Origin of the sequence: Azospirillum brasilense (genome assembly GCF_005222205.1) — a bacterium.
In the GTDB taxonomy this organism is placed as follows: domain Bacteria; phylum Pseudomonadota; class Alphaproteobacteria; order Azospirillales; family Azospirillaceae; genus Azospirillum; species Azospirillum brasilense_G.
In genome coordinates, this window is sequence record NZ_CP032348.1 from 387,838 (window position 1) to 501,897 (window position 114,060).

The window sequence follows — 114,060 nt, forward strand, 5'->3', positions numbered from 1 at the left end:
GAGCGTCCTTATAGGGTCCGGGGGGCGGGGCCGCAAGGTGGGGTGGGGCGTATCAGGGCTCCGAACTCAGGTTAACAACGCCAATCGAGACGACGCTCATTCCTTCTCCCCCCTGGGGAGAAGGTTAGGATGAGGGGGCGGCCGAAGGCCGGATCAGCCCTGCAAAGCGGCCGCGTTTCCCCCTCACCGGCCCTCCGGGCCACCCTCTCCCCGGAGGGGAGAGGGTTATTCGATGCAGGGTGAGCCTAAATCTGGCTAAGTTCGGAGCCCTGGGGGCGTATGGCCACCCTGCGGTTCCGGAAGGGCACGCGGTGCCTTACGAGCCCTTCCGCCGCTCCGCCTCCTCGTCGAGGAGGGCCTTGCGCGACAGCTTGCCGATCATCGTCTTGGGCAACTCGCCGCGGAACTCGACCGCCTTGGGCATCTCGATGGGGGAGAGCTTGTCCTTGAGGAAGTCGATCAGCTCTTCCCGCGTCAGCGTCTTGCCGTCGTCGACGCGGATGTAGGCCTTCACCGTCTGGCCGCGGTACTCGTCGGGCAGGCCGGCGACCACGCATTCGGCGACGGCGGGGTGCAGGTAGATCGCCTCCTCGACGTTGCGCGGGTAGACGTTGAAGCCGCTGCACAGGATCATGTCCTTGATGCGGTCGACGATGTGGGTGTAGCCGTCCTCGTCCATGTAGCCGACGTCGCCGGTGTGCAGGCGCCCGTCCACCAGGGTCAGCGCCGTTTCCGACGGCTTGTTCCAATAGCCCTTCATCACCTGCGGGCCGCGGATGCACACCTCGCCCTTCTCGCCGATGGGCAGGACGCGGCGCGGCTCCTCCAGGCTGACGATCTCGATCAGCGTGCCGGGCAGGGGCAGGCCGATGGAGCCGGCCTTGTTCAGCCCGGTCACCGGATTGGCCGTGGCAACGGGAGAGGATTCGGACAGGCCGTAGCCCTCCACCAGGACGCAGCCGGTGTTCCGCTCGAACGCCTCCTTGACCTCCACCGGCAGGGGCGCGCCGCCCGACAGGCAATAGCGGATCGAGGAGAGGTCGTATTTCTCCAAATGCTTGTGGTGGTTGATCGCCGTGTAGATGGTCGGCACCGCGGGGAACAGCGTCGGCTTCTTGGTGTGGATGGTCTCCATCACCTGATCCAGCTCGAAGCGGGGCAGCATGACGATCTCCGCCCCGATGCGGATGCTGAAGTTCATCACCACGGTCATGGCGAAGACGTGGAAGAAGGGCAGGACGCCCAGCATCCGCTCCTCCCCCTGCCGCGCGCCGACGAACCACAGGCTGCACTGCTCGGTGTTGGCGTACAGGTTGGCGTGGGTCAGCATCGCGCCCTTCGGCACGCCGGTGGTGCCGCCGGTGTATTGCAGCACCGCCACGTCATCCATCGGGTCGATGGCGACCGGCTTCGGGGCGCCGTCGTTGGCGACGAGCCGGCGGAAGGACAGGTGGCGGTCGTCGGCGGGGATGCGCGCGACCTCCGCCCGCTTCACGATGGGGAATAGCCAGTTCTTGGGGAAGGGCAGGATGTCGGCCATCGGGCAGACCACCAGCCGCTTCAGCCCCGATTCGGCGAGCATCCGCGCCATCTTGCCGTAGAGCACCGTGAGGTCGAGCGTGACCATCAGCTCGACGCCGCTGTCGGTGATCTGGTGGTGCAGCTCCCGCTCGGCGTAGAGGGGGTTGAAGTTCACCACCGTCCCGCCGGCCTTCAGGATCGCGAAGTAGCAGATCACGTAATAGGGCGTGTTGGGCAGGAACAGCCCGACGCGCACGCCCTTGCCGACGCCGATCGCCTGGAATCCGCGGGCGGCGCGGTCCACCATCCGCGCCACCTCCGCGTAGGTCGAGCGCTTGCCCATGAAGTCCAGGAAGGGACGCTCGGCGAAACGGGCCGCCGCGTCCTCAAGCAGCGCGGTCAGCGGTTTCACTGGAATCGGCGCGTTCCAGTTGACGTCGGGCGGGTAGCCCAGGGTCCAGCTCTGGTCCGGCAGTTTGCGGGCCGCATCCCCCATCATCGTTTTCCCTCCCATGTTCGGTTCTTATTCGGCCCCGGTGCCCGTTCGGGCTTATTTGCGGGCCTTTGGCGCATTGTAGCCCTTTTTGTAACCCGTCATCCGGAGAAATGGTCCCTGCGACGGGGGCGCCGCCAGAGGCAAACGGTGGATGCGAAGAAAAAATTGCGCTGGAAACCCTATTTTTCGTGTGGCTAAATTCATGCCCGGCGGACGATCCGGCGATGCCGGGCGGCGCCGAGCTTGTTCCACCGCGCCCGGCGCCTCGCCCGAAAGGTTCGGACCCTTGCCTTCAGCCGATTCGCATTCCGGCGGCGTTCTGGCCGCTCCCGACCCTGGCGAAGCGGCCCGGCTCCGCGCTTCGGTGAAGTGGTTCGATCCGGTCAAGGGCTTCGGCTTCGTGGCGCCGCAGGACGGGACGACCGACGCCTTCCTGCACATCTCCGTCCTGAACCGCGCCGGGCTGCACGAGATCGGCGAGGGGGCGGAGCTTCTGTGCCGCGTGGTTCCGGGGGCCAAGGGGCCGCAGGTGGCCGACATCCTGGAGGTGTTGAGCACCGGCACGCTCGCCGAAGGCCGCAACACGCGCCGCGCCGAGGCCTCCGGACCCGAGGAGGAGCTGACGGGCACCGTCAAGTGGTTCAAGCCGGAGCAGGGCTTCGGATTCGTCACGGCGGACGACGGGGCCAAGGACGTCTTCGTCCACAAGAGCGTCCTGCGCCGCTGCAACCTGACCGGATTGGAGTCCGGACAGCGGGTGCTGTTGCGGGCGCGCGCCGCGCCGAAGGGGCGGGAGGCGTCCTGGGTCGTGCTGCTGTGATGCGGTCGCCGACGCTGGAAGGTCGGCGGGGCATACGGACCTGTTGTATTTTCTTTAATTACCATTGACTACCATCGTCGACGCCCTTGTCCTTTCCAGGCTGACGGTGATGCCTCTGTCCGGACCGCTTCATTTCCAATCCTCCGCCGGCAGCGACTGCCGCGGCGCGGATGGCGACGGGACGCGCGCGGACGGCAGCTACCTGGACCGCGAGTTCGGCGCCTACGTGGTCCCGGTGGTGCTGGGCCACCACCGCATCTCCGGCCGCGACGACGACATGCTGGTGACCACGCTTGGCTCCTGCGTCGCCGCCTGCATCAACGATCCGGTCGCCCGGGTCGGCGGCATGAACCACTTCCTGCTGCCCGGCTCCCCGTCCGGCGGCGAGGGCTTCGGAGTCGCCACCCGCTACGGCAGCGTGGCGATGGAGTGGCTGATCAACGATCTGCTGGATCGTGGCGCCCGGCGCGAGCGGATGGAGGTCAAGCTGTTCGGGGCGGCCCGCGTCATCGACACCAGCCTGGACGTCGGCGCCGCCAACGCCGCCTTCGCGGTGGACTATGTGCGGCGGGAAGGGCTGGCGCTGGCCGTTCAGGATCTGGGCGGGGACAAGGGGCGGCGCGTCCATTTCTTCCCGGCCACCGGACGGGCCTTCCGCCGCCTGCTGCGCCCCGAGGCGGAACGGGAGACGGTGCATCAGGAGATGGACTATCTCCAGGCGCTGCGGCGCTCACCTCTGGAGGGGGAGATGGAGCTGTTCGAGCGGCGCTGACGGGTCACTCGCGCAGGATTTCCGCGGCTTCCACGGCCATCCACTCGGCCTGGTCGTTGTCCTCGCCGTCGGTGAAGAGGGAAACGGTCACCGGCTCCTCGCCCGCCACGCGGGCGGGGAAGTGGTAGGCGCAGGCCGACCCGCCCGGCCCGCCGCCGGTGTGCCCCCAATAGGGGCCGGCCTGCGCGTCGCGCTCCACCATCAGGCCGAGTCCGTAGCCGGGCTCCACCCAGGGGCGCCCGCGCATCGTTCCCGGCACCGGAAAAGACTCCTGCATCCGCGCCGCCAGGGCGCCGGGCAGCAGGCCGTCCGCGAACAGCGCGTGGAGCAGGCCGGCGATGTCCCGCGCCGTCGCGGCGACCACGCCATGGGCGACCCAGCCGGGATGGTAGAGGGCGGCCACGTCGGCGGGCGGGCCATCCTTGCCGCCGAGATAGGGGCTGGGGCCGGTCCACAGGCCGGACAGGTCGCCGCGCTCCGTCGGCACCGACCAGCCGGTCAGGCCGAGCGGGCCGAACAGCTCGCGGTCGAGAGCCTGGGCGAAGGGCAGGCCGGAGGCCCGCTCCAGCACCCGCTTCGCCAGCAGATAGCCGATGTTGGAATAGGAGAACTCCCGCCCCGGCGGGGCGAACAGGTCGGCGGCGTGGCAGCGCTCCAGGAAGCCGTCCTCGCTCCACGGCTCCTCGCCCGCCCGCACGGCGGCGTGATAGGCGGGGCTGCCGCCGTAATTGCGCAGGCCCGCGCGGTGGGCGAGAAGCTGGGCCAGGGTGATCCGGCCGGCCGCCGCGAAGTCCGGCAGCCAGCGGTCCAGCGTCGCGTCGGGGTCGATGTCGCCCCGCCCGCATAGGCGCATCAGGGCGGCGGCGGTCAGGGTCTTGGTGATGCTGTAGACGAGGAAGCGGGCGGTGACCGGCGGAGGCGCCGCGCCGCCGCGGGCGAGGCCGGCGGTCCAGGAGCGCGGACCCGAGCGGACCGCCACCACCGCGGCGTTGGCGGCGGCGGGGCCGTCGCCCTCGTCGAGGCAGGCGACGAGCCGCTCGGTCAAACAGTCGATGTGCCGGGTCGCAAGGGCGGCGTCAGTGTCCACGGAACCACATCCCAGAAAAAGCGAAGGCCCCCGGGGTGGGGGCCTTCACGTCGTCGGGTCAGTCGCGCTTCACCGTGTCGGCGTCGAGCGCCGCCTGGGCGGCGGCCAGACGGGCGATCGGCACGCGGTAGGGCGAGCAGGACACGTAATCCAGCCCGACCTTCTCGCAGAAGGAGATGGAGGCCGGATCGCCGCCATGCTCGCCGCAGATGCCGAGCTTGATGTTCGGGCGCACCTTGCGGCCGCGCTCCGTGGCGATGGCGATCAGCTCGCCGACGCCGTCCTGGTCCAGCGTCTGGAACGGGTCGTGCTCCAGGATGCCCTGGCGCTGGTACTCCGGCAGGAAGGCGCCGGCGTCGTCGCGCGACAGGCCGAAGGTCGTCTGGGTGAGGTCGTTGGTGCCGTAGGAGAAGAACTCCGCCGTCTCGGCGATCTCACCGGCCTTCAGCGCGGCGCGCGGCAGCTCGATCATGGTGCCGACCATGTACTCGAACGTGACGCCGGTCGAGTCCATGACCTCCTTGGCGACGCGGTCGACGACCGCCTTGAGGATGTCCAGCTCCTTCTTGGTGCCGATGAGCGGGATCATGACCTCCGGCATCACCGTCTCGCCCGTGCTCTTGGAGACCTCGGCGACCGCGCTGAAGATGGCGCGGGCCTGCATCTCGTAGATCTCGGGGTAGGTGATGCCGAGGCGGCAGCCGCGATGGCCGAGCATCGGGTTGGCCTCGTGGAGCTGCACCACGCGGTGGTTCACCTTGAGCTGGTCGGTGCCGGTGGCCTTGGCGACCTCCGCCATCTCCGCCTCGGTGTTGGGCAGGAACTCGTGCAGCGGCGGGTCGAGCAGGCGGATGGTCACCGGCAGGCCCGACATGATCGTGAACAGCTCGGCGAAGTCCTTCTTCTGGAAGGGCTCCAGCTTGGCGAGCGCGGCGCGGCGGCCGGCCTCGGTCTCCGCCAGGATCATCTCGCGCACCGCCAGGATGCGGTCCGGGTCGAAGAACATGTGCTCGGTGCGCGACAGGCCGATGCCCTCCGCGCCGAACTTCCGCGCGGTGCGGGCGTCCAGCGGGGTCTCCGCGTTGGTGCGGATCTTCATGCGGCGCAGCGAATCGGCCCAGCCCATCAGCGTGGCGAAGTCGCCCGACAGCTCCGGCTGGATCGTCGGCACCTGGCCCAGCATCACCTCGCCGGTCGAGCCGTCGATGGTGACGATGTCGCCTTCCTTGATGGTGACGCCGCGGACCGACATGATCTTGGACTTGTAGTCCACGCGCAGGTCGCCGGCGCCCGACACGCAGGCGCGGCCCATGCCGCGGGCCACCACGGCGGCGTGGCTGGTCATGCCGCCGCGGGTGGTCAGGATGCCGCGGGCGGCGTGCATGCCGTGGATGTCCTCAGGCGAGGTCTCCACGCGGCAGAGGATGACCGCCTCGCCCTGGCCGGCCAGGGTCTCCGCCTCGTCGGCGGTGAAGACGACCTTGCCCGAGGCCGCACCCGGCGACGCCGGCAGGCCCTTGGCGATGACCTTGCGCTCCGCCTTCGGGTCGAGCGTCGGGTGGAGGAGCTGGTCGAGCGAGGCCGGGTCGATGCGGCGCACGGCCTCCGCCTTGTCGATCAGCCCTTCCTCGGCGAGATCGACGGCGATCTTCAGCGCCGCCGGGGCGGTGCGCTTGCCGTTGCGGGTCTGCAGCATGAACAGCTTGTTCTGCTGGACCGTGAACTCGATGTCCTGCATGTCGCGGTAGTGCTTCTCCAGCGTGAGGCGGACCTCGTTCAGCTGGTTGAAGACTTCCGGCATGACCTCTTCCATGGCGGGGAGGTCGGACTTGTTGGCCTCCTTGCCGGCGATGGTCAGGTGCTGCGGCGTGCGGATGCCGGCCACCACGTCCTCGCCCTGGGCGTTGACGAGGTATTCGCCGTAGAAGGCGTTCTCGCCGGTGGACGGGTTGCGGGTGAAGGCCACGCCGGTGGCGCAGTCGTTGCCCATGTTGCCGAACACCATGCACTGCACGTTGACGGCGGTGCCCCAGTCGGCGGGGATGTCGTGCAGCTTGCGGTAGGTGATGGCGCGGGCGTTCATCCAGGAACCGAACACGGCGCCGACGGCGCCCCACAGCTGCTCCTGAACGTCCTGCGGGAAGGGCTTGCCGAGCTCGTGCTCGACGGCCTTCTTGTAGTCCTCGATGACGGCCTGCCAGTCGGCGGCGCTCAGGTCGGTGTCGAGGTTGTGGTTCTTGTCGCGCTTGTGGTTGTCCAGGATCTCCTCGAAGTGGTGGTGGTCAACGTCCAGCACCACGTTCGAGTACATCTGGATGAAGCGGCGGTAGCTGTCGTAGGCGAATCGGGCGTCGCCCGAGCGCTTGGCGAGGCCGGCGGCGGTCGCGTCGTTCAGCCCGAGATTCAGCACCGTGTCCATCATGCCCGGCATGGAGGCGCGGGCGCCGGAGCGCACCGAGACCAGCAGCGGGTTGGCCGGATCGCCGAAGGTGGCGCCCATGGCCTGCTCCAGCCGCTTCACCGCGCCTTCCACCTGGGCCTTCAGCTCCGGCGGATAGTTGCGGCCGTTGGCATAGAAATAGGTGCAGACCTCGGTTGTGATGGTGAAACCCGGAGGAACCGGGAGGCCCAGATTGGCCATCTCGGCCAGGTTGGCTCCCTTGCCGCCGAGCAGGTTCTTCATGTCCGCCCGGCCTTCGGTGGCATCGGCACCGAAGCTGTACACCCACTTGTTCTCGCCCTGGCTCGCCATCGTGAAATCCTCGTTCACCTCTATGGTCGTCCGGCCGTCGGCTGTGCGGGGAACCGGTGAAGATCCGTCCTGCGAACGGGTGTCCTTCTGGTATGACCGCGCAACCGCATCCGATGGAGCCCCTTCTAGCCCCCCGCGGAAGGAGAACACAAGACGATCCGTTGCATAGCGTGAGCGCGACGGTGCTGATCCCATTTATGCCACGGCGCGCAAAGGGGGGATGCCGGACGGAAAACTACCCCTTATCCCTTGCGCGAAAAGGGAAATCCGCCGCGGCCCTCACGGGCCGCGGGCCAGATCGAGGACGGCGTCGGTGGCAGGCGGCGGCGGCCGTTCGCGGTCGGCGCCGCGGCGGCTGCGGAAGGTCCGGAAGGCGATGGCCATCCAGGTGCCGTGGAAGACCACGCCGCAGAGCAGGACGATCTCCCCCGCCACCGGCCCGATGGTCGCCCGCGCGAACAGCTCGTCCAGGCTCGACAGCGGGACCGGGTGGATCATCAGCTTGCCCAGATAGGCCACCACCTGGATGAGGAAGATCCAGCCGTAGTTCCGCCGCAGCCGGCGGCCCACCGCCTCCAGGTAGGTGATGTGCAGGTTGGGGTGCTGGTAGTCCTGGAACAGCGTCTCGTTCCAGCCCCGGGCGAACTGGTCGCCCTGGCCGCGCAGGATGGGGCCGAGGAAGTACAGCTCCAGCACATGGGCGCGGATTCGCCAGAAGTCGAAGAAGCGGTAGCGCCGCGCCTCGATGTAGAGGAACACGGCGACCAGAAGCCCCACCAGCACCAGCGGCAGGGGGGAGGCGGTGGCGCTGCTGAAGGTCAGCGACAGGGCGATCCCGGTGGTGACCACCGCCCAGTTGGTGGTGGCGTCCAGCCGCGTCCGCCAGACGGTGCTGCGGTAGATCTCGGCCCTGTAGAGATGCGACAGGGCCGTGACCTCGGCCGAGGTGTAGTGGGTCTTGGGTGCTTTGGCGGCGATGTTGTCCATGCTCGGCGTCCTCCCCTGGCTTTTCTTGGCGCAGGGGCCGGGGACGCCGGCGCGTCAGTGGGCGCCGCCGTCGGCCTCCAGCCCCAGCCGGTCGAACAGCCGCCGGTCGGCCTCATGCTCCGGGTTGCCGGTGGTCAGCAGCTTGTCCCCATAGAAGATGGAGTTCGCGCCGGCGTAGAAACAGAGCGCCTGCCCCTCGTCGCTGAGCGAGCGGCGGCCCGCCGACAGGCGGACATAGGAGCGCGGCATCAGGATGCGGGCGACGGCGATGGTGCGGATGAACTCGAAGGCGTCCAGCGCGTCGACGCCGCCCAGCGGGGTGCCGGCGACCGACACCAGCTTGTTGATCGGCACGCTCTCCGGCTGCGGCGACAGGTTCGCCAGGGTCTCCAGCAGGCCGGCGCGGTCCACACGGCTTTCCCCCAGCCCGACGATGCCGCCGGAGCAGACCTTCAGCCCGGCGTCGCGGACGTTGGCCAGCGTGTCCAGCCGGTCGCGGTAGCTGTGGGTGGAGACAATCTGCTCGTAGAACTCCTCCGACGTGTCGAGGTTGTGGTTGTAGTAGTCGAGCCCGGCGTCCTTCAGCGCGTCGGCCTGCGGGCGGGTCAGCATGCCCAGCGTCATGCAGGCCTCCAGACCCAGGTCCTTTACGTCGCGGACGATGTTCGCGAGCTTCTCGACGTCGCGGTCCTTCAGTTCGCGCCACGCCGCCCCCATGCAGAAGCGGCCGGCGCCCGCCTGCTTGGCCTTCTCCGCGGCGGCGCGCACCTGGGCGCGGTCGAGCAGCTTCTCCGCCCCGACGCCGGTGTCGTACTTCACGCTCTGCGCGCAGTACTTGCAGTCCTCCTGGCAGCCGCCGGTCTTGATGTTCAGCAGGGTGGAGAGCTGGACCTTGTTCGGGTCGTGGTGCTGGCGGTGCGTCTCGTGGGCGCGGTGCAGCAGCTCCATGAAGGGCAGCTCGAACAGGGCCAGGATGTCCTCGCGGGTCCAGCGCCGTGCGGTGGCGGGGGCGGCGGCAGTGGAATCCGCGGTCGGCATGGCGGTGTCGGGCATGGTCGGTCCTCGGGTGGAAAAGCGAATCAGAGAAGGGTGTCCGCGGCGTCACGGATCGCGGCGTAGGCGCGGTCCAGCTGCCCGTCCGTCACGCAGTAGGGCGGCAGCAGGTATATCACGGGGCCAAGGGGGCGCAGCAGCAATCCCCGCTCCAGGAAGAAGCGCTTCAGCGTCTGCCCGACCGCGGCGGTGTAGCCCTGCGCGTCGGTCACCTCGATGGCGGCGATGGTGCCCAGGACGCGCCCGCGCGACAGCTTGGGGTGGCTGGACAGCTCGGCGATGGCGGCGCGGTGCCGCGCCTCGATGCGCGCGAGGTTGGCGGCGGTCTCCGCCGACGTGGTCAGCTCCAGCGAGGCCAGCGCGGCGGCGCAGCCCAGCGGGTTGGCGGTGAAGCTGTGGCCATGGGCGAAGGCGCGGTCGAAGCCGGCGCCGAGGAACGCCTCGTAGATCGAAGCGCCGCAGGCGGTGACCGACAGCGGCAGGAAGCCGCCGGTCAGGCCCTTGGACAGGCAGATCAGGTCCGGAGCGACCCCGGCCTTCTGGCTGGCGAACAGGGCGCCGGTGCGGCCGAAGCCGGTCATCACCTCGTCGAAGATCACCAGACCGCCCGCCGCCCGCACCCGCGCCGCCATGGCGCGCAGGAACTCCGGACGGCAGAAGCGCATGCCGGACGCGCCCTGGACCAGCGGTTCGATGATGACGGCGACCATCTCCGCCCCGTTGGCGGCCAGCCAGCGGTCGAGCCAGTCCAGCGCCGCGGCCTCCTTGGCCTCGACCTCCGGGTCGCCGTCCCAGGTGGCGGGGTAGGGCATGCGGTCCACGGCGAACAGCAGCTCCTGGAACGGCGCGTAGAAACCGGAGCCGACCCCCGCCGCCATCGCGCCGAAGGTGTCGCCGTGGTAGCTGCCCTCGAAGGCGAGGAAGCGGCGGCGCTGGCCCTCGCCTTTGTTGCGCCAGTACTGCCAGGCGAGCTTCAGCGCCACCTCCACCGCGGTGGAGCCGTTGTCGGAGTAGAAGACGCGGTCGAGGCCGCCCGGCAGCGCCTCGGCCAGCCGGGCGGCGAGGCGGGCGGCGGGGCTGTGGGTGAAGTCGGCGAAGATCACCTGTTCCAGCCGGTGCGCCTGCTCCGCGATGGCCCCGGCGATGGCCGGGTGGGCGTGACCGTGCAGGTTCACCCACCAGGAGGAGATGAGGTCGAGGATCTCCCGCCCGTCCTCGGTGAACAGGCTGACCCCCTTGCCGTGGGTGACGGCCAGCGGTTCCGGTGCGGTCTGCGCCTGGGTGAAGGGGTGCCAGACGTGGCGCTGATCGAGAGAAACGGTATCGGTCATGGGAACACGCTGTCGAAGGACGGAATGAGGGACGCTGCCTCGGCGACGGATTCGGCGTCGAGCCGGGACAGGGTGGGGATTTCGGCCAGCACGCGGACCTTGCCGAACCGCTCGATGGCGGCGCGGTTGGCGGGGTTGGGCGGGCCGTTCAGCACCACCCCGGCCACCGCCAGCCCGCGCGCCCGCAGCGCCTCCAGGCTGAGCAGCGTGTGGTTGATGGTGCCGAGCGTGCTGCGCGCCACCAGCACCACCGGCAGGCCGAAGCGGGCGATCAGGTCGATGATGAAGACGTCTTCCGTCACCGGGACCAGCAGCCCGCCGGCCCCCTCCACCACCAGCGGGCGGTCGGTGGCGGGCAGGGCCAGGGCGCCGGCGTCGATGGCGACGCCCTCCAGCTCCGCCGCGGCGTGGGGGGACAGCGGTTCGGCCAGCGCGTAGGCCGGCGGATGCACGCGCTCCGCGGGCAGGGCGGCGAGGGCGGCGACGGTGGGCGTGTCGCCGGCCTCGTCCTTCAGGCCGGTTTGCAGGGGCTTCCAATAGGCGGCGTCCCAGGCCCGCGCGAGGCACGCGGACACCAGCGTTTTGCCGACGCCGGTGTCGGTGCCGGTGACGAACACCCCGCGGGGTTGGGCGCCGTCCTTGTGGAACAGGCCGTAGGCGATGTGATGGGTCATGGTCAGTCCTTCCGGCCGTTCCAGCCAACGCAGCACGCGGCGCAGGGCGCCCGGCGGCAGGGGACGGCGGCCCTCCGCCGGCAGATGGGCGCCGATGCCCTTCAGTTCGGCGAGGAACTCCAGCCCGTCGGCGTGACGGCGGAGCAGCCGCTCCTCCTCGACCGATCCGCTGCCCCCGGCGGGCCACAGCCGGTCGAGGTCATGGCGGGTGGGGTAGGCGGGAATCCCGGCCTCCAGCCCCAGCGCGTGATGGGCCTCCCGCCACTCACGGAAGCTGTCGGCGGCGAGCGTGGCGACGGCGATTCGCCCGCCCGGTGCCAGCAGCCCCACCCAGCGCGCCAGGGCGGCGGCGGGGTCGCGGAACCATTGCAGGGCGAGGCTGGACACGATCAGGTCGAAGGGGCCGTCGAGGTCCGGCTGTTCCCCGTCCACGATCAGGAACGCGGAATCGGTCGGGTCGTGCAGCGCGGCGCGGCAGCGCGCCAGCATGTCCGGCGACAGGTCGGTGAGCAGCCAGTCGGCCGGGCCGATGCGCTCGCGCAGGGCGCGGCTGAGGAAGCCGGTGCCGCAGCCGATCTCCAGCACGCGGGGGCGGGGCGGCAAGGGGAGGCGGGCGACGCGCTCCGCCAGACGCTCCGCCGCGATGCGCTGCACGGCGGCGTGCTCCTCGTAACGGGGGGCGGCCTTGCCGAAGGCGGCGGCGATGGCGGCCTTGCGCGGGTCGTCGGTCATGCCGCCAGCCCGGCGGCGAAGGCGGCGATCCGCTCCGCGCACCAGCCCGGCGCGGTCAGCGGCAGCAGGTGCCCGCCTTCGGGGTGCCATTCGACCGAAATTTCGTCGCATCCAATATCCCCTCTCCCCCCTGGGGAGAGGGTTAGGGTGAGGGGGGTGCGCCACTCCGGCACGTTCGGCAAATGCGTACCCCCCTCACCGGCCCTCCGGGCAGTCCTCTCCCCAGGGGGGAGAGGGTTAGCGTGGTCGCGAAACGCCTGTTCGGTCATGATCGGCGGTACGATGGGGTCCTGCCCGCCCGCCAGGACCAGCGCCGGGCCGGTGAGCGCATCGCGGGCGTCCCAATCGCGCAGCGCCCGCAGGGCGTCGCCCAGCCGAGCCGCATCAAGCCCTTCAGACAATGGAGCCTCAACGCCGCAGCGGCGCAGGAAGTCCCCGGTCACCGCCTCCGGCACGGCGTCGAAGCGCGCGATCATGCGGTCCAGCAGCCGGCGTGGCGTGGCGGGGGCGAAGCCGTCCCCTTCGGTGAAGCGGGGAAAGCCGTTGACCAGCACCAGCCCGTCCCAGGCGAAGGGCCGCTCGTGCAGCAGCCACAGCCCCCCGAAGGAATGGCCGACCGCGACGACGGGGCGCCCGGCGGGAATTTTGGGAAGAGACGGCGGGCCGTAGAAGCCCAGATCGACCGCCATGCTCTCCCCGTCCGCAAGGGCGTTCCGCACAGCGTCCCAGACGGTGGGACCGAATCCCCAGCCATGGACGAAGACGAACAGCGGCGCGGTCATTGCGGGTTGGGTCATGCCGTTGCCCAAGCGTCGGCCACCGCACCCGTCAGCGTCTCCAGGTCGGCGTCCGTGTGGGCGGCGGACAGGGCGAAGCGCAGGCGGCTGGTGCCCGGCGGCACGGTCGGTGGGCGGATGGCGATGCCCAGGATGCCGCGCTCTTCCAGCCGCCGGCTGAGGGCGAGCGCGTCCTCCTCCGAGCCGGTGATGGCCGGGACGATCTGCGTGCTCGACCCCGCCGTGGCGATGCCCAGCCCGTGGAAGGCGGCGCGCAGCCGCTCCGCCATGCCTTGGAGCCGGGCACGCTCCGCGTCCAGCGTCGGCACGAGGTCGAGCGCCGCGTCCATCGCTCCCAGCACGGCGGGAGGCAGGGCGGTGGCGTAGATCAGGCCGCCGCAGCGGTTCACCAGATAGTCGCAGAGTGCCCTGGACCCCGCCACATAGGCGCCGAAGCCGCCCAGCGCCTTGCTGAAGGTGCCCATGGCGAGGTCCACGCGCCCCTCGCCCAGCGCCGCCAGCCCCATCCCGCGCGGGCCGAGCACCCCGGTCGCGTGCGCCTCGTCGAGGAACAGGAAGGCGCCGTGCCGCTCCGCCAGAGCGGCCAGCGCCGGCACGTCGGCGCGGTCGCCGTCCATGCTGAAGACGCTCTCCGTCACGATGAAGCGCGCGCCCGGCTCGCCCGCGCGCTGGGCCAGCAGGGCTTCCAGATGGCCGAGGTCGTTGTGGCGGAAGCGGATCTGCCGCACCCCGGCGGCGGCGCAGCCATGGTGCAGGCTGGCGTGGTTCAGCCGGTCGGTGAAGACCAGCGCGTCGCCACCCAAAAGCTCCCGGTCGAACAGCGCCGGCAGGACCGCGGCGTTGGCCTGCCAGCCGGAATTGAACAGAAGCGCCGCCTCCGTGCCCTTCAGCCGGGCGAGCTTCGCCTCGACCTCCGCATGAAGCTCCAGCGTGCCGCAGACGAGGCGCGACGCCGTCGCTCCCGCCCCCCAGCGCCGCGCCCAGTCGCCGGCGCGCTCCACCAGCAGCGGATGGGAGGCGAGGCCGAGATAGTCGTTGCTGGAGAAATTCAGCAGCGTCCGCCCGTTGCGCCGGATGCGCCCCGCCCCCTCCGGGCGTACGGGCAGCAGATGGCGGCGCGCGTGGCGCCCGTCGAGGCGGTCGAGATGCTGGCGGAACAGCGGGTCGAGCAGGGACATGATGCGGGCGTGATAGCAGAGCGCGCCGCTGGGACGAAAGGCCCGAATAGCGCAGGTGCCCCGGCACCGCGGCGGCGCTAGACTGGCGCGGCCATGCCGTCCGATCCCGTCTTCCACGACCGTTCCGACACGCTGCCGTCCGAGCCCGGCGCCTATGCGCTGCTGATCGCGCTGGACCGTGCGCTGACCCTTCGCCTGCCCGGCAAGCCGGAAAAGGTGCTGGCGCCGGGCCGCTACCTCTATTGCGGCAGCGCGCGCGGGCCGGGTGGCCTGCGGGGTCGGGTCGGGCGCCATTTCCGCCGGGACAAGCCGGAGCGGTGGCACATTGACCGGCTGACCGCGGCGGGCCGGATGCTCGGCGCCTGGATCGTTCCCGGCGGGGACGAATGCGCCCTGGTCGCGGCGCTGTCCGGTCTGCCGATGCCGGTTCCCGGCTTCGGCAGCAGCGATTGCCGCCGTTGCGCCAGCCACCTGCTGCATTGGCCGGACGGAGCGTCGATTCCGCTGCCCGATGCGCCATTTTGAGGCTCCGGGCGCGGCCCGCGGCGGGAATTGAGGCGAATTGCTTGGTTTGACCATCCTCCGAGGGTTATAGTCCCCCGTGATCGGGAGGCGGGCATGAAGACATTGACCCACAGCCGCCGGGCCCACAATCGACGGGATGTCCTCCGGGCTTTCGGGGGCGCCTTCGGGGCCGCGGCCATGCTTCTGACGGCCCCCCAGGCGTTGGGGCAGGTGGCACCGTCCACCCTTGGATCGCCCGACTTGGGCGTCGGCGTCCTCTATTGCGGCGACCGCGCGGATTTCGGCTTCAACCAGGCCCATGCGGAGGCCGCCCAAGCCCTCGTCGGGCTGCCCGGCCTGCGGCTGGAGGAGCGGGAGCACGCCGCCGGCACGCTGGCCGCCACGGCGGAGGAGTTGGTCGGTCCCCAGGGCTGCCGGATCGTCATCGTCACCGCCGCGGGCGACGCCCTGCCGGGGCTGCTGGCCCAGGCCGATGCCCATCGCGACACGGTGTTCCTGTTCTCCGGCGCGCCGCTGGACCGCGACCGCCTGCCGATCAACACCGGCTTCTTCGAAGGCTATCTGGACGAGGCGCAGCACATTTCCGGCCTTGTCGCCGGCTACGCCAGCCGGGCGAAGACGATCGGGCTTGTCGCCTCCCACCCCGCGCCGGACGTGCTGCGCTGCGTGAACGCCTTCGCGCTGGGCGCACGGCGCGCCGATTCCGCCACCGCGCTGCGCGTTGCCTTTGTCGGCGAGACGGCGACGCCGCGGCAGGTCGCCGAGGCCGCCCGCGCGCTGGCCGAGGGCGGGGCCGACGTGCTGGCCGCCCAGCTCGACGGGGCACGCCCGGTCTGCGAGGTGGCGGAGGCGCACGGCATCCTGTGCTGCGGCCTGCACACCGACCTGTCGGCCTTCGCGCCGCAGGGCTTCCTGACCGGGGCCGAATGGGCCTGGGAGAAGGCCTACGCCGAGGCCGTCGCGCTGATCGCCGCGGGCAAGCCGTGGAAGCATCTGCGCCAGGGCGGCTTCGACCAGGGCTTCGTGCGCAACACCGCCTACGGCCCGGCGGTGGGGGTGGAGGCGCGGGCCCACGCCGATGCGGCGCGGATGCAGCTCGCCAACGGCAACGCCGCCGTCTTCCGCGGGCCGATCCAGGACAACACCGGGCGGACGGTGGTCGCCAAGGGCAAGGCCCTGCGCGGCGGCGACGCGGAGCTTGGCCGCATGGTCTGGCTGGCCGACGGCGTCACCGAGATCGGGCGCTGACCCTCACGTCCCGCTTCGCTCGGCCCAGCCGCAGGCGGCCAGGGCGTCCCGCATGTGCGGCGGGGGCGGGGCGATTGCGGTGACCGGCTCGCGGTCGAAGGCCATGGTGAAGGTGACCGACCGCGCCAGCAGATGCAGGTTTCCCGGCGGCACGCGCACCGGTCCGTAGTAGGGCTCTCCCACCAGCGGGCAGCCGATGGCCGCGCTGTGGACGCGGAGCTGGTGGGTGCGCCCGGTCCGCGGCCGCAGCTCCAGCCACGCCCTCCCGTTGCCGGTTCCCAGCACCCGGTACTCGGTGACGGCGGGCTGGCCGGTGGGGTGCGTCACGATGTTCCAGGCGCCGGGGATCAGCAGCTTCAGCAAGGGGAAGTCGATGACCCCCTCGGCCTCCTCGGGGATGCCTTCGCTGACCGCCCAGTAGGTCTTCTCGACATGGCCGGCGGCGAACATGTCGCCCAGCCGCTTCAGCGCCCAGAGCGACCGGCCGAGCACGAGGCAGCCCGCCGTGTCGCGGTCCAGCCGGTGGGCCAGCCGCGGCGGCGTGCCGTCCCCCTCCGCCAGGAAGGGCAGGTAGAGGTCGAGATGGTCGGTGATCCGCCCGGCCTTGTGCACGGCCAGCCCGGCGGGCTTGTCGATGATGAAGACGTCCTCGTCCTCGTGCAGGATCCGGGCGCGCAGCGTGGCGGGTGTGAGGGTGGGTCCGGCGTCGCTCATGGGCGCCACCCAAGCACGGCGCGGCGGGACGGGCAAGCCCGCCGGCTGTTTCGCGTCGCGGAACCACATCGGCGGACGCTCTGTTGCCCAACGGGCGGCGCCGTGGACGAGTCTGGACCCATGCCGCCGCGCCACCCATCTGTACAAAATGACGAAGCACCGTGGCGAAGGGATGCGGGCGATGGCCGAACGCGACAATCTGCCGGCGCAGCAGCGCTCCACCCAGAGCGAGGTGGATGACTTCCTGAACCGTGTGGCGGCCCTTCCACGGGCAACGGGTGGGCCGCGCGGGCGGCTGATGTTCGCCATGGACGCCACGGCCAGCCGCGAGCCGACCTGGGACCGCGCCTGCCAGATCCAGGGCGAGATGTTCCAGGCGACCTCCGCGCTGGGCGGGCTGGACATCCAGCTCGTCTATTACCGGGGGTTCCGGGAGTGCCAGGCCAGCCCGTGGGTGGGCAACGCGCAGGATCTGCTGCGGCGGATGACGGCGGTGTCCTGCATGGCCGGCCAGACCCAGATCGCGCGGGTGCTGGGGCACTGCATCAAGCAGACGCGCGACCGCAAGGTCAACGCGCTGGTCTTCGTCGGCGACTGCATGGAGGAGGACGTCGATCAGCTCGCCCATCAGGCGGGCCAGTTGGGGCTTCTCGGCGTCCCGGTCTTCATCTTTCACGAGCGGGGAGACCTGATCGCCAAGCGCGCCTTCCAGACCATCGCGCGGCTCAGCGGCGGCGCCTATTGCCCGTTCGACGGCTCGTCCGCCCAGCAATTGCGGGACCTGCTGAGCGCGGTGGCCGTCTATGCGGCGGGCGGCCGGGCGGCGCTGGAGCATTACAGCCGCGGGCGGGGCGACGCGGTGCGGCTGCTCACCAGCCAGCTCGGGAACGGTCAGGGAGGACGTGGGGGGCAAAGCCATGCATCATAGGGCGGGATTCGTCTAGAGATGGGACAGAGCGGGATGTTTGGGTTTTTTCTCCTGGGCATCGCGCTGGTGGCGGGCCTCGCCATCCTGGCCCGCGTCTTCGTGTCCGCGGACCCGCGCACGCTGGCCACGGCGGTGCGCTATGGCGGCATCGCGCTGGCGGCCGTGACGGTCGTCATCCTGACCCTGACCGGGCGGCTGGGCACCGCCATGATGCTGGGGGCGCTGGCCTTTCCGTTGCTGACGCGCTGGCGGACGCTGCGCGACGCCTTCCGGCCCTCGTCCTACGGAGCGGCGAGCGGCGGGCAGACCTCGCAAATCGAGACGCTCTATCTGCGGATGACGCTGCAGCACGACACCGGGGCGATGGCGGGGGAGGTGCTGCACGGGCCGTGGCGCGGGCGGACGCTGGAGTCGCTGACGCTGGGGCAGGTGCTGGCGCTGCTGGAGGAGTGCCGGCGCGACGATCCGCAATCGGCCTCCGTCCTGGAAGCGTGGCTGGAGCGTTCCCATCCCGGCTGGCAGACGGCCGAGGATCAATCCGCTGGACCGACAAACAATCCCGGTTCGAAGGACAATGGCGGCGGTCGCGGCGGCGGTTCTATGACCCGCGACGAGGCCTATGATATTTTGGGGTTGTCGCCCGGAGCCACACCCGAACAGGTAAAGGATGCACACCGACGGCTGATGATGAAAGTGCATCCAGATCATGGGGGGTCCACCTATTTGGCCGCCAAGATCAACCAAGCGAAGGATTTGCTGCTGCGCAACTAACCTTTTGCCGGGTTACGGAAGGGGAGTTGCGTCACCGAAGTGTCTGTGGCAGAAAGCTGGACGAGCGTTTTGCAAAGCTGCGAATCGTCTCCATATTCGAAGTATTTCCTCAAGCAACCACAAGAGAACCCCAATGCGAAAGCCTGTGCGCAAGGTGGTGTTCCCCGTCGCCGGTCTCGGTACGCGCTTTCTGCCGGCGACCAAGGCGATTCCAAAGGAAATGCTGCCTTTGGTCGATCGGCCTCTGCTTCAGCATGCCGTGGAAGAGGCGCGGGCCGCCGGCATCGAGGATTTCGTGTTCGTCACGGGTCGCAGCAAGCGCGCCATCGAAGACCATTTCGACACCGACACGGAACTGAACCGCACCCTTGAGGAGCGCGGCAAGCAGGATGCCCTCGACGTGGTGCGCCACAGCGAGATCGCGCCGGGCCGCTGCTTCTACACGCGCCAGCAGGTTCCGCTGGGCCTCGGCCACGCGGTGTGGTGCGCGCGGGCGGTGATCGGCAACGACCCCTTCGCCATCGTCCTGCCCGACGATTTCGTCCAGGGCGACACCCCCTGCCTGAAGCAGATGGTCGACGCCTACAACGAGGTGGGCGGCAACATCGTCGCCGTGGTGGACGTCCCGCGCGAGCGGACCAGCAGCTACGGCATCCTGGACGTGGAGAAGGATGACGGCCGTCTGGCCACCGTCCGCGGCCTCGTCGAGAAGCCGAAGCCGGAAGAGGCGCCCTCCACCCTGTCGATCATCGGTCGCTACATCCTGCAGCCGGAGGTGTTCGACCATCTGGAGAAGCAGCAGCGCGGCGCCGGCAACGAGATCCAGCTGACCGACGCCATGGCCAAGCTGATCGGCACGCAGCCGTTCCACGGCCTGCGCTTCGAGGGCACCCGCTACGACTGCGGCGACAAGGTCGGCTTCATCGAGGCCACGCTGGCCCACGCGCTGCGTCGTCCGGACATGGCGGACAAGGTCCGCGAGATGCTGCGCAAATACTGCTGACGCGGGTGGCCGGCGGGGAGGGGGCGCCGCCCTTTTCCCGTCGGCCTGCCGTCGTCAGCGACCGCCGGCGGCACGACGCGGCGTGCGTGCGGCTTCCTCCGGCGGGGCGGAGCGGCGGAAGGTGCTGAGTTCGGGGATGCGGTTCACCGACAGGCCGGCGACCCGGCAGGGCACCACCTCCAACACCTGGAATCCCGCCTTGCGCGGGTAGCGGGCGCTGACGCGCTCGCGCACCTCCCGTTCCGTCTCGGCGGTCAGGAGACAGCGGCGGATGCCCACCCAGCCGCGCTGGCCCGTCATCACCGTGGCGTCGCTCGGCACATGCCGCACGGCGGCCTCCCAGAAGCGGCCCGGACGGGGTTCGGAGCGGTCGAACACGTGATAGCGCACGACCGGTGAGGCCTGCCGCGCCTCCAGCTCGTTCAGGGCGGCCTGCATGTCCTGCTCCGCCTTCACGGCGCGTTTCTCGGCCTCGGCGTGCTTCTGGGTGATCTGGGAATAGGCGGTGGCGATGTCCTCCACATCCTTCCCCACCTCCTCCATCTTCTCGCGGATGCGCAGTTGGCCCTGCCGCAGACCTTCCAACTGACGCCGCCAGTAGCGGTTGGACAGCACCGTCAGAACCATCAGCCCGAGGCTGAGATAGAGCATCATCCCGGTCATGCCGCCGCTCCTTCCGCGTCGGGGTCGGGCGCGTGGGCGAGCGGAACCACCATGGTCGGCAGGACGCCGTTCTTCACGGTGAAGGAGACCCGCGCCATCGCCGCCGCCTGGTCGACCGAGTAGGTCCAGACATGGGCGACGTTGGAATAGCTCCAGATCTGGCGGGCGAAGATCACGTCGCGCCGTTCGATGGACGGGAACTCATCCTGCACGGTCAGCCGGACCCAGAAGGCGCTGGCCTCCTCGCCGTCGCCCAGCTCGTGCACGAATTCCACCTTGGTGAATTCCAGCGCCCTGATCTCCGACAGCGCCTTCTGCCGGCGCCCGTTGCATTCGGTGGTGCGGGCCTGGAAAGCGGTCATCTCCTCCCGCCGCTGCTCCAGCTTGCGGGTCCATTCGCCCAGCGCGGTCTTCTTCCGGTCGTGCTGGCGCATCATCATGGTCTGGCGCGCCTTCTCCGAGGTGATCTGCCCGACGTCGATGACGATGGACAGGCCGAGCGCCGCGGCGCTGGTGACCAGCAGAAGCATGCCCAGGAACTCGGCCGATAGAACCATTGGTGTACCTTATGGTTGCGGCGGAAGCTGCGCGTCACCGTCATTGAGGACCGGGTTTCACGGCTTGGCATTGCGGTATTCCGTCGCATGGCCCGCCGGATGCAGACAGGAATATGTCGCGCGGTTGCAACAAACGGTCGATCGGCCTGAATCCCATTGATCTTTTCGGACCTATGCGCAAGCGTTCGGCCACAATGTCGCAGTGCTTGGACACAGTCCTGAAATGTTGCGCCCCTCCGGTCACAGGACTGACATTTCCACATTTCAAGGGGAGGACCCATGCTGGACCTGATGACTCGCGGCGACGAGGCGCTGGACACCATCCGCCGCACCTTCCCGGTGGCGCTCGGCGATTACGCCATGCCCGCCGGGGGCACCGGGCTGGTGATCATCGACGAGGTGAAGGGATTCGCCGCCGTCGGTTGCGGTCCGCTCGCCCCGGCGGCGCCGAACGCCCAGGTCGACCGCATGATCGCCGAGACGGACCGCCTGGCCCGCCGCTTCGCCGGGGCCGGCTGGCCGATCTGCGTCTCGCTGGACCGCCACGCCCCGGACAAGCCGGAACCGCCCTATCCCCCGCACTGCCTGATCGGCACCGGCCATGACGAGCTGGTGTCCGAGCTGGCCTGGCTCGAGTCGGAACCGTCGGCGACCCTGATCGCCAAGGACTGCATCAATTTCTTCATCGGCGCGACCGAAACGGACGGCGCGGGCAAGGCCGGGCGCAACCGGCTGGTGGACTGGGTGAACGGCAACCGGCTGGTGTCGGTCGTCACCGTCGGCATCTGCACCGACGTGTGCGTGATGGATTTCGTCCTGACCCTGCTGTCCGCGCGCAACCACGGCATGATGCCGACGCTGAAGGACGTGGTGGTCTACGAGCCGGGCTGCGCCACCTACGACCTGACGGCGGAGACGGCGCGGGATCTCGGTCTGCCGGAGACGGCGGTCCACCCGCAGGAGCCGGCGCACCACATGGGGCTCTACATGATGGCGTCGCGCGGCGCGCTGCTGACCAACACGCTGCGCTGAAGTGAGGCGGATCAGGGCTTTCGCTTTTTCCAAGCGGCTCTGGTAACATCCCTGCGTGGCAAGGGTCCCGATCGTTCAACCGGCTGTCCCAGGCCGGCGGAAACGGCTGGACGGCGCGGAGACGTCGCACGTGGAAGAGCGCTATCTGAGGGCGATCCGCAACGCGCTGGTCCGGCATCAGCAATGGCTGACGCGCGACCCGAGCATGAAGGGCCGGTGCGCCGACCTCAGCTTCCACAACCTGTCGGGCCTGGGCTTGCGCCGCATCAACCTCAGCAGCGCCAAGCTCAGCGGGGCGAACCTGAACAGCGCCCGGCTGTCGGGGGCCGTTCTGTCGCGCACCGACCTGTTCGGCGCCGACCTGTCAAAGGCCGACCTCACCGGCGCGTCGCTGGAGGGTGCCGACCTGCGCGGTGCGCGGGTGGAGGGGGCCTTGATGGAGGAGGCCAACCTGCGCGGCGCCGACCTGCGCAAGGGCATGATGCTGGGGGCCGACGAACGCAAGCCGGCGGGCAACGCGGACGGCAGCACGACCTTCATCGGGTCCAAGATGGCCCGCGCCATCCTGTCCGACGCCCGCCTGGCGCAGTGCGACTTCTCCGGTTGCGACATGGCCGGGGCGACCTTCTCCGGCAGCGACATGACCGGGACGATCCTGATCGGCGCCAATCTGATCGGCGCGGTGATGGAGCGGGTGGAGATGCAGGGCGCCCTGCTGTGCGGCGCCCGTCTGGACGACGAGCTGCGCCAGACGCTGGAGCGGCGCGGCATCGACGTGGACGGCACCGGGCTGGTCAGCCTCGCCGGGCGGATGGCCGAGAGCATTTCCGCCCACCAGCTCTGGGTCGAGCGCAACGCCGCCGCCGGCCTGCGGCTGGAGATGCAGCGCGTCGACCTGCGCGGCTACAATTTCGCCAACCAGCTCCTGGCCGGCAGCGTGATGCGCTTCTGCGGGCTGCGCGGGGCGGATTTCTCCGGGGCGAAGCTGGTCATGGCGGACCTGTCCTACTGCGATCTGCGCGAGGCGGACTTCACCAGCGCCGACCTGTCCGGCTGCAACCTGCGCGGGGCGAATCTGGCAGGGGCCAAGCTGTGGCGGGCTCGGCTGCGCCCGGTGGATCTGGCCGGGGACGGCAGCCGCCTGTGGCCGACCAACCTCGCCGAGGCCAGCCTGACCGGCGCCGATCTGCGCGACACCAGCCTCGCCCGCGCGATCCTGCACGGCACCGACCTGACGCGCATCCGCGCCACGGTGGAGACGCTGCGCGGCGCTGACCTGAGTTTCGCCGTCGGGGTCGAACCGCAATACGCTTGAAGGTGGCTACGAGGCGTCGGCGACCCGGATGCGGCCCTGGATGATGGCCGCGCGCGCCTCTTCCAGCCGGTCCTTCATGGCGGGGGTGACCAGCGCGCGGTTGTTGTCGTCCAGCGCGTAGTCGACGCCGCGCTCGGCCAGCCCGAGGGCGCGCGGGCCGGGGGTCCAGGCGCCGCTGCGGCCTTCCCCGAAGGCGCGCTCCACCGCAAGATCCACCCGCTTCAGCATCGAGGTCAGGATGGTGCCCGGGTAGAGGTGGTTCTGGTTGCTGTCCACCCCGATGGCGAGGCGCCCGCCGTCCTTGGCCGCTGCGAAGATCCCGAAATTGGACACGCCGGCCCCAGCAAACACCACGTCGGCGCCGCGCTGGAACTGGGCCTTCGCCACCTCCGCCCCGGTGGTCGGGTCGTTGAAGGCGGCGGGGGTGGTGCCGACGAAATTGACCAGCAGGCCGATGTCCGGGCGGGCGTGGCGGGCGCCCTGCTGGAAGCCGGCGATGAACTTGCGGATCAGCGGGATGTCCAGCGCCCCGATGAAGCCGACGGTTCCCGTCCGCGAGGCCATGGCCGCCAGCATGCCGACAAGGAAGGACCCCTCCTGCTCCTTGAAGGTCACGGACTGGACGTTCGGCGCCTCCACCACCGCATCGACGATGGTGAAGCGGACGGCGGGATGCTTCGGCGCGAGGCTGGCGAGCGGGGCGGCGTAATAGAAGCCGATCAGCGCGAGGTCGGTGACCCCGCGCCGCAGGAGGGCCGCCACCGCCTGTTCGAACTGCGCCGTGCCGGCGGGCAGATAGTCGCGGTAGGCGATCCCGGTGGCCTCCTTGAACCGCTCCGCCCCGGTGAAGGCGCCTTCGTTGAAGCTCTTGTCGAACTTCTGCCCGACCGCATAGAGCAGCCCCGGCGCGAAGTCCTGCGCCCGCGCCGGAGCGGCGAGCGTGGCGAGGCCGGCGGCGCCCAGCGCCAGGACGGAACGGCGGGAGAGATGGGTCGTCATCGGGCGGGCTCGGCGGTCAGGGTTTCGGACACCAGCGCCGCGTGCCGCGCCCGCAGCGGGGGCAGGGCGGGGCTGTCGGGCCGGGGCGGCTGGAGGACCAGCCGCGCGTCGGCGCGCCCGGTCGCGGCCAGGACCGCGCCGGGGAAGGCGTCGGCGGCGCGGCGCAAAAACTCCGCGAAGGCCTCGTCGGGCAAGCCGCTGTAGGGCGCCCCGCCGTCGCCGCGCAGATTCAGGAACAGCAGCGTGTCGCCGAAGGCGGTGTAGCCGCCGCCCAGCCCCTCATGCTCCGCCGCGGCGGCGAGGAAGAAGCGCTGGGCGCGGTCCGGTGTTAGGTCGCCGGCGGGAAAGCGGACCAGGGCATAGCCGGTGGCGCCGTCGACGCTGTCGAAGTCCGCCACCAGGACGCTCTCCTGCGAGAAGCTCCAGGCGATGGCCCCGGCCAGCCGGTCGGCGGGACCGTCCTCCAACCGCAAGGACAGGTGGAGCGACGGGTTGGTCCGGAGCCGGTAGCCACCCATCCGCAGGTCGGCGGCCGTGCCCGCTCCATCCAGGCCGGCGTCGTCGAGGACAGCGGGCAGCAGCTCGGTCCCGGCGCGCTCGGTGAGGCGCTGCCGCGCCTCGTAGGACGCGTCGGGCGGTGCGCCGGCGGGCACCGCCTCGAAGAACAGATGCTGTGCCACCGCCTGCGCAAAGGCGGGCGCGGAACCGAGGATCAGCGCGAGGGCGAGGGCAAGACGGCGCACCGGCCGGGTCTCCCGAACGAGGGGGGCGAGCGCAGTCTAGACGGGAAGGGTGTGTTGACGCATAGGTTAATCTTATGACGCTTGCGTATGGACGGCACCCCCGGGATGTGTGGTAGCATCGCCGACAACCGGCCGGCTGCGGCGGAAGAACCATGGGGAGGGAAGCGACATGACGGACGCGCGCACGCTGACGGGCAAGACCCTGTTCATCACCGGCGCCAGCCGGGGCATCGGCAAGGCGATCGCGCTGCGTGCCGCCCGCGACGGTGCCAACGTCGTCATCGCCGCCAAGACGTCGGAACCGCACCCCAAGCTGCCCGGCACCATCTTCTCCGCCGCGGAGGAGGTTGAGGCGGCCGGCGGCAAGGCTCTGCCGATCCTCTGCGACATCCGCGACGACGCCCAGGTGGCCGAGGCGGTGGCCCGCACGGTGGAGGCGTTCGGCGGCATCGACATCCTGGTCAACAACGCCAGCGCGATCAGCCTGACCGGTACGCTCGACACCCCGCTGAAGCGCTGGGATTTGATGATGGGGGTCAACGGGCGGGGGACCTTCGCCTGCGCCCAGGCCTGCCTGCCGCATCTGCTGAAGGCCGGGAACCCGCACATCCTGACGCTGTCGCCGCCGCTGAACCTGAACCCGCGCTGGTTCCAGCACCACACCGCCTACACCATCGCCAAATACGCCATGAGCCTGTGCACGCTGGGCATGAGCGCCGAGTTCCGCGGCAAGGTGGGGGTGAACTCCCTGTGGCCGCGCACGATCATCGGCACGGCGGCCATCGCCATGCTGAAGGGCGCCGCCGAGTTCGACAACTGCCGCAAGCCGGAAATCCTGGCCGATGCCGCCCACGCCATCCTGACCCGCGACGCCAGGACCTGCACCGGCCATTTCTTCATCGACGACGAGGTGCTGGCGGAGGAGGGCGTGACCGATCTGGAGCCCTACGCGGTCAAGCCGGGCGCCCCGCTGGCGCCGGACATCTTCCTGGATTGAGGGTGGTCTGAGGTAGCCGTGGAGCACCGTGGGGGCATGCCCACGGCTACCCCTTTTGCGTCTCGTGAACGCTCTTGGCGCAGAGCAGCGTTCCCACGATATCACAAGCATCGGCCACCGCTTTCGATTACACTGCGGTTTGTTTGCTCCCCAAATCGAAAGGGACCCTTTTCGCCGATCGGCTGATCCCCGGATTCAATCCGCCAACCGGCAAGTGTCCGCACGTCCCTTTCCAGTCTTGTTTGCACACACCGTCCGGTTGGGGCGGAGCGGATGCTCGAACAGCGTCAAACACTGAGCTTGTCCCAGAACAATCGGTTCATTCCGGAGCTCTTATGACCATCGAGCTGCACACCTTTACCGTCACCCTGAATCAGTCGGAAGCAACAGCGTACAAGAGCATGGCCGAGCATCGGGCCTGGGTCCGCACCGCGGTGTCCGACCTGTCGGAGGTGCTGCGCACTGCCGGCATGGGCGCGGAGGCCCGCCTGCGCGGGCACGACCGCTGCGGTCACCTCGTCGTCGAGGCGACTGACACGGGTGCGAACTTCCTGCGCACCCTGCCGGCCATCGTCAGCGTGGAGGTCCACTGACGGAAACCTCTGATGCACCCTCCTGGAAGAACCCTCTCCCCCCTGGGGAGAGGGCTGGGTGAGGGGGCGTTACGCCCGGTAGGGCGGATTAAAAACCCCTTATGCGCAAGCGGAGCGCCTTCGGCGCCCCCCTCATCCTAACCTTCTCCCCAGGGGGGAGAAGGAACGGCATCACAGCCCCTTCTTCGCGGCATCCCTCAGCCGGTGCAGGAAACGCTCGGCGCGGGCGAGTTCGCTCAGTTCCACATACTCGTCGGGCTTGTGGGCCTGCTCGATGTCGCCGGGGCCGCAGACCACGGCGGGGATGTTGGCGATGCTGGTGAACAGCGCGCCCTCCGTGCCGAAGGCCACCTTGCCGTGGCCGTTCTGCTCGGCAAGGTTCTTGACCAGCGTCACCTCCTCCGAGTCCGGCGGGGTGTCGAGCGCCGGGCTGTCCGACAGGGTTTCCCAGGAGAAGCCGGCGTCGGGGCGGACGGCGCGCATCTCCGGTTCCAGCGTCTTGGCGAAGTCCCGCAGTTCCTTCAGCATCGGCGCCACGGGGTGGTCGGCGAGATGCCGGATCTCGAACTCGAAGGAGGCGTCGGAGGGGACAATGTTGCGGGCCGTGCCGCCCTCCATCACCCCGGTGTGCACCGTGGTGTAGGGCACGTCGTAATCGTAGTCGAACGGTCCCTGCTCGGCGAAGCGGCGGCCCATGCCGCGCAGGAAGGACACCAGCTCCGCCGCGTATTCCACCGCGTTCACCCCCTGCGGGGCGAGCGAGGAGTGGCAGGCGTGGCCGTGGACGCGGCAGCGCAACGCCACCTTGCCCTTATGGCCGACGATCACCCGCATCCGCGTCGGCTCCCCGACGATGCACAGGCGCGGCTTGACCGCCATCCCGGCGAGCTGGGTCAGCAGGCCGGGCACGCCGAGGCAGCCCAGCTCCTCGTCGTAGGAGAAGGCGTAATGGACCGGCGTCGTCAGATTGGCGGCCAGGAAGTTCGGTGCCATGGCCAGCGCCGCCGCGATGAAGCCCTTCATGTCCGCCGTGCCGCGCCCGAACAGCTTGCCGTCGCGCTCCGTCAGGGTGAAGGGATCGCTGGACCAGTCCTGGTCGTCCACCGGCACCACGTCGGTGTGGCCGGACAGGCAGACGCCGCCGCGGTCCATCGGGCCGATGGTGGCGTAGAGGTTGGCCTTGGTCCGCTCCTCGTTGAACACCAGCGTGCTGGATACCCCCAGCGCCGCCAGATGGTCGCGGATGTAGTGGATCAGGTCGAGGTTGGAGTTGCGGCTGGTCGTGTCGAAGGCGATCAGGTCGCGCAGCAGCTCCAGCGTGCGCGGGCTGCACGCGGATGGGCCGGCGGGATCGGGTGAGGGCATCATGGACCTGTGGTTTCGTTCAGATGGCAGGCGGACCAGCGCCGGGGCGCGATCTCGCGCAGGGCCGGGCGTTCCGCCGAACAGCGTGGCATCGCGTGCGGGCAGCGCGGGTGAAAGGCGCAGCCCGACGGCGGGTCGAGGGGCGATGGAATCTCTCCGCGGATCGGCGCGAACCGCCGCTTCTCCACGGACACGCGCGGCGCCTCGTCCAACAGCGCCTTGGCATAGGGATGATTGGGTTTGTCGAACAGCTCCGGTGTCGGGGCCAACTCCACGATCCGTCCAAGATACATGATCGCGGTGCGGTCGGAAATGTGTTCCACGACGCCCAGGTCGTGGCTGATGAAGAGATAGGTCAGCGACAGCTCTTCGCGCAGGCGCATGAACAGATTGATGATCTGCGCCTGGATCGACACGTCGAGCGCGGCCACCGACTCGTCGCAGACCAGCACGTCCGGCTTCACCGCCAGCGCGCGGGCGATGCCGATGCGCTGCCTTTGTCCGCCGGAGAACTGGTGCGGGTAGCGCCGCAGATAGGCCGGGTCCAGCCCGACCTGCCGCAGCGTCGCAGCCACATACTCCTCCGCCTCCCGCCGGGGAACCAGCCCATGGACCACCGGTGCCTCCCCGACGATGTCGGCCACGCGCAGGCGCGGGTTGAGCGAGGCCATGGGGTCCTGGAAGACCATCTGGATCTTCAGGTTGGCGTGGTGGCGGTCGGCCGGCGACAGCTCCCGCAGGTCGCGGCCGCGCCAGCGGATGGTGCCCGCGCTCGGCGGCAGGATGCCGGCGACCATACGGCCCAGCGTGCTCTTGCCGCAGCCGGATTCACCGACCAGTCCGACCACCTCGCCCTCGGCGATGGACAGGTCCACGCCGCTGACCGCCTGCACCGCCCGGTCGTCGATGGCCGCCCCCAGCCGGCGGGCGAAGCGCTCCACCACGTCCAGCTTGCGCGAGAAGCGCTTGGTCAGCCCGTCCAGTTCGATGATGGATGCGGCGCTCATGCGGCGTCTCCCCGCGCTTCGGCTCCGACGGGGTTCCAGCAGCGCCAAGCCCGATCCTCCCGCTCTCCCACCAGTTCGGGCATGGTCGTGCAGGCACCGGTGGACCGGTCGCAGCGCGGGCGGAAGGCGCAGCCCTCCGGCAGGTCGAGGACGGAGGGCGTCATGCCGGGGATGGAGCGCAACGGCACGCCGCGCCGGTTGCGGCTGGGCACCGACTCCAGCAGGCCGCGGGTGTAGGGGTGGCGCGGGTTGCCGATGATCTCGGCCACCGTCCCGGTTTCCACCACCCGGCCCGCGTACATCACCGCCACCCGGTCGGCCAGCGCCGACACGACGGCGAGGTCGTGGGTCACCCAGATCAGCGCCGTCCCCGTCTCGCGGCAGAGTTTTTGCACCTCGAACAGGATCTGCGCCTGGATGGTGACGTCGAGCGCGGTGGTCGGCTCGTCGGCGATGATCAGGTCCGGGGAGTGCAGCAGCGCGATGGCGATGGCGACGCGCTGGCGCATCCCGCCGGAGAACTGGTGCGGGTAGGACGCCAGCCGTTCGTCGGGCGAGGCGATGCCGACGCGGGCCAGCGCCCGGCGCGAGCGTTCCCAGGCCTCGGCCCGGCTGACCGTCTCGTGAGCCCGCACGGCCTCGACCATCTGCGTGCCGATGCTCAGCACCGGGTTCAGCGTCATCATCGGGTCCTGGAAGATCATGGCGATGCGCCGCCCTCGGATAGCGCGCAGCCGCTTCTCCCCGGCGCGAACCAGATCCTCGCCCTGGAACAGCACCCGGCCGCCGACCACCCGGCCCGGCGGATCGACGAGGCCGAGGATGGATTGCCCGGTCACCGACTTGCCGGAGCCGGACTCGCCGACCAGCCCAAGGATCTCGCCGCGGTCGAGGCGCAGGTCGACCCCGTCCACCGCCTTCACGGTGCCGGCGCGGGTGAGGAAATGGGTCTTCAGCCCGTCCACGCGCAGCAGGGGTTCGGTCATCGCGTGCCCCCTTTCAATGGTTGAGCCGCGGGTTGAGGACGTCGCGCAGCCGGTCCCCCACCAGATTGATCGCCACGATGGTGACCAGCAGGGCGAGGCCGGGGAACAGGCTGACCCAGTAATCGCCTGAGAGCATGTACTGGTAGCCCGACGCGATCAGCATCCCCAGCGACGGCTGGGTCACCGGCACGCCGACGCCGAGGAAGCTCAGCGTCGCCTCCAGCGCGATGGCGTGGGCGACCTGGACCGTCGCCACCACGATCAGCGGCGGCAGGCAATTGGGCAGCAGGTGGCGCATCATGATCCGCCGGTGGGGCAGGGCCAGGCATTGCGCGGCCTCGATGTATTCCTTGCGCCGCTCCACCAGGGCGGAGCCGCGGATGGTGCGCGCGTAGTAGGCCCACTGCACGGCGGCCAGCGCGACGATGACCTTGTCGACCCCCTTGCCCAGCAGGGCCAGCAGGATCAGCGCGATCAGGATGGCCGGGAAGGAGAGCTGGATGTCGACCAGCCGCATCACCAGCCCGTCCACCCGGTCCCCCGCATAGGCGGCGAGCAGCCCGACCGCCACCCCGACGGCGAGCGCGATCAGCGTGGCGACCACCCCGACCAGCAGGCTGGTGCGCAGGCCGAAGACGATGGCCGACAGCATGTCGCGCCCCTGGTCGTCGGTGCCCAGCCAGTAGGTCCAGCCGCCGCCGCCCAGCGACCCCGGCGCCATCATGCTGTCGAGGATATCCAGTTGCGCGAGGTCGTAGGGGTCCTGCGGCACCACCCAGCGGGCGAGCAGGGCGGCCAGCACGATCAGCACCAGCACCGCCAGCCCGGCCAGCGCCGTGCGCGACCGCGCGAAGTCCCGCACCAGCCGCAGGAAGGGGGTTTCGACCGGCGGGGCCTTGGCGACGACGCTGCTCATGCCCGCCCCCCGCCCAGCCGGATTCGCGGGTCGAGCAGCGAATAGACCAGATCGACGATCAGGTTGATGACGACGAACAGCAGCACCGTCACCAGCAGATAGGCGATCACCACGGGCCGGTCGAGCTGGAGGATGCTGTCGATCAGCAGCTTGCCCATGCCCGGCCAGGCGAAGACCGATTCCGTAACCACGGAAAAGGCGATGACGCTGCCCAGCTCCAGCCCGAGGACGGTGACCACCGGGATCATGATGTTCTTCAGGATGTGCACCCCGACCACCCGCGCGGGCGCCAGCCCCTTGGCGCGGGCGAACTTCACATAGTCCTGCAAGGCGACCTCCCGCGTGCCGGCGCGGGCCAGACGGATGACCAGCGACAGCTTGAACAGGGCCAGATTGAGGGCGGGCAGGATCAGATGGGCCAGCCCGTCGGCGGTCAGAAAGCTCCACTGCACGCCGAACAGGCTGGCCGTCGCGCCGCGCCCGCCCGCCGGCAACCAGCCCAGAGTCACCGCGAAGGCCATGATGAGCATCATCCCCACCCAGAAGGTGGGCAGCGAGAAGCCGAGGATCGAGCCGGTCATGATGACCCGCCCGGCCAAGCTGTCCGGCTTCAGCCCGGCCCACAGCCCCAGCGGGATGCCCAGCACCACGGCCACCAGCATGGCGCAGAGCGCCAGCTCCAGCGTTGCCGGGAAGCGCTGAAGCACAAGGCCGAGCGCCGGCACACCATGGACGAAGCTGGTGCCGAGGTCGCCGCCGAGCGCGCTGTCCACGAAGCGGATGAACTGCTCGTGCATGGGCTTGTCGAGCCCCAGCCGGGCGATGGCGGCGGCGCGTTCGAACGCGTCGGCCTCGGGGCTGATGAGCACGTCGATGGGGTTGCCGATGGCGAAGATGCCGGCGAAGACCAGCACCGACATCGCCACCACGACGACCGCGCTCTGCGCCAGCCGCCGGAGGATGAAGACAAGCATGGCGCCTTTACCCCGCGGGTGTGACGGATGAGGAAGCACTGCTCCCTCTCCCGTCCCGGGAGAGGGAGGGGCCCGCCGCATGGCGGCGGGAGGGTGAGGGTAAAGCCAAGGATGAGGGTTCCGATCCTCGCACGACCCTCACCCGCCCGCTTCGCGGGCACCCTCTCCCGGGGCGGGAGAGGGGTGTACAGATCACTTCGCGGGGGTCACCTTCTGCGCCAGCGTGTACTGGTCGGCGCGCGGTTCGTAGCTCAGCCCCTTCTTCATCGCCCAGACCGTCACCTCGTAATGCAGCGGGATGATGATGTCGGCGTCCATCGCCCGCTTCACCGCGGCCTGGAGCAGCTTTTCCCGCTTTGCGTCGTCCACGGTCGCCAGCGCCGTGTCCAGCATGCCGTCCAGCTCCGGGTCGGAATAGCTGGTGTAATTGGTCGTGCCGTAGCCCTTCTCCTTGATCGGCGTGGCGATCAGCGCCTTCAGCGGCGAGGACATCTCGCCCGAATCGGCGCCCCAGCCGGCCAGAAAGACGCTGTATTCCTGCTTGTTGCGCTTGGAGAAGAAGACGTTGGCGGTGGTCGCGTCGACCTGGGTCTGCACCCCGATGCGGGTGAACATCTGGGCGACCGCCTGGGCCACCTTGTCGTCGTTGATGTAGCGGTCGTTCGGTGTGCCGAGCGTGAGCTGGAAGCCCTTCGGGTAGCCGGCCTCGGCCAGGAGCTGCTTGGCCTTGTTGGCGTCGGTGGCGACCGTCACCTCCGGGTTGTTGCCGTAGAAGCCGGCGGGGAGATACTGGTTCGCCGGCTCCGCCACGCCCATCATGATGCGCTTCACGATGGCGTCGCGGTCCACCGCCAGCGACAGCGCCTTGCGCACCTTCGGGTCCTTCAGCGGGTTCTTGCCGTCGGTGCCGGTGATGGTCGGCGGGGTGTCCTGGACGCCCAGCGCCAGATAGATCACGCGGTTCGACTGGGCCTGGGCCAGGGAGACGTTGGGGGCGGACTTCAGCCGCTCGATGTCCTGCACCGGGGGCGATTCGATGATGTCCACGTCGCCGGCGAGCAGGGCGGCGACGCGCGGCCCGTCGCTGGTGATCGGGCGGAAGACCACCGTGTCCCAGGCCGGCTGCGGTCCCCAATAGTCGGGGTTGCGCTCCAGCACCTGCCGGTCGCCCTTGGTGTAGGACTTGTGCTTGAACGGCCCGGTGCCGATCATCAGCGAGCCGTCGTTGAAGGCCTGCGTCGTCGGCCAGGACTCGGCCTTGCAGCCCGCCTTGTCGAAGGTGACGGCCCCGCCCCCCGCCGCCTTGGCGGAGATGATGCCGAAGGTCGACAGCTCCACCGGCAGAAGCGGGTAGGGCTTGCCGGTCCTGATGATCAGGGTGTGCGGGTCCGGCGCCTCGATTCCCGCAATGCCCTTGGTGTAGACCGTGAAGGAGGAGGGGCTGTTGGCGACATTCGGGATGCGGCAGACCGAGTAGACGAAGTCCTGCGCCGTGAACTCCGTGCCGTCGTGGAACTTCACGCCCTTGCGCAGCTTGAATTCCCAAGTGGTTTCATCGATGGCGCGCCAGCTTTCCGCCAGCTCGGGCTGGAGCCGCATCTTGGCGTCCATGCTGACCAGCGATTCGAACACATGCTTGCGGGCGCGCGTGTTGGGGCCGAGGTTGTGGTAGTGCGGGTCGAGCGCGCTCGGCTCCGCCGAGGTGCCCACCGTCAGGGTCGCGGCCTGCGACGGCGTCGGGGCCGCGGCCAGCAAGGCCAGGGCGGCGACCGTCGGCAGGACTTGTTTCAAGGTTCCGGAACGCAGCACACCCGCAAGGCGCCGATCACGCCCATGCCGATCACGTAAGGCCATCCCTCGTCCCCCTGATTGTACGTTTGATTTGTACCCGTGAAGCAGGCTCCCAGCCCTTTGGACCACGGTTGTTGCGGCCCGATTCTTGTCGTTCGGCTCGCCGCAGGCGGGGCGGCGGCACGTATGTGTTCAACGATCAGAGCTTGAAACCATTGATCTGTCAACAGGGTCCGGTCTTCTGACCTATCCGGTTTTTCCCGATGGAATGCTTTGGCAAAAGGCCCCGGACGGGGCAGGATCGGTTCACCCGAAAACGCCAACGCAGAGAGCGAGGGGATTAGAGATGAAGACCTGCCAATCCTTCTACATCGGCGGTGCCTGGACCGAACCCGCGGCGGGCGCCACCGTGATGGAGGTGTTGAACCCGGCGACGGAGCAGGTGTCGGGCACCGTTGCGCTCGGCGGGCCGGAGGACGCGCAGCGCGCGGTGGCGGCGGCCCACGCCGCCTTCGACGGCTTTTCCCGCACCCCCCTGAACGAGCGGCTGGAACTGCTGGCCGCCGTCTGCGCGCTCATCGAGAAGCGCATGGACGAGGTGGCCGACGCCATCACCGAGGAGATGGGCGCGCCCCTGGCGGCGCTGTCCAAGCCGGCGCAGGCCTTCATGGGGCTGGCCCATTTCAAGACGGCCCTGGAGGCCGCCCGCGAGTACCCGTTCGAGCGGACCCGCGGCACCACCCGCATCCTGCGCGAGCCGGTCGGCGTCTGTGCCATGATCACGCCGTGGAACTGGCCGATCAACCAGATCGCCTGCAAGGTCGCCCCGGCGCTCGCCACCGGCTGCACGATGGTGCTGAAGCCCAGCGAGTTCGCCCCCTATTCGGCCTGGATCTTCGCCGAGATCCTGCACGAGGCCGGGGTGCCGGCGGGCGTCTTCAACATGTTCTACGGCGACGGCGCGGTGGTCGGCCCGGTCCTGGCCTCGCACCCGCTGGTCGACATGGTGTCGCTGACCGGTTCGACCCGGGCCGGGGCGTCTGTGTCCCACAACGCCGCCGACAGCATCAAGCGCGTGTCGCTGGAACTGGGCGGCAAGTCCGCCAACATCATCTGCGAGAGCGCCGACCTGACCAAGGCGGTGACCCACGGCGTGCGGTCGATGATGTCCAACACCGGGCAGAGCTGCAACGCGCCGTCGCGCATGTATGTCCCGGCCTCCCGCCTGGACGAGGCGGAAAAGATCGCCGCCCAGGTCTGCGCCCGTCTGGTGGTCGGCGACCCGCGCGGCGACCGCACCGGCGTCGGCCCGATCGCCAACCAGCGCCAGTACGAGCGGGTGCAGCGCCTGATCCAGGCCGGCATCGCGGAGGGAGCGTCCCTGCTGTGCGGCGGCCCGGGCCGCCCGGAGGGGCTGGAGCGCGGCTTCTACGCCAAGCCCACCGTCTTCAGCCGCGCCACCGACGGCATGACCATCATGCGCGAGGAGATCTTCGGCCCGGTGCTGACCATCCGCCCCTACGAGGACATCGAGGAGGCGATCCGCAGCGCCAACGACTCGCTCTACGGCCTGTCCGGCTATGTCTACGCCGGGACGGTGGACGAGGCGCGCGCGGTGGCGAAGCGTCTGCGCACCGGCATGGTGCATCTGAACGGCGCCTCCATCGACCTTGCGGCGCCCTTCGGCGGTTACAAGCAGTCGGGCATCGGCCGCGAGTGGGGCGAGGTCGGGTTCGAGGAGTTCCTGGAGACCAAGTCCGTCTACGGCAGCGAACCGGCGGCGTAAGGGCTGATTCGACGATGAAATTCCCTCTCCCCAGAGGGGAGAGGGCTAAACGGTTACGCCTCCGCGGTCTTGGCGGCGGCGACGAATTCCTTCGCGTCGGCCTTGCCCAGCCCGTTGAAGAACAGGTTCAGCAGGACCGCCGCGATGGTGCCCAGCAGGATCCCGCTGTGCAGGAGCGGCGACAGGAAGGGCGGCATCTTCTGGAAGATCTTGTCGGCGACCAGCGGCACCATGCCCAGGCTGATGCTGATGGCGACGACGTAGATGTTGCCGCGGTTGGTCGTGTAGTCGACCTTCGCCAGGATCTTGATGCCGGTCGCCGCGACCATGCCGAACATCACCAGCCCGGCCCCGCCCAGCACATAGGTGGGGACGGAGGCGACGACGTGGGCGAGCTTCGGGAACAGGCCGAAGGCGATCAGGATGACGCCGCCCGCCACGCAGACCCAGCGGCTGCGCACCCCGGTGATCCCGACCAGCCCGACATTCTGCGAGAAGGAGGTGTAGGGGAAAGTGTTGAAGACGCCGCCGATCAGCGTGCCCAGACCGTCGGTGCGCAGGCCGCGGGTGAGCTGCTCCGGCGTCACCGGACGGCCGACCATTTCGCCAACCGCCAGGAACATGCCGGTGGATTCGATCATCACGACGATCATCACCAGCGACATGGTCAGGATCGACCAGAACTCGAACACCGGCATGCCGAACTGGAACGGGTAGATGACATCCACCCACTTGGCCTGTCCCACCCCGTCGAAGCTGACCAGACCGAGCACCATGGTCAGGGCGAAGCCCGCGACGATGCCCAGCAGGACCGAGATGTTGGCCCAGAAGCCCTTGGCGTATTTGGTCACCAGCAGGATCACCGCCAGCACGAACAGCGCGATGCCGAGATAGAGCGGGTCGCCGAAATTCGGGTTCCCGGCCCCGCCGCCGGCCCAGGTGATGCCCACCCGCATCAGCGAGATGCCGATGATGGCGATGACGGTCCCCGTCACCACCGGCGGGAACAGCGGCAGCAGGCGCCCGACCAGCGGGGCGGCCAGCGTGGCGAAGACGCCGGCCCCGATCACCGCGCCGTAGATGCCGAGCAGTCCCAGCGACGGGTTTCCCGCCATGGCGACCATCGGCCCGACCGCGGCGAAGGTTACGCCCATCATCACCGGCAGGCGGATGCCGAACTTCCAGAAGCCCAGCGTCTGGATCAGCGTGACGATGCCGCAGGCGAACAGGTCGGCGTTGATGAGCAGGGCGATCTGGTCCTTGGGCAGCTTCAGCGCGCCGCCGATGATGAGCGGCACGGCGATGGCGCCCGCGTACATCACCATCACGTGCTGCATCCCCAGCGCCAGCAGGCGCAGCAGCGGAAGCTTTTCGTCAACCGGATGGGGGGCAGATGAGGTTTCCACCGACGACATGATTCATGACCTCCGCGAATGAACAGGCGCGAAGTGCATGGCCCGTGCCACAACCAATGGGGCGGAGGATCGTGGTGGGGTCCGCCCGGATGTGCCGCGAAAGGCGGCGGTGCCAGGGAGGGATGCTCAATCCATGGGCAGCCCCATATCCCCTCTCCCCTCTGGGGAGAGGGTTTAGGGTGAGGGGGCTGCGCGTGGCGGATCGTCCGGCACAAGCGCAACCCCCTCACCGGCCCTTCGGGCCACCCTCTCCCCGGAGGGGAGAGGGCTATTGCACCGCAAGTGAAGGGGCTTGGGTCAGGGCCGCGCGCCGGACAGCGGTTGCGCCGCTTCCGCCACCACCGCCTTGCGGACGGGCAGGCCGGCGCCGCGCAGGGCTTCGGTGATGCGGTCGCCGTGGCCCTCGTCCTCGACCTCGATCAGCAGGGCGACCTCGGCGGACTTGACGGAGAAGGCGCCGAACAGGCGCTGGTGCTGCACGTCGATGATGTTGCCGCCGCACTCCGCCACGATGCGGGCCACCTGGGCCAGCGCGCCGGGCTGGTCGGCCACGTCGATGTCCAGGTTGATCAGGCGCCCGTCGCGGGCGAAGCCGCGCATCAGCACGTTGGCGAGCGTGCGCGTGTCGATGTTGCCGCCCGACACGATCAGGCCGACCCGCTTGCCGCGGAAGCGCTCGGGGTGGAAGAGCAGGGCGGCCAGACCGGCGGCCCCGGCGCCCTCCGCCACGGTCTTCTCCACCTCGATCAGCATGGCGATGGCCCGTTCGATCACCGCCTCGGGCACCAGCACCACGTCGCAGCCGTTCTGCTTCAGGATGTCCATGGGCCGGTCGCCGACGTCGCGCACGGCGATGCCCTCGGCCACCGTCGGACCGCCGACCTTGACCGGCTGCCCGGCGAGGCGCTGCGCGGCGGCGGGGTAGGTCTCCACCTCCACCCCGACGACCTCCAGGCCGGGCCGCAGCGCGCGCGCGGCGACCGCGGCCCCGGCCGCCAGCCCGCCGCCGCCCACCGGGATGGCCAGCGCGTCGAGGTCCGGCACCTCCGCCAGCATCTCCAGCACGACGGTGCCCTGGCCCGCGATGACCGCGTCGTCGTCGTAGGGATGGACGAAGACCAGCCCGTCCCGCTTGGCGAGGTCGTGGGCGAAGGCCGCGGCCTCGGCCAGGGAATCGCCCTCCAGGATGACGGTGGCGCCGTGGTAGCGCGTGCGCTTGACCTTCACGAAGGGGGTGAAGCGCGGCATGACGATGGTCGCCGCGATGCCCAGCCGCTTCGCGTGGTAGGCCACGGCCTGGGCGTGGTTGCCGGCCGACATGGCGATCACCCCGGCCTGCCGCTCCTCCAGCGTCAGGTGCAGCAGCCGGTTCGCCGCCCCGCGCTCCTTGAAGGAGGCGGTGAACTGGAGGTTCTCCAGCTTGACCCAGACCTCGGCGCCGGTGATCTGCGACAGGGTTTCCGAGCGCAGGAAGGGCGTGCGGCTGATGCGTCCGGCCAGCCGTTCGGCGGCGGCGTGAATGTCGTCGATGGTGACCGGCATGTCCTGTGCTTCCTCTACGAACCGCCCTTCCCAGGCGCGCTGGAGACCGCACCGTACAGGTCCGGGCGGCGGTCCGCCAGATGCGTGCCGACCCGGCGCAGGGCGGGGTCGAGATCGACGGTCAGCAAAATCTCGCCGTCGCCGGCCCGCGCCAGCACCGATCCGTCCGGCGCCGCCACACTGCTGAGCCCGCAATAGCGCAACGTTCCCTCCCGCCCGCAGCGGTTGGCGTAGGCGACGAAGATACCGTTCTCGAAGGCGCGGGCGGGGACGATGGTGGTGGCGACGATCTCGTAGGGCGCCATCAGCGCGGTCGGCACCAGCAGCGCGTCCACCCCGGCCAGCGCGTGGCGGCGCACCAGTTCCGGGAACTCCACGTCGTAGCAGATCGCCACGCTCACCCGCATCCCGCCAACCTCCGCGGTCGGGAAGGCGTCGCCGCCCGGCGCGAAGGAGCCGCGGTCGAGGTCGCCGTAGAGATGGGTCTTGCGCTGGTTCAGCAGGGGCCGCCCGTCCGCCCCGATCAGTTGCGCGGCGTTGTAAACGGCGCCGTCCGTCCCGCGCTCCGGATAGCCATAGAGGATGGCGATGCCATGCCGCCGGGCCATCTCGGCGACCCGCGTGGCCATCAGCCCGTCCGCCGGCTCGGCCAGGGCGCGCACCGCCGCCGCGCCGATGTCGTAGCCGGTCAGGCCCATTTCCGGCCCGACCAGCAGGGCGGAGCCGAGCCCCGTCGCCTCCGCCGCCGCCCGCTCCAGACGGTCGAGGTTGCGGTGCGGCGCACCGGGCTCCGCGTCCGCCTGGAACAGGCTCAGCCGCATGGCGTCAGCCTCGGCCCTGGCGTTTGGCGAGGGCCCGCACCGACAGGCAGAGGATTTCGAACAGCATCTGCGCGCCGGCGTGGGCGGTGTTGGTCGTCGCGTCGTACTGGGGCGCCACCTCCACCACGTCGCCGCCGATGATGTCCAGCCCGTCGAGCCCGCGCAGGATCGCCAGTGCCTCCCGCGTGGTCAGGCCGCCGACCTCCGGGGTGCCGGTGCCGGGGGCGAAGACCGGGTCCAGGCAATCGACGTCGAAGGAGACGTAGACCGGCCCGTCGCCCACCACCTTGCGCGCCGTCTCGATGACGCTGGCGATGCCGCGCTCCGGAATGTCCTCCGCGTGGATCACGGTCATGCCGCTGTCGTAGGAGAACTCCCACAAATACTCGGTGCTGCCGCGGATGCCGATCTGCACCGTGCGCTCCGGGTCCAGCACGCCGTCCAGGACCGCCTGCCGGAACGGGCCGCCGTGGTGGAACTTGGCGCCCTCGTAGGGGCCGCCGGTGTCGCAATGGGCGTCGAAGTGGATCATGCCCACCGGACGCTCGCGGCCCAGCGCCTTGAGGATCGAATAGGTGATGGAATGGTCGCCGCCCACCGACAGCGGGATGACGCCCGCGTCCATCACGCGGTTGTAGAAGGCCAGGATGTCGCCGTGGCACGCCTCCAGGCTGAAGCGGCTGGACAACGGTACGTCGCCGACATCGGCGAGCTTGCAGGAGGCCGCCGGGACCATGCGCAGGGCGTGCTCGTAGGGGCCGATGCGCTCCATCCCGCGCACGGCGCGCGGGCCGAGGCGGGCGCCGGCCCGGTTGGTGACTCCCAGGTCCATCGGCACGCCGATCAGCGCGATGTCCAGCCCGCCGAAGTCCGCGGCGTCGGCCGCGTCGGGGCGGTAGGGGGCGTCAAGCAGGGTGGACACCCCGGCGAAGGGCTGCACCCGCTTGCCGCCGGAGAACTGGAGGGCGGCAACCCGCTGGAACTCCGGATCGTGGAAGTCGTCGCCGCCGGAGCCGCTGTACTTCGTACGCAAACGATCAAGCTTCTGAGGGTCGATCATCGTCCGGATCTCTTTGAAAATGGAAAGGGTTATCAGTCGTTCTTCGACGTCAGTCGTTTTTGGCCCAGGCGCCGAGCAGGCGGGGCAGGTCGCCGAACCACGCGATCAGCCCGAAGACCACCGCCGTCAGCGACACGAACAGCACCGTCACGGCGGCCATGGTCGGGGTGTAGCCGTAGCGGAGCGCGTTGAAGATCTTGATGGGCAGCGTTTCCAGCGTGAAGCCGACCACCATGTAGGCCACGATGTACTCGTTCAGCGACAGCACGAAGGCGAAGGCGAAGCCGGAGATCACGTAGGGCCGCACCAGCGGCATCACCACCGTGCGCAGCACCGTCCGGTCGTCCGCCCCCATGGTCGCCGCGGCCTCCACATAGGAGCGGTCCACCGCGCCGAAGCCCAGTGACAGCGTGACCAGCGGCAGCGTCACGAAGAACACCGCGTGGCTGACCACCACCGTCCAGGGCGACCCGTATTCCCCCACCGCCGCCCAGAAGCTGAGGAATCCCAGGGCGGTGATGACCGGCGGCAGAATGAAGGGCGTCATGCCCAGCACCTCGAACGCCCGCGCCCAGGGCGCGCGCCAGCGCCACAGGAACCAGGCCAGCGGGAAGGCGATCAGCACCGCCAGCGCCGCCGACAGGGTGGCGACGACGAGGCTGGTGATCAGCGCGCCGCGCCAGCCGGGATCGGTGAAGACCTCCGCGTACCAGGCGAGCGAGAAGCCCTGCGGCGGGAAGGTCAGCGACTTCTTCTCGTTCACTGAGACGCCGGCCACCACCAGGATGGGGGCGGCGAGGACCAGGGCGATCAGGCCGGCGGCCAGGGAATTCAGCGTGCGCATCAGCATCAGGCCGTCTCCTCCCGCCGCCCGGCGAGCAGCGCCAGCCCGACCAGGGCGAGGCTGACCAGCACCAGGAAGACGGCCATGGCCGCCGCGAAGGGCATGTTGGACTGGTAGATCGCCTGATCGGTGATCAGCACCGACAGCGTCCAGTGCTGCGGCCGTCCCAGAAGCTGCGGCAGCAGGTAGGAGCCGAGCGCGAAGACGAACACCATGATCGTGGTCGCCACGATGGTGTTGCGCAGCCCCGGCACCACCACCGTGAAGAAGGCGCGCAGCGGCGAGGAGCCGAGCGTGCGCGCCGCCTCCTCCAGATAGGGGTCGAGGCGGGCGAGCGCCGGGTAGAGCACCAGCACCGTGTAGGGGAAGGCCTGATAGACCAGCCCGGCCAGCAGCGCGCCAAAGCTCGGGCTGAGCGATTGCGGTTCGGCCATCAGGCCCAGCGCCACGAACAGGTTGGTGATGCCCGCGGTGCGCGACAGCAGCGTGGACCAGGCGAAGCCGATGATGACTTCCGACAGCGACAGGATCGACAGCAGGAAGACCAGCCAGCGGATCTGCGCGCCGCGCGGCAGCTTGACCAGCCGGTAGGTGAAGGGGAAGGCGATGCCCACCGACAACACCGCGACCAGGGCCGCCAGCCCCAGCGAGAAGGACATCACCCCGCCGAAGAAGGCGGTCAGGAACCGCTCGTAGTTGGCGAAGACGAGGTCCGGCTCGTAGAAGCCGCCGGGCACGCGCCGGAAGACGCTGACCGCGATCATCAGGCTGAAGGGGATGACGAAGAAGACGACCAGCATCAGCGCCGGGAACAGGATCGGCGCGTGCTCGGCCAGGCCACGGGGCGCGCGGCGGATCATTGCGGGCGCTCCGCCATCGGCGGCAGCACGACGCAGGCCGCCGGGGGGAACTCCACCGCCAGGGCGCCGCCGGGGGCGACCGGAGGGCGGTCCTGCGGACGCGACAGCGCGACGATCTCCCGCCCGGCAACATCGATGCGGAACTCCACGCTGGCGCCGAGGTCGCGCATGAAGGACAGCGTGCCGGTCAGCCGGTTCGGCCCGTCGGTTCCCGCCGGGTGGACGACGACGTCCTCCGGGCGGACCGACAGCAGGACGCGGCCGGTCGGCGGCAGGTCGGGCAGGTGCAGGGTGCCGCCGGGCACGGCGGCGGTGCCGGGAGCGGTGACCTCGCCCTCCAGCAGGTTGGTCATGCCGATGAAGTCGGCGACGAAGGCGTCGGCGGGCTGGCGGTAGACCTCCATCGGCGGGGCGGCCTGATGGATGCGGCCCTGCGACATCACCACCACGAGGTCGGCCATGGTCATCGCCTCGCGCTGGTCGTGGGTGACGACGATGGTGGTGATGCCCAGCCGCTGCTGGAGCTGCTTCAGCTCGATCTGCATGGCCTCGCGCAGCTTGGCGTCGAGCGCCGACAGCGGCTCGTCCAGCAGGAACAGCTTGGGCGACAGGGCCAGCGCGCGGGCGATCGCGACGCGCTGCCGCTGCCCGCCCGAGAGCTTGGAGACGGGCCGGTCGGCGACGCCGGGCAGGCGCACCAGCTCCAGCAGCTCGTCGGCGCGCTTGCGCTGCTCGGCCTTCGTGGCGCCGCGGATGCGCAGGGGGTAGGCGATGTTCTCGCCCGCCGTCAGGTGCGGGAAGAGGGCCAGCGACTGGAACACCATGCCGAATTCCCGCGTGTGAGCGGGGGCCGTGGTGATGTCGCGCCCGTCGATGACCAGCCGCCCGCCGGAGGGGTCCTCCAGCCCGGCGATCATGCGCAGGAGTGTCGTCTTCCCGCAGCCGGACGGGCCGAGCAGGCAGACGAATTGCCCGTGCGGGATGCGCAGCGACGCGCCGTGCACCGCGGTCACGGGACCGTATCGTTTGGTGAGACCGTCGAGGACAAGGGCTGACATGGGATGGCTTATATTGATTGGAGCTGGATATTCCCTCTCCCCTCTGGGGAGAGGGTTAGGGTGAGGGGGCGCCCATAGGGCGTCAACGCAGCCTCATTGCAGTGCGTGTCCGGCCTGCGGCCGCCCCCTCATCCCATACCCTTCTCCCCAGAGGGGAGAAGGGCCTTCACTCACCCGACGATCATTTCCGTCCACTTCTGGTTCAGCCAGTCGGACTTGCTCGTGTACAGGTCGTAGCGCGGGATGATCGGCGCGATGTCGGAGGACACGGCGGCGAACTCCTGGTCGGTCAGGTCGGTCAGCTTGCGGTCGATGGTCGGGGCGGTGCCGACCTTGCGCGACAGCAGGGCCTGGATCGACGGCTGGCACATGTAGTCCACGAAGACATGCGCGAGATCGCCGGCCTTGGACGCGCGGGTGACCGCCCAGCTTCCCGAGTCGAGGATGCCGCCCTCCTTCGGGAAGGTCGAGCGCACCGGCTGGCCGTCCGCGGCGGCGAGGCCGGTCACGTCGTGGTAGTACTGGCCCATCGGGATCTCGCCGGACTTCAGCGAGGCCTCGAACTGCGCCTCGTCGCGGTACCAGAGCTTCACGTTGGACTTCAGCTCCGCCAGCTTCTTGAAGCAGTCGAGCTGCCCCTGCTCGCTGTCCAGGTGCTTGGTGCCGCCGAAGAAGGTGGCCGCCGTGACCTCCAGCAGGAAGCTGTTGCTGACCAGCGCCAGCAGGCCGAGCTTGTCCTTGTTCGCCGGGTCCCACAGCGCCGCCCAGCTGTCCGGGGCCTGCGGGTAGCTCTTGGTGTTGGTGACCAGCGTGATGTACCAGGACACCGCGCCGATGCCGCTGACCTTGCCGTCCGGATACTTGTTGACGAGGTGGGGGACGACCTTGGCGGCGTTGGGAATCTTCGACAGGTCGAAGGGCGCCCACAGCTCCGCCGAGGCCCCCTTCAGCATCGCCACCTGCGACATCATCGAGACGTCGGCGGGCGCCTGACGGGCGCGGGCCGCCTGTTCGAGCTGGACCAGCCACGCCTCGCCGGTCGGCTCGGCGATGGCTTCCACCGTGATGCCGGTGGCCTTGGAGAATTCCGGGAAGATGTGCTTTTCGAAGGATTCCTTGAAGTAGCCGCCGTAGACGCCGACCTTCAGCGTCTTCGACTGGGCGCGGACGATGTTCGGAAAACCGATGGCGGCCACGGTGGCCAGCGTGCCCGCTCCGGCCAGAACGGCGCGCCGGCTGATGCCGCCGGTCAAAGCGGCGTGAAGTCCCTGCTTACCCGTCGTCTCGTTCATGGATGCGACCTTTCCTTGCGGACGAGCTTATCTGTTCGTGAGGCCAGCATTGCGGCCTGCGATCATTAGACCCCCGGCGCCGTTGCCCGAAAATCAGAAAGTTTTGTATCTTACTTCGATACGGGTCGAAGTATCGGGTGGTCCGGACCCGGCGGGCGGGGCAGGGGAGGGCGGCGTTGTGGCGATGATGCAGCTGGAAACCGTGGATCTGCGCCTGTTGCGGTTGTTCATGACCATCGTCGAGGCCGGTGGATTCAGTGCGGCGCAGAGCGAACTGAACCTGTCGCTGTCCACCATCTCCACCCATTTCGCCGATCTGGAGACGCGGCTGGGCCTGCGGCTGTGCCGGCGGGGACGGTCGGGATTCCAGCTCACCCCGGAAGGGCAGGCGGTCTATGACGAGGCGCGGCGCGTGTTCGACACACTGGAGCGGTTCCGCGGGCGGGTGCGCGGCCTGCGCGAGCGGTTGACCGGCACGCTGGCGGTCGGGCTGGTCGACAACACGCTGACCGACCCGCGCGCCCCGCTGGAGCGCGTCTTCGCCCGCTTCACCGAGGCGGCGCCGGAGGTCTCGCTGATCATCAACGTGCGCCCGCCGAACGAACTTCTGCGCGACGTCATCGGCGGGCAGCTCCAGCTCGCCATCGCCAGCTTCCCGCGCATCGTGCCCAGCCTGTCCTACCAGGACCTCTACAACGAGACGATCCACTTCTGCGTGGCGGACGGGCACCCGCTGTTCACCCTGCCGGACGAGGCCGTCGACCTCGACGAAATCCGCCGCTACCGGCTGGTCGCGCGCAGCTACTGGGGATCGCGCGACCTGAAGATCTTCGCCATTTCAACGCCCAAGGCGACGGTCAGCGACATGGAGGGGGCGGCGCGGCTGATCCTGTCCGGCGCCTACGCCGGCTATCTGCCGGACCATTACGCGGCGCCCTACGTCAAGGCCGGGCGGCTGCGGGTGCTGCTGCCTAAGGTCCTGTCCTATCAGGCGCCCTTCCAGGTGGCTTACGACGCCAACCGGTCCAAGAGCCCGGTGGTGGACCTGTTCATCGCCCTGACCCGCGAGGAGATGACCGCGCCGGAATTCCGGAGCGGCCCGGGCCATCACCCGGCCCGTCAGATGTGATACTCCGGCTCCGGCACTGTCTGGTCCATGGCAAGCGCCGGCACCGTGTCGCGGCACCAGCCGACGATCCGCGCCGGGACGCCGACCACGGTGGCGCAGGGCGGCACGTCCTTCAGCACGACGCTGCCGGCCCCGACCTTGGCGCGGCTGCCGATCTCGATGTTGCCGAGAATTTTGGCCCCGGCCGACAGCAGGACGCCGTCGCGCACCTTCGGGTGGCGGTCGCCATGCTCCTTGCCGGTGCCGCCGAGCGTGACCTCCTGAAGGATCGACACGTCGTTGCCGACGACCGCGGTTTCGCCGATCACCACGCCGGTGCCGTGGTCGATGAAGACGCCGCGCCCGACCGGGACCGCCGGGTGGATGTCCACCGCGAAGACCTCCGACACCCGGCTCTGCAGGAAGTGGGCGAGGTCGCGCCGCTCGCGCCGCCACAGCCAGTGGCCGATGCGGTGCCATTCCAGCGCGTGGAAGCCCTTGTAGTAGAGGAAGGGCGTCAGGCAGTTGTCCGCCGCCGGGTCGCGCGTGCAGATGGCCTGGAGGTCGGAGCAGGCTTCCTCGACGATGCAGGGCGCGTCGGCGACCGCCGAGCGCACGAGCATCGCCAGCTGGTCGGCGGAGATGTAGGAGTCGCCCAGCTTGCGCGCCAGCAGGCTGCCCAGCGCCGACGGGAAGTCATGGTGCAGCAGGATGGCGGTGTCGATGAAGGGGCGCAGCCAAGGCTCCTTGACGACGACGTTCTCCGCCTCGGCGCGCAGCATCGCCCACATGCCGTCGACGCCCTCCAGAAGGGGCGACTCCGGGCGGTCCAGCTCCTTGAGGTCCCGGTCCTTAAGGCCCTGATCCTTAAAGCAGGGGGCGACGATGTGATTCATGGTACGCGTGTCCTGATGTTCCCGACCGGTCCGGCCGTCGGTCCGGTCATGGGGCCTTCAACAGGCCGGACGGAAGCCTAGCACGCCGCTTTCCGGAAGGGGAGCCATGTCGTGGGAAATGAAGGGCCACCACGAATTTTTGCACATTTTCACACTGTGAAAACTCCCTGTCCACTCAGACAGCCTCATCCGCGCAGCGGGCGGGGTTTCCAAGTGATCACCCAGTCTCCGGTGCAGGGGGACCCGACCTGCCTGCTCCTGATGCCGGCCCATGGTTTTCGGCGTGCCGTCTAGAGCCCCTGGAGGGCGCGCTGCTTGACGCTGGAAACCATCGCCCCGCTCGGCAATAATGCGGCAATCATGCCGCCCGCCTTGTCCGAAAGACCAGCTCGGACAGACCAGTGGGAGACCATCTGGATGCTTCGGCTCATACATCACGCCTTGGAAAACGACCCATGAGACGAATTTTCAAGTTCGCAGGTCTTCTTGTTGTTTCGCTTGTCGTCGCGGCCGTTGCTTACGGCGGGAACGGATACTGGGACGCTCTGTCGGATGCCCCGCAATTACGTCAGCGCGCAGACAATCTGATAGCTCAAGGTCTGGGAGGAGATTCGCTCGGCGCGGACCATCTGGCGATACTGCTGAAAGTTGAAGACCCAAATTTCGCTGATCACGCCGGAGTGGATTTTTCGACTCCGGGCGCTGGAGCGACGACCATCACGCAATCGGCTTCCAAGCGCCTCGCTTTCAAGAAATTCCAACCGGGCGTCGGGAAGATACGACAAACCGGGTACGCGATGGGACTGGAAAGCCGGCTCTCCAAGGACCGGATCCTTGCCCTTTGGCTCGACACACTGGAAATGGGTCAAGGTCCGGAAGGCTGGGTGACCGGCTTTCATAAGGCCAGCTCAGCAATCTATGGGCGGCCGCCGGCTGAGTTGAGCCGTACGGAATTCACTCGATTGGTCGCCGTTCTCATCTCGCCGGCGTCCTTCACGCTTCGTGGGAATGGTCCTGCGCTCGATGAGCGTGTCAGGCGGATTGAACGCTTGGTGGCAGGAGCGTGCGTTCCCGAAAGTCATGATGACGTTTGGCTTGAAGGGTGCCGACAGCTTTCCGGCAGCTGACCTGCGGGCAACGGCGGGCAGCGCAAAGTCTCAGTCAATTGATTTTCCATAAGATACCTTATGGGATTTTTATGCTCCACCAAGCGGAGGGCCATCATGGCACACACCCAGCACCGGAATCGTGCATCCGCTCTCCGTGTGCCGGGGGTCGCCCCGCCCCTTCTGGTCAAGCCGGAGCGTGCTCCAAAGCTAACTCGCCCCGCCGGGCCGGCTTGCGGATGGTTCGAGGCGGTCGCGGCGCGCCATGGCGTCCACGAAGTGGCCCATCGCCAGCTTCATGTCGTTGAAGACCGTGCCCTGCGACACACCCAGATGGGCGGCGATCTGGGGATAGGACAGACCTTCGACCCGGCTTAGGAGCCACACCTGACGGGCCCGCGCCGGCAGACGGTCCAGGGCGTCCATGAAGCACGACAGCCGCTCGCGGTGCAGCAGGCGCTCCTCCGCCGATGGGGTTTCCGACGCGATGCCCAGCGCCTCGGCGGTGTCCGCCGGGCCGGCTTCGAACCGCTCCTGGGTCCGGCAGCGCCGGAGATGGTCCAGCGCGAGATTGTGGACCGTCCGGTGGAGGAAAGCCCCGATGTTGTCGATGGGTCCCCTCTCCACGGCCTTGCAGGCGCGCAGATAGCTTTCCTGCAGCAGATCCTCGGCAACCTGGAGATCGCGAACGATCCTCATCGCGCACCCGAACAACGAGCGGCGGTGATCGAGATAGATCGCAATCAGGCTTGCGGACATGATAGCCCTGTCGGTACGACGGCGGAGGGGACACCACCGCGGTCGGTGCGACATCGGCGGCCTTGCAATGTCGAAATTGATAATGATTCTCAATTTCAGATGTCAAGCCGGTTGGACGGGTGCGGGAGCGATCACCAGTTGCGGGCTGCGGTTTGCGAATTGTGGCCCGGCGAACGATGAAACGTCTCAACCTTACGTGAGTCCAGGCACAGGAAAAGTGGAAGGCCAGCGTGGAGAAGGACGAGGCAGACGGCCGACAGGATGCCGGGGCCTATCGGCATGCGGACCCGATCATGGACGAGGCGCTCACCTGGTTCGTGACGCTTCTCGATGCGCCTGCGGACCCGGACACCCGCGCCGCCTATCAGACATGGCGGAATCGCGACCCGCGCCACGCCGCGGCGTTCGACCGTCTGTCGTCGCTCGGAAGCATGCCCGAATTGCAGGCAGCGGCGACCTTTGCCCATACGCCGCAAGCGGCCCCATCGTCGCCGGCTCCCCGTTCCGCGACGCGGCGGCAGGCCGGGCGGTTCGGCGGGTGGCGGGCGTCGCTGGCCGCCGCGGCCCTGCTGCTGGCCATCGGCGTTCATCTCCAGCCCACGCTGACCCTCCGCCTGACCGCCGACCACCGCACCGCCACCGGAGAACGGCAGGAGGTTGCCCTGCCCGACCGTTCGCGGCTGATCCTCGACACCGACTCCGCGGTCGCGCTCGATTTCGCCGAGGGCCGGCGCCACGTCCGGCTGCTGCGCGGGCAGGCCTATTTCGACGTGGTCAGCGATCCCGCCCACCCCTTCCGCGTCACCGCCGGATTCAGCGAGGTGGAGGTGACCGGCACCGCCTTCACCGTGCGGTCGGAGGGCGGGCAGGACGCCGTCTTCCTGGAGCGCGGGCGGGTGTCGGTGAGCCGGCGGGAACCGCCGGGCCGGACGGTGTCCCTCGTCCCCGGTGACCAGGTGACGGCCACCGCGGAAGGCCTGTCGGCGCCCGCCCGCCCGGATCCGGCTGTGGCGCTGGCCTGGAAGGACGGGCGCTGCGTGTTCCATGACCAGCCCTTCGCCACGGTCGTCGACACCCTCCGCCGCTACCACGGCGCACCGGTCATCCTGATCGGTGACCGGCTGGCCGGCGCGCGGGTCAGCGGCAATTACCGGCTCGACGATCCCGCCGGTGCGATCCGCGCGCTGGCCGGAGTCGTGGGAGCCCGCGTTACCGAACTGCCCGCCGGAATCCTCCTGCTTCGATAGGTTTTGTCCCTCTTTCGCGAATTTTTTTGTGAGACGCCACGACCCCGTGCGTCTGCCGAAAAGAGGGGCGCGGTGCATACACCGGTCATCACGCCCCCGCCACCAGCGCAGACGGGAGTTGTGAGGAATGGAAGGCCGGACGGTTTCGACAGGCAAATTCATGGAATGCGCGCGGGGAGCCGCCGCCCGGCATCTGGTCATGGCCCTGATGGCGACCACCGCGCTCGGCGGTGTCCTGGCCCTCCCCTCCCCGGCCCTGGCCCAGCAGCCCGCGGCCGCCACGCAGTCGACGGTCTTCGCGCTGCCGGCGCAACCCCTGCCCGCGGCGCTCGACGCCTTCGCGCGCCAGACCGGCTGGCAGATCGGCTACGCCGCCGATCTGGCCGCCGGGCGCAGCTCCCGCCCGGTGTCGGGCAGCATGACGCCCGCCCAGGCGCTCGACACGCTGCTGTCCGGGACGGGCGTCGGCTACCGCATGACCGGCACCGGCTCCGCGACGCTGGTTCCGGCCCCGACCGGCGACGTCACGATGCTGGCGCCGGTGTCGGTCACCGCCTCGACCGGTGCCGGCAGCGGAAGCGGCAACATCACCATCACCAAGGAGGATCTGGATCGCAAGAATCCGAGCGACCTGCGCGACGTCTTCTCCGGCGAGCCGACGATTCGCGTGGGCAGTTCCCTGCCGATGTCGCAGAAGGTCTATGTCAACGGCGTCGAGGAAACCAATCTGGCCGTCACCATCGACGGCAGCCGCCAGAACAACAAGGTTTTCCACCACAACGGCACCACGCTGATCGACCCGGCGCTGCTGAAGGTGGCGCGGGTCGACGCCGGCGTCGCCCCCGCCGACGCCGGGCCGGGCGCGCTCGCCGGCTCCATCGCCTATGAGACGAAGGACGCGAGCGACTTCCTGGCGGGCGACGGCGTCGGCGGCTTCGGCAAGACCACCTTCAACACCAACGGCTCCGGCCTGACCACCAACCTCGCCGGCTTCGGACGCCACCAGGGGCTGGAGGCGCTGGGCGCCGTGACCTACGGCAAGGGCGGCAAATACACCGCGGGCAACGGGCGCAAGGTGGACGGCACCGAGACGGACGTGGTCAGCGGCCTCGGCAAGGCGGCGGTGCAGACGGAGAGCGGCCACCGCTTCCAGGCCAGCTACGAGCGGGTCTACGACGACGCGCCGCGGCCCTTCCGCGCGAACATCGGCTCGCTGGCCGGGCGCCCGGCCTGGGAGCCGCGCGTGCGCGACTACACGCTCGACCGCCAGAACATGGTCTTCACCTACACCGACGCCCTGCCGACGGAGCTGTGGAACCCCAAGCTGGTGATCGCCTATGGCCGCACCGACGTGGAGACGCCGATCTTCACCCGCCCGGTCGGCAGCAGCACCGTGCCGGGGAGCTATCCGGGCAAGGGGGCGACCAGCTCCTTCAACGGCAAGCTGGAAAACACCTTCGGCTTCCGGATCGGCACCGTCACGACGGGCACCGACTTCTACGTGGACCGCGCCAACTACCGGGACCGGACGATGACCGCGACCGAGCGGGCGCGCAACAACGGCCTGTACGGTCAGGCCCGGCTGGAGCCCATGGAGCGTCTGCGCCTGTCCTTCGGCCTGCGCGGCGACCGCCAGACCTTCGAGGGGACGACCGGACGGGAATGGACCAACCACGGCCTCAGCCACAATCTGTCCGGCGAGTTCGACCTGCTGCCCCGCTACCTGACCGCCAAGGCCGGCGTGTCGCGCGGCTGGGGCGGCGTCCAGATGGCCGAGAACTACATCATGAATCCGGCCTGGAACTATGGCGCCGGCCCGCGCCCGGTGACGGCCTACAACAGCACCGCCGGGCTGGAGGCCCGTTACGAGGGCTTCACCGCGGAAGGCCGGATCTTCCGCACCAAGCTCGACGACGCCCGAGCCGCGCGCTTCGCCGCCACGAGCGCCACCCTCGCCCGCGACGTGCGGTCGGAAGGCTATGAGCTGGGTCTCGGCTACGCCTGGACGAACGGCTTCATCCGCGCCAAATACGCCGACATCGACGTCAAGATCGACGGGCGGCCCGCGGATTCTGACACCGGCACCTACCTCGCCACGCCGATCGGGCAGGTCTTCACCGTCGGCGGCGCCCACACCGTGCAGTCCTGGAACCTGATGCTGGGCGCCGACGTGGAGTTCGTGCTCGACTACGACAAGGTGCAGGCCGGGCAGCGGCCGCTGAAGGGCTATCAGACGGCCAACCTGTTCGTGGAGCATCGGCTGCCGGAGCACGCCAACCTGGCGCTGCGCCTCGACGTCCGCAACCTCTTCGACGAGACCTACGCCGACCGGGCCACCTACGGGCAGGAGTTCGGCACCGTCACCCCGCTTTATCAGCCGGGCCGGGCCTTCCTGCTGAGCGCCTCGGCGCAGTTCTGATCCCGCGCCGCGGCTGCGGCAAGGTCATGGCCCAGGCGGGCCATGACCGGTCCCCAGTCGCCGGGCGAGTCCTGCCGGTAGAGGCGCATCGTCGGGTACCAGGGGCTGTCGTCGCGCCCGCGGAACCAGCGCCAGCAGGCGTCGAAGCGCGACAGCATCCACACCGGGCGCCCAATGGCGGCGGCGAGGTGGGCGACCGACGTGTCCACGGTGATGACGAGGTCGAGATGCGCCGCGATGGCCGCGGTGTCGGCGAAGTCGGCCACACCCGCCATGGGGTTGGCGAGCCGCCCCGCCGCGACGGCCGTCCGCGCCTGCTCCGCCGCATCCCCGACCTGGAGGCTGACCGCCGCGATCCCCGGCACCGACAGAAGCGGTTCCATCAGCGCGAAGGGCACGCTGCGGCGACGGTCCATCGCGTGGGAGGTGGGGTCGTGGCGCCGCGGGTTGCCCGACCAGACGAATCCCACGCGCAGCGGGCGCTTTCCGGCGGAGTCTCCGGTCCGGTTCCAGCCGAGCCGCTCCGCCCAGGCCGCCACCAGATCGGGGGGCGGCGTGATGTAGGGGACCCCGGAGGGTATCCCGTCGATGCGCGTGCCGAAGGCGAAGGGCAGGCTCATCAGCGGGCAGCACAGATCGAAATCCGGCAGCGCCGCCGCGTCGTCGTAGGTGGCCAGACGGTCGATTCCCCGCACCGAGGCCAGCAGGCGGCGCAGCTCCGGCTGGACGATCAGCAGCACCCGCGCGCCGCGATCGGCCAGCAGCGGCGCGTAGCGGACGAATTGCAGGGTGTCGCCCAGACCCTGCTCGTAATAGAGGAGGATGGTCCTCCCGGCGATGTCCTCGCCCCGCCACACCGGCTTGCCGGACACCGCCGCGGATTGGCCGGTGTAGTCCCAGCGCCGTTCGTACAGCGCCAGCCCCTCTTCGAAATCGCCGAGCGCCAGCTTCAGCACCGCCAGCTCGCAGACCGGGTGCGGATGGTCCGGGCGCAGGGACTTGGCGGTTTCCAGCGCCGTTTCCGCCTCGTCGAACCGGCCCGCGTCGCGCAGCGCGATGCCCAGATTCAGGAACGTCTCAAACTGCGCCGGGTCGAGGGCGGCGGCGCGCCCCAGCCAGGGCACGGCCTCGCCGATCCGGCCATCGGCGGCCAGGGTGGAGCCGAGATTGCCCGGAACGCCGCGCGCCGCCGGCTCCAGCGCCAGGGCGCGGGCGAAATGGCGGATGGCCTCGTCGCAGCGACCGGCGGCCTTCAGCGCCGCGCCCAGATTGCCGAGGAAGGCGGTGTTCAGCCCGTCCCGCGCCACCGCGGCGGCGATCAGCGCGACGGCTTCGGCATGGCGGCCCCGCTGGCCGGCGACAATGCCCAGCAGATGCGAGGCGTGCGCCTGCTCCGGGTCGGCGTCCAGGATGCGCCGATAGATGGTTGCCGCCTCGTCCAGCTGCCCGGCCTGATGATGCTCGATGGCGACCGCGTAGGCTTCCTCGATCGTCGCCATGCCCCCGCACCCCGCGCTAAATCATCAAACGGGAAATTGTCGAACGGACTCGCCTTGCAGTAAACCGGAACCGGCACGGCGCGCAAGCGTCCGCCGGCGTCACGCGCCCTCCTTCTCCGGCGTGGCGGGAGGCAGGCGGATGACGAAGCGCGCCCCGCCTGCCCCCGCCTCTCCCTCCTCCAGGCTGATGGTGCCGCCGAGCTGGCTGACGGTGTTGTGCACGATGTGCAGGCCGAGCCCGGCGTGGCCCCGGTCACGGCGCGTGGTGAAGAAGGGATCGAAAATGCGCGGCCGCAGCGCCACCGGGATGCCCCGCCCGTCGTCGGCGACGGCCAGTTCCACGACGTCCGCCGCGGCCCGGCGGGCAACGACCGTCACCGTGCCGCTCCGCCCTTCTCCCTCCTGCCCATCCGCCCCCTCCCCGGCCGCCCCCTCCCCGGCCGCGAAGCCGTGGTTGACCGCGTTCAGCAGGAGGTGCGAGACGATCTGGGCGATGGCCTGCGGATAGCCGTCCATCATCAGACCCGGCGGGCAGTCCACGACGACACGGTGCGCCGCCGGCTCCCAGAAGGGTCCCAGCGCCTCGACCGCCTGCATCAGGCAGAGGCGCAGGTCGAAGCGCCGGCGCGTCTCGCCCGCCGGATCCACCGCCAGCTCCTTGAAGCGCTGGACCAGTTCCGCCGCGCGGACGGTGTTGTTGACCAGCAACTCGGACACGTCGCCCAGGTCGGTCAGGAAACGTTCCAGCTCGCGGCGGCGCAATTGGCCGGAATCGAGAAGGCGCTTCATCTTCGGCACCTTCTCGCGGACCAGGGTTGAGGTGGTGAGCGTGATGCCGAGCGGCGTGTTGATCTCGTGCGCCACCCCGGCCACCACCTGCCCCAGAGCGGCCAGCTTCTCCGCCTGCACCAGATGGGCCTGGGTCCGCCGCAACTCCGCCAGGGTGGAGTCCGCCTGCTCCTTGGCCCGGCGCATCTCGTCCTCGCGGCGGTTGATCTCGGCGGCGAAATGATGGACGGCGCGGGCCATGTCGCCCAACTCGTCGCGCCGCTCCAGATCGGTCACCTGCCCGTCGCGCGGGTCGCGGGCCAGCCGCCGGGTGGCGCCCTGAAGACGGCGCAGGGGCCGCGTGATGCCGCCGGCCACCAGGAGCGCCGCCCCGGCGGCGAACAGCAGGCCGATGGTCGCCCCGATGAGCAGGGTGGAGCGCAGCAGGCCGGCGCTGCGCACCGCGCTGTCCTGGAACAGGTCGTTCAGACGGCGGGCGGTGTTCATCACCGCGGCGGCGTCCATGTCCATCGCGGCGATGGCCCCGTTCTGGCGGGCCAGCCCGTCGGTGGCGCGCTCCAGCCCGTCGCGCCAAGCGGTGATGGCGGCCAGCATCCCGTCCTGGATCAGCGGGGAAATGGGCAGCCCGGCCACCCGGTCGCGCAGCCGCCCGCTGTCAGTGGCGACATCGCGCAGTCCGCGCGTGTCGCGCCGTTCCAGCGCTCTCAGGGTCCGTCCGCTGAGCGACAGGGCGGTCATGGCGACCGTCTGGGTTTCCTGTTCCATGGCGTGGGCCGACACCGTGCGGCGCAGAAGCTCCGCCACCTCGGCCTGGACGGCGCCATGGCCGGTGCCGGTGATGTCCAGCATCCGTTGGGCGACGGCGTCATAGCGTGGCGCCAGTTGCGGCAGCGTCCACCGGTCCAGCCGCTCGGCGCGCAACCGCGTCAGTTCGGCGAAGGCCGTCTCATAGGCGTCGCTGGCGGCGGGTGCGCCGTCCTGCCCCATCCCCTCCCCCGCCCGGGCCAGCGACGCGGCAAGGCGGTCCGCGCTGCGCTCCAACCGGTCCAGCAAGGGGGACAAGGGATCACGCCGCGGCTGCGCTTCGGGCGGTGGGGCGGCGTCCGAATCGGTGGTGGCCGCCGCGTCCTTCGCAGCCAGCCGGGCGCGCAGCACCGCTTCCCGCAGGTCGTGCAGACCGTCGACCACGGCACGGCTGTCCAGCAACCGCCGGTCGACCTCGGCCAGGGAGGCGACGAGCGTGGCGTTGCCGGCGTGCTGCCGTTGGCGCGCCTGTTCGGCCAGGGCGAGCAGGCGCGCCTCCTGTTCCGCCATGCCGCGGGCGCGGGCGTCGCCGAAGGCGATGGCGTCAACCAGCTCCTCCAGCCGGGCGGTGTGGCGGTCCGACGCGCGGCGGGCGGTGTCGACCGCGTCGGCTTGGGCGCCCTGGTCCGCCAAGCCGCCCAGCGCCTCCAGCGCCTCCCGCGCGCCGTGGGTGGCGCGGCGGAACGTGATTTCGTGGGGCAGGCGGCCTTCGGGGGTGGAGTGGATGAAGTCGTTGCGGGCCGCGGTGGCGGCGATCATCTCGCGGTAGACGGTGCCGGCCAGGACCGCGGCCTCGCGCGAGCGGCCGGCGCGCTCCAGCAAGATCCAGGCGGACACCGCGATCAGCGCCGCGATGACCACCGGGATTCCCCCCACCGTCGCTATGCGATACGAGATCCTCATTACGCTCCGCCGGCTGCCGTTCCTCCGGGGGCCGCGGAAAGAGACCGGCGGCGGAACAACGCAAAGCTAGCGATAGCACTCTGGAGTTGTCGAGTTCTTTCAATTTTGGCGAAAATTAAAACTAATTTGCGGTAGAGCCGACAATCAGCGGGTGCGGTCGTCCCGGCGTCTCAGTGACCAGCCCCGCTGGGCGCGGGGCTGGTCGAGGTCGGCGCGGCGGTGCCGAGCGTCGGCGCCGCGGTCGGGTCCACCTCGACGCGGCGCTTCAGAATCATCAGGCCGAGCGTCGTGACGATGGTCCCGGCGACGATGGCCAGGATGTAGGGACCGAGCGGAGCCACCGCGTTGGGAATCGCCAGCACGAAGACGCCGCCGTGCGGCGCCCGCAGGCCGCAGCCGAACCACATCGACAGGGCACCGGCCACCGCCGATCCGGCCATGGCCGCGGGGATGACGCGCAGCGGGTCCTTGGCGGCGAAGGGGATCGCCCCTTCCGTGATGAAGGCGAGGCCGAGCACGCCCGCGGCCTTGCCCGCCTCGCGCTCCTGCATCGTGAACCGGCTGGGCACGATCATCGTGGCGAGCGCCAGCCCGAGGGGCGGCGTCATGCCGGCCGCCATCACCGCGGCCATCGGCGTGTAGGTGCTGGAGGCCAGAAGCCCGACCGCGAAGGTGTAGGCCGCCTTGTTGACCGGCCCGCCCATGTCCAGCGCCATCATGGCGCCGAGCAGCGCGCCGAGCGCCACCGCGTTGGCGCCGGTCATGCCCTGCAGGAAGGCGGTCAGCCCGCTCATGATCGCGGCGACCGGCGTGCCGATGACGTAAATCATCAGCAAACCGACCGCCAGCGTGCCGAGGAGCGGGATGATCAGCACCGGCTTCAGCCCCTCCAGAGTCTGCGGCAGCCGGATGGTGTCGCGCAGCCAGCGGGCGATGTAGCCGGCCAGGAAGCCCGCCACGATGCCGCCCAGGAATCCGGCGCCGATCTTGGCCGCCAGCATGCCGCCGATGAATCCGGGGGCGAGGCCGGGCCGGTCGGCGATGGAATAGGCGATGTAGCCCGCCAGCACCGGCACCATCAGCCCGAAGGCCGCCTCCCCGCCGATCTGCATCAGCGCCGCCGGCAGGGTTCCCGGCTCCTTGAAGGCCTCGATGCCGAAGACGAAGGACAGGGCGATGATCAGGCCGCCGGCCACCACGAGGGGCAGCATGAAGGACACGCCGGTCAGCAGATGCTTGTAGGGGCCGGACTGCGCCTCCTTCTGCCGCGCCTTGGCCCCCGACACCGCATCGGCGTAGGCGGGAGCGGCGGCATTCCCCGTCGCGGTCGGGGCCGGCAGGGCGAGCGCCTCGTCGATCACGCGGGCGGGCTGCTTCAATGCTTCTCCCACCGAGGTCTTCAGCAGGCGCTTGCCGGCGAAGCGGTCGGTGGCGACGTGGGTGTCGGCGCCGATGATGACGGCCTCGGCCTCGGCGATCTCCTCCTCCGTCAGCGCGTTCTTCGCGCCGACCGAGCCCTGGGTCTCGACCTTGATGCGGTAGCCCCTGGCCTGGGCGGCCTGCTTCAACGCCTCCGCCGCCATGAAGGTGTGGGCGATCCCCGTCGGGCAGGCGGTGATGGCGACCAGCAGGCCGGGGCTGCGCACTGCGGTTGGTGCCGGCTTCGGAGGAGCCGGCTGAGGGGCCGGCTGCGGAGCGGCGGCTTCCGGCGCTGCGCCGGGGACGCCGGCCAGGGCGTTGCCGATCACCGCCTTGGTGTCGCGGATCGCCGCGGCGGTCGTGGTGCGCAGGATCGGCTTGCCGGCGAAGCGGGAATCGTCCACGGCGATGTCGGTCGCCAGGATCACCGCGTCGGCCGCCGCGATGTCGGCCGCGGCGAGCGGCGTCTGCACGCCGTTCGCCCCCTGGGTCTCCACCGCGATGGCGTGGCCCATCAGCACGGCGGTCCGGCGCAGCGCCTCGGCCGCCATGACGGTGTGGGCGATCCCCGTCGGGCAGGCGGTCACAGCCACGAGCTTTGCCATCGCGATCCCTCCGGCGCTGAAAAGCCTTACAATTCCTCCACCCGAACGGCCCGCATCAGCTCGGCGAGCCGCTCCGGCGGCGGCAGTTCGGGGCCGAGGCGCGACAGCGTGCCGGCGGCGAAGGCGGTGCCGCGCCGCGCGCACTCCTCCAGCCCCACCCCGTCCAACCGGGCGGCGACGACCCCGGCCACCATGGCGTCCCCGGCGCCGACCGTGCTGGCGACCTCGACGGGCGGCGGCACGGCCAGCAGGGCGCGGCCGCCCTCCACGAAGACGGCGCCCTCGGCGCCGAGCGACACGACGACGAGCGCGATGCCGGACTCCGACAGCTCGCGGGCGGCGCGCACCACCTCGGTCCGATCCGTCAAGGGGCGGCCCAGCAGCTCGGCCAGCTCCGCCGCGTTCGGCTTCACCATGTCGGGGCGGGCGGCCACGGCGTGGCGCAGCGGCGGGCCGCTGGCGTCCACCACCACGAAGGCGCCGCGCCGGTGCAGGGCGGTGACCATCTCGGCGTAGGCGGTGTCCGGCACGCCCGCCGGGACGCTGCCCGACAGGACGAAGGTCCGGTTGGCGGCGGCGAGGTCGTCCACCACGGTCAGCAGCCCGCGCCAGCTTTCCGCCGGCACATGCAGGCCCGGCAGGTTGATATCGGTGACGGAGCGGCCTTCCCGGTCCACCAGCTTGATGTTCACCCGGCTGCGGCCGGCCAAGCGCAGGCAGCGGTCGCGGATGCCGCGGCGGCGGAACAGCGCGTCGAACACGGCGCTGTTCTCCTCGCCGAGGAAGCCGGTGGCGGTGACGGGGATGGCGCCGCCCGCCAAGGACGCCCCGGCCAGGAAGGCGGCGACGTTGATGCCCTTGCCGCCGGCGGTCCGCGTCTCGGCGACCGCCCGGTTGACCGCTCCGGCGGCGAATCCCGGCACGTCGAGCGTCTGGTCGATGGCGGCGTTCAGCGTCACGGTGACGACGCCGGGGCGTGGGGTGGACAATGCGCTCATGACACGCCTCCGGCGTCGGCGAAACGGTGACGGACCAGCGCCCGAACCTCGGCCGCGTCGGCGCAGTCCAGCGCGTCGCGGGCGGCGCGCTCGGCGTCGGCCATGGCGATGGCGCGCAGCCGCGCCTTGACGGAGGGAACGGCGGGAATGGCCACGCTCAGCTCGGCGACGCCCAGCCCGGACAGCAGCACCGCTCCGGCCGGGTCGCCGGCCACGCCGCCGCAGGCGCCGACCCAGATTCCGGCGCGGCGGGCGGCGTCCACCGTGCGCTCCACCATGCGCAGGACGGCGGGGTGCAGCCCGTCGGCCTGCGGGGCCAGCACCGGGTGCAGCCGGTCCATCGCCAGCACATACTGGGTCAGGTCGTTGGTGCCGATGGAGAAGAAGGACACCTCCCGCGCCAGCCGGTCGGCCATCATCACGGCGGACGGCACCTCGATCATGATGCCAAGCTCGACCGGCGGCACGTCCAGCTCCCGCCGCACCGCCTCGGTGATCGCCTTGGCGCGCTCCAGCTCCGCCGGGGTGGCGATCATCGGGTACATGATGCGCACCGGCCCCTCCACCGAGGCGCGCAGCATGGCGCGGAGCTGGGTGCGGAACAGGTCCTCCCGCTCGAAGCACAGGCGGATGCCGCGCACCCCCAGGAACGGGTTGCCCTCCGCCGGCATGCGCAGGTAGGGGACGTTCTTGTCGCCACCGATGTCCAATGTGCGCAGGATGATCGGCAGTCCGTTCATCGCCCGCACCATGGTCTGGTAGGCGGCGAACTGCTCCTCCTCGTCCGGCGGCAGGTCGCGCTGGAGGAACAGGAACTCGGTGCGCATCAGCCCGACTCCTTCGCCGCCCGCCTCGACGGCCTGCACCGCCTCCGCCGGGTCGGAGATGTTGGCGGCGACCTCGACGCGCTTGCCATCCGTGGTGATGGCCGGCTTGTAGCGGTCGAGCCGCTCGGCCTCGCGCCGCTCACCCACCTTGACCCGGGCCTCGGCGGCGCGGCCGCGGTCGCGCTCGCTGGGGTCGGCGACCAGAACGCCGCCGTCGCCGTCGAGGATCGCCGCGCGCCCGTTCTCCAGGTCCAGCACCGACGGCCCGGCGGCGACCACCGCGGGAATGTCCAGCGAGCGCGCGATGATCGCTGTGTGGGAGGTGGCGCCGCCCCCCGCCGTGCACAGCCCGAGCACCTTGGCCGGGTCGAGCTTCGCCGTGTCGGAGGGCTCCAGATCCTCGGCGAGCAGGATGACGGGATGGTCCGGCAGGGCGGCGACGCTCTCCGTCACCACGGCGAGCAGGCGCAGCACGCGGCGCCCGACGTCGCTGAGGTCGGCGGCCCGCCCGGCCAGCAGCGGGTCGGCGAGCTGGGCCAGCGTGCCGGCGCGCTCCTCGTAGACCGCACGCCACGCCCAGCCGGCGCTCTTACCGCGGTCGATCAGGGCGTGGGCCTCCGCGACCATCTCCGGATCGTCGAGCAGCTCCTGATGCGCCTTGAAGATGGCCGCCTTGGCGGCGCCGGCCTTCTTCCAGAACTCCTCATGCAGGTTGCGCAGATCGGCGGCGGCGGCGGCGAGCGCCTGATCGAGCCGGCGGTGCTGCGCCGCGGGATCGGGGGCGGTCTCGGCGACCGTCAGCTCCTCCCGCTGGAATTTCCAGACCGGACCGGTGGAGACGCCGGGCGAGGCGGAAATGCCGGCGATCACCCGCCCGTCATAATCGAGGTCCGCCGGGACGGCCCGCGGCGCCGGCTCCTCGGCGGGCGGCGATGCGGCGACGGGCTCGTCCAGCCCGGCGGCGAAGGCTGCGCGGATGGCCTGGAGCGCCGCCGCGGCATCCTCGCCCGAGGCGGTGACGGTCAGCGGCTGCCCGCCCGACGCGCCGAGCCGCAACAGGGAAATCAGGCTCTTGGCGTTGGCCGTGGCGCCACCATGCCGGACGGCGACCTCCGCGCGGAAGCGCTTGGCGACCTCGACCAGCGCCGTCGCCGGGCGGGCGTGCAGGCCATGGGGCGACGGGGCGGTGACCGCGATGGAATCCCCGTCGATGGGAGGCGCGTCGGCCTCCGCCGCGGGCACGGCGGGCGTCTCCCCGTTCAGCACGGCCATGATCGCGCGGGGGTCGCTTGTGCTGCCCAAACGGGCGGCCTCCGTCGGGTCACCCAGCACGCCGGTCAGCCGTTGCAGCACGGCGATGTGCTCGTCCGACTTGGCGGCAATGCCGACGACCAGCCGCGCCGGCTCCCCGCCGCCCCAATCAACGCCCTGGGGAAACTGGACGACCACCACGCCGGTCCGCCGCACCAGATCGCGCGCGTCGGGAAGCCCGTGGGGGATGGCGATGCCGCTGCCGAGATAGGTGCCGGACACCGCCTCGCGGCCCAGCATGCTGTCGATGTAGCCGGGCTCGATCAGGCCGCTGTCGACCATCGCCCGCCCGGCGATGCGGATGGCCTCCGTCTTGTCCGGCGCCGAGAGCCCAAGGCGCACCTGCGATTCGGAGACCTGAAGCATCGCCCGTCCTCCCCCCGCGCGGAGTCCATGCGCGCGGCCGGACTCGTCCTTGGAGGAGAGTAACGCATCAGTCGCAGTGACGTTCCGGGACAGATTCGCGCAGGGCGCCACCGCCATCACGGCCGCTGCCGCCGCCGCGCGCGTGGGCCAGCATGCCGGTGACCCGGGCGACCAGCGCCGTCGTCTCGAAGGGCTTCTGCAGCACCTCGCAGCCCGGCTCCAGGATGCCGGTGCCGAGCGTGGCGTCGTAGGCGTAGCCGGTCATGAACAGCACGCCCAGCTCGGGCCGCCGCTCATGCACCGCCTCGGCGAGCTGCCGCCCGTTCATGCCGGGGAGCCCCACGTCGGTCACCACCAGATCGGCGCGCAGGCCGCCGTCCAAGAGTTCCAGCGCCTCCGCCCCGTCCGACGCCTCGACGACGTCCAACCCGGCGTCCTCCAGAGCCTGCACCGCGACCATGCGGACCAGCGCCTCGTCCTCCACCAGCAGCACGGTCCCGGCGGTGTTGTCCGCCGCGCCATCCACCGCGCCGTTGGCGGCGGGTGCCGCGGCGGCGCCCGGCGGCAGGCCGACGCTCTCCTCCCCGTCGCAGCGCGGCAAATAGAGGTGCACGGCGGTGCCCCGCCCGGATTCGCTGTCGATGCGCACCAGCCCGTGGGACTGGCTGACGAAGCCGTAGACCTGCGACAGCCCGAGCCCGGTCCCCTGCCCGATCGGCTTGGTGGTGAAGAAGGGGTCGAAGGCGCGCTTGATGATGTCGGGCGGCATGCCCATGCCGGTGTCGGCGACGGTCAGGACGACGTAGTCTCCGGGCGCCGCGCCGGAGGCGTCGTCCGCCACGTCGGCCGCCGTCAGATGAGCGTTGGCGGCGGTGATGGTGATGCGCCCGCCATCCGGCATGGCGTCGCGGGCGTTCACCACCAGATTCAGCAGGGCGATCTCCAGCTGGTTGGAATCGCACCAAGCCGCCCAGACGTCCGCCGGGCAATCGGTCGCGATGGACACCTGCTCGCCCACGGTGCGGCGCAGCAGGTCTTCCATCCCCTGGACCAGCACGCAGGGCTCCGTCGCGTCGGGGCGCAGCGGCTGCCGCCGGGCGAAGGCGAGGAGGCGCTGCGTCAGCCCGGCGGCGCGGGTCGCGCCGACCTTCGCGTGGCTGGCATAGTCGCGCAGGTCCGCCCGCTCCGCCGTGTCCAGCCTGGACAGCAGCAGGTCCAGATTGCCCGAGATCGCTGTCAGCAGGTTGTTGAAGTCGTGCGCGATGCCGCCGGTGAGCTGGCCCAGCGCGTCCATCTTCTGGGAATGGCGCAGGGCCTCCTCCGCCCGCTCGCGCTCCGCCTCGGCGCGCAGGCGGGCGGAGACGTCGACCACCGCGGCCATGGTGCGCAGAAAGGCCCCCCACCCGTCCCGCTCGATCCGGGCGGAGACCAGAACGTCGGCGACCTCCCCCGATCGCTTGACCAGCCGGTAGGGCATGTCCTGGAACGCGCCGAGGCGCAGCAGCTCCGGCCAGCGGTGCTCCCGGTGCTCCCGCGCGACGTCGGGCGGCATGAACTCCGTGATGTTGCGGCCGAGCACTTGGCCCCGGCTCTCGTAGCCCATGAACTCCAGCCAGCGGTCGCTGACGCTCAGCAGCCGGCCCTCGGCGTCCAGGGAATGCAGCGGCACCGGAGTTTTGGAGTAGAGCGCGCTGAGGTCGGCCTGGGCGCGCTGCCGCTCCGCCACCTCGCCCAGCAGGCGGCGGTTGGCGGCGACCAGCTCCGCCGTGCGCTCGGCCACCTGGCGCTCCAGGTCCTCGCGGGCGTCGGCCTGGGCCGTCCGGGCCTTCACCGCGTCGTCGATGTCGGTGCAGGTGCCGAACCAGCGGGTGATCCGCCCGTCGCCGTCGCGCAGCGGCACCGCCCGCCCGAGGAACCAGCGATACCGGCCTTCGGCGCCGCGCAGCCGGTACTCGACCTCGTAGGCGCCGCCGGACCGCACCGCGCCGGTCCACAGAGCGGCGGTCCGCGCCCGGTCGTCCGGATGGACCACCTCCATCCAGGCGGTGCCGGTCATCGTCTCCGGCCGGGTGCCGGTGTAGGCGAACCAATGCAGGTTGTAATAGTCGGGAAGGCCGTCCGGCGGGGTCGACCAGACGAGCTGCGGCATGCTTTCCGCGATGGCGCGGAACTTGGCCTCGCTGTCGCGCAGCGCGATCTCCGAGGCGCGGCGGTCGGTGATGTCGCGCACCACCGCCGAGTAAGCGGTCGGCCGGCCCGTGGCGTCGCGCGCCACGGTCAGCACGGTGGAGCCGAAGAAGCGCCGCCCGTCCCGCGCCGCGTGGATCCATTCGACCTCGCAGCGCTCCTTCTCCGCCACTCCGGCCAGCAGACCGCGGATGTTCTCCGCGCAGCGTTCCTCCGGCGCGAAGAGCAGGGAGAGCGGACGGCCCAGCGCCTCCTCCTCGGTGTGGCCGAACAGGCGGCGGCTGCCCTCGTTCCACGAGGTGATGCGGCCCTCCAGGTCCAGCGTGACGATGGCGTAATCGCGGATGTCATCGATGGCCTGCCGCAGCCGGCGCAGATTCTCCTCGGCCAGCCGCCGCTCGGCCAGGGTGCGGGCTTCCACGACCGCCCGCTCCACCGCGGCGGGAAGATGGGCCAGCCGCTGCTTCAGCACATAGTCGCGGGCGCCCATCTTCAGCGCCGACACCGCCGTCTCCTCCCCCATCCGCCCGGACAGGAACAGGAAGGGGGTTTCCGGAACGCGCGCCTTGGCGATGCCCAGCGCCTCCAGCCCGTCGAAGTTGGGCAGGGAGAAGTCGGCCAGGATCAGGTCGAAGCGCCGCCCGTCCAGAGCGGTCTCGAAGGCCGCGCGGGTGTCCACGCGGGTCACGTCGCAGGCGATTCCCGCCTTGCGCAGGCGCGCGCAGGCCAGCTCGCAGTCCAGCGGGCTGTCTTCCAGATGCAGGATGGTCACGGCCGCGGGCATGGCGGCGGGCATTCCGGAGGGCATTCCTTCAGGCGCCTTTTCCCGCGGGCGGGGTTCCCGCCGGGCGGCGGGCGCAGCCGACCGGAGGTTCGTTCAGGATCGCCCAGAAGGCGCCCAGGTCGCGGATCGCCTGGAAGAAGGCCTTGAAGTCCACCGGCTTCACCACGAAGGCGTTCACGCCCAGCTTGTAGCTGCGCACGAGGTCGCTTTCCTCGCGCGACGCGGTGAGCATCACGATGGGGACGTGCCGGGTCTCGGGGTCGTTCTTCACCCGCTCCAACACCTCCAGCCCGTCGATCTTCGGCAGCTTGAGGTCGAGCAGGACGACGGCGGGAAGCTGGGTCGGCTTGCCCGTCTCCGGGTCGCGCCGAGTCAGCATCCGCAGCGCCTCCTCGCCGTCGCGGGCGACGATCACGTCGTTGGCAAGCTGGCATTTCTCCAGCGCCGCCAGGGTCAGCTCCAGGTCCCGCGGGTTGTCTTCGACCAGCAGGATGGGTTTCAGGTCACTCATCGAGTTCTCGCAGATCCGGTTTCGCCGTCCCGGCCTTCGGCAGCGTAAAGTAGAAGATGGCCCCCTTGTCGAGCCGTCCATCGGCCCAGGTCCGTCCGCCATGGCGGTCCACGGCGCGGCGCACGTTGGCCAGACCGATGCCGATGCCTTCGAACTCCTCGTTGCGGTGCAGCCGTTGGAAGACCCCGAACAGCTTCTTTTCGTAAGCCTGATTGAAGCCGACCCCGTTGTCCCTGACGAAGAAGAGGGTTTCGGTGGGCCGGTCTTCGCAACCCACGGCGATGCGCGCCGGTTCCCGCCCGCGGGAATATTTGATGGCGTTCGACAATAGATTTTGCAGAACCAGCCGCATCATCACGGGATCGCCGCGCACCGTGGGCAGCGGGGCGATGTCCCATTCGATGGCCCGCCCGGCGGTGTCGGGCGCCAGCGTCTCCCGCACCTCCGCCACCAAGGCGTTCATGTCCATGGACACAGGGGTCAACTCGCTGCGGCCCATCTGGGAGAAGTGCAGCAGATTGTCCACCAGAGTGCCGGCGCTGTTGGCCGCGTCCACGATGACGTCCAGATAGCGCTTCCCGGTTGCGCTCAGCTGGTCCGCCTCCAGCTCCTGCAACAGTTCGGCGTAACCGACGATGTGGCGGAACGGCGCGCGCAGGTCATGGGAGACGGAGTAGGAGAAGGACTCCAGCTCCTTGTTGGAGCGCGCCAGTTCCCGCGACAGGGAGGCCAACTCCTCCGCCTTGCGCAGGACGATGCCGATGACGGCGTGGCGCAGCGCCGCGGCGGTGTCGCGCTCCGCCGCGGTCCAGGGCAGCGCGCGGTGGCGCACCGTCTCCTTCCAGGTCTCGAAGGAGGTGCGCGGACTCAACCTCTGTCCCTGCCCCTGCCCCTGCCCGTCGCGGCCGAGCGGCTTGCGCGGGTCGCCGCCCCAACGGACGGTGCGCACCACCTCGGGCCGGAACCAGAGCACGTAACTGGCGTGCAGCTTCGACACCGCGACGGCCAGCAGCCCCGCCGCCTTGCCTTCGAAATCCGCCGCGGCCGGGTAGAGGGCGGGCAGGCTGTCGGTCTCGAACTGCTCCGGCTCGCCCTGGGTGGCCAGCCAGTCGACAAGGCCGCGCACCTGCTCTTCCGTCGGGGTTTCACCGACCAGCGTGCAGCGCCGTTCGAAGACGACGGCGGCCCCGCTGGCATTGGCGAAGCGCAGCAGGTCGTCGGGATGCTCGGTCAACCCGGCGATGAAGGGATCGGCCTGGGCCATGGCGGCCAGCAGCCGCGCCTGGATGGCCTGCAGGGCGATGCGGTGCTCCGCGTCGCGCCGGTCCTCCACCGCGGCGATGCGCACCGACAGGATCTGGGCGATCAGGTCGCAGGCCGAGCGCACGGCGTAGGACACCGCCTTCGGCTCGTGGTGGTGGCAGGAGACCAGCCCCCAGAGCGCACCGTGCAGCAGGATCGACACCGACATGGAGGAGGCGGTTTCCATGTTCCGCATGTACTGCACATGCACCGGCGACACGCTGCGCAGGACGGAGAAGCTGAGGTCCAGCGGCGGCGTCCCTTCGGGGACCGGCGGCCGCGCAACCAGCGGCACCGGGGCATAGCCGGCGTCGGGGATCAGCCGCTGGCGGTTCAGCCGGTACAGCTCGCGCGCCTGGGTGGGGATGTCGGAGGCGGGAAAGCGCAGGTCCATATAGGAGGGCAGCCGCCCGTTCCCGTCCTCCGCCACCACCGTGCCGTGCCAGTCGGCGTCGAAGCGGTAGATCAGCACGCGGTCGAAGCCGGTGAGCGCGCGGACCTCCTGCGCGGCGCAGCCCAGGAGGTCGGTCGGCGTGTTCAGCGCGTCCAGCCGCTCCAGCGCCTCGCGCATGCGCGGGTAGACATGATCGAGGAGGTCGGTTTCCAGCCCCTCCAACCGTTCCAGCTCCAGGATCACCACGCTGTTGCCCGCCGAGTCATCGACGGCGTGGGCGAGAAGCTGGTGACGGCCGGCACCGGGCAGTTTGGTCAAGGCGACCGGCACCGGGCGGGAGGGAACCGGACCGGCGGCGAGGAAGGAGCGGACTGCGGCGGCGATCTGCGGGTGCAGCGCCCGTTCCAACGGCTGTCCCAACGCCCGCTCCAACGGCAGGCCAAGCGCCGGGGCGGCGTTGGCGCTGGCCTGGATCAGGGTGGCGCCGGTGTCGCTTCCGGAGAAGGCCAGCAGCATGCCGTGGGGTTGGATGCTGCCGGGGCGATGGATCGGTTCCCGACTGCAGGCGTCGAGATCCAAATCACCAACGGTCATGGCGCCGGTCCTTGTGGCAGCGTTCACTCCCAAAACAAAGACAATCCAATAGGTCGCTCCTTAATACCCTGCTCGCCGTCCGGTCTATTCGATGATTTCAGATAATGTCGAATGTTTGGCTTGACGGGCATCTCTTTGGTTATCAACGGCGAGAGACTGAGACAATACCACTTCAGAACAATGGCATAAGCAATTGGTCATATATATTGCTTTCGTCGCGCGCGCCTTGGGAAAGGGGGATAAGGCAGGATACGGGATATCGCCCAGGGCGGATCCACGCGGTTGGAACTTTTCGACCGGACCACGTAAGATTCCTCCGGCGCAGCGGGGAGAACCGGAACGGGTCCGGCGGACGGAAGGCAGGCAGGGGTGCATCGGAACGGAATTGACGCCGCACGGCTGGGCACCGCGCGCTGCAGCAGCTGCGCCATCCGGGACCTCGTCCTGTTCGGCGATCTGCGCGACCAGGATTTCGACCTGATCCACATCCCCATCGACGAGCTGCGCTTCCAGCCCGGCGCCACGCTCTACAGCGCGGGGGACGAGGGCGGCTCCCTCTACACGATCCGCAGCGGGCTGGTGAAGCTGGTCCAGTTCCTGCCCGACGGCACGCAGCGCATCGTCCGGCTGCTCCGCCGGGGCGCCGTGGCCGGGCTGGAGGTGCTGGTCGGCAAACCCTACGAGCACACCGCCGTCGTGCTTCAGGAGGCGGAGACCTGCCGCCTGCCGCGCGCGGTGGTCGAACGGCTGAGCAAGGAGACGCCGCGCCTGCACGCCCGCCTGATGGAGCGCTGGTACCAATCTCTCCATCAGGCCGACGAATGGCTGACCGAACTGTCCACCGGCAGTGCCCGGCGGCGGTTGGCCCGGCTGTTCCTGAAGCTCGCCGCCGACGCGCCGAACGACCCGGTCCTGCTGTCGGGCCGCGAGGATCTGGGCGCGATGCTCGGCGTCGGCATGGAGACGGCCAGCCGCACCATCGCCGAGTTCAAGCGCGCGGGTCTCGTGGTCGAGCGGGCGCCCAACGTCTTCGCCTGCGACCTGCCGGCGCTGGAGACGGTGGCGCTGGACGGTTGAGCGACGCCCGCCCCCGTCCCGGCCCGCCCCCGCTGGACCGAGGATCGGTCTGCCGCGTCGGCGCGGATCCATGGTTTGCACGAGAGCATCAAAGGACGAGGCGACCGCAAGACTGCCTCCCCTTCCTTGCGAAGCGGGGCTTCAGACCGTCACTCTTACGAAACAGATTGCGTATGCATGCAATTTCGAAGAAATGATCGTTCAGATTCAATACAAATACGCGATATGCTCTTGAGCAGTTGCACAACCGGTATTAGGATACACTCGGGTATGCAGGAGGGGTGCATGGCGGGCCTGTTGCAGACGCTGACGGGGCGCGTTGCGCACACGAACGCAGCCTTGGCGGTTTCCCCGGCGTGTTGCCGGGCCATGCCGACCGACGCCATGCGCAGGCGACGGCCGTCGTGACACCGCCAGCCTCCCTCTTGATCGGACCGGACATGCCGGCGGCCACCCTTCTGCCGCAGCGCACCGGCCGGTTTCGGCCCTTGAGGACCGCAGTGAACCTCGTTCCCTTCTGAAAGGATCATCGAGAATGAACGACAACAGCGAACGCCTCCCTTCCGTGCAGCCGGCAAACCTGGACCTCTCCTTCATCAACAAGCGGCTCGAGATGGCCGGCTACACGCCGGAGCAGGCCACGGACTCGGTCGAGGCCTACCGCCAGTTCCTCGTCGTCGTGGCGGCCAAGCCGAACCTGATCCTGGTGCCGACGAAGGCGGCGGACGCGGCGTGGCACGAGCACATCCTGTTCATGGACCGCTACGAGGCGGACATGAAGCGGCTGGTCGGCGCCCGGGTCCACCATCACCCGGACGCTCCCGACGCCGCCGCTTGGCAGAAGGCCGTCGCCAACACGCAGGACGCCTTCCGTACGACCCTCGGCGTGGAACTGCGGACGGAGGAACTCGCCGGCTGCTATCTCACGGTCGAGGCGGCCTGAACGTCATACCATCGTATTGAGCGTTGCATGATGCGGCCGGTTTTCTGCTAAATTCGTTCGAACGGCAGCGCGCTTCGCGACGCCCCCCTGACCGGTGGCCCAGGCCGGGGTCAGGGGGGCGGCCCGCAACCCCCAGCAGCGAAAGGGAGGAAGGATTGATGTCCGATCTGGTCCACGACCTCTCCAGCCGCGCCCGGGACATGAACGCCGCGCTCACCGTCTTCGACAAGAGCGACACGCTGCTGGCGACCAACGACAAGCAGAAGACGATCTATCCCTTCATCGACTTTTCCCGCTCGGTGACGTTCCGGGACATCGTGTGGGAATGCGTGAAGCACAAGAAGTTCAGTTCGGACACCATCTATTCCGATCCGGCCCGATGGATCGGCTACGCCGAGGATCTCCGCCGGTTCAACCGGTTCTGGCAGTCCTTCACGCTCCATTCCGACGGGCGGGTCATCCAGATCACCTATGAGCGGTTGGATGACACGGACGGCTGGTGGTACCAGATCCGGCGCGACGTCACCAGCAACGTCCAGGAAAGCGTCCGGGGTGGCTTCGACAGCCTGATTTCCCTCAACGGTGGCAGCGTTCTGCCGCCGTCGGGCCAGCCCTCTTTCGTCGTCCGGCTTCTCGACGCCCTGCCCTATCCGGCGGCGCTGCTGACGCCACGCTGCCAAGTGATCGACGGCAACCCGTCCTTCGCCTCCATCCTGTCGCGGGGGGACGGGCTGTCCATCGTCGGCGGACGGCTGTGCATCCCCGGCGCCCCGACCGAGCAGGCGGAGCTGGGCAAGCGGGCCGCCGGCTTCTTCCGCCGCCGCACCCGCACGCCGATCACGCTGCGCGTGTCGCGCCTGGACCAGCCGGCGCCCTACTTCGCCACCCTGTCGGAGCCGCCCGCCCAGAGCGTCGGGAGCGGCGGCCCGATGAACGGCATCCTTCTTCTCACGCTGGTCGATCCGGATGTGCTGCCCATCGTGTCGGCGCGCGCCGTCGCCGAGCTTCTTCAGATCACCACCTCGGAAGCCGAAATCGCGCTGGCCCTGTGCTCCGGCCGGAGCGTCGACGAGATCGCCGAGGACCGCGGGGTGGAGCGGCGCACCGTCTACAACCAGGTCTCGTCTATCCTGGGCAAGACCGGACTGCGCAACCAAGCGGGGATCGTGCGGCAGGTGACGACGATCTGCTGGCATTTCGGGTCGCGCGTCTGATCGAATCCGGGTATCCTCTCCGACGCATCGCCGACGGCGCGATTACCTGGATATGCATGCTCTCTTATGCATACATATGGCGGACGTCCGGCGCGCTTCCGGCTCCGCTCTGGCCGGAGGCTGTGAAGGAGGCAGGGGCGTCTGGTTCTCAAACTCCCCGGTCACCGCGTCCCACATCATGCCTCTGCCCACCCTCCTCCGCGCGCTTCTGACCCTTCTGGCCATCACAGCCGGCGTTTGCGGCGCCGCGCTTCCGGCCATGGCGGGAACCTTGCGGGCCAGCCTGTCCGACGATCTGACGACGATCGATCCGTTCGTCTTTCCCGGACTGGTCTCGTCCGGCGTCCTTCGGCAGGTCTATGAGGGCTTCACCGCCATTGACTCCGCCGGCAACGCCGTCCCGGCGCTGGCCACCCGCTGGGAAACGCCGGACGGCGGGCGGAGCTGGCGCTTCACGCTGCGTCCGGACGCGCGGTTCCATTCGGGGCGCCCTTTCACCGCCGCCGACGTCCTGTGGACCTGGGAACACCATCTGACGCGCAAGCCGCAGCCCGGTTACAGCGCCTTCTACCTGCGCGGCGTCGAGGGGGCCGCGGCGCTGCAGCAGGGGACCGCCGCGGCGCTGTCCGGCGTCACGATTCCCGACCCCCACACGCTCGTCGTGCGGCTGACCGAACCCGACGCGCTGTTCCCGCTCTACCCCTTCCTGTTCGTCGACCGCGGCATGGAGGCGGAGTTCGGACCGGCGTGGCACGAGCGCGCGTCCGGCGGCACCGGTCCGTTCCGCCTCGCATCCTGGCGGCGCGGCGAGTCCGTCCGCCTGGAGGCCCACGCCGCCTATTGGGGCGGCGCCCCCGCCGTGGACGCCGTGTCGCTGGCGGTGCTGCCCGACCCCAACACGCTGCTGGCGCGCTACGACGCCGGGGACCTCGACGTCGCGCCGCTTCCCGACAACGCCGTGCGCACCGTGGTCCGCCAGCCGCGCTACGACGGGCAGATCAAGGCCTTCGCCCGCGCGCAGGTGCGCTATCTGGCGCTGAACCAGGATTTGTACCCGCCCTTCCGCGACCGCCGCGTGCGCGAGGCGGTCGGCCTCGCGCTGGACCGGGTCGCCACGGTCAACGGACTCCACGCCGGACGGGCGGCGCTGACGAACGGATTCGTCACGCCCGGCCTGGACGGCTACCAGCCGGACGCGGTGCCGCCGGCCCCGTTCGATCCGGGCCGGGCCAAGGCGCTGCTGGCGGAGGCCGGCCACGCCGGCGGGCGCGGCCTGCCGCCGCTCCAGATCGCCGGCGGCCCCAACGTGCGCGAGGAGGCCACCTACTTCGCCGCCCAGCTCACCGCGGTGCTGGGGATTCCGGTCGGCGTGCGCATCCAGGAGCGGGCGGCCTTCGTGGCGGCGATCAACGAGGGGCGCGAGGCGCTGTTCATCAACGGCTGGACGGCGGATTTCCCCGATCCCATGGACCAGCTCGCCACCCAGTGGCACAGCGCCAGCCCGACCAACCGCACCCACTGGCGCAACCCGGACTTCGACCGGCTCATGGAGCAGGCGCGCGGCCTCGCCGATCCCGTCGCCCGCAACGCGCTCTACCGGGAGGCCGAGGCCCTGCTCCGCGAGCAGGCCGTGGGGCTGCCCCTGCCGGTGCCGCAATTCGTGGCGTTGGTGCGCCCGGGTGTGACCGGGCTGGTCATCCGGCCCGACGGCACGACCGACTACCACGCCGCCCGGTTGCCATGACGGCGCGCCGGCCCGGCCGCCGCCTTGCGTTCCGGCGACTGGGCTGGCGATTGACCCGGCGCCTGCCGGGGCTGCTTCTGCTGACCGGCGCCGCCGTGCTGGCGAGTTTCCTGGCCTCCCACGCGCTTCCCGGTGATCCGGTCCTGCTGATGGTCGAGGGGCGGGCCGCCGACCCGGAGATGATCCGCCGGCTGCGGGAAGACGCCGGGCTGGACCAGCCTCTGGCCGTTCAATTCCTCAACTACGCGCTGGACCTTCTGCTGGGCGACCTCGGCCAATCGCTGCGCTACGGCGGCGTGCCGGTGACGGCGCTGCTGGGCGACGCCCTGCCGGTGACGCTCGGTCTGATGGCGGGCGCTGCGGCGCTCGCCCTGCCCCTCGGCCTCGCGCTGGGGCTCGCGGCGGCCGACGTCCGGCGGGCATGGCCGGGCACCGCCCTCACAATCGGGTCGGTGCTGGTCCTGTCGGCGCCGCCGCTGGCGCTGGCGACATGGCTGATGCTGGCGGGGTCCGGTACGGCGCCCTGGGCCGTGGCGGCGCTCGCGCTACCGGCGGCGGCGATGATCGCCCGCCTCACGCGGACCCAGGTGATGGAGGTGCTGGGACGCGACTTCATCCGCACCGCCCGCGCCAAGGGGCTGGGCCGGGCCGCCCTTCTGCTGCGTCACGCCCTGCCGAACGCCCTGGTGCCGCTGGCGGCGGCGGTCGGATCGGTGGCCGGGACGATCCTGACCACCACGGCGGCGGTGGAGACGGTCTTCGCCCTACCGGGGATCGGGCGGCTGACCGTCCAGGCGGTGCTGGCCCGCGACCACACGGTCGCCGGGGCCGCCGTTCTCGTCTTCGTCCTGCTGCAGGTCGCCATCAGCCTGACCGCCGAGATGCTGATCGGCCTCACCGATCCACGGCTGCGCGACGATGGGTTGCGCGACGATGGGAAGCCGTCATGATCGCCATGCGTTCCTACACCGGACGCGCCGGGCTGCTGCTTGCGGCGGCGCTGGCGGTGCCGCTGGCCCTGGCCGTTCTTCTGCTGCCGCTCGATCCGTCCGCCATGGATCTCGGGCAGGCCTGGGCCGGACCGTCCGCCACCCATCCGCTGGGGTGCGACGGGCTGGGCCGCGACGTCGCCGCCCGGCTGATCGCCGGGACGGGAACCTCCTTCGCCATCGCCGGGCTGGCGCTCGCCCTGGCGGTGGGGCTCGGCGTCGCGTCGGGCGGGATGGCGGGCTGGATCGGTGGGCGCACGGACGCCGTGGTCCTGCGGCTGGCCGACCTGCTGCACGGCTTTCCCGAGCTGTCGCTCGCCATCGTCGCGTCCGCGCTGCTGGGGCCGGGCACGGAGGCCATGGTGCTGACGCTCACCTTGGCGGCGTGGCCCTCGCAGGTCCGCTGGTGCCGGGCACTGGCCCTGTCGAACCGCACCGCCGAACATGTGCGGGCCGCCACCGCCCTCGGCGCGGGGCCGCTGCACACCGTCCGCCGTCATCTCCTGCCGGCGCTCGCCGGGCCGGTGGCCATCCGGGCCGCCCTGTCCATCGGACCGCTCATGGTGGCGGAGGCCACGCTGAGCGGTCTCGGCCTGGGCATCCAGGAGCCTTCGGTGTCGCTGGGCACCCTGATCCGCGACGGGCTGGCCGACCTGCGCGACGCCCCCCACCTGATCGCCGCGACGACGGTCACCGTCGCCGCCATCGCGCTGGCCGTCAACCTGCTGGCCGAAGGCCTGCGCGAGAACCTTGATCCGCGGAAGCGGTAGCGGAGGACACGCATCACCCCTGTCCGGCGGCGCCGCGCTCGTACCAGCCGCGGGTCCCCTTCACGATGCGGACCACCGACAGCATCACCGGCACTTCGACCAGCACGCCGACCACGGTGGCCAGCGCGGCGCCGGACCCCAGCCCGAACAGGCTGATGGCGGCAGCCACCGCCAGCTCGAAGAAGTTAGACGCCCCGATCAGCGCCGCCGGGGCGGCCACGCACCAGGCCACGCCGAACCGGCGTGACAGCCAGTAGGCCAGCCCCGCGTTGAGATAGACCTGGATCAGGATCGGCACGGCCAGCAGCAGAATGACCAGCGGCTGCGCCAGGATCGCCTCCCCCTGAAAACCGAACAGCAGGACCAGCGTGGTCAGCAAGGCGAGAAGCGACAGCGGCTGAAGCACGCCCAGCGTCCGCGTCAGCGCCCCCTCCCCGCCCGACGCCAGCAGGCCGCGCCGCCACAGCTGGGCCGCCGCCACGGGGATGACGATGTAGAGCAGCACCGACAGCAGCAGCGTGGCCCACGGCACGGTGATCGAGGCGACGCCGAGCAGCAGGCCGACCAGCGGCGCGAAGGCGAAGACCATGATGAGGTCGTTCAGCGCCACCTGGCTCAGCGTGTAGTGCGGCTCCCCCTCGCACAGGTTGGACCAGACGAAGACCATGGCCGTGCAGGGTGCGGCGGCCAGCAGGATCAGCCCGGCGATGTAGGAGGGAATCTGGTCCTGCGGCAGCAGCGGTGCGAACAGATGGCCGATGAAGAGGCTGCCCAGAAGCGCCATGGAGAAGGGCTTGACCGCCCAGTTGATGAACAGCGTCACGCCGACGCCGCGCCAATGCTCCTTCACCCGGCCCAGCGCGCCGAGGTCGATCTTCAGCAGCATCGGCACGATCATCAGCCAGATCAGCACCGCCACCGGCAGATTGACCTGGGCCAGCTCCGCCGCCGCGATCGCCCGGAACAGACCCGGCGCCACGGAGCCGAGGGCGATCCCCGCGACGATGCACAGGACCACCCAGACGCTGAGGTAGCGCTCGAACAGGCCCATCGCCGGACGGGGAGCCGGCTCCCGATGAACGTCAGCGGTCATGCCGGGCCATCCTCCCGGCGGACCTGGCCGATGCGCTGTCCGGCGCCGTCCACCACCGCCTCGCCGTCCTCCTTGGCGAAGGCGCCGCGCTGCCGGTCGGGAAGGATGTCCAGGACCAATTCGGACGGGCGGCACAGCCGCACGCCGAGCGGCGTCACCACGATCGGCCGGTTGATGAGGATGGGATGGGCGATCATGGCGTCGAGAATCCGGTCGTCATCGAGCGCCGGGTCGTCGAGGCCAAGTTCCGCGTAGGGTGTGCCCTTCTCGCGCAGAACGGCGCGCACCGGCACGCCCATGCGTTGGATGAGATCGGCGAGGTCCTGGCGGCTCGGCGGCGTCTTCAGATACTCGACGACGACCGGCTCGACACCGCTGTTGCGGATCATGGCCAGCGTGTTGCGCGAGGTGCCGCAATCGGGGTTGTGGTAGATGGTGATGGCTGTCATGGGGATGTCCGACAGGGCCGTTGGGACCCCCATATTTCCATATTTTTCAAAATATGGAATAGTAGATTTATGGGTGACCGGCGGCGCGCTTGCTGCCGGGGTGCCCGTCCGATAGGCTGCGCGCCATGAACGTCAAGGATGTCATCGCCGGGCTGGGAGCGCTGGCGCAGGAACACCGGCTGGCCGCGTTCCGGGAACTGGTGCAGCAGGGGCCGGACGGGCTTCCGGCGGGCGTGCTGGCGGAACGGCTGGGCCTCGCCCCGGCGACCCTGTCGTTCCACCTCTCGCAATTGAGCAACGCCGGTCTCGTCGCGTCCCGCCGCCAGGGCCGGCTGATCATCTACAGCGTCGATGTCGGGCGCTTCCAGGCGCTGCTCGGCTTCCTGACCGAGAATTGCTGCCAGGGGAACGCGGACCTCTGCCAGCCGCGTCCCGGCGGCTGCGCGCCCGAAGGCGACTGAGGCGCGGTCAGCGACGCTGCAGCGACATGGTGTAGCGGAAACCGGCGCCCGGATGGGTGTTGACGGCGATCTCGACAAGACGCCCGTCGTCGGTGAAATAGCGCCGGGTGATGACGAGGATCGGCGACTGCGGCGGCACATGCAGGCGCGAGGCGACGTTCAGGCTGGCCGGGGCGGCCTCGATGTCCTGCATCACCTCGGCGATGCGGACGCCGTAGCGCTGCTCCAGCACCGTGTAGATGGCGTACTGCACCACCTCCAGGTTGCGCACCACGTCGGAGAAGGCGGCGTCGATGTAGACCTCGACGTAGGAGAAGGGCTCCGACGTCTCGCGGGTACGGCGCAGCGCGCTGACGCGGAACCACTGCGTGTCCGGGCGGCAGCCCAGCCGCCCGGCCAGCTCCTCCTCCACGATGATGCGGTCCACCGAGAGGATTTCCAGCCGGGTCGAGGTGGCGTACTGCACCAGCTCGTCCAGGGAGCTGATGGAATTGACGAAACGCCCGTCGGCGCGGCGCGCCGCCAGGACCGAACCCGATCCCTGGCGGCGCAGGATGTAGCCCATCTCCTGAAGCCGGCGCAGCGCCTCGCGCACCGTGTGGCGGCTGACGGCGAAGCGGCTGCACAGCTCCTGCTCGGTCGGCAGGCGGTCGCCGACGGCGTAGGCTCCGGCGTCGATCTCCTCCAGCAGGCTGCGGACGATCTCCTGGTAGAGCGGGGTCTCCCCCCGCTCCGCCGCGCCGTCCGTGCCGCTGGTTTCCTTCAGGCTGTCCGCTTCTTCCGACATCGCATCCCTCATGATGCCGGAAGATGGACGAGGCGGGGCGCCGATGCAACCGGCGTACGAGGATGATCCGCGTGGGACCGTCCGCTTACGTCAGCAGGACCAGCGACAGGACCGGGAAAGCGTTGATGACGACCAGCGCGACCACCCGCATCCCATAGAAGGGCAGCACGCCCCGCACGATGGAATGGAGCGGCATCTTGGTGATACGGCTCATCACGAACAGGTTCAGGCCGACCGGCGGCGTCAGGGTCGCCACCTCCACCAGCGCGGTCATGATCACGGCGAAGTGGATCGGGTTCACCCCCACCGCCTGCGCCATCGGGAACAGGATTGGCGCCAGCAGCACGATCATCGACACGCCGTCCAGGAACATGCCGATGACGAGCAGCAGCAGGTTGACCGCCAGCAGGAATTCGAAGGGGGAGACCTGCGCCTCCTTCAGCATCGCGGTCAGCTCGGCGGACAGGCCGAGGCGGGTCAGCACCGCGGTCAGCAGGCCGGAGCCGAGCAGCACGCCGTAGATCATCACGGTCTGGAGAACCGACTCCCGCGCCGTTTCCCACACCGCGGCGAGATTGGCGGTGCGGTAGACCAGCGTCACCAGCACCACCGCGTAGATGGCGGCCAGCGCCGACACCTCGGTCGGGGTGAACCAGCCCATGTAGATCGTGCCGATGATGAGCACCGGCATCATCAGCGCCCCGGCGGCACCCGGCAGGCGTTGGCCGAAGCCCTTCCAGTCCGGACGCTCGCCGACATGACCGTAGCCCTTGAGCCGGCTGACGATCAGCGTGGTGAGGCCAAGCAGGAACGCCTCGAACAGGCCGGGCACGATGCCGGCGATGAACAGGTCGGTGATCGGCAGGCCAACGATGGAGCCGATCAGGATGAAGGTCAGCGACGGCGGGATCATCAGCCCGAGCGTGCCGCAGACCGCCACCAGCGACGCGGCGAAGCGGGGCGGGTAGCCCTCGTTCGGCATCAGCTTCACCGCCGCCGGGCCGAGCGCCACGGCGCAGGCCACCGACGAGCCGTTGACCGCCGCGAAGAACACGCTGGACATGGCCAGAGCCAGGGCGATGCCGCCGCGGAAGTAGCGGATGATCGTCCCGACCAGCTCCAGGATGACCAGCGCGAGGTTGCCGCGGGACATCAGGTTGCCGGCGAAGATGAAGAACGGGATGCAGACCAGCGCGTACTTGTCCACGGAATCCCAAGCCATCTGCGCGACCAGGACGACCGGGATGTTGAAGTTGAAGGTCAGCAGGCCGACCGCGATGACGCCCAGCGCCAGAGCGATGTGAACGCCCGCGGCCACGAAGAACAGCAGGCTGACGACGGCGACGATGGTGGTCATGGTGTTTCCTCCGCTTTTTCAGCCGTCGTTCAGAGATTCTCGCCCTCGACGGGCGGATCGGGGTCGTGGCCGCGCAGCAGCAGGATGATGTTGCCGACAAAGGCGAAGCCGTAGAGCACCCCGCCCAGCGGCAGCACAAGCCGGACCGTCCACAGCGGCAGGTCGAGATTGGACTCCGTGAACATGCCGATGGCCTGGAGATGCGCGACCTCCTGGAATCCGGCGATCACCAGAAGCACGCTGAAGGCCAGCCCGATCAGGCTGTTCAGCCAGGCGAAGGCCATCCGCACCCGGTGCGGCATCATGTTCAGCAGCAGGTCCATGCGGATGTAATGGCCGTGCCGCGTGCCGACGCCCAGCGACAGGAGCACGCTCCACACCACCAGGAAGCGGACCAGTTCCTCCGCCCACCAGTGGCTTTCCGACAGGAGGGAGCGGCTGGACGCCTCGTAGAACATGAAGCCGATGGCCGCCATCATCAGGATCGTGGCGACGTTCAGGAGGATGCGGTCCTCAATGAAGCTCCACCAGCCCGGCAGGCCGCGGCCCGGCGACGAGGCGGCTTCCGCCGCGGGCGACGTCGCCTGGGTGTGCGGGGCCGCGGAAGTCGCCGCGGACGTCAATGTATCGGTTCCCGGCATGGGTGGAACTCCCTTCACGAGAAGACCTGAGTCTGGGGGACGCGGCTCAGCCAGCCGGTGGCGCGCTCGTAGGCGTCGGCGATGCGCAGCAGCGTGGCTTCCGACCGCGGGCGGCCGATGAGCTGCAGGGCGATGGGCATGCCGTCCGGATCGAAGCCGGCGGGCGTGACGAGCGCCGGCAGGCCGAGGTAGGAGACCGGGCGAGTCAGCGCCGCCACCCCGGCGACCACCGCGGCCATCGCCGGCCCGGCCCCCACGTCGGTCTGGGCGGCGGTCGGAACGCGGCTGCGCAGGGCTGGGACGAACAGCGCGTCGCAATGGGCGAAGGGGCCGTCGATCATCGCCCGGAGATGAAGCGCGCGAAGCTGCTTCGCCTGGAGGTAGGAGGCCGCCGGCACCATCAGCCCCTGCAGAAGCCGCGCGCGGACCTGCGGGCCGTAGTCCTGCGGGCGCTCGCGCAGCCAGGGCGCGTGGACGGCCGCCGCCTCCGGCGTGAAGACGAGGTTGGCGAGGTCGCCGTAGGGCGCGTGGTCGGGGATGTCCACGTCGACGACGCGGGCGCCGGCGCGCTCCAGCACCGCCCGCGCCCGCTCCAGCGCGGCGGCAACGGCAGGGTCCAGGCCGTCGTAGTAGAATTGACGCGGGATGCCCAGCCGCAACCCTTCGACTCCCTGGCCGATGCCGTCCACGGCGTCCGTCCGCCCGGTGATCACCGAGAACAGCGTCGCCGCGTCCTCCGCGCTGCGGGCCAGCGGGCCGACACAGTCCAGGCTTTCCGACAGCGGCATCACGCCGTCCATCGGCGTCGCCCCCTGCGTCGGCTTCAGCCCGACCACGCCGCACAGCGCCGCCGGAAGCCGCACCGACCCGCCGGTGTCCGAGCCCAGCGAGCCGAAGGCCAGCCGCCCCGCCACCGCCGCCCCGGAGCCGGAGGAGGAACCGCCGGTGATGCGGTCGGGGTCCCAGGGGTTGCGGCAGCGACCGAGATGGGCGTTGTGCCCGGTCGGCCCCATGGCGAATTCCGCCATGTGCAGCGTGCCGAGGGTCACCGCTCCCGCCGCGTCCAGCCGCTCCAGCACCGTGGCCGTCCGCTCCGGGTGGAAGCCGCCGCGGATCGTCGGGGAACCGCAGGTGCAGCGCTTGCCGGCGCGGTAGAACATGTCCTTGTGGGCCAGCGGCACGCCGTGCAGCGCCCCGCGCGGCCGTCCGGCGCGGGCCTCCGCATCTGCGGTGCGGGCGGCGGCCAGCGCCTCCTCCGGCTCGACCGACAGGAAGGCGTTGAGCGTCGGGTTCAGCCGGGCGATGCGGTCTAGGCAGGCGTCGGCCAGGGCCTCCGCCCGCAGCGCGCCGTCGCGGACCGCCCTTGCGGCCTCCGTCAGGGTCAGCGATGTGGGATCGGTCATGCCCGCTCCCCGGCGATGAGCGCGGCATGGGCGCCCAGCGGCACGTCGAACAGCGGGCCGCCGGGATGCGCCGCCGCCAGGATGCCCGGCACGGCGGCCAGCAGGCGCCCGCACAGGGCGGCGTCGGTATCGTCCAGGGCCACCCCCTGAATCCTGGCCAGGGTCCGCGCGCAAGAGGCGGCGTCCCCGATGGAGTTCTCCGTCATTCCTTCCCTCCCTTCCGGTGCTGTCCCGCGCGGCTCTTCCGGCCGTTCACCGCAGGCAGGGGCTTCGGTGCCCCGTTACCCGGATCGTTGCAGCGTCATTTCATAACGGTATCGTCCGGCCGCGTGGCTGCTGACCGCCACCTCCAGCGCGTTTCCTTCGGCGTCCAGATAATGGCGGATCACCACCAGGATCGGGGTGCCGACCTCCACCGACAGGCGGGACGCGAGATTGGCGTCGGCCGAGGTGGCCTCGATCGACTGCACGACCTCCTCGATGCGCAGGCCGTAGCGGCTTTCCAGCACCGCGTAGACGGCGACCGGAAAGGTGCCGATGGCCTGGGCCACGTCGTCGAAGGCGGCGGGCAGGAACACCTCGGTGTAGCAGAGCGGGGTCCGCTCCCCCGGCTGGCGGCGCAGCGCCACCACCCGGACCCAGGGCGTGTCCGGCTGCGAGCGCAGAAGCTCCGCCGTCCGCCCCTCCACCAGGATCTTCTCCACCGCCAGCACCTCCAGCCGGGTGGAGGAGGCGTACTGCCCGATCTCCGCAAGGCTGGACAGCGTGTTGTGGAACCGCCCGTCGGGGCGGGCGGCGGTCACCACCGACCCCGAGCCCTGACGGCGCGCGATCAGGCCGAGATCCTGGAGCCGGCGCAGCGCCTCCCGCACCGTGTAGCGGCTGGCGGAAAAGCGCAGGCACAGCTCCTGCTCGGTCGGCAGCCGTTCGCCGACCCCGACCCGCCCGTCCGAGATGTCGGCGCGCAGCGCGTCCAGGATCTCCTGGAAGCGCGGCCCCTCCGCGGCGGACGGGCGGACGGAGGCCGGGCGAACGGCGGCTTTCACAGCGCCCCCTGCTCGCGCAGGGCGGCGATGCGCTCCGGCCCGATGCCGATGCGGCCCAGCACGTCCTCGGTGTCGGCGCCCAGCGCCGGGGCGGGGCGGGTGGGAAGGCGCTCGCCGCCGATGCGCACCGGTCCGGTCAGCATCCGCACCTTACCCGTTCCGTCTGGGGCCGACCCGTCCGGGTAGGAGAAGTCGGCCACCCGGTCGCTCTCGCTGACGAAGGGGTTCTCCAGCGATTGGGCAATGTCGAGGACCGGGGCGGCGGGAACGGCGCCGCCGAGGATCTCCACCCACTCCGCCGTGTCGCGCTGGCCGAGCACCTCGTCCAGCAGGACGGTGAGCAGCTCGCGGTTGGCCAGCCGGTCCTTGAAGCTGCGGAAGCGCGGGTCGTCCCCCCATTCCGGCTTGCCGATCTTGTCGCAGAAGACCGGCCAGAACTTTTCCTTGTTGCACATGACGAACAGCCAGCCGTCGCGCGTCCGGTAGAGCTGCGACGGGGTCAGGGAGGGGTGCGCGGAGCGCGGCTCCCGCCCCTGGTTGTGGCCGCCGTTGAGGTACCAGGTGGCGAGGTAGGTCATGTTGTGCAGCGCCGTGTCGAACAGGCTGACGTCCACGTCCGAACCCTTGCCGCTGGCCCGCGCCCCGACCACGCCGGAGACGAGGCCGAAGGCGGTCATCAGGCCGGTCATCATGTCGACCACCGACATGCCGAAGCGGGCGGGCGGCCCGTCCGGCTCGCCGGTCACCGACAGGTAGCCGGCCTCCGCCTGCATCAGATAGTCGTAGCCCGGCCAGGCCCGCCGCGGCCCCGTGCGCCCGTAGGCGGACAGGTGGGCGCAGACGATCTTGGGGTTGACCGCCTTCAGATGCTCGTAGGTCAGGCCCAGCTTGTCCGGCAGGTCGCCGCGCAGGTTGTCCAGCACGGCGTCGGCGTGGCGCACCAGCTCGTGCAGCACCGCCATGCCCTCGGGGTGCTTCAGGTTGAGGGTGATGCTGCGCTTGTTGCGGTTGAAGGACTGGTAGAAGTGGCTGTTGCCGGGGCCGAAGAAATGGGGGCCGACATGCCGGCCGACCTCGCCGCCTTCGGCGGGATTCTCGACCTTGATGACTTCGGCCCCGAGATCGGCCAGCAGCATGGTGCCGAACGGGCCGGCGCCGTATTGCTCCACGGCGATGACGGTGACGCCTTCGAGGGGTAGCACGCGGTGTCTCCCTGATGGGGGTGTGCGGGGTGTGTGGGGAGTGGTTGCACTTGCCCCCCTCCCGGCCTCCCCCCGCTGCGCACGGGGAGGAGAGAAGTCCCCTCCCCTGCGTCAGCGGGGGAGGGTTAGGGTGGGGGCCCGTCGCGACCACCCATCCTCACACCGGATTCTGCTCGATCAGCCGCTTGGCGATGATGATGCGCTGGATCTCGTTGGTGCCCTCGCCGATGCACAGCAGGGGGGCGTCGCGGTAGAGCCGCTCGACCACGAACTCCTTGGAGTAGCCGTAGCCGCCATGGATGCGCATGGCGTCCAGGGAGTTCTCCACCGCCGCTTCGGAGGCGAAGAGCTTGGCCATGCCGGCCTCGTAGTCGCAGCGCTCGCCGCGGTCGAGCGCCTTGGCCGCCTGCTGCACGAGAAGCCGCGCCGCGGAGACGCGGGTCGCCATGTCGGCCAGCTTCATCGCCACGGCCTGATGCTCGTGGATCGGCTTGCCGAAGGTCTTGCGCTGCTGGCTGTACTTCACGGATTCGTCCAGCGCCGCCTGGGCGACGCCGACGCCGCGCGCCGCCACGTTGACCCGGCCCAGCTCCAGGCCGGAGATGGCGCAGGCCATGCCGCGGCCCTCGACCCCGCCGATCAGCCGGTCGGCCGGGACGCGGTAGTCCTCGAAGACCAGCTCGGCGGAATCGATGCCCTTGTAGCCCAGCTTCTCCAGCTTGCGGCTGACCTTGAAGCCCGGCCCCTTCTCGGCCAGGAACATCGTCATGCCCTTGTGGCGGGGCTGTGCCGTCGGGTCGGTCTTGACCAGCAGGGCGAAGCAGCTTCCCTGGATGCCGTTGGTGATCCAGGTCTTCGAGCCGTTGATGACGTAATCGTCGCCGTCGCGCTTGGCCACCGTGCGGATGGCCTGCAGGTCGGTGCCGCAGTCCGGCTCCGTCAGAGCGAGGCCACCGCGCAGCTCGCCGGTGGCGAAGCGCGGCAGGAAGGCGGCCTTCTGCTCCTCCGTCCCGGTCTTGGTGACGATGAAGGCCATGATGAGGTGCGAGTTGATGATGCCGGACAGCGACATCCACACCGACGAGATGCGCTCGATCATCTTGGCGTAGGTGGAGGGGCGCAGACCGAGCCCGCCGTATTCCTCGGGGATCGTCGCCCCGAACAGGCCCAGCTCCTTCATCCGCTCGACGATCTCGTCGGGGTAGGCGTCGTCATGCTCCAGCTTCAGGGCGACCGGCCGGACATGGCGGTCGAGGAAGCGGTCCACGCTGTCGAGGATCAGGCGCTCCTGCTCGTCGCGTTCCGCGTCGGTCATGCTGGTGGTGGTGTCGCTCATGGCGTGTTTCCCGGAATGGATGGTCAGCGGACGGACGGCGACAGGACGGACAGCGAGTCCGCCGCGCGCGGGCTGGCGTCGAGGCCGAGGACGGCGTCGGCGATGCGCGCCGCGGCGGTCTCGTTCACGGTCATGGCGGCGTTGCCGCGGTACTTGTCCACGATCTCGGCGTTGGACAGCGGGCGGTCGGCGGCGCCGCGGTTGATGTGCTCGCGGTGGCGCAGCTCCCGCCCGTCGTCGAGCGTGATGACCAGCTCGCCCGAATAGGCCTTGGGGAAGGGCGAGTCCGGATCGTGGCGGTAGGACACCTTCGACGCGATGTCGAGGATCGCCGCGTCGCCCAGCGCGTCATTCTCCAGCTCCGCCAGGGTCAGGCGCCCGCGCACCAGCGCTGCGGCGACCAGGAAGGGCACGCTGAACTGCGCGTCGTAGGAGTTGGACGGCCGCTTCTTGTTGGCCTCCGGCTCGCAGACGGTCTTGACCACCTGCTCGGGCACCAGCGCCTCGATGCGGCGGATGCGCGCGGTGTCGAGGCCGTCGCGGCGCAGCTCCAGGGCGGCGTCGACGCAGGCGTGGGTGAAGTGGCAGGCCGGGTAGGGCTTGATCGCCGTCGCCATCAGCTCCCACGTCTCGCCGAGGCCGGCGGTGGCGATGCCGAGTTCCGCGCGACCGGCCTCCTTGCCGAGATAGGCGTTGAACAGGCCGAAGCGGCCCTCGTAGGGGCGGGTGACGCCGGTGAAGCCCTCGCGGGCCAGCGCCGCCGCGGTGATGCCCGCCGCCGCCGCCCAGCCGGGATGCAGGCGCTTGTTCCAGGCGCCGTCCTCCAGGAACTCCAGGCTGCCGCTCGCCATCGACAGGGCGATGCCCTGGGCGGCGGCGAGCTGCGCGCGGGTCAGGCCGAGCAGCCGGCCGGCGGCCAGCGCGCAGCCGAACACGCCGATCATGCCCGTCGGGTGGAAGCCCACCTGGTGGAAGCCGCCGCGCGCCACCGCGCCGAGCCGGGCCGCCACCTCGACGCCCAGCACATAGGCGCTGACCACGGAACGGCCGTCCGCCCCGGTCATCGCCGCCGCCGACAGCACGGCGGGCATCACGCTGGCGGTCGGGTGGATGACGCCGCCGATGTGGGTGTCGTCGTAGTCGAGGCCGTGGCAGAGCAGCCCGTTGACCGTCGCCGCGTCGCGGGCGGGCAGCGCCGCGGGCATGCCGATCACCGGCACCGGCCCCTCCCCCGCCAGCCCGCGCAGCGCGGTCAGCGTCTTGTGGGCGAAGTCGTAGCGCGTCGAGGCGAGCGCGATGCCCACGGCGTCCAGCATGTGGTGCGGCGCGCGGGTGCGGACCTCCGCCGGGATGGCGTCGTCGGGGGTGTCGGCGACGAAGGCCGCCAGCGTGGCGGCGATGGATTCCATGGTCGGATCGGTGGCGGGCATGGTTCCTCCCTCTTGTTCTTCTCGGGCTATCTGTTCGTCTGGGATTGTCCGGATCAGTCGCTCCGGATCAGTCGCCGATGCCGTGGCCCCGCTTGGGGACGAGGCTGGCCCGTTCGAAGGTCAGGAAGACCGTGCCGTCGGCCTTGTAGCCCTCGGTGTAGGTGGTCACGATGCCCTGGGTCGGGCGCTTCTTGGATTCGCGCACGTCCAGCACCTTGGAGCGCGCGTAGATCGTATCGCCGGGGAAGACCGGGGCGACCAACTTGATCTCCTTCCAGCCCAGGTTGGCGACCGACTTGTAGGAGACGTCGTCCACCGTCATGCCCAGAACCATGGCCAGCGTCAGCCCGCTGTTGACCAGCGGTTTGCCGAACTCCGACTTCTCGGCGAAGGCGTGGTCGCAGTGCATGGGGTGGCGGTTCATCGTCAGCAGGCTGAACTGGATGTTGTCCGCTTCGGTGATGGTCCGGCCGGGGCGGTGCTCGTAGACATCGCCGACGGTGAAATCCTCAAGGTAGCGGCCAAGGTCGGCGACGATGGTCCGCGGTTCCTGAACATCGGGCATGGGCGGGCGTCTCTTGTCTGCGGATCGGAGGGGTGAGTGCGGGGCGCCGATCATTTCAAGGTGACATGTTCAGCGCGTGTGATAGCATGTTGTACGTACAAATAACACGCCACCTCACCCTTGGAAAGCGTTTTCATGCCCAACAACCCGCAAGCCCCAGCAACGGCGCCGGAATCGCCGGCCCGCCGCTCCTACCTGTTCGTTCCCGGTGCCCGTCCCGACCGTTTCGGCAAGGCCCTGGGGGCCGGCGCCGACGCGGTCATCATCGATCTGGAGGACGCGGTGGCCCCCGGCGACAAGGACAGCGCCCGCGCCGCCGTCTGCGCCTTCCTGCGGGAACACGACGGCGCGGGCGGGCCGGCGGTTTTCGTTCGAACCAATTCGCTGCGCAGCCGCACCGGCCTGCTCGACATCCTCGCCCTGACGGATCTGCCGGACGGCGCGGCGCCGCGCTGGGCGGGAATCCTGCTGCCGAAGGTGGATGGGGCCGAGGATGTCCGGCTGGCTGCCGGACTTCTCGACGAGCGCAATCTCCCCGGCGCGCTCGGCGCGCTGATCGAGAGCGCCGACGGGCTGGAGAACGTTATGGCGATCGCCGCGGCCTCCCCCCGCCTGTCCTTCCTGATGTTCGGCGGGGCCGACCTGTCGGCGGAACTGCGCGTGCCGCTGTCCTGGGAGCCGCTGGTCCAGGCCCGCACCCGCATCGTGCACGCCGCTGCCCGATTCGGGCTGGACGCGCTGGACATGCCGTGGATCGCGCTGGACGACGAGGAGGGCTACCGGCGGGAGCTGGCGCGCAGCGTCCTCCACGGCTTCACCGCGCGCTCAGCCATCCACCCCAAGCAGATCACCGCCATCCACGACGCCTACACCCCGTCGCCGGAGGCGGTTCTCCGCGCCGGACGGGTCCTGGCCGCCTTCGAGGCCGCGGGCGGCGGGGTCTGCGTGCTGGACGGCAAGCTGGTCGAACGCCCCCTGGTGCTGGGGTCCCATCGAATCCTGGCATTGGCCCGCCGCGCCGGAATGCTGTAGGCCAGGAATCGACCGTTCACGCGCGCCGCGCCACCGCCACTTGTCCGGACCCTACAAGACGCAAGGCCCATGACCACGCAAGAAACCCCGCCCGCCCCCTTTCCCCTGCTGCTGGCGGAGGTGACCAGCGTTCAGACCGTCGCCACCCTGTCGGTCCTGACGCTGGCGACGGTCGCCCCGCTGGCCGCCGCCTCGCTGGGGGTCGGGTCGGAGGCGGTCGGCTACCAGATCAGCGTCATCTACAGCGCCGCCGCGCTGGTGTCCGCCTTCGCCGGTCTGGTGGTCCGCCGCTGGGGCGCCGGCACGGTGGGTGTCCTGGCGCTGGGGCTGGGGCTGGTGGGCTGCCTGGGCCTCGCCACCGGCTCCCTGTGGGTGGCGGCGCTGGCGTCGGTGCTGCTCGGCATCGGCTACGGGCTGGTGAACCCCTCCTCCTCCCACCTGCTGAACCGCTTCACCCCGCCGGCGCGGCGCAATCTGGTCTTCTCGCTGAAGCAGACCGGTGTGCCGCTGGCCGGCGTGCTGGCCGGGCTGACCCTGCCGGGAATCGGCGAGATCGCCGGCTGGCGCGGGGCGGCGCTGGCGGTGGCCGCCATGTTCGCGCTGCTGCTGGTCCTCTTCGCGCCGGGCCGCCGGGTGTGGGACGACGACCGCAGCCCCGGCCTACCGATCCGCGGCAACCTGATGGAGGGGCCGCGGCTGGTCTGGCGGGTGCCGGCGCTGCGCGGCTTCGCCCTGATGGGCTTCTTCTTCTCGGCGATCCAGCTGTCGCTGATGGCCTTCACGGTGAACATGCTGGTGCACGACCTGCACTGGTCCATCGTGTCGGCCGGGCTGGCCGTGTCGGTCATGCAGGCGGCGGGGGCGGCGGCGCGCATCGGCTGGGGGCTTCTGGCCGACCGGCTGCGCTCCGGCGTGGCGGTGCTGGGCGGCATCGGCGGGCTGTCCGCCGCCTCCGCCCTGGCCACCGCCGGGCTGGGGCCGAGCTGGCCGGTGCCCGCGGTGATCGGCGTGCTGACGGTGTTCGGCGTCGCCGCCATCGGCTGGAACGGCGTGTTCCTGGCGGAGGTGGCGCGGGTCGCCCCGAAGGGCACGGCCAGCACGGCGACCGGCGGCGCGCTGATGTTCACCTTCTCCGGCGTGGTCGTCGGGCCGGCGCTGTTCGCCACCCTGTTCAACGCGGTCGGCAGCTACGGCGAGACCTTCGCCCTGATGATGGCTTTCCCGCTGGCCGGGGCGGCGGCCGTCCTGTTCTGGTCGCGCCGCAAAACTTGATGGCGAGGGTCATAGGCCCATCGCGTAGAGTTGTCCGTACAATAATGTTGGCACTGCCCACTGTTTTCCCCTATGATCGTTCGGACAAGCGGGCCAGAAGCGTCCGAACGCAGCAATGGGAGGGAAGCCAATGTTCAATCCGTCACTCTTCAGGCCATTCTGGGCGAAGACGCTGCTGGTCGGCATGACCGTGGCCGGGCTGGCCGCCGGGACGTCGGGCCAGGCCCGCGCGCAGGCGGCGCCGGTCGAGATGGTGATGACGGACGAGATCGCGACGTCCCACTGGACCGCCAAGATGATGGACGAGTATGCGGCCCTCATCGAAGAACGTTCGAAGGGCCGCATCAAGCCGAAGGTCTTCCACTCCGGCACGCTCTACAAGGACAAGGACGCCGTCGCCGCCCTCGGGTCGGGCGCCGTGCACATGGTCTGGCCGGTCAGCGTGCAGCTTGAGAGCATCGCCCCGCAGTACGGCGTGGTGAACCTGCCCTTCGCCGTCACCGATGCCGCGATGTCCAAGCCGGAAACCGCGCAGGAAGTGTCCAAGCTGCTGTCCGGGCTGGTGGCCGACAAGGGTATCCGCGTCATGGGGCTGATGCGCACCGCCGACCTGATCTTCCTGTTCAAGGACAAGGAGGTCGACTCCGTCGGCGACCTGAAGGGCAGCAAGATCCGCCTGACCGGCGGCCGCGTCCTGCAGCTTCTGATGCGCGACTTCGGGGCCAGCCCGGTGTCGATGCCCGCCTCCGAAATGGCGGCGGCGCTGATGCAGGGCGCCATCGACGGCATCTACACCTCCGCCGGCGGCTGGGAGATGGTCGGCACCAACGCCGCCAAGGTCGCCTCGCTGATACCGGGCATGAGCCTGCTCACCTACTCCGTCCTGGTCGACGACAAGTGGATGAAGGGCCTGCCCGACGATCTGCGCCAGGTGGTGGAGACGACCACCAACGAGATCATCGCCAAGCAGTGGCAGCGCGCCATCGACGCCGACAAGAAGACCATGGATCAGATGATCGCCCAGGGCGGGCGGCTGGCCGTGGCTCCCGAGGCGGAGCAGGCGAAGTTCCGCGAGATCGCCAACAAGGTCAACCAGGACTACGTCCGGCGCTACCCTGAGGTCTGGAAGCAGTATCAGGCCATCGTCGGCGACAAGAGCTGAGGCGATCCCCCTCGCTTCACCTCGCGGTGCGGGCGGCGTTCCGGAAGGGGCGCCACCCGCACCGATTTTTTTATAAGGACCCTCAGACCGACCGCATGAGGCCGCCGTCCACCCGGATGTTCTGCCCGGTGATGTAGCCGGCCCCGTCGGAAGCGAGGAAGGCGACGGTCGCCGCGATCTCCTCGCTCTTGCCGTAGCGGGCCATCGGCACGCCCTGGCGCCGCTCCTCCGTCGCCGGCAGGCTGTCGATCCAGCCGGGCAGCACGTTGTTCATGCGCACATTGTCGGCGGCGTACTGGTCGGCGAACAGCTTGGTGAAGGAGGCCAGCCCGGCCCGCGCGACGGCGGAGGTCGGGAACATCGGGCTCGGTTCGAAGGCCCAGGCGGTCGAGATGTTGATGATCGTCCCGCCCTTCTGCCCGACCATGACCGGGGTCACCAGCCGGACCGCCCGGACGACGTTCAGGAAATAGACCTCGATCCCCTTGTGCCAGTCCTCGTCGGTCAGCTCCAGCAGGCCTTTTCGCGGGCCGTGGCCGGCGCTGTTCACCAGCGCGTCGATGCGGCCCCAGCGCTCCATCGTCCGGCTCACCAGACGCTCCAGATCCTCGGCGGACTGGTTCGAGCCGGTCACGCCGATGCCGCCCAGTTCCTCCGCCAGAGCCTCGCCCTTGCCGGAGGAGGACAGCACCGCGACCTTGAACCCGTCCGCCGCGAGGCGCCGCGCCGCCGCGGCCCCCATGCCGCTGCCGCCCGCGGTGATGATGGCAACCTTATCGCCCATGATTCGTCATCCCTCTCCTGCCGGAACGGTTCGTCCGTTCCTTCTCCCCTCCTGTATCGCACCGGATGCAGGACGGGGCCAAGGGAAGCGTGCGCGCGCCTTCGGGCGCCAAAAGGACGGCGCCGGATTCAGGGTCGGTCAGCGGACGAAAAGGAAGGCCAGCGACGCGACCGGAGCCACGGTGACGAAGCCGACGGCGACAAAGCGCTCGACCGGGCTCCAGGACGCCCAATCCCGCTGAAGCGAGGACAAGAACGACTTCATGATCCCTCACGGACCGGCTGATGTTGCAATGCATATAAGATACGGTTTCCAGGGGCGTTCGTGCCAGAGGCGTGGCTTCCGTATCGCGAAATATCAGGGGGTGATGCAGCGCCGCCACAGGCCGGAAAGCGGCACTCCGAAAGGGTTTCGTCAAACCGGTGCTGCTCAGGGTTGCCCATCGGCCACAGGGTTCGATGGACGGGAGGATCAGGACGGCGCGCCGCCGTTCCCGCCGAACAGGGCGAGGATGCGCGCCGCCGCCAACTCTGGCGGAATCGACGCGATGCAATGCGCCTCGGCCGCCGTGCAGCTTTCCGGCGGACAGGGCGCGAGCGCCGCCGCGGGCCGCAGCACCTGCGCCCGCGCGCACCAGGGACGGAAGCGCTCCGGCGCGTGGAAGTGGTTGGGGTCCCCGCCCTCCGGATGGCAGGAGAAGACGGCGACCGGCACGCCAACGGCGGCCCCGAGATGGGCCGGGGCGGAATCCATGGCGATCAGCCCCGCCGTCCGCTCGATCACCGCCGCCGCCAGCCGCAGGCCGGTCCGCCCGGTCAGGTCGGCCACCCGCCCCGGCAGAGCCGCGGCGATCCGCTCCGCCGCCGCCCACTCCAGCTCCGTGCCGAGAACCACCACCCGCGCGCCGAGCGCGATCGCCACCACGGCAACCACCGCCGCCAGCCGGTCCGGGGGGTATTCGCGGCGCGAGGCGGCGGCCCCCGGCGCCACGGCGATGAGCCGTTCCCCCGACGCATCGGTCAGCAAGCGGGCGGCCTCCGCCCGGTCCTCCGCGGTCAGGTGCAGTTCGACCCCGTCGCCGTCCGGCACACCGCCGGCGAAGCGCAGCAGGGCGAGGTTCTGCTCCACCTCGTGGCGGCCGGGCGGCGGCGTCAGCCGGTGGGTGTAGGCGCGGTCGAAACCGGCGTTGCCCGACGCCTTCCAGGGCGTGACCGCCTCGGAGAAACTGACAACGGCGCGGGCGCGGCTGTTCGCGGCGAGCGCCGTGGCGCCATGCCGGTCGAAATCGTAGCGGGGCACCAGCGTCAGGTCGAAGCCGGCGCGGAAGGCCTCCGCGAAGGCCGCCGCACCACCCGGCGTGACGCCGCGCAGGTCGATCCCCCCGCCCGGCTTCGGATGGGGCGCCACCACCGCGTCGACATGCGGGCAGGTCTCGGCGAGGTCGGCCACGGCGGGGCGCACCGCCAGCACGATGCGCGCCCGCGCCGCCGAGGCCCGCAGCCCGCGCAGGAAGGGCGTGGCGAGCACGAAGTCACCCACCTCGTCCAGCTTCACCACCAGGATGCGCCGGGCGGACGAAAGGTCGAAGACGGCGTCCGTCATGCCGCGCTCATGTCGATGCGGGCAGGCGGCAGACCGGCGCACCAGCGCCGCCACGCCATGCGGTAACCGGCCTCGACCGCCCGGACATACCCCGCCTCGTCCATCAGCGGGGAGCGCGCCATCCGCTCGCGCAGGCCCGCGCGTTGCGCCTCCAGGAAGGCGCGGTCCGTGGCCAGCCGGACGGCGAGCGCCACGTAATCGTCCTCGCGCTCCACCACCAGCCCGCCCAGCCCGACGCTGCCGAGCATCGTGGCGCCCCAGCGCGAGATCATCGCCTCCCCCGCGATGGACAGCACGGGTACCCCCATCCACAGCGCGTCGCAGGTCGTCGTCCCGCCGTTGGCGAAGACGGGGTCGAGCGCGCAATCGAGCAGCCGATAATCCTCATAGGGGTCCGGGGCGGTGCCGCGCAGCAGCAGCCGCGATTCCTCAACCCCATGGGCGGCGAAGGCGTCCAGCACCCGCCGCGCCACACCGCCGCCGGACAGCCCCCGCCACTTCAGCATCAGCCGCGCCTCCGGCACCGCCGTCAGCACCCGCCCCCACAGCGCCAGCGTCGAGGCGTTCAGCTTCGTCAGGTTGTTGAAGGAGCCGAAGGTGAACACCCCCGCCGTCTCCACCGGCGGGCGGGCCGGCGGCGGCGCGGCGGACTCAGCCGGGCGGTAGCACAGCACGCTGCCCGGCAGGCGGATCAGCTTTTCCGTGTGCAGGGCGTCCGCGCCCGCCGCGGCGAAGCGGTGATCGGAAAACTGGTAGTCCATCGCCGTCAGCCCCGTCGTGTTCGGGTAGAGCGGCAGGCTGACCTGGACCGGCGCCGGGCGGCGGATGAACAGCGGCATACGGTTGCGCGACATATGCCCGCCGCAATCCACCAGCACGTCGATGCCGTCCGCCCGGATCAGGCGCTCAAGCTCGCCGTCCGGCAGGGCCGCGACGGCGCGCCAGCGGTCGGCCAGCGCGGCGAAGCGGTCCGTCGCCGCGTCCTTCGGCAGGTCGGCGTAATAGCAGGTCACCTCCACCGCCGACCGGTCGTGGCCCTCGATCAGCGGCAGCAGGAAATGGTAGCCCGGCCCCGGGTAGCGCTGGAAATCCGGCGACAGGTAGCCGACGCGCAAGCGGCGCTCCGGATCGCGGTCCACCGCGGCGAAGCGCGGGGCGGCGGGCGGCACCGGCATCACCGCACGCTCGAACCCCTTATGCTCCTCGAACACCGCGCCGAGGTCGGCCTCTTCCGCGAAGCACAGGCAGAACAGCAGGTTGGAGCGCACCTCCGCGTCCTGCGGCGCGCGCTCCAGCGCGGCGCGCAGGGCGGCAACCGCCTCGCCATGGCGGCCGAGCGCCATCAGCGCGACGCCCAGGTTGGAACTGGCCAGCGCCTCCCGCTCCGCCGTGCGCAAGGCCAGCGCCCGCCCCAGCAGGACCAGCGCGTCGTCGAAGGCGCCCGCGTCGATGGCGTGGGTGCCGAGGTTGGTCCAGCCGGCGGCACCGTCGGGCTGCAGGGCCAGCGCGCGCCGGAACCACGCCCGCGCCTCCCCGGGGCGCTTGGCCCGGTGCTGGACGGCCCCGGCGTTGAGGGCGTGGCCCGCCTCCTCCGGGTCGGCGCGGACGGCGCGGCGGGCGGCGGTCCCGGCCGCCTCCATCGCACCCAGGGCGGACAGCGCCATGCCCAGCCCGGTCAGCGCCGGGGCGGACTCCGGCTCCAGCGCCAGGGCGCGCCGGTAGCAGCGCGGCGCCTCCGCGGGATGGCCGCGCTCCTGCCACAGATTGCCGAGCACGAGCAGGGAGTCGGGCGCCGGGGCCAGCACCGCCGCCCGCTCCAGCCACGCCGCCCCCTCGCGCCAGGGTCCCGCCGCGGCCAGCGCCGCGCCCAGGACCTTCGCGCCTTCGCCGTGGCCCGGCTCCAGCGCCATCAGCCGCCGCCCCGCCGCCACGGTGCCGGCCCTATCGCCCAGCGCGTGACACAGGCCCGTCACCTGCTCCTGCGCCTGGACCAGCAGCGGCGCCAGGGCGGCGGCGCGGCGGAAGGCGGCGAGGGCGTCTTGCGGACGCCCGGCGTCGCGCAGCGCGGCCCCCTGGTTGTAGACCGCCAGCACGTCTCCGGGAGCGAGCGCCGACGCCCGCCCGTACCAGTCCGCCGCCGGGCCGGGCCGCCCCAGATCGTACAGCGCGTCGGCCAGCGCGTTCGCGGCTTCGCCATCCTGCGGCGCCAACGCCAGCAGGCGGCGGAAGGCCCGCGCCGCGACCTCCGCCCGCCCGAGCTTCGTGTGGGCCGCCGCCTCCCGCCGGTGATGGTCGGGGACCAGCGGGGCGAGGCGGGCGGCGTGGCCGTAGGCGTCCGCGGCCTCCGCCCAGCGCCCCGCCGCCTCCAGCACGCGGCCGAGGTTGAGGCGGAAGACCGGCTGGCCGCCGTCCTTCGCCACGGCCTTGCGGATCAGCGCGATCGCGGATTCCGGATCGCCGGCCTGCGCCGTCAGCAGGCCCAGCAGATGCAGCGCGTCGCTCTGGTCCGGGACGTGGCGCAGCACCCGCTCGTAGAGGGGCCGCGCCTCCGCCAGCCGTCCGTTCTGGTGATGGACGACGGCCTGCGCCAGCGTTTCCTGGAGCGTGGCAGTGGAAGGGTCGCGGCTGGCGCTCATGACGGTCCGTTCGGCTGGCCCATGGACAGGGCGTCGGGGCGCGCAGTGTAGCGCGACCGCGGGACGGCGGGTACGAATGCCTTGATGCCGCCGGGATCAGCCGACCGTAAATTTTCGGTCCGGACCGCGCAGGAGATCCCGGCAGCCCGCGTATCACCACCAGCAGGCTCCCCGGAGCCGGTCGGACGGCCCCGGACGCAGGCCAAAACCTAGGAAGGAGCAGAGGATGGCCGCGTGGCGGTGATCGACGAGGACGACGACGAAACGCTGATGGCCGAAACGGCCGCGGGAAGCCGGGCGGCCTTCGACCGGTTGACCCGCCGTCACCTGCGCCGGAGCCTCGCGCTCGCCCACCGGGTGGTCGGCAACGCGAGCGACGCGGAGGAGGTCGTGCAGGATGCCTTCCTGCAGATCTGGACCCACGCCGACCGCTGGCGCGGCGATGGGACCCGCTTTTCCACATGGCTCTACCGCATCGTCGTCAACCGCTCGATCGACTACCGCCGCCGCAGAAGCTTCCAGCCGCTGGACGACGCCGTGGAAATCGTCGACCCGGCCATCGGCGCCGATGGGCTGCTGGCGGAACGCCAGCTCGGCGCGGCGGTGGACGCGGCGATCGCCGCCTTGCCGGAACGGCAGCGGGCGGCGCTCAGCCTGTGCTACTACCAGGAGATGAGCTGCACGGAAGCGTCGGAGGTTCTGAACGTCTCGGTCTCGGCCATGGAAAGCCTGCTGGTCCGGGCGCGGCGGATGGTCCGCACCCGTCTCAACTCCCTGATCCGTCAGAAGGACGGCGACGAGAAATGACACTCAAAGAGTTCAAGCGCTTCGCCGACCTCTACGGCGGCGACATCGACCGCTGGCCCGCGACGGACGGCGTCGATGCCCTGATCCTTCTTGAAGAGTCCGCCGAGGCGCGCGCCATCCTGGCCGACGCCGCCGCGTTGGACGCCCTGCTCGATCACGCCGCCCCGGCCGTGACCGAGGACAGCGTGCAGCGGGTGCTGAACGGCATCGCGGCAAGGCTGGACGCGCCGGTGGAAACGGCCCCTGCCCCCTGGACCCTGGCGGCGGCGCCCATGCGCTTCTGGCCGACCGCCGGATTCCTGGCGGTCATGGGGATGGCGGGCTTCCTGGCCACCGTCCAGGGCGTCCTGCCGGCGCAGAACGCCCTGGCGAACGGCTACGCGGAGGTCGTGGTGAACAGCAGCTATCTGGGGACGATCCGATGAGCCGTCCCATCGGCCGCCCCACCGCCCCGCGCCGTTGGCCCTGGTATCTGCTGATCGGCTCGCTCGGCATGAACATGCTGCTGGGCGGCATCCTGGCCGCGCAGGCGCTGCACCTCATGCCCCCACCGCCGCCTCCCGATCCCGGCCAAGGGCTCGAACGCTTCGTCGAGCGGGCCGAGCGGGAGCTGTCCCCCGCCGACGCGGCGGTCCTGCGGCGCGGCTACGAGGCGGAGCGCATGGCGGTCGAGCGCATGCATCAGAACATGGAGGCGATGCGCCGCCAGCTTCGCGACAGCATGAACGCTCCAACCTTTGATCCGGACGGACTGCGGCGCGCCCTCGATCAGGCCCACGCGACCGAGGCCGATCTGCGCGGCCGGCTGGACAGCCGCGTGATCGAGGTGCTCAGCCAACTGTCGCCCGAGGGGCGCCGCAAGCTGGTGGAGATGGGGCCGCCCCGTTAAACGGTCTGGCCCCGTTAAACGGTCTGTCCGCCGGGCGACAGCCGGGCGGCGGCGTTGGCGGCGCCCATGGCGAGCGCCGCCTCGCGGGCGGTCAGGCCGCGGGCATCCCGCGCGTCGGGATCGGCGCCGCGGGCCAGCAGGAGGTCCACCATGGCGACGCGGTCGAACATGGCGGCGGTCATCAGCGCCGTCCGCCCGTCCGGCCCGCAGCCGTCCACGGCGGCCCCCTCCTCCAGCAGGACGCGCAGCACCGCCTCATCCCCCTTGAAGGCGGCGGCGGCCAGCGGAGTCTGCCCGCGGTCGTTCGCCAGCTCCGGATCGGCGCCGTGGCGCATCAGGTTGCGGGCCAGCTCGGCGTGGCCGTGGTAGCTCGCCAGCATCAGCAGGCTGTCGCCCTTGTCGTTGCGCAGATTGGCCGGCAGGCCCATCTCCAGCAGCTCCGTCAGTTCGGCGGTGCCGCCGGACCGCGCCCAGTGGAACAGCTTGCCGGCGAAGGCGATGGTGTCCTCGTCGAGTTCCCCGCGCGGCTCCCGTTGCGGCTCCCCCTGCGCTCCCATGGCGGCGGTCCCCCGGTCAAGGTTTCGGCTCAAACCGGGGAAACAGCCGACGCAGCACTTTGTTGCACCATCTCGTCGCGCGCCTCCTCCAGCAGCCAGCCGCGGAAGGCAGCGACGGCGGGGCGCTCCTGCATGCCCTCCGGGCAGACGAACCAGTAGCTGCCGGACGACGCCTCGATCTCCGGAAAGGGCAGGACGAGGCGCCCCGCCGCCATGTCCTCGGCACACAGCATGCGGTCGGCGACGGTGGCGCCCATCCCGGCGGCGGCGGCCTGCATCGCCGGGTCCATGGCGTCGAACACCGCGCCCTGGCGCAGCGCCTCGAAGAAGGGCAGCCCCGCCGCGGCCAGCCAGGTCCGCCAGTCCTGCCCCTCCGAACAGCCGTGCAGCAGGGGGATGGCGCCGAGGTCCATCGGTTCCCGCAACCGCTCCGCCAGGGCCGGCGGGCAGACGACGGTCAGGCGCTCCGGCAGCACCTCCACGGCGGAGACGCCGGGCGGCACCTCCCGGCAATAGGGGATGGCGGCGTCGAACTCCTGCGGGTCGAACTCAAGCCCGCTGGTCCAGGCGACGGTCACCCGCACCTGCACGTCGGGGTGGCGCGCCTGGAAGCGGACCAGCCGCGGCATCAGCCAGCGGATGCCGAAGGAGAAGGCCACCCGGATCCGCAGGTCGCGCCCCCGCGCCGCCAGCCGCGCCGCCGTCCCGGCGATGCGGTCGAAGGACTCCGACAGCACGGGCAGCAGGGCGCGTCCGTCGTCGGTCAGCTCGACCCGCCGGGTCAGCCGCCGGAACAGCGGCACGCCAAGCCACTCCTCCAGCCCCATGATCTGCCGGCTGACCGCCCCCTGCGTCACGCACAGCTCGTCCGCCGCCTTGGAGAAGCTCTCGTGGCGGGCCGCCGCCTCAAAGGCGCGCAGGGCGTGAAGGGGCGGCAGGGCACGCCGCATCGGATGCTCCATGGATGAGTCTCGCTCATCCATCTTATGAGAAAGCATGGTTTGTCGTCCACGCACCGACGCGCGATTTTCCGGCTTCAAGGAATGACCGACCGGCGGGAGGGCCGCATGACAAGCATGAGCGGAACGCACGACAAGCGGCGCGGCGGAGCGACCGCCGGTCCCACCGTCCTCTCCTGGCTCGCCCGCCTGAACGGTTGGCGGGAGCGGCGGGCGCTGCGCCGCGCCCTGGCCCGCATGGACGCGCATCTCTGGGCCGACCTCGGCTTCGACGAGGCGGCGGCGCGGGAGGAGATGGACAAACCGTTCTGGAAAGGGTGAGCGGACCGGCGGCTCAAGGCGGTCGGTAGGCGCTGCCGTCCTCGGCGCGGGCGGGCGCCTCGACGTAGGTCCCGTGGTCCGGCACGGCGATCCGGTCGAAATCGCGGGCAAGCTCATGGAGCGCGGTCCGCATGCCGTCTCCCCGCATGGCGGGACCGTGGCCGGTGACCACCAGTTCGGGCTCCAGCCCTGCCAGCAGCGCCACCGAGTCCCGCGCTTTCGCCCAGTCCGTCGTGTAATACATGGGCGGACCGTGCATCTCCGGGTCCTGGACGGCCACGGCGTAGGCGGATTCCTGGCGCGTCGTGATGAAGGCGTCGCCCGCGATGAGACTGCGGTCCGCCGCGCGCCAGAAGGAAACATGCCCCGGGCTGTGCCCCGGCGTCGCCAGCCAGCGCCAGCCCGGCATGCCCGGAACGCTGCCGTCCTCCGGCAGGCGGCGCAGCCGGCCGCCCACATTCACCGGCCCGCGGGGATAGAGCGGCGCCATCAGCGACATCAGGCCGCCGCCGACCGACGGATCGGGCGCAGGGTAGGATGCGCTGCCATCGAGATAGGGATGCTCCAAGGCGTGCGCGTAGACCGGCGCGTCCCAGCGCTCGGCCAGCTCCTCAAGGGCGCCGACATGGTCGAAATGCCCGTGGGTCATCACGATGCCCGCGGGTCGCGAGTCCGGCCCGAACCGCTCCTCCGCCGCCCTGGCGATGAGGGCCGCCGTACCCATGACGCCGGCGTCGATCAGCACCCACTGCCTGTCACTGGGCCGGTCGCCGGCCCCCGGCGCGCCGACGAAGACGACGTTGACGATGGCGAGCCGCCGGTAGGCCAGGTCGGGAGCGATCTCCCGCGTGCCGTCGTCGCGCGCCCGGTCCCGCTCCGGATCGTCGGCCCGCCCCGCGGAATCGAGAGGGATCTGCCGCGCCATGCGCCGTCCTCCGTGCTGCGATGGGTGAGGGTCGGTTCCGCTCACCATTCGTAGGCAAACTGAAGGTGCCGGCGATGGTTCCCCAACGCAGGGTGGCGGCGGCTACTCCATCGGCTGGTCGAGCGGGCGGCCCAGCGCCCCACCCGCCGCAGCGCCCAGGGCGCAGCCCAGCGCCGCCGCCGGACCGGTCGCCGGCAGAGCGGCCCCGCCGGTCGCCGCCCCCGCCGCGACGGCGCCCGTCGCCCCCATCGCACCGCCGGCCAGACAGCCGAGCGTCAGCCCCGCCACCATGTGCCGGTTCTGGTACAGCAGGGCGCCGCCCAGGATGATCGCCCGCTCCGCCCCGTCGCGCAGCCCGTCCGTCCGGTCGGACAGCCAGCCGCGCCACTCCGCCCGCCCCTCCGATGTCGGCGATGCGGCGTCGGCAGCCGGGGCGGTTACAAACACCAGCGTGGCGAGACCCGCCGCGGCGAGGGTTCGGCCCATCCTGTGTCGCATGGGAAGCTCCTTTTTCCAGGCCGTGAGGATACGCCATCGCGGCCGGAACGCCGTCCCGAAAGGAGGGACGAGCGGCCACCGACCGGGCTACCCCCTTCGCGTTGGGCCTGTAGTAGATACTTACTGCCAAGCCAACAATCAGTGTCGCTAACACTCACGCTGGAGCCACCAACCGGAACGGAGCCAGCCCCATGGCCAAGGCCATCCACATGATGATCCGGGTCCTCGACGAGGAGCGGGCGCGGGACTTCTACGCCCGCGCGTTCGGCCTGGAATGCGCCGACCGCTACGCCTTCGACGGCTTCACCCTGGTCTATCTGCGCAACGCCGAAAACGACTTCGAGATCGAACTGACCATCAACCACGGCCGCACCGAACCCTACGCCCACGGCGACGGCTACGGCCATCTGGCCGTCTGCGTCGACGACCTGGACGGGGAGCACCGGCGCTTCAGGGCGCTCGGCTACGGCCCCAACCCGATCAAGGAGTTCTCGCGGGACGGCGCGCTGATGGCCCGCTTCTTTTTCGTCCAGGACCCCGACGGCTACAAGATCGAGGTCCTCCAGCGCCACGGCCGCTACCGCTGACACTAGGCGCGTGCGGCACTCAAAGCAAAAATCACAAATGGTCTTGGGAGGAAGCGATGCGTTCTCCGACGAGCACAACAGCAAAACCCGCCCCCAATCACACCATGCACCGGCGCGCCTTCCTGGCGGCCTCGGCCACCGCCGCCGCGGCGACGGCCATCCTGGTGTCGGGCGGGGCAATCCTCTGCCCGCGCGAGGCCTGGGGGTATGAAACCAAGGCTCTGGCGCCCGACACCATGCGCTCGCTGATCCGGGTGTCGCGGGACATCTACCCGCACGACCGGCTGGCCGACCGCTTCTACGCCGTCGCCATGAAGACCCAGGACGAGAAGGCGGCCGCCGACGCCGCGCTCAAGGAGCTGTACGAGTCCGGCATGGCGAAGCTCGACCGGCTGGCCAAGGCCAAGCACGACGCGCCCTACGTGGAGGTCGGCTGGGAGGCCGACCGCGTCCGGCTGCTGCACGAGATCGAGGCCGATCCCTTCTTCCAGACGGTGCGCGGCGGGCTGGTCACCGGGATCTACAACAACCAGGAGGTCTGGCCGCTCTTCGGCTACGAGGGCGAGAGCGCGGCCAAGGGCGGCTACATCGACCGCGGGTTCAACGACATCGAGTGGCTCTGACCACCGTCTCAGGAAGGATGTTTCAGCCATGGCAGCGAAATTCGACCTGAACGACGACAGCGTCGTGGTGATCGTGGGGTCCGGGGCCGGCGGCGGCACGCTGGGCACCCAACTGGCGCTGAAGGGCATCAAGACGGTGATCCTGGAAGCCGGCGGACGCCACAACATGGAGGATTTCCAGAACGACGAATGGGCCAGCTTTGCCCAGATCTCCTGGCTCGACCCGCGCACCACCTCGGGAAGCTGGCGGGTGTCGCGCGACTTCCCCGGCCTGCCGGCCTGGATCGTCAAGGCGGTCGGTGGCTCCACCGTGCACTGGGCGGGGGCCGCGCTGCGCTTCCAGCCGCACGAGTTCAAGACGCGCACGACCTACGGCGAGGTCGCCGGCGCCAACCTGCTGGACTGGCCGATCACGCTGGAGGAGCTGGAGCCCTGGTACGCCAAGGCGGAGGACCGCATGGGCGTCACCCGCACCAACGGCATCCCCGGCCTGCCCGGCAACAACAACTTCAAGGTCCTGAAGGCCGGCGCCGACAAGATGGGCTACAAGGAGTGCCACACCGGCAACATGGCCATCAACTCGGAGCCCCGCGACGGGCGCGGCGGCTGCCAGCAGATCGGCTTCTGCTTCCAGGGCTGCAAGTCCGGGGCGAAATGGTCCACCCTGATCGCCGAGATCCCCAAGGGCGAGGAGACCGGCAAGCTGGAGGTACGCGCCAACGCCCAGGTGCTGAAGATCGAGCATGACGCCAAGGGCAAGGTGACCGGCGTCGTCTACGCCGACAAGGACGGGGCGATCCAGCGCCAGAAGGCGCGCATCGTCGCGGTGGCCGGCAACTCCATCGAAAGCCCCCGGCTGCTGCTGAACTCCGCCTCCTCCATGTTCCCGGACGGGCTCGCCAACTCCTCCGGCCAGGTGGGGCGGAACTACATGCGGCACATGACCGGCTCGGTCTACGGCGTGTTCGAGAAGCCGGTGCGCATGTACCGCGGCACCACGATGGCCGGCATCATCCGCGACGAGGCGAAGAACAAGCCCGACCGCGGCTTCGTCGGCGGCTACGAGATCGAGACCCTGTCGCTCGGCCTGCCCTTCATGGCCGCCTTCCTCGACCCCGGCGCCTGGGGGCGGGAATTCACCTCGGCGCTCGACGGCTACGACCATATGGCCGGCATGTGGCTGGTCGGCGAGGACATGCCGCAGGAAAGCAACCGCATCACCCTGCACGCCGACAAAAAGGACAAGTACGGGATGCCCGTCCCCAACGTCCATTTCGACGACCACCCCAACGACGTCGCCATGCGTCAGCACGCCTACCGGCAGGGCATGGCGCTGTATGAATCGGTGGGGGCGACCCGCAGCTTCCCGACGCCGCCCTACCCGTCCACCCACAATCTGGGCACCAACCGGATGAGCGAGAAGGCGCGCGACGGCGTGGTGAACAAGTGGGGCCAGACCCACGACGTGGCGAACCTGTTCGTCTCCGACGGCTCGCAGTTCACCACCGGCGGGGCCGAAAATCCCACCCTGACCATCGTCGCGCTGGCGCTGCGCCAAGCCGACTACATCGCCGGCCAAATGGCCAAGAACGCGATCTGACCCTCTGCTGTCCCATTATTCGGGACGTTGCGCGGATTACAGCCCCTCTCTTCCGGACGGAGGAGGGGGGCTCTCTTTTGCGCTCAGGCCGTCTCGCGTTCTTTTTCCGGGGCGGTGAAGGAGGCTGGAATGCCCGCCGGAAGGACGGCGGCGGCCACCGCGGCAAAATCGGTGCGCGCCTCCCGCTCCAGCTCTTCCACGCAGGGGCGGTGACCCTTCACTTCCTGGGCGTAGGTCAGGCAGGCGCAGCGCAGCAGGCCGGCGAAATTGCGCCGCTCCACCCCGCGGGCCAAGACTTCGTCGTGCAACTTTGACAAGAAGCGGCCCAGCGAGACGCCCTGCATCGCCGCGATTTCCTCCAACGCGTCCCAGAAGGCCGCTTCCAGACAGACGCTCGTCGAATGACCGCTGAGACGGACCCGCCGGGTTACCATGCGGAAGCGCTCCGGGTCCTGACCGGCAAAAATTCGGCACATCCCTCGTCTCCCTCCAAACTTCCCCGACTCCTTGAATGCACTATGACCGGAAAATCAGTAAAGCGCATTAATTTCCGAAAGACGGAACCCGCTGAGGTCGAGTGAAGAGAGGGAAACATCACCATATCCGCGCGCATCGACAGGCACCGGAGACGCGCGGTCTTCCCCGGATACCACCCCCGCCCGCTGAAATATGCGCTTACCTCAGCCAACCCCACGCAAAAGAACGAGCGTTGAAAAATCGGGGAACCGTTTCCGCAGCGCATTTCTGTCACGGAACCCACCCCTGCCGACCACGTTGTTGGTTTCCGGTTTTCGACGCCACTCCGCTGCGCCGCAAAATTCCCTTGTATTCGTGGCGAATTCCCCGGCGGCAACCCGACGACACGTCATTGTAGAGAGGATGGAAACATGAGTTGGGCCGGCCAACACCAGTTCCCAATCGGCAGAAACCGAAAAAGAACACGTCCGACCGCCGACTCGTCACACTCCGAGATCACCGTCCCACCCTCGCAAACCCTGATCTGCTTCTCGCACTTGCGCTGGAGCTTCGTTTATCAGCGCCCACAACATCTTATGTCGCGATTCGCGCGTGACAACCGCGTGCTGTTCGTCGAGGAGCCGATCCACAACGACACCCCCGAGCCCTGGCTGGACGTGCGCGAGGATGAGGGTGTCCATGTCCTGGTGCCCCGCCTGCCCGCCGGCCTGGACGGCGAGGCGGCCGTCACCGCCCAGCGCCAGCTTCTCGACCGCTATCTGGCCGAGGAGGGGGTGACCGATCCGATCCTCTGGTACTACACGCCGATGAGCCTCGGCCTGTCCGGCCACCTGCGCGGGGCGCTGGTGGTCTACGACTGCATGGACGAGCTGTCGGCCTTCCACGGCGCCCCGCCGGAACTGGTCGAGCGCGAGCGCCAGCTGATGGCGCGGGCCGACGTGGTGTTCACCGGCGGCGTCAGCCTCTACGAGGCCAAGCGCACCCTGCACCCCAACGCCCACGCCTTCCCCAGCAGCGTCGACGTCGCCCATTTCGCCGCCGCCCGCGGCATCGACGAGGACCCCGCCGATCAGGCGGCCATCCCGCACCCGCGGCTGGGCTTCTACGGCGTCATCGACGAGCGGCTGGACATCGCCCTGCTCGACGCCGCCGCCGCGGCGCGGCCCGACTGGCAGTTCGTCCTGGTCGGCCCGGTGGTGAAGATCGACCCGGCCGACCTGCCCCGCCGTCCGAACATCCACTATCTGGGCCCTAAGAGCTACGACGACCTGCCGCACTATCTGGCGGGCTGGGACGTCGCCCTGATGCCCTTCGCGCGCAACGAATCAACCCGCTTCATCAGCCCGACCAAGACGCCGGAATATCTCGCCGCCGGGCGCCCGGTCGTCTCCACCTCGATCACCGACGTGGTGCGCGGCTACGGCGACAGCGGCGTCGTGCGCATCGCCGACGCGCCGGAGGATTTCGTTGCCGCCATCGCGGCCGCCCTGGCCGACGCCGCCGACCCGGAGCGTCTGCGCGCCACCGCCGACCACATCCTGCGCGACATGTCCTGGGACAAGACCCAGGGCCACATGAAGGCGCTGATGGAGCAGGCCCGCCAGCGCGGACGCGCCGCGCCGCCGGCCCATCGCCCGGCTCCCGCCATTCATCCGGCCAAGCACGTCAACGGGCGCGCCGCCGGTCGCCGTTCCGGCTTCGATTACCTGATCGTTGGGGCGGGTTTCGCCGGCAGCGTGCTGGCGGAACGTCTGGCGGCAGGGTTGAACAAGCGCGTGCTGCTGATCGACCGGCGTCCGCACATCGGCGGCAACGCCTACGACCACTACGACGACGCGGGCGTGCTGATCCATCGTTACGGCCCGCACATCTTCCACACCAACGCCAAGCCGGTCGCCGATTATCTGTCGCGCTTCACCAAGTGGCGTCCCTACGAGCACCGGGTGCTGGCGCGGGTGGACGAGCGGCTCGTCCCGATCCCGATCAACCGGACGACGGTCAACCAGCTGTACGGGCTGGACCTCGACGAGGCCGGCGTGGCGGAGTTCCTCAAGAGCCGGGCGGAGCCGGTTGCCGACGTCCGCACCTCGGAGGACGTGGTGGTTGGCGCGGTCGGGCGGGAGCTCTACGAGAAGTTCTTCCGCGGCTACACCCGCAAGCAATGGGGCCTCGACCCGTCGCAGCTCGACAAGGCGGTCACCGCCCGCGTGCCGACGCGGACCAACGACGACGACCGCTATTTCGGCGACAGCTTCCAGGCGATGCCGCTGAACGGCTACACGCGGATGTTCGAGAGCATGCTCGACCACCCGAACATCAAGGTGATGCTGAACACCGATTTCGACGACGTGCGCGACGAGATCGCCTATGACCGCATCGTCTTCACCGGCCCGATCGACGAGTATTTCGGCCACCGCTTCGGCAAGCTGCCCTACCGTTCCCTGACCTTCCGGCACGAGACGGTCGACCGGGAGTGGTTCCAGCCCGTCGCCGTGGTGAACGAGCCGTCGGAGGGCGTGCCCTACACCCGCGTCACCGAGTACAAGCACCTGACCGGGCAAAGCCACCCGAAGACCAGCATCACCTACGAGTATCCCTCCGCCCAGGGCGATCCCTACTACCCGATCCCCCGCCCGGAGAACCAGGAGCTGTTCCGCAAGTACCAGGCGCTGGCCGACGACACCCCGGACGTGATCTTCCTGGGCCGGCTCGGCACCTACCGCTACTACAACATGGACCAGGTGGTGGCGCAGGCGCTGGCGGTCTACGCCCGCCTGGAGAAGGAGGAGCAGCAGAGCCGCGGCCTTGCCGCCGCCGCGCGGGCCTTCGGCTCGCTGGGCGCGGAGCGGGACGTGCGGGTCGCGGGGATGGGGGATTAGGCGGAGCGCGCGCACCCTTGCCCCCCTTTTTCCCCCGCTGAGCGGGGGAGGGCGCTTTCTTATCCCCTCCCCTGCGAAGCGGGGGAGGGTTAGGGAGGGGGCAAGACTCCGCACACCCCGAACGCCCCAAAATCACAGAGCACCCCCATGCACACCCCCACCTTGTTCGACAGCGTCTTCCTCGGCGGCTTCGAATGCTCGACGCACCGGCGGCATGACGGGCGCCGGTTGGACCTGATCGCGGCGACCGGCCACGACCGGCTGGCCGCCGAGGACTACCGGCGCATGGCCGCCCACGGCCTGCGCAGCGTGCGCGATGGCGTGCGCTGGCACCTGATCGAGACCACGCCGGGCCACTACGACTGGTCCAGCCTGCTGCCCATGGTCCGCGCGGCGCGGGAGTCCGGGGTCCAGGTGATCTGGGACCTCTGCCATTACGGCTGGCCGGACGACATCGACATCTGGCGGCCCGCCTTCGTGGAGCGCTTCGCCCGCTTCGCCGGGGCCGCCGCCGCCCTGCTCCGCGACGAAGGCGTGGAAGCGCCCGCCTACTGCCCGGTCAACGAGATCTCCTACTGGGCCTGGGCCGGCGGCGACATGAAGCGCTTCAACCCGATGGGCGAGCGCCGCGGGGCCGAACTCAAGCACCAACTCGTCCGCGCCAGCATCGCGGCCATCGACGCGATCCGCGCCGCCGACCCGCGCGCCCGCATCGTCCAGGTCGATCCGGTCATCAACGTGCTGCCCCGCCCCGACCGCAAGGGCGACGCCGGGGCGGCGGAGGAGGCCCGGCTGGCCCAGTACGAGGCGTGGGACATGATCGGCGGCTACGCCTGGCCGGGGCTGGGCGGCAAGCCGGAGTATCTGGACGTGATCGGGGTCAACTACTACTCCGACAACCAGTGGTTCCTGAGGGGCGGCACCATCGGGCGCGACGACCCGCGCTACCGCCCCTTCGCCGACATCCTGGCGGAGGTCCACCAGCGCTACGGCCGCCCGGTCCTGGTGGCCGAGACCGGCGCCGAGGGCGACGCCCGCGTGCCCTGGCTCGACTATGTGGCGGAGCAGGTGGCCGCCGCCCTGCGCGCCGACGTGCCGGTGGAGGGCGTCTGCCTCTATCCGATCCTCGACTATCCCGGCTGGGCCAACGACCGCCACTGCGAGACCGGCCTCTACGGCCTGTGCGACGAGGATGGCGGGCGCTGCCTGCATCAGCCGCTGGCCGCCGCCCTGGAGCGCGCTCAGGCCCGCATCGGTGCGCTGCTCGGCCAGCCGCAGTATCAGGCGGCTCAATGAGCGGTTTCAACACGGACACCATCCCGGACCGTCCCGGCCGCTTCCTGCTGCGCTACATCCGGCGGCGGCCCTGGTCCTTCGGCGGGCTGTTCTCGGTGATCGTGGCGGCGGCGGGCTGCGCCGTCGCCGTGCAGTACGGGATGAAGCTGCTGATCGACGCCATGGCCTCCCCCGACCGGGCGGCGGCGGACGTCTGGACTCCGCTCGGCCTGTTCCTCGGCTTCATCGCGGCGGAGAACGTTCTGTGGCGGCTGGGCGGCTGGCTCGGCTGCCGGACGGTGCTGGCGACCGGCGTGGACATGCGGCTGGACCTGTTCCGCCACCTGACCGGCCACTCGATGCGCTACTTCTCGGAGCATCTGGCCGGCTCGCTGGGCAACCGCATCGCCGCCACCGAGAACGCCGCCACCACCATCTTCCGCACCCTGACCTGGAGCATCGTCCCGCCGGTCACCGACTTTCTGGGGGCGGTGCTGGTGCTGCTGACCATCCATTGGGGCATGGCGGCGGCGCTGGTGATGTTCGCCGTGGTGGTCGCCGTCGCCATCGTCGGGCTGGGGCTGCGCGGGCGGACGGTGCACCACGCCTTCGCCGAGCAGTCCGCCCGCACCAACGGCGAGCTGGTCGACGTGGTGTCGAACGTCTGGACGGTGAAGGCCTTCTCCGCCCGCGGGCGCGAACGCGAGCGCCTGCGGCAGGCCTTCACGGTGGAGGCCGGGGCGCACCGCCGAAGCTGGATGCATCTGGAGAACACCCGCGTCGTCCATGACATTTGCCTGTGGGTGATGGCCGGGTCGATGCTGCTGTGGGCGCTGCTGCTGTGGCGGGACGGCACGATCACCACCGGCGACGTGGTGATCGTCAGCGCGCTCACCTTCCGCATCCTGCACGGCTCCCGCGACCTCGCCTTCGCGCTGGTCACCGCCACCCAGCAGGTGAGCGCCATCGACGAGAGCCTGCGGGTGATCGCCCGCCCGCACGACGTGCTCGACCCGGTGCCGGCCGAACCCGCCAAGCCCGGTGGCGGCGCCATCGCCTTCGAGCGGGTCTCCTACCGCTATCCCGAAGGGCGCAAGGTGCTGGAGGACTTCAACCTGACCATCCCGGCCGGGCAGAAGGTCGGGCTGGTCGGGCCGTCGGGGGCCGGCAAGTCCACCATCATCAGCCTGATCCAGCGGCTGGACGACGTGCAGCGCGGCGACATCCTCATCGACGGCCAGCCGCTGACCGCACTCGCCCAGGACGACCTGCGGGCCAAGATCGCCGTGGTGCCCCAGGACATCGCGCTGTTCCACCGCCCGATCCTGGAGAACATCCGCTACGGCCGCCCCGACGCCAGCGACGAGGAGGTGTTCGAGGCCGCCCGCCACGCCTTCTGCGACGGCTTCATCCGGCAGCTGCCGGAGGGCTACGGCACGCTGGTCGGCGAACGCGGCGTGCGGCTGTCGGGCGGGCAGCGGCAGCGGCTGGGCATCGCCCGCGCCTTCCTGAAGAACGCGCCGATCCTGATCCTCGACGAGGCGACCTCCGCCCTCGACACCCAGTCGGAGCAGGAGATCCAGGCGGCGCTGGCCGATCTGGCCCAGGGCCGGACGGTCGTCGCGGTGGCCCACCGCCTGTCCACCGTGTCGGCCTTCGACCGCGTGCTGGTCCTGGTGGACGGCCGAATCGCCGAGGACGGCCATCCGACGGAGTTGCGGCGGCGCGGCGGCCTGTTCAACTCTCTCTGGCAACTCCAGGCGCAGGGTTTCGCGGCGGAGTAGTCCGCGCGCGTCCGGCGGCCTCCGCACCGTGGCGCGGAGGTCGCATCGGCCGGAACGTTTAGGGAAGACCGCCCTTCGGCGGGCTATCTTTCCAGGCGTCGTGTGTTAAGACACCAGACGCAACCTCGCCTCGGCCAGAACGCTCGATGAAAGCCACGACCGACGATAGCATCCGCAAAATCCAAGCCACTATTCCGTGCAAAACCCGCGGGGCCGGTGCATGACGGACCTGCCGGTGCTCGGGGGCGACCTGGATTTCCTGTCCGGCGGAGGCGAGATGGGAGAGCGGATGCGCTCCCACGACTGGGCGTCCACGGCGCTCGGCCCGCCGGAGGGCTGGCCGCAGAGCCTGCGCACCATCGTCAGCGTCGTCCTGTCCTCCCGGCAGGCGATGTTCGTGGCCTGGGGGCCGGAGCTGTCCTTCCTCTACAACGACGGCTACGTGCCGATCTTCGGGGCCAAGCACCCGGAGGCGCTTGGCCGTCCCTTCGCCGAGGTGTGGTGGGACATCTGGCCGCAGATCAAGCCGCTGGTCGACCGCACGCTGTCCGGCGAGGCGTCCTGGTACGAGGATCTGCTGATCCCGATGGAGCGCCGGGGCTTCCGCGAAGACGCCTGGTTCACCTTCTCCTACACCCCGGTGCGCGGCGAGGACGGGCGCATCCCGGGGATGTTCTGCGCCGCCATCGAGACGACCTCGCAGGTGCTCGCCGCCCGGCGCACCGACTTCCACCTGAAGCTGGAGACCCGGCTGCGCCAGCTTTCCAGCCCGTTCGCCGTGGCCGCGGCGGCGGAGGAGGCCCTGGGCCGTCACCTGGGGGTCAGCCGCGTCGGTTACGGCGTGGTCGACGAAACCGCCCGCTTCTTCACGACGGAGCGGAACTGGACCGACGGCAGCGTCGACCATCAGGCCGGCACCCATGACCTGCTGAGCTTCGGACCGGAGCTTCTCGACACGCTGCGCAGCGGCGGGACACTGACCATCAACGACGCCACTGCGGACCCGCGCTTCGCCGCGCCGGACCGGCAGGCCGCCTTCGCCGGGCTGAACATCGCCTCCGCCATCACCACCAGTCTGATCAAGAACGGGCGGATGGTCGCCGCCCTCTATGTCCACGACCGGAAGCCCCGGCACTGGCACCCGGGCGAGGTCCAGCTGGTGGAGGAGGTGGCGGAACGCACATGGTCGGCGCTGGAGCGCGCCCAGGCGGAAGAATCGCTGCACCGCGCCAGCGCCCGGCTGGCCGCGGAGGGGGAGCAGATGCGCGACCTCTTCCGGCAGTCGCCCAACTTCATGTGCGTGCTGCGCGGCCCGGACCATGTGTTCGAACTGGCCAACGATTCCTACCGGCGACTGGTCGGCGACCGCCCCCTGATCGGCAAGCCGGTGCACGAGGCCATGCCGGAGGTCGCCGGGCAGGGCTTCTTCGAGTTGCTGGGCCGCGTGTACGACAGCGGGAAGCCCTTCGTCGGGCATGCCCTGCCGGTGCGCGTCGCCCGCCACCCCGGCGCCCCGGTCGAGGAACGCTTCATCACCTTCATCTACCAGCCGATCAAGGACGCCCTCGGGCGGGTGACCGGGATCTTCTGCGAAGGCAGCGACGTCACCGAGGCCAAGCACGCCGAGGACGCGCTGCGCGACCTGAACGCCACGCTGGAGCAGCGCGTCGCCGAACGCACCGCCGACCGCGACCGCATGTGGCGCCTGTCCACCGACGTCATGCTGGTGGCGCGCTTCGACGGCACCATCCACGCCGTCAATCCGGCCTGGACCAGCCTGCTGGGCTGGACGGAAGAAGAGCTGGCGGCGCGCAGCTTCTTTGACTTCGTGCATCCGGACGATCTGGAGCGCACGCGGGCCGAAGCGGCGCGGCTGGGCACCGGGCAAACCACGCACCGCTTCGAGAACCGCTACCGCCACAAGGACGGTCATTATCTCTGGCTGTCCTGGGTCGCCGTGCCGGACGACCGTTTCATCCACGCCGTGGGCCGCGACATCACCGCCCAGAAGGAAGCCGACGCCGCCCTGCGGCAGACCGAGGATCAGCTTCGCCAAGCCCAGAAGATGGAGGCGGTCGGCCAGTTGACCGGCGGCGTGGCGCACGACTTCAACAACCTCCTCCAGGCTCTGGAGGGATGCCTGTCGATGATCGGGCGCCGCACGGAGGAGCCGCAGGTCCACGCCCTGATCGACGCCGGGCAGCAGGCGGTGGGCCGCGGGGCCAAGCTTGTGCAGCAGCTCATGGCCTTCGCCCGGCGCGACAGCCTGCGCCCGGAATCCATCGGCGTGCGCGACCGGGTGCTCGCCATGTCGGCCCTGCTGGAGCGGGCGCTGCGCGCCGACATCGCCCTGGACCTGCGCCTCGCCGACGATCTCTGGCCCGTCGAGGTGGACCCGACCCAGTTCGAGCTGGCGGTCATCAACCTCGCCGTCAACGCGCGCGACGCCATGCCGGCCGGCGGGCGGCTGACGGTGGAGGCGGTCAACGCCGTGTTCCCCCCCGGCGATCCGCGGGGGGTGGAGGGCGAGTTCCTGCGCCTGTCCGTGTCGGACACCGGCTGCGGCATGCCCGCCACGGTGGCCGCCCGCGCCTTCGAGCCGTTCTTCACGACCAAGGACCTCGGCAAGGGGACGGGTCTGGGGCTGGCCCAGGTCTACGGCCTCGCCCGGCAGGCCGGCGGCACCGCCTGGATCGACAGCGCGCCGGACCGCGGCACGACGGTGCATCTTCTGCTTCGCCGCTCCGCCGTGGCTCCGGCGGAGGAGCCCACCCTTCCCGCCGCCATCGTCCCGCCGCCGGGCGGCGGGCGGCGCCACGGCCGCATCCTGGTGGTCGAGGACGACCCCATCGTCGCCATGACCGTCAGCACGGCTCTGGAGGATGCCGGGTTCGCCGTGCTGTCCGCCGCCAACGCCGAGGAGGCGCTGCCCCACCTGACGGACGACGGAGTCGACGTGCTGCTGAGCGACGTGGTGATGCCCGGCGGGATGAGCGGCATCGACCTCGCGCGCGAAGCCCGCGAGCGGCGGCCCGGCCTGCCGGTCATCCTGGCGACCGGCTACAGCGAGGACATCGCCCGCGCCACCGGCATCCCGGTGCTGGCGAAGCCCTACCGGATCGACGATCTGGTCGGGCGGATCGACGCGATCCTGATGGGCGAAATCGAGGCATACAAGATCAGGGAATAGAAAAGGCGGAGCCCCCAGGGGGACTCCGCCTTGGCCGGCCGCGATCCGGTTGTTCAGATGTGGTCGGAGGACAGGATGGCCTCGGCGTCGCCGCCGGTGCCGCGGCCCGGCAGGACCGCGTTCAGAACGACCCCCATCACCGCCGACAGCGCCATCGAGGAGACGACGAAGCCGCCGTCGCCGAACTTCAGCGACGCCCCGCCGATGCCGATGACCAGGATGGTCGAGGAGATCAGCAGGTTGCGCTTGTTGCCCAGATCAACCTTGCCCTCGATCAGCGTGCGGATGCCCGAGGAGGCGATGACGCCGAACAGGGCGATGGACACGCCGCCCATCACCGCCGTGGGGATGCTCGACAGGAAGGCCGACAGCTTGCCCACGAAGCCCAGGATGATGGCGAGCGTCGCGGCCCCGCCGATCACCCACACGCTGAACACGCGGGTCACCGCCAGCACGCCGATGTTCTCGCCGTAGGTGGTCGCCGGGGGACCGCCCAGCGCGCCCGCCACCATGGTCGCCACGCCGTCGCCGAACACCGAGCGGTGCAGGCCGGGATCGGCGATGAAGTTGCGGCCGACGACGCGGCTCAGCACGATCTGCCCACCGATGTGCTCGGCGATGGTGACCAGCGCCACCGGCGCCACCAGCAGGATCATCGCCCAGGCCGACACGCCCTCCTTCATGCCGGAGAACAGCAGGTGGAAGTCGGGCATGCGCAGGAAGGGCGCGGCGGCGACCGGCCCGAAGTCCACCATGCCGAAGACCACGCCCAGGACATAGCCGGTCAGGATGCCCAGCAGGATCGGCACCACCGTGAAGAAACCGCGCAGCACGATGGAGTAGAGGAAGATGCTGCCCAGCGTCGCCAGCGCCAGCAGGAAATGCGGCAGGCTGTACTCGCCGCCGCCCGCGGTGTTCTGCGCCATGCCCACCGCGACCGAGGCGAGGCCGAGGCCGATCACCACGATCACCGGCCCGACGACGATGGGCGGCAGGATGGCCAGCAGCCAGCGCACGCCGAAGGCGCGGATCAGCAGGGCGACGGCAACATAGACGGCGCCCGCCGCGCAGGCCCCGACCAGCGCGCCGCCGGTGCCGCCGATCTGGGTGGCGGCGACGATCGGGCCGATGAAAGCGAAGGAGGAGCCCAGATAGGCAGGCAGCCGCCACTTGGTGAAGGCCAGATAGATCAGGGTGCCCAGGCCGCTGGTGACGAGCGCCACCGACGGGTCGAGGCCGGTGAGGATCGGCACCAGCACGTTGGCGCCGAACATGGCGAACAGGTGTTGGAGGCTGAGCAGGAGAAAGGTGGCCGGGGGCGGACGGTCGTGGACGTCCAGCACCCGGTCGCGCGGGGCTGTCATGAACTGCGGTTCCCGTATCGGTGGTTGCGCGGCAAGGGTTACTCCGCGACGGCCTGCCCGGTCAAACGCCACCATGCGGTATTTTTCGGCACAAGGCGCCCGCAGGCCCCAACGGCGCCGTCATAGGCGTGAAATCATTCCTTCGTTGCCTCGCCATAGGCCATTCGTTAGTATGAAGTTTGATGAAAATTCCCGTTATCGGACATAAAACTGCGCTTTTGCACGCGGTGCGGGTTTGAACGCTTGATTCTTGAGTGGTTGGACGCATGGCCGACGAACTGTTTGCACAACTTACAGACACCCTTTCGTCGGCGAAGACGGTGGAGGAACTGACCCGGCCCCTGCTGTCGCTTCTGGAACTGGTGACGGAGCTGGAGGCCACCTACCTCACCAGGATCGAGCTGGAGCACGGCATCCAACGCATCCTCTTCTCCTGCAACACCAAGACCCTGACCATTCCCGAAGGGCTGGCCGTTCCGTGGGAGGGCACGCTGTGCAAGCGGGCGCTCGACGAGGGGAAGCTCTACACCGACGACGTGCCCGGCTGCTGGGGCGACTCCGAGGCGGCGGCGGCGCTGGGCATCCGCACCTATGTCAGCACGCCCGTCCATCTCGACGACGGCAGCCTGTTCGGCACGCTCTGCGCCGCCAGTTCGGAGCGCAAGCCGCTGACCCCCAAGGGGGAGCAGGTGCTGCGCCTGTTCGCCTCGCTGATCGCCCTCCACATCCAGCGCGAACAGCTCCTGACGCAGTTCCGGGAGTTGAACGCGGCCCTGGAATCCTATTCCTACACCGACGCGCTGACCGGCCTGCCGAACCGGCGCGCCGTGGTCGCGGAACTGCACCGCCTGTTCGGCATGGCCGAACGGGCCGGCCAGAGCGTGCTGATCGGTTTCATCGATCTGGACGGCTTCAAGGCCATCAACGACACCCACGGGCACGAGGCCGGCGACGAATTCCTGACCCAGGTGGGGCAGCGCATCGGCGCGGGTTTGCGGGCGGGGGACACGCTGGGCCGGCTGGGCGGCGACGAGTTCATCATCGTCGGCATGGGCGCCACGCCCGGCGCCGAGGGGGACGACGCCGCCGACGCTCTGCGCGATCGGGTAATGCCGCTGATCCGCGGCGCCTATCGCCTGGGCGGTTGCGCCTTTGACTATCCGGGGGCGAGCGTCGGGGTGGTCAGCGCCGACCCCGGCACCACGACGCCCGACGACGCGCTGCGCGCCGCCGACGCCGCCATGTATGTGCAGAAGAAGATCCGGCGGGCCGCCCGGGCCTGAGGCCGGAGCCGGGCGCCGCCCGCGGTGGTTGCCGGCGCCTTATGGGCCGCCGGCCACGCTCCACGGATCGGGGGCGGTCACCTCGTAGGGCTGGGCGATGCCGCCCATCGACAGCGCGTGGACCGAATTGCTGGTGAAGCCGCAGGCCTGTTCCGGATTCACGGCGGCGTTTGGACGGACGGCGTAGGGCCGCGGCGCGTCGGGCGACACCGAG

Annotated in this window: 99 protein-coding genes (1 of these 99 only partly in view); 38 read left to right on the plus strand and 61 right to left on the minus strand. The window is 70.1% G+C overall.

The features are described from left to right. Positions 1-316: 316 nt before the first annotated feature. A complete protein-coding gene (locus D3869_RS27730) occupies positions 317-2,020 on the minus strand; it encodes a long-chain-fatty-acid--CoA ligase (RefSeq protein ID WP_137142914.1) in 1,704 nt (567 codons plus the stop codon). 283 nt (positions 2,021-2,303) lie between these two features. Here D3869_RS27730 and D3869_RS34555 point away from each other — a divergent pair, with 283 nt between their 5' ends. Then, complete coding sequence (locus D3869_RS34555; protein WP_282190191.1) at positions 2,304-2,837, plus strand: cold-shock protein; 534 nt, start codon at positions 2,304-2,306, stop codon at positions 2,835-2,837. A gap of 109 nt (positions 2,838-2,946) precedes the next feature. After that, positions 2,947-3,609, plus strand: a complete 663-nt coding sequence (locus D3869_RS27740) for a chemotaxis protein (protein ID WP_137142916.1) — start codon at positions 2,947-2,949, stop codon at positions 3,607-3,609. Between the two features lie 4 nt (positions 3,610-3,613). Here D3869_RS27740 and D3869_RS27745 read toward each other — a convergent pair whose 3' ends face one another. The 8 genes from D3869_RS27745 to bioF form a co-directional block, all read right to left on the minus strand. After that, positions 3,614-4,696, minus strand: coding sequence for a serine hydrolase domain-containing protein (locus D3869_RS27745; RefSeq protein ID WP_137142917.1), 1,083 nt, complete (start codon positions 4,694-4,696; stop codon positions 3,614-3,616). Positions 4,697-4,754: 58 nt separating this feature from the next. Further along, positions 4,755-7,448, minus strand: coding sequence for a pyruvate, phosphate dikinase (ppdK, locus tag D3869_RS27750; protein ID WP_137143145.1), 2,694 nt, complete (start codon positions 7,446-7,448; stop codon positions 4,755-4,757). Between the two features lie 279 nt (positions 7,449-7,727). Further along, positions 7,728-8,435, minus strand: a complete 708-nt coding sequence (locus tag D3869_RS27755) for a DUF2270 domain-containing protein (protein ID WP_137142918.1) — start codon at positions 8,433-8,435, stop codon at positions 7,728-7,730. Positions 8,436-8,489: 54 nt separating this feature from the next. Next, entirely contained in the window at positions 8,490-9,488 is a 999-nt protein-coding gene (gene bioB, locus D3869_RS27760) for a biotin synthase BioB (RefSeq protein WP_137142919.1), read from the minus strand. A 26-nt stretch (positions 9,489-9,514) separates the two neighbouring features. After that, positions 9,515-10,819: an adenosylmethionine--8-amino-7-oxononanoate transaminase gene (bioA, locus tag D3869_RS27765; RefSeq protein WP_137142920.1), complete on the minus strand. Its 1,305-nt coding sequence runs from the start codon at positions 10,817-10,819 to the stop codon at positions 9,515-9,517. Next, positions 10,816-12,225 carry a dethiobiotin synthase gene (gene bioD, locus D3869_RS27770; protein ID WP_137142921.1) on the minus strand — a complete coding sequence of 470 codons (1,410 nt, stop codon included), beginning with the start codon at positions 12,223-12,225 and terminating at the stop codon, positions 10,816-10,818. Before bioD ends, bioA begins: the two co-directional genes overlap by 4 nt. Next, positions 12,222-13,022 carry an alpha/beta fold hydrolase gene (locus D3869_RS27775; protein ID WP_137142922.1) on the minus strand — a complete coding sequence of 267 codons (801 nt, stop codon included), beginning with the start codon at positions 13,020-13,022 and terminating at the stop codon, positions 12,222-12,224. Before D3869_RS27775 ends, bioD begins: the two co-directional genes overlap by 4 nt. Continuing rightward, positions 13,019-14,200, minus strand: coding sequence for an 8-amino-7-oxononanoate synthase (gene bioF, locus D3869_RS27780; protein WP_137142923.1), 1,182 nt, complete (start codon positions 14,198-14,200; stop codon positions 13,019-13,021). Before bioF ends, D3869_RS27775 begins: the two co-directional genes overlap by 4 nt. 93 nt (positions 14,201-14,293) lie before the next feature. Between bioF and D3869_RS27785 the strand changes: the two genes are divergently transcribed. Continuing rightward, complete coding sequence (locus tag D3869_RS27785; RefSeq protein ID WP_137142924.1) at positions 14,294-14,725, plus strand: GIY-YIG nuclease family protein; 432 nt, start codon at positions 14,294-14,296, stop codon at positions 14,723-14,725. Between the two features lie 177 nt (positions 14,726-14,902). After that, on the plus strand, positions 14,903-15,973 hold the full coding sequence (locus tag D3869_RS27790; protein WP_247896021.1) for a BMP family ABC transporter substrate-binding protein: 1,071 nt from the start codon (positions 14,903-14,905) through the stop codon (positions 15,971-15,973). A gap of 3 nt (positions 15,974-15,976) precedes the next feature. Here D3869_RS27790 and D3869_RS27795 read toward each other — a convergent pair whose 3' ends face one another. Further along, complete coding sequence (locus D3869_RS27795) at positions 15,977-16,687, minus strand: RluA family pseudouridine synthase (protein WP_137142926.1); 711 nt, start codon at positions 16,685-16,687, stop codon at positions 15,977-15,979. A gap of 181 nt (positions 16,688-16,868) precedes the next feature. Here D3869_RS27795 and D3869_RS27800 point away from each other — a divergent pair, with 181 nt between their 5' ends. The 3 genes from D3869_RS27800 to galU all read left to right on the plus strand — a co-directional run bounded on the left by D3869_RS27800 (position 16,869) and on the right by galU (position 19,389). Then, on the plus strand, positions 16,869-17,615 hold the full coding sequence (locus D3869_RS27800) for a VWA domain-containing protein (RefSeq protein WP_137142927.1): 747 nt from the start codon (positions 16,869-16,871) through the stop codon (positions 17,613-17,615). 33 nt (positions 17,616-17,648) lie between these two features. Further along, complete coding sequence (locus D3869_RS27805; RefSeq protein ID WP_175426645.1) at positions 17,649-18,386, plus strand: DnaJ domain-containing protein; 738 nt, start codon at positions 17,649-17,651, stop codon at positions 18,384-18,386. Between the two features lie 133 nt (positions 18,387-18,519). Next, entirely contained in the window at positions 18,520-19,389 is an 870-nt protein-coding gene (gene galU, locus D3869_RS27810) for a UTP--glucose-1-phosphate uridylyltransferase GalU (RefSeq protein WP_114858780.1), read from the plus strand. 54 nt (positions 19,390-19,443) lie between these two features. Here the strand turns inward: galU and D3869_RS27815 are convergent, their stop codons facing one another. Together D3869_RS27815 and D3869_RS27820 are read right to left on the minus strand one after the other, a co-directional pair. Then, positions 19,444-20,052 (minus strand): hypothetical protein, encoded by a 609-nt coding sequence (locus tag D3869_RS27815; protein WP_137142929.1) that lies wholly within the window; start codon positions 20,050-20,052, stop codon positions 19,444-19,446. Beyond that, positions 20,049-20,609 carry a hypothetical protein gene (locus D3869_RS27820; protein WP_137142930.1) on the minus strand — a complete coding sequence of 187 codons (561 nt, stop codon included), beginning with the start codon at positions 20,607-20,609 and terminating at the stop codon, positions 20,049-20,051. Before D3869_RS27820 ends, D3869_RS27815 begins: the two co-directional genes overlap by 4 nt. 279 nt (positions 20,610-20,888) lie before the next feature. Between D3869_RS27820 and D3869_RS27830 the strand changes: the two genes are divergently transcribed. Beyond that, entirely contained in the window at positions 20,889-21,641 is a 753-nt protein-coding gene (locus tag D3869_RS27830) for an isochorismatase family protein (protein WP_137142932.1), read from the plus strand. A 130-nt stretch (positions 21,642-21,771) separates the two neighbouring features. Then, positions 21,772-22,956, plus strand: a complete 1,185-nt coding sequence (locus D3869_RS27835) for a pentapeptide repeat-containing protein (protein WP_137142933.1) — start codon at positions 21,772-21,774, stop codon at positions 22,954-22,956. A gap of 6 nt (positions 22,957-22,962) precedes the next feature. Here the strand turns inward: D3869_RS27835 and D3869_RS27840 are convergent, their stop codons facing one another. Together D3869_RS27840 and D3869_RS27845 are read right to left on the minus strand one after the other, a co-directional pair. Further along, positions 22,963-23,955 carry a BMP family lipoprotein gene (locus tag D3869_RS27840; RefSeq protein ID WP_137142934.1) on the minus strand — a complete coding sequence of 331 codons (993 nt, stop codon included), beginning with the start codon at positions 23,953-23,955 and terminating at the stop codon, positions 22,963-22,965. Then, positions 23,952-24,698: a hypothetical protein gene (locus D3869_RS27845; RefSeq protein ID WP_137142935.1), complete on the minus strand. Its 747-nt coding sequence runs from the start codon at positions 24,696-24,698 to the stop codon at positions 23,952-23,954. Before D3869_RS27845 ends, D3869_RS27840 begins: the two co-directional genes overlap by 4 nt. A 169-nt stretch (positions 24,699-24,867) precedes the next feature. Here D3869_RS27845 and D3869_RS27850 point away from each other — a divergent pair, with 169 nt between their 5' ends. Together D3869_RS27850 and D3869_RS27855 are read left to right on the plus strand one after the other, a co-directional pair. Continuing rightward, positions 24,868-25,695 carry an SDR family oxidoreductase gene (locus D3869_RS27850; protein ID WP_137142936.1) on the plus strand — a complete coding sequence of 276 codons (828 nt, stop codon included), beginning with the start codon at positions 24,868-24,870 and terminating at the stop codon, positions 25,693-25,695. A 335-nt stretch (positions 25,696-26,030) separates the two neighbouring features. After that, positions 26,031-26,288, plus strand: coding sequence for a hypothetical protein (locus D3869_RS27855; protein ID WP_137142937.1), 258 nt, complete (start codon positions 26,031-26,033; stop codon positions 26,286-26,288). 171 nt (positions 26,289-26,459) lie between these two features. Here D3869_RS27855 and argE read toward each other — a convergent pair whose 3' ends face one another. From argE to D3869_RS27885, 6 genes are all read right to left on the minus strand, one after another. Beyond that, complete coding sequence (gene argE, locus D3869_RS27860) at positions 26,460-27,656, minus strand: acetylornithine deacetylase (protein ID WP_137142938.1); 1,197 nt, start codon at positions 27,654-27,656, stop codon at positions 26,460-26,462. Further along, positions 27,653-28,660 (minus strand): ABC transporter ATP-binding protein, encoded by a 1,008-nt coding sequence (locus D3869_RS27865; RefSeq protein ID WP_137142939.1) that lies wholly within the window; start codon positions 28,658-28,660, stop codon positions 27,653-27,655. Before D3869_RS27865 ends, argE begins: the two co-directional genes overlap by 4 nt. Beyond that, on the minus strand, positions 28,657-29,646 hold the full coding sequence (locus D3869_RS27870) for an ABC transporter ATP-binding protein (protein ID WP_137142940.1): 990 nt from the start codon (positions 29,644-29,646) through the stop codon (positions 28,657-28,659). The genes D3869_RS27865 and D3869_RS27870 overlap by 4 nt, the downstream gene beginning before the upstream one ends. Before the next feature lie 13 nt (positions 29,647-29,659). Then, positions 29,660-30,562, minus strand: coding sequence for an ABC transporter permease (locus D3869_RS27875; protein WP_137142941.1), 903 nt, complete (start codon positions 30,560-30,562; stop codon positions 29,660-29,662). Then, positions 30,559-31,536 (minus strand): ABC transporter permease, encoded by a 978-nt coding sequence (locus tag D3869_RS27880; protein WP_137142942.1) that lies wholly within the window; start codon positions 31,534-31,536, stop codon positions 30,559-30,561. Before D3869_RS27880 ends, D3869_RS27875 begins: the two co-directional genes overlap by 4 nt. Before the next feature lie 192 nt (positions 31,537-31,728). After that, entirely contained in the window at positions 31,729-33,327 is a 1,599-nt protein-coding gene (locus D3869_RS27885) for an ABC transporter substrate-binding protein (protein ID WP_247896022.1), read from the minus strand. 346 nt (positions 33,328-33,673) lie between these two features. Here D3869_RS27885 and D3869_RS27890 point away from each other — a divergent pair, with 346 nt between their 5' ends. Next, positions 33,674-35,113: an aldehyde dehydrogenase family protein gene (locus D3869_RS27890; protein ID WP_137142944.1), complete on the plus strand. Its 1,440-nt coding sequence runs from the start codon at positions 33,674-33,676 to the stop codon at positions 35,111-35,113. A gap of 53 nt (positions 35,114-35,166) precedes the next feature. Here the strand turns inward: D3869_RS27890 and D3869_RS27895 are convergent, their stop codons facing one another. From D3869_RS27895 to D3869_RS27930, 8 genes are all read right to left on the minus strand, one after another. Further along, a complete protein-coding gene (locus D3869_RS27895; protein WP_137142945.1) occupies positions 35,167-36,528 on the minus strand; it encodes a nucleobase:cation symporter-2 family protein in 1,362 nt (453 codons plus the stop codon). A 297-nt stretch (positions 36,529-36,825) separates the two neighbouring features. After that, positions 36,826-38,070, minus strand: coding sequence for a threonine ammonia-lyase (locus D3869_RS27900; protein WP_137142946.1), 1,245 nt, complete (start codon positions 38,068-38,070; stop codon positions 36,826-36,828). 14 nt (positions 38,071-38,084) lie between these two features. After that, positions 38,085-38,891: a carbon-nitrogen hydrolase family protein gene (locus D3869_RS27905; RefSeq protein WP_137142947.1), complete on the minus strand. Its 807-nt coding sequence runs from the start codon at positions 38,889-38,891 to the stop codon at positions 38,085-38,087. Between the two features lie 4 nt (positions 38,892-38,895). After that, positions 38,896-39,951 carry an agmatinase gene (gene speB / locus D3869_RS27910; RefSeq protein WP_137142948.1) on the minus strand — a complete coding sequence of 352 codons (1,056 nt, stop codon included), beginning with the start codon at positions 39,949-39,951 and terminating at the stop codon, positions 38,896-38,898. Positions 39,952-40,000: 49 nt separating this feature from the next. After that, a complete protein-coding gene (locus D3869_RS27915; RefSeq protein WP_114861232.1) occupies positions 40,001-40,801 on the minus strand; it encodes an ABC transporter permease in 801 nt (266 codons plus the stop codon). Then, a complete protein-coding gene (locus D3869_RS27920) occupies positions 40,801-41,655 on the minus strand; it encodes an ABC transporter permease (RefSeq protein WP_137107183.1) in 855 nt (284 codons plus the stop codon). Before D3869_RS27920 ends, D3869_RS27915 begins: the two co-directional genes overlap by 1 nt. Further along, the gene (locus D3869_RS27925) at positions 41,652-42,713 is read right to left on the minus strand and encodes an ABC transporter ATP-binding protein (protein ID WP_035682468.1); all 1,062 of its coding nucleotides are present in this window, start codon (positions 42,711-42,713) and stop codon (positions 41,652-41,654) included. Before D3869_RS27925 ends, D3869_RS27920 begins: the two co-directional genes overlap by 4 nt. Positions 42,714-42,883: 170 nt before the next feature. After that, complete coding sequence (locus D3869_RS27930; protein WP_137142949.1) at positions 42,884-44,005, minus strand: ABC transporter substrate-binding protein; 1,122 nt, start codon at positions 44,003-44,005, stop codon at positions 42,884-42,886. A gap of 184 nt (positions 44,006-44,189) precedes the next feature. On the opposite strand from D3869_RS27930, the gene D3869_RS27935 reads away from it, so the two are divergent. Continuing rightward, positions 44,190-45,134, plus strand: coding sequence for a LysR family transcriptional regulator (locus D3869_RS27935; RefSeq protein ID WP_247896066.1), 945 nt, complete (start codon positions 44,190-44,192; stop codon positions 45,132-45,134). Here D3869_RS27935 and cysE read toward each other — a convergent pair. Continuing rightward, positions 45,125-46,009 carry a serine O-acetyltransferase gene (gene cysE / locus D3869_RS27940; RefSeq protein ID WP_137142951.1) on the minus strand — a complete coding sequence of 295 codons (885 nt, stop codon included), beginning with the start codon at positions 46,007-46,009 and terminating at the stop codon, positions 45,125-45,127. The two genes, D3869_RS27935 and cysE, sit on opposite strands and share 10 nt — an antisense overlap. A gap of 455 nt (positions 46,010-46,464) precedes the next feature. Here cysE and D3869_RS27945 point away from each other — a divergent pair, with 455 nt between their 5' ends. Next, complete coding sequence (locus tag D3869_RS27945; RefSeq protein ID WP_137142952.1) at positions 46,465-47,136, plus strand: transglycosylase domain-containing protein; 672 nt, start codon at positions 46,465-46,467, stop codon at positions 47,134-47,136. Positions 47,137-47,325: 189 nt separating this feature from the next. On the opposite strand, the gene D3869_RS27950 is transcribed toward D3869_RS27945, so the two are convergent. Then, positions 47,326-47,928 (minus strand): RNA polymerase sigma factor, encoded by a 603-nt coding sequence (locus D3869_RS27950; RefSeq protein WP_432613438.1) that lies wholly within the window; start codon positions 47,926-47,928, stop codon positions 47,326-47,328. Positions 47,929-48,167: 239 nt separating this feature from the next. Here D3869_RS27950 and D3869_RS27955 point away from each other — a divergent pair, with 239 nt between their 5' ends. Further along, entirely contained in the window at positions 48,168-49,121 is a 954-nt protein-coding gene (locus D3869_RS27955) for a FecR family protein (RefSeq protein WP_247896023.1), read from the plus strand. Positions 49,122-49,248: 127 nt separating this feature from the next. Continuing rightward, positions 49,249-51,540, plus strand: a complete 2,292-nt coding sequence (locus D3869_RS27960; protein WP_175426646.1) for a TonB-dependent receptor — start codon at positions 49,249-49,251, stop codon at positions 51,538-51,540. On the opposite strand, the gene D3869_RS27965 is transcribed toward D3869_RS27960, so the two are convergent. The 8 genes from D3869_RS27965 to D3869_RS28000 form a co-directional block, all read right to left on the minus strand. Next, entirely contained in the window at positions 51,495-53,039 is a 1,545-nt protein-coding gene (locus D3869_RS27965) for a tetratricopeptide repeat protein (protein WP_137142955.1), read from the minus strand. The genes D3869_RS27960 and D3869_RS27965 overlap by 46 nt on opposite strands. Positions 53,040-53,138: 99 nt before the next feature. Beyond that, positions 53,139-55,535 (minus strand): sensor histidine kinase, encoded by a 2,397-nt coding sequence (locus tag D3869_RS27970; protein WP_247896024.1) that lies wholly within the window; start codon positions 55,533-55,535, stop codon positions 53,139-53,141. A gap of 170 nt (positions 55,536-55,705) precedes the next feature. Next, on the minus strand, positions 55,706-57,559 hold the full coding sequence (locus D3869_RS27975) for a PTS fructose-like transporter subunit IIB (RefSeq protein WP_137142956.1): 1,854 nt from the start codon (positions 57,557-57,559) through the stop codon (positions 55,706-55,708). A 26-nt stretch (positions 57,560-57,585) separates the two neighbouring features. Further along, positions 57,586-58,557, minus strand: a complete 972-nt coding sequence (gene pfkB / locus D3869_RS27980) for a 1-phosphofructokinase (protein WP_137142957.1) — start codon at positions 58,555-58,557, stop codon at positions 57,586-57,588. Then, positions 58,554-61,061 carry a phosphoenolpyruvate--protein phosphotransferase gene (gene ptsP / locus D3869_RS27985; protein ID WP_137142958.1) on the minus strand — a complete coding sequence of 836 codons (2,508 nt, stop codon included), beginning with the start codon at positions 61,059-61,061 and terminating at the stop codon, positions 58,554-58,556. The genes pfkB and ptsP overlap by 4 nt, the downstream gene beginning before the upstream one ends. A gap of 67 nt (positions 61,062-61,128) precedes the next feature. Then, the gene (locus tag D3869_RS27990; RefSeq protein WP_175426647.1) at positions 61,129-64,032 is read right to left on the minus strand and encodes a PAS domain S-box protein; all 2,904 of its coding nucleotides are present in this window, start codon (positions 64,030-64,032) and stop codon (positions 61,129-61,131) included. 28 nt (positions 64,033-64,060) lie between these two features. After that, a complete protein-coding gene (locus D3869_RS27995) occupies positions 64,061-64,543 on the minus strand; it encodes a response regulator (protein ID WP_094304150.1) in 483 nt (160 codons plus the stop codon). Then, on the minus strand, positions 64,536-66,833 hold the full coding sequence (locus D3869_RS28000; protein ID WP_137142960.1) for an ATP-binding protein: 2,298 nt from the start codon (positions 66,831-66,833) through the stop codon (positions 64,536-64,538). Before D3869_RS28000 ends, D3869_RS27995 begins: the two co-directional genes overlap by 8 nt. Positions 66,834-67,202: 369 nt before the next feature. Here D3869_RS28000 and D3869_RS28005 point away from each other — a divergent pair, with 369 nt between their 5' ends. The 6 genes from D3869_RS28005 (at position 67,203) to D3869_RS28030 (ending at position 73,570) form a co-directional block, all read left to right on the plus strand. Beyond that, a complete protein-coding gene (locus D3869_RS28005; RefSeq protein WP_137142961.1) occupies positions 67,203-67,910 on the plus strand; it encodes a Crp/Fnr family transcriptional regulator in 708 nt (235 codons plus the stop codon). Between the two features lie 535 nt (positions 67,911-68,445). Further along, complete coding sequence (locus tag D3869_RS28010) at positions 68,446-68,853, plus strand: glycine-rich domain-containing protein (RefSeq protein ID WP_137142962.1); 408 nt, start codon at positions 68,446-68,448, stop codon at positions 68,851-68,853. Positions 68,854-69,011: 158 nt separating this feature from the next. After that, positions 69,012-70,067 carry a helix-turn-helix transcriptional regulator gene (locus tag D3869_RS28015; RefSeq protein WP_137142963.1) on the plus strand — a complete coding sequence of 352 codons (1,056 nt, stop codon included), beginning with the start codon at positions 69,012-69,014 and terminating at the stop codon, positions 70,065-70,067. A gap of 178 nt (positions 70,068-70,245) precedes the next feature. After that, positions 70,246-71,811, plus strand: coding sequence for an ABC transporter substrate-binding protein (locus D3869_RS28020; RefSeq protein ID WP_137142964.1), 1,566 nt, complete (start codon positions 70,246-70,248; stop codon positions 71,809-71,811). A gap of 50 nt (positions 71,812-71,861) precedes the next feature. Next, positions 71,862-72,761 carry an ABC transporter permease gene (locus tag D3869_RS28025; RefSeq protein WP_247896025.1) on the plus strand — a complete coding sequence of 300 codons (900 nt, stop codon included), beginning with the start codon at positions 71,862-71,864 and terminating at the stop codon, positions 72,759-72,761. Further along, positions 72,758-73,570 carry an ABC transporter permease gene (locus D3869_RS28030; RefSeq protein ID WP_137142966.1) on the plus strand — a complete coding sequence of 271 codons (813 nt, stop codon included), beginning with the start codon at positions 72,758-72,760 and terminating at the stop codon, positions 73,568-73,570. Before D3869_RS28025 ends, D3869_RS28030 begins: the two co-directional genes overlap by 4 nt. 13 nt (positions 73,571-73,583) lie before the next feature. Here the strand turns inward: D3869_RS28030 and arsB are convergent, their stop codons facing one another. Together arsB and arsC are read right to left on the minus strand one after the other, a co-directional pair. Beyond that, the gene (gene arsB, locus D3869_RS28035) at positions 73,584-74,621 is read right to left on the minus strand and encodes an ACR3 family arsenite efflux transporter (protein ID WP_137143148.1); all 1,038 of its coding nucleotides are present in this window, start codon (positions 74,619-74,621) and stop codon (positions 73,584-73,586) included. A 38-nt stretch (positions 74,622-74,659) separates the two neighbouring features. Then, positions 74,660-75,112, minus strand: coding sequence for an arsenate reductase (glutaredoxin) (gene arsC, locus D3869_RS28040; RefSeq protein WP_137142967.1), 453 nt, complete (start codon positions 75,110-75,112; stop codon positions 74,660-74,662). 125 nt (positions 75,113-75,237) lie between these two features. On the opposite strand from arsC, the gene D3869_RS28045 reads away from it, so the two are divergent. After that, positions 75,238-75,573, plus strand: a complete 336-nt coding sequence (locus D3869_RS28045) for an ArsR/SmtB family transcription factor (RefSeq protein ID WP_137142968.1) — start codon at positions 75,238-75,240, stop codon at positions 75,571-75,573. A gap of 7 nt (positions 75,574-75,580) precedes the next feature. Here D3869_RS28045 and D3869_RS28050 read toward each other — a convergent pair whose 3' ends face one another. From D3869_RS28050 to D3869_RS28095, 10 genes are all read right to left on the minus strand, one after another. Continuing rightward, on the minus strand, positions 75,581-76,360 hold the full coding sequence (locus D3869_RS28050; protein WP_137142969.1) for a GntR family transcriptional regulator: 780 nt from the start codon (positions 76,358-76,360) through the stop codon (positions 75,581-75,583). Positions 76,361-76,445: 85 nt separating this feature from the next. Then, positions 76,446-77,717, minus strand: a complete 1,272-nt coding sequence (locus D3869_RS28055) for a TRAP transporter large permease (RefSeq protein WP_137142970.1) — start codon at positions 77,715-77,717, stop codon at positions 76,446-76,448. 29 nt (positions 77,718-77,746) lie between these two features. Continuing rightward, complete coding sequence (locus D3869_RS28060) at positions 77,747-78,358, minus strand: TRAP transporter small permease (RefSeq protein WP_137142971.1); 612 nt, start codon at positions 78,356-78,358, stop codon at positions 77,747-77,749. Positions 78,359-78,372: 14 nt separating this feature from the next. After that, positions 78,373-79,761, minus strand: a complete 1,389-nt coding sequence (locus tag D3869_RS28065; RefSeq protein ID WP_137142972.1) for an amidase — start codon at positions 79,759-79,761, stop codon at positions 78,373-78,375. Further along, the gene (locus tag D3869_RS28070; protein WP_137142973.1) at positions 79,758-79,967 is read right to left on the minus strand and encodes a hypothetical protein; all 210 of its coding nucleotides are present in this window, start codon (positions 79,965-79,967) and stop codon (positions 79,758-79,760) included. Before D3869_RS28070 ends, D3869_RS28065 begins: the two co-directional genes overlap by 4 nt. 75 nt (positions 79,968-80,042) lie before the next feature. Beyond that, a complete protein-coding gene (locus tag D3869_RS28075; protein ID WP_014200018.1) occupies positions 80,043-80,807 on the minus strand; it encodes a GntR family transcriptional regulator in 765 nt (254 codons plus the stop codon). Then, a complete protein-coding gene (locus tag D3869_RS28080) occupies positions 80,804-82,009 on the minus strand; it encodes a CaiB/BaiF CoA transferase family protein (RefSeq protein ID WP_137142974.1) in 1,206 nt (401 codons plus the stop codon). Before D3869_RS28080 ends, D3869_RS28075 begins: the two co-directional genes overlap by 4 nt. A gap of 157 nt (positions 82,010-82,166) precedes the next feature. Continuing rightward, complete coding sequence (locus D3869_RS28085) at positions 82,167-83,345, minus strand: acyl-CoA dehydrogenase family protein (protein ID WP_199230202.1); 1,179 nt, start codon at positions 83,343-83,345, stop codon at positions 82,167-82,169. Positions 83,346-83,368: 23 nt separating this feature from the next. Then, a complete protein-coding gene (locus D3869_RS28090; RefSeq protein ID WP_137142975.1) occupies positions 83,369-84,775 on the minus strand; it encodes an MmgE/PrpD family protein in 1,407 nt (468 codons plus the stop codon). 67 nt (positions 84,776-84,842) lie between these two features. After that, a complete protein-coding gene (locus D3869_RS28095; RefSeq protein WP_014200021.1) occupies positions 84,843-85,340 on the minus strand; it encodes a MaoC family dehydratase in 498 nt (165 codons plus the stop codon). Positions 85,341-85,475: 135 nt separating this feature from the next. Here D3869_RS28095 and D3869_RS28100 point away from each other — a divergent pair, with 135 nt between their 5' ends. The 3 genes from D3869_RS28100 to dctP all read left to right on the plus strand — a co-directional run bounded on the left by D3869_RS28100 (position 85,476) and on the right by dctP (position 88,806). Further along, positions 85,476-86,372 (plus strand): HpcH/HpaI aldolase/citrate lyase family protein, encoded by an 897-nt coding sequence (locus D3869_RS28100; protein WP_137142976.1) that lies wholly within the window; start codon positions 85,476-85,478, stop codon positions 86,370-86,372. 69 nt (positions 86,373-86,441) lie between these two features. Further along, on the plus strand, positions 86,442-87,644 hold the full coding sequence (locus D3869_RS28105) for an MFS transporter (RefSeq protein ID WP_137142977.1): 1,203 nt from the start codon (positions 86,442-86,444) through the stop codon (positions 87,642-87,644). A gap of 130 nt (positions 87,645-87,774) precedes the next feature. After that, entirely contained in the window at positions 87,775-88,806 is a 1,032-nt protein-coding gene (gene dctP, locus D3869_RS28110; protein WP_137142978.1) for a TRAP transporter substrate-binding protein DctP, read from the plus strand. Between the two features lie 82 nt (positions 88,807-88,888). Here dctP and D3869_RS28115 read toward each other — a convergent pair whose 3' ends face one another. From D3869_RS28115 to D3869_RS28125, 4 genes are all read right to left on the minus strand, one after another. Next, positions 88,889-89,590: an SDR family oxidoreductase gene (locus D3869_RS28115; RefSeq protein WP_035682752.1), complete on the minus strand. Its 702-nt coding sequence runs from the start codon at positions 89,588-89,590 to the stop codon at positions 88,889-88,891. Between the two features lie 138 nt (positions 89,591-89,728). Further along, positions 89,729-89,854, minus strand: a complete 126-nt coding sequence (locus D3869_RS34560) for a hypothetical protein (protein WP_281390100.1) — start codon at positions 89,852-89,854, stop codon at positions 89,729-89,731. A 207-nt stretch (positions 89,855-90,061) separates the two neighbouring features. Continuing rightward, positions 90,062-91,192, minus strand: coding sequence for a glycosyltransferase family 9 protein (locus D3869_RS28120; protein WP_137142979.1), 1,131 nt, complete (start codon positions 91,190-91,192; stop codon positions 90,062-90,064). Then, positions 91,189-93,828: a tetratricopeptide repeat protein gene (locus tag D3869_RS28125; protein WP_137142980.1), complete on the minus strand. Its 2,640-nt coding sequence runs from the start codon at positions 93,826-93,828 to the stop codon at positions 91,189-91,191. Before D3869_RS28125 ends, D3869_RS28120 begins: the two co-directional genes overlap by 4 nt. Positions 93,829-94,062: 234 nt before the next feature. Between D3869_RS28125 and D3869_RS28130 the strand changes: the two genes are divergently transcribed. The 3 genes from D3869_RS28130 to D3869_RS28140 are packed head-to-tail and all read left to right on the plus strand — an operon-like array spanning position 94,063 to position 95,524. Continuing rightward, complete coding sequence (locus tag D3869_RS28130; protein ID WP_137142981.1) at positions 94,063-94,635, plus strand: RNA polymerase sigma factor; 573 nt, start codon at positions 94,063-94,065, stop codon at positions 94,633-94,635. Continuing rightward, positions 94,632-95,060 carry a hypothetical protein gene (locus D3869_RS28135; protein WP_137142982.1) on the plus strand — a complete coding sequence of 143 codons (429 nt, stop codon included), beginning with the start codon at positions 94,632-94,634 and terminating at the stop codon, positions 95,058-95,060. Before D3869_RS28130 ends, D3869_RS28135 begins: the two co-directional genes overlap by 4 nt. Then, positions 95,057-95,524 carry a periplasmic heavy metal sensor gene (locus D3869_RS28140; protein WP_137142983.1) on the plus strand — a complete coding sequence of 156 codons (468 nt, stop codon included), beginning with the start codon at positions 95,057-95,059 and terminating at the stop codon, positions 95,522-95,524. The genes D3869_RS28135 and D3869_RS28140 overlap by 4 nt, the downstream gene beginning before the upstream one ends. Positions 95,525-95,538: 14 nt before the next feature. Here D3869_RS28140 and D3869_RS28145 read toward each other — a convergent pair whose 3' ends face one another. Further along, complete coding sequence (locus tag D3869_RS28145; RefSeq protein WP_137142984.1) at positions 95,539-96,081, minus strand: ankyrin repeat domain-containing protein; 543 nt, start codon at positions 96,079-96,081, stop codon at positions 95,539-95,541. A 29-nt stretch (positions 96,082-96,110) separates the two neighbouring features. After that, positions 96,111-97,043 (minus strand): transcriptional regulator GcvA, encoded by a 933-nt coding sequence (gcvA, locus tag D3869_RS28150; protein WP_247896026.1) that lies wholly within the window; start codon positions 97,041-97,043, stop codon positions 96,111-96,113. A 105-nt stretch (positions 97,044-97,148) separates the two neighbouring features. Here gcvA and D3869_RS28155 point away from each other — a divergent pair, with 105 nt between their 5' ends. Further along, positions 97,149-97,361: a DUF1127 domain-containing protein gene (locus D3869_RS28155; RefSeq protein WP_137142985.1), complete on the plus strand. Its 213-nt coding sequence runs from the start codon at positions 97,149-97,151 to the stop codon at positions 97,359-97,361. A gap of 13 nt (positions 97,362-97,374) precedes the next feature. On the opposite strand, the gene D3869_RS28160 is transcribed toward D3869_RS28155, so the two are convergent. Both D3869_RS28160 and D3869_RS28165 read right to left on the minus strand, forming a co-directional pair. Continuing rightward, entirely contained in the window at positions 97,375-98,286 is a 912-nt protein-coding gene (locus tag D3869_RS28160) for an MBL fold metallo-hydrolase (RefSeq protein WP_137142986.1), read from the minus strand. Between the two features lie 102 nt (positions 98,287-98,388). Continuing rightward, positions 98,389-98,784: a hypothetical protein gene (locus D3869_RS28165; RefSeq protein ID WP_137142987.1), complete on the minus strand. Its 396-nt coding sequence runs from the start codon at positions 98,782-98,784 to the stop codon at positions 98,389-98,391. Positions 98,785-98,975: 191 nt separating this feature from the next. Here D3869_RS28165 and D3869_RS28170 point away from each other — a divergent pair, with 191 nt between their 5' ends. The 3 genes from D3869_RS28170 to D3869_RS28180 are packed head-to-tail and all read left to right on the plus strand — an operon-like array spanning position 98,976 to position 101,594. Beyond that, positions 98,976-99,371, plus strand: coding sequence for a VOC family protein (locus D3869_RS28170; protein WP_137142988.1), 396 nt, complete (start codon positions 98,976-98,978; stop codon positions 99,369-99,371). A 56-nt stretch (positions 99,372-99,427) separates the two neighbouring features. Then, a complete protein-coding gene (locus D3869_RS28175) occupies positions 99,428-99,994 on the plus strand; it encodes a Twin-arginine translocation pathway signal (RefSeq protein ID WP_349017910.1) in 567 nt (188 codons plus the stop codon). A 28-nt stretch (positions 99,995-100,022) separates the two neighbouring features. Then, positions 100,023-101,594, plus strand: a complete 1,572-nt coding sequence (locus D3869_RS28180) for a GMC family oxidoreductase (protein ID WP_137142989.1) — start codon at positions 100,023-100,025, stop codon at positions 101,592-101,594. Positions 101,595-101,677: 83 nt separating this feature from the next. Here the strand turns inward: D3869_RS28180 and D3869_RS28185 are convergent, their stop codons facing one another. Continuing rightward, entirely contained in the window at positions 101,678-102,028 is a 351-nt protein-coding gene (locus D3869_RS28185; RefSeq protein ID WP_349017911.1) for a ribbon-helix-helix domain-containing protein, read from the minus strand. Positions 102,029-102,646: 618 nt separating this feature from the next. On the opposite strand from D3869_RS28185, the gene glf reads away from it, so the two are divergent. The 4 genes from glf (at position 102,647) to D3869_RS28210 (ending at position 111,199) form a co-directional block, all read left to right on the plus strand. Beyond that, positions 102,647-104,950, plus strand: a complete 2,304-nt coding sequence (gene glf / locus D3869_RS28195; protein ID WP_137142992.1) for a UDP-galactopyranose mutase — start codon at positions 102,647-102,649, stop codon at positions 104,948-104,950. A gap of 147 nt (positions 104,951-105,097) precedes the next feature. Next, positions 105,098-106,246 carry a beta-glucosidase gene (locus D3869_RS28200; RefSeq protein WP_137142993.1) on the plus strand — a complete coding sequence of 383 codons (1,149 nt, stop codon included), beginning with the start codon at positions 105,098-105,100 and terminating at the stop codon, positions 106,244-106,246. Beyond that, a complete protein-coding gene (locus D3869_RS28205; protein WP_137142994.1) occupies positions 106,243-108,009 on the plus strand; it encodes an ABC transporter ATP-binding protein in 1,767 nt (588 codons plus the stop codon). The genes D3869_RS28200 and D3869_RS28205 overlap by 4 nt, the downstream gene beginning before the upstream one ends. Before the next feature lie 220 nt (positions 108,010-108,229). Further along, positions 108,230-111,199, plus strand: a complete 2,970-nt coding sequence (locus tag D3869_RS28210; RefSeq protein ID WP_247896028.1) for a PAS domain-containing protein — start codon at positions 108,230-108,232, stop codon at positions 111,197-111,199. A gap of 53 nt (positions 111,200-111,252) precedes the next feature. Here D3869_RS28210 and D3869_RS28215 read toward each other — a convergent pair whose 3' ends face one another. Next, complete coding sequence (locus D3869_RS28215; protein WP_137142995.1) at positions 111,253-112,563, minus strand: solute carrier family 23 protein; 1,311 nt, start codon at positions 112,561-112,563, stop codon at positions 111,253-111,255. Positions 112,564-112,829: 266 nt separating this feature from the next. Between D3869_RS28215 and D3869_RS28220 the strand changes: the two genes are divergently transcribed. Then, positions 112,830-113,846, plus strand: a complete 1,017-nt coding sequence (locus tag D3869_RS28220) for a sensor domain-containing diguanylate cyclase (protein WP_137142996.1) — start codon at positions 112,830-112,832, stop codon at positions 113,844-113,846. Positions 113,847-113,885: 39 nt separating this feature from the next. On the opposite strand, the gene D3869_RS28225 is transcribed toward D3869_RS28220, so the two are convergent. After that, positions 113,886-114,060, minus strand: the final stretch of a protein-coding gene (locus tag D3869_RS28225; protein WP_137142997.1) for a hypothetical protein. It continues 305 nt past the right edge of the window; 175 of the gene's 480 nt are visible here — the last part of the coding sequence; the start codon falls outside the window, past its right edge — the gene reads right to left on this strand; the stop codon is at positions 113,886-113,888.

Coding starts and splice junctions, on each gene's coding strand:
- D3869_RS28000 (WP_137142960.1), bottom strand. CDS start 66,833: ATGACCGTTGGTGATTTGGATCTCGACGCCTGCAGTCGGGAACCGATC.
- galU (WP_114858780.1), top strand. CDS start 18,520: ATGCGAAAGCCTGTGCGCAAGGTGGTGTTCCCCGTCGCCGGTCTCGGT.
- D3869_RS28045 (WP_137142968.1), top strand. CDS start 75,238: ATGAACGTCAAGGATGTCATCGCCGGGCTGGGAGCGCTGGCGCAGGAA.
- D3869_RS27960 (WP_175426646.1), top strand. CDS start 49,249: ATGGAAGGCCGGACGGTTTCGACAGGCAAATTCATGGAATGCGCGCGG.
- D3869_RS27990 (WP_175426647.1), bottom strand. CDS start 64,032: ATGCCCGCGGCCGTGACCATCCTGCATCTGGAAGACAGCCCGCTGGAC.
- D3869_RS28050 (WP_137142969.1), bottom strand. CDS start 76,360: ATGTCGGAAGAAGCGGACAGCCTGAAGGAAACCAGCGGCACGGACGGC.
- D3869_RS28070 (WP_137142973.1), bottom strand. CDS start 79,967: ATGACGGAGAACTCCATCGGGGACGCCGCCTCTTGCGCGCGGACCCTG.
- D3869_RS27800 (WP_137142927.1), top strand. CDS start 16,869: ATGGCCGAACGCGACAATCTGCCGGCGCAGCAGCGCTCCACCCAGAGC.
- D3869_RS28085 (WP_199230202.1), bottom strand. CDS start 83,345: ATGAGCGACACCACCACCAGCATGACCGACGCGGAACGCGACGAGCAG.
- D3869_RS28175 (WP_349017910.1), top strand. CDS start 99,428: ATGCGTTCTCCGACGAGCACAACAGCAAAACCCGCCCCCAATCACACC.
- D3869_RS27850 (WP_137142936.1), top strand. CDS start 24,868: ATGACGGACGCGCGCACGCTGACGGGCAAGACCCTGTTCATCACCGGC.
- D3869_RS27905 (WP_137142947.1), bottom strand. CDS start 38,891: ATGCGGCTGAGCCTGTTCCAGGCGGACGCGGAGCCCGGTGCGCCGCAC.
- D3869_RS27830 (WP_137142932.1), top strand. CDS start 20,889: ATGCTGGACCTGATGACTCGCGGCGACGAGGCGCTGGACACCATCCGC.
- D3869_RS27935 (WP_247896066.1), top strand. CDS start 44,190: ATGATGCAGCTGGAAACCGTGGATCTGCGCCTGTTGCGGTTGTTCATG.
- arsC (WP_137142967.1), bottom strand. CDS start 75,112: ATGACAGCCATCACCATCTACCACAACCCCGATTGCGGCACCTCGCGC.
- D3869_RS27945 (WP_137142952.1), top strand. CDS start 46,465: ATGAGACGAATTTTCAAGTTCGCAGGTCTTCTTGTTGTTTCGCTTGTC.
- D3869_RS27965 (WP_137142955.1), bottom strand. CDS start 53,039: ATGGCGACGATCGAGGAAGCCTACGCGGTCGCCATCGAGCATCATCAG.
- D3869_RS28065 (WP_137142972.1), bottom strand. CDS start 79,761: ATGACCGATCCCACATCGCTGACCCTGACGGAGGCCGCAAGGGCGGTC.
- D3869_RS28210 (WP_247896028.1), top strand. CDS start 108,230: ATGACGGACCTGCCGGTGCTCGGGGGCGACCTGGATTTCCTGTCCGGC.
- D3869_RS27890 (WP_137142944.1), top strand. CDS start 33,674: ATGAAGACCTGCCAATCCTTCTACATCGGCGGTGCCTGGACCGAACCC.
- D3869_RS27875 (WP_137142941.1), bottom strand. CDS start 30,562: ATGAGCAGCGTCGTCGCCAAGGCCCCGCCGGTCGAAACCCCCTTCCTG.
- speB (WP_137142948.1), bottom strand. CDS start 39,951: ATGATCGACCCTCAGAAGCTTGATCGTTTGCGTACGAAGTACAGCGGC.
- D3869_RS28125 (WP_137142980.1), bottom strand. CDS start 93,828: ATGAGCGCCAGCCGCGACCCTTCCACTGCCACGCTCCAGGAAACGCTG.
- D3869_RS28115 (WP_035682752.1), bottom strand. CDS start 89,590: ATGGGCGATAAGGTTGCCATCATCACCGCGGGCGGCAGCGGCATGGGG.
- D3869_RS28160 (WP_137142986.1), bottom strand. CDS start 98,286: ATGGCGCGGCAGATCCCTCTCGATTCCGCGGGGCGGGCCGACGATCCG.
- D3869_RS27970 (WP_247896024.1), bottom strand. CDS start 55,535: ATGAGGATCTCGTATCGCATAGCGACGGTGGGGGGAATCCCGGTGGTC.
- D3869_RS28120 (WP_137142979.1), bottom strand. CDS start 91,192: ATGACGGACGCCGTCTTCGACCTTTCGTCCGCCCGGCGCATCCTGGTG.
- D3869_RS28105 (WP_137142977.1), top strand. CDS start 86,442: ATGACCACGCAAGAAACCCCGCCCGCCCCCTTTCCCCTGCTGCTGGCG.
- bioF (WP_137142923.1), bottom strand. CDS start 14,200: ATGTCCCTGCTCGACCCGCTGTTCCGCCAGCATCTCGACCGCCTCGAC.
- arsB (WP_137143148.1), bottom strand. CDS start 74,621: ATGGGCCTGTTCGAGCGCTACCTCAGCGTCTGGGTGGTCCTGTGCATC.
- D3869_RS27730 (WP_137142914.1), bottom strand. CDS start 2,020: ATGATGGGGGATGCGGCCCGCAAACTGCCGGACCAGAGCTGGACCCTG.
- D3869_RS27955 (WP_247896023.1), top strand. CDS start 48,168: ATGGACGAGGCGCTCACCTGGTTCGTGACGCTTCTCGATGCGCCTGCG.
- glf (WP_137142992.1), top strand. CDS start 102,647: ATGTCGCGATTCGCGCGTGACAACCGCGTGCTGTTCGTCGAGGAGCCG.
- D3869_RS28135 (WP_137142982.1), top strand. CDS start 94,632: ATGACACTCAAAGAGTTCAAGCGCTTCGCCGACCTCTACGGCGGCGAC.
- D3869_RS34560 (WP_281390100.1), bottom strand. CDS start 89,854: ATGAAGTCGTTCTTGTCCTCGCTTCAGCGGGATTGGGCGTCCTGGAGC.
- D3869_RS27795 (WP_137142926.1), bottom strand. CDS start 16,687: ATGAGCGACGCCGGACCCACCCTCACACCCGCCACGCTGCGCGCCCGG.
- bioD (WP_137142921.1), bottom strand. CDS start 12,225: ATGACCGACGACCCGCGCAAGGCCGCCATCGCCGCCGCCTTCGGCAAG.
- D3869_RS27915 (WP_114861232.1), bottom strand. CDS start 40,801: ATGCTGATGCGCACGCTGAATTCCCTGGCCGCCGGCCTGATCGCCCTG.
- pfkB (WP_137142957.1), bottom strand. CDS start 58,557: ATGAGCGCATTGTCCACCCCACGCCCCGGCGTCGTCACCGTGACGCTG.
- ppdK (WP_137143145.1), bottom strand. CDS start 7,448: ATGGCGAGCCAGGGCGAGAACAAGTGGGTGTACAGCTTCGGTGCCGAT.
- D3869_RS27880 (WP_137142942.1), bottom strand. CDS start 31,536: ATGCTTGTCTTCATCCTCCGGCGGCTGGCGCAGAGCGCGGTCGTCGTG.
- D3869_RS28185 (WP_349017911.1), bottom strand. CDS start 102,028: ATGGTAACCCGGCGGGTCCGTCTCAGCGGTCATTCGACGAGCGTCTGT.
- D3869_RS28100 (WP_137142976.1), top strand. CDS start 85,476: ATGCCCAACAACCCGCAAGCCCCAGCAACGGCGCCGGAATCGCCGGCC.
- D3869_RS27805 (WP_175426645.1), top strand. CDS start 17,649: ATGTTTGGGTTTTTTCTCCTGGGCATCGCGCTGGTGGCGGGCCTCGCC.
- bioB (WP_137142919.1), bottom strand. CDS start 9,488: ATGCCCGACACCGCCATGCCGACCGCGGATTCCACTGCCGCCGCCCCC.
- D3869_RS27895 (WP_137142945.1), bottom strand. CDS start 36,528: ATGTCGTCGGTGGAAACCTCATCTGCCCCCCATCCGGTTGACGAAAAG.
- D3869_RS27950 (WP_432613438.1), bottom strand. CDS start 47,928: ATGTCGCACCGACCGCGGTGGTGTCCCCTCCGCCGTCGTACCGACAGG.
- D3869_RS28015 (WP_137142963.1), top strand. CDS start 69,012: ATGTCCGATCTGGTCCACGACCTCTCCAGCCGCGCCCGGGACATGAAC.
- D3869_RS27820 (WP_137142930.1), bottom strand. CDS start 20,609: ATGGTTCTATCGGCCGAGTTCCTGGGCATGCTTCTGCTGGTCACCAGC.
- D3869_RS28145 (WP_137142984.1), bottom strand. CDS start 96,081: ATGGGAGCGCAGGGGGAGCCGCAACGGGAGCCGCGCGGGGAACTCGAC.
- D3869_RS27930 (WP_137142949.1), bottom strand. CDS start 44,005: ATGAACGAGACGACGGGTAAGCAGGGACTTCACGCCGCTTTGACCGGC.
- D3869_RS28010 (WP_137142962.1), top strand. CDS start 68,446: ATGAACGACAACAGCGAACGCCTCCCTTCCGTGCAGCCGGCAAACCTG.
- D3869_RS28215 (WP_137142995.1), bottom strand. CDS start 112,563: ATGACAGCCCCGCGCGACCGGGTGCTGGACGTCCACGACCGTCCGCCC.
- D3869_RS27920 (WP_137107183.1), bottom strand. CDS start 41,655: ATGATCCGCCGCGCGCCCCGTGGCCTGGCCGAGCACGCGCCGATCCTG.
- D3869_RS27995 (WP_094304150.1), bottom strand. CDS start 64,543: ATGAGTGACCTGAAACCCATCCTGCTGGTCGAAGACAACCCGCGGGAC.
- argE (WP_137142938.1), bottom strand. CDS start 27,656: ATGATGCCCTCACCCGATCCCGCCGGCCCATCCGCGTGCAGCCCGCGC.
- D3869_RS27740 (WP_137142916.1), top strand. CDS start 2,947: ATGCCTCTGTCCGGACCGCTTCATTTCCAATCCTCCGCCGGCAGCGAC.
- D3869_RS28090 (WP_137142975.1), bottom strand. CDS start 84,775: ATGCCCGCCACCGATCCGACCATGGAATCCATCGCCGCCACGCTGGCG.
- D3869_RS28055 (WP_137142970.1), bottom strand. CDS start 77,717: ATGACCACCATCGTCGCCGTCGTCAGCCTGCTGTTCTTCGTGGCCGCG.
- D3869_RS27815 (WP_137142929.1), bottom strand. CDS start 20,052: ATGACCGGGATGATGCTCTATCTCAGCCTCGGGCTGATGGTTCTGACG.
- D3869_RS28020 (WP_137142964.1), top strand. CDS start 70,246: ATGCCTCTGCCCACCCTCCTCCGCGCGCTTCTGACCCTTCTGGCCATC.
- D3869_RS28200 (WP_137142993.1), top strand. CDS start 105,098: ATGCACACCCCCACCTTGTTCGACAGCGTCTTCCTCGGCGGCTTCGAA.
- D3869_RS28060 (WP_137142971.1), bottom strand. CDS start 78,358: ATGCCGGGAACCGATACATTGACGTCCGCGGCGACTTCCGCGGCCCCG.
- gcvA (WP_247896026.1), bottom strand. CDS start 97,043: ATGGAGCATCCGATGCGGCGTGCCCTGCCGCCCCTTCACGCCCTGCGC.
- D3869_RS27785 (WP_137142924.1), top strand. CDS start 14,294: ATGCCGTCCGATCCCGTCTTCCACGACCGTTCCGACACGCTGCCGTCC.
- D3869_RS27865 (WP_137142939.1), bottom strand. CDS start 28,660: ATGAGCGCCGCATCCATCATCGAACTGGACGGGCTGACCAAGCGCTTC.
- D3869_RS28220 (WP_137142996.1), top strand. CDS start 112,830: ATGGCCGACGAACTGTTTGCACAACTTACAGACACCCTTTCGTCGGCG.
- D3869_RS27755 (WP_137142918.1), bottom strand. CDS start 8,435: ATGGACAACATCGCCGCCAAAGCACCCAAGACCCACTACACCTCGGCC.
- D3869_RS27855 (WP_137142937.1), top strand. CDS start 26,031: ATGACCATCGAGCTGCACACCTTTACCGTCACCCTGAATCAGTCGGAA.
- D3869_RS28165 (WP_137142987.1), bottom strand. CDS start 98,784: ATGCGACACAGGATGGGCCGAACCCTCGCCGCGGCGGGTCTCGCCACG.
- D3869_RS28205 (WP_137142994.1), top strand. CDS start 106,243: ATGAGCGGTTTCAACACGGACACCATCCCGGACCGTCCCGGCCGCTTC.
- D3869_RS27975 (WP_137142956.1), bottom strand. CDS start 57,559: ATGGCAAAGCTCGTGGCTGTGACCGCCTGCCCGACGGGGATCGCCCAC.
- D3869_RS28140 (WP_137142983.1), top strand. CDS start 95,057: ATGAGCCGTCCCATCGGCCGCCCCACCGCCCCGCGCCGTTGGCCCTGG.
- D3869_RS27870 (WP_137142940.1), bottom strand. CDS start 29,646: ATGACCGAACCCCTGCTGCGCGTGGACGGGCTGAAGACCCATTTCCTC.
- D3869_RS27775 (WP_137142922.1), bottom strand. CDS start 13,022: ATGACCCAACCCGCAATGACCGCGCCGCTGTTCGTCTTCGTCCATGGC.
- dctP (WP_137142978.1), top strand. CDS start 87,775: ATGTTCAATCCGTCACTCTTCAGGCCATTCTGGGCGAAGACGCTGCTG.
- D3869_RS28180 (WP_137142989.1), top strand. CDS start 100,023: ATGGCAGCGAAATTCGACCTGAACGACGACAGCGTCGTGGTGATCGTG.
- bioA (WP_137142920.1), bottom strand. CDS start 10,819: ATGACCGATACCGTTTCTCTCGATCAGCGCCACGTCTGGCACCCCTTC.
- D3869_RS28030 (WP_137142966.1), top strand. CDS start 72,758: ATGATCGCCATGCGTTCCTACACCGGACGCGCCGGGCTGCTGCTTGCG.
- D3869_RS27840 (WP_137142934.1), bottom strand. CDS start 23,955: ATGACGACCCATCTCTCCCGCCGTTCCGTCCTGGCGCTGGGCGCCGCC.
- ptsP (WP_137142958.1), bottom strand. CDS start 61,061: ATGCTTCAGGTCTCCGAATCGCAGGTGCGCCTTGGGCTCTCGGCGCCG.
- D3869_RS27900 (WP_137142946.1), bottom strand. CDS start 38,070: ATGCCGGTCACCATCGACGACATTCACGCCGCCGCCGAACGGCTGGCC.
- D3869_RS27925 (WP_035682468.1), bottom strand. CDS start 42,713: ATGTCAGCCCTTGTCCTCGACGGTCTCACCAAACGATACGGTCCCGTG.
- D3869_RS28170 (WP_137142988.1), top strand. CDS start 98,976: ATGGCCAAGGCCATCCACATGATGATCCGGGTCCTCGACGAGGAGCGG.
- D3869_RS27790 (WP_247896021.1), top strand. CDS start 14,903: ATGCTTCTGACGGCCCCCCAGGCGTTGGGGCAGGTGGCACCGTCCACC.
- cysE (WP_137142951.1), bottom strand. CDS start 46,009: ATGAATCACATCGTCGCCCCCTGCTTTAAGGATCAGGGCCTTAAGGAC.
- D3869_RS28095 (WP_014200021.1), bottom strand. CDS start 85,340: ATGCCCGATGTTCAGGAACCGCGGACCATCGTCGCCGACCTTGGCCGC.
- D3869_RS28155 (WP_137142985.1), top strand. CDS start 97,149: ATGACAAGCATGAGCGGAACGCACGACAAGCGGCGCGGCGGAGCGACC.